The organism is Pseudomonas sp. UBA5706, from assembly GCF_002419965.1.
GTDB lineage: Bacteria > Pseudomonadota > Gammaproteobacteria > Pseudomonadales > Pseudomonadaceae > Aquipseudomonas.
Map to the genome: position 1 here is coordinate 230687 of NZ_DIHC01000043.1, position 111779 is coordinate 342465.

109 protein-coding genes and 1 pseudogene (2 of these 110 running past the window's edge) are annotated in these 111779 nt (G+C 59.4%); 53 read left to right on the plus strand and 57 right to left on the minus strand.

The window, feature by feature from the left end; genetic code table 11:
- The 3 genes from B3I26_RS21810 to phoB all read right to left on the minus strand — a co-directional run.
- Positions 1-1004, minus strand: the 5' portion of a protein-coding gene (locus B3I26_RS21810) for a hemolysin family protein (protein WP_296260724.1). 337 nt of this gene lie to the left of the window's left edge; only the first 1004 of its 1341 coding nucleotides appear in the window; the start codon lies at positions 1002-1004; its stop codon lies off the left edge, out of view.
- Positions 1005-1102: 98 nt separating this feature from the next.
- Entirely contained in the window at positions 1103-2404 is a 1302-nt protein-coding gene (gene phoR / locus B3I26_RS21815) for a phosphate regulon sensor histidine kinase PhoR (RefSeq protein ID WP_296260725.1), read from the minus strand.
- A gap of 45 nt (positions 2405-2449) precedes the next feature.
- Positions 2450-3139 carry a phosphate regulon transcriptional regulator PhoB gene (phoB, locus tag B3I26_RS21820; RefSeq protein WP_296260729.1) on the minus strand — a complete coding sequence of 230 codons (690 nt, stop codon included), beginning with the start codon at positions 3137-3139 and terminating at the stop codon, positions 2450-2452.
- Between the two features lie 171 nt (positions 3140-3310).
- Between phoB and B3I26_RS21825 the strand changes: the two genes are divergently transcribed.
- Positions 3311-3691 carry a hypothetical protein gene (locus B3I26_RS21825; RefSeq protein WP_296260730.1) on the plus strand — a complete coding sequence of 127 codons (381 nt, stop codon included), beginning with the start codon at positions 3311-3313 and terminating at the stop codon, positions 3689-3691.
- 31 nt (positions 3692-3722) lie between these two features.
- On the opposite strand, the gene ubiA is transcribed toward B3I26_RS21825, so the two are convergent.
- Entirely contained in the window at positions 3723-4613 is an 891-nt protein-coding gene (gene ubiA, locus B3I26_RS21830) for a 4-hydroxybenzoate octaprenyltransferase (RefSeq protein WP_296260732.1), read from the minus strand.
- Positions 4613-5188, minus strand: coding sequence for a chorismate--pyruvate lyase family protein (locus tag B3I26_RS21835; protein ID WP_296260733.1), 576 nt, complete (start codon positions 5186-5188; stop codon positions 4613-4615). The genes ubiA and B3I26_RS21835 overlap by 1 nt, the downstream gene beginning before the upstream one ends.
- Positions 5189-5390: 202 nt before the next feature.
- Between B3I26_RS21835 and B3I26_RS21840 the strand changes: the two genes are divergently transcribed.
- The 4 genes and pseudogenes from B3I26_RS21840 (at position 5391) to B3I26_RS21855 (ending at position 8014) form a co-directional block, all read left to right on the plus strand.
- A complete protein-coding gene (locus B3I26_RS21840) occupies positions 5391-5558 on the plus strand; it encodes a rubredoxin (protein WP_296260735.1) in 168 nt (55 codons plus the stop codon).
- A 32-nt stretch (positions 5559-5590) separates the two neighbouring features.
- Positions 5591-6739: an FAD-dependent oxidoreductase gene (locus tag B3I26_RS21845; RefSeq protein ID WP_296260737.1), complete on the plus strand. Its 1149-nt coding sequence runs from the start codon at positions 5591-5593 to the stop codon at positions 6737-6739.
- A 188-nt stretch (positions 6740-6927) separates the two neighbouring features.
- Positions 6928-7197: pseudogene (locus B3I26_RS21850) on the plus strand (HU family DNA-binding protein); the annotation flags it as partial.
- Between the two features lie 439 nt (positions 7198-7636).
- Positions 7637-8014, plus strand: a complete 378-nt coding sequence (locus B3I26_RS21855; protein WP_296260738.1) for an SCP2 sterol-binding domain-containing protein — start codon at positions 7637-7639, stop codon at positions 8012-8014.
- Between the two features lie 109 nt (positions 8015-8123).
- On the opposite strand, the gene B3I26_RS21860 is transcribed toward B3I26_RS21855, so the two are convergent.
- The 6 genes from B3I26_RS21860 to exbB form a co-directional block, all read right to left on the minus strand.
- Positions 8124-9518: an aminoacyl-tRNA deacylase and HDOD domain-containing protein gene (locus B3I26_RS21860; RefSeq protein ID WP_296260739.1), complete on the minus strand. Its 1395-nt coding sequence runs from the start codon at positions 9516-9518 to the stop codon at positions 8124-8126.
- A gap of 85 nt (positions 9519-9603) precedes the next feature.
- Positions 9604-11679, minus strand: coding sequence for an ATP-dependent DNA helicase RecG (gene recG, locus B3I26_RS21865; protein WP_296260740.1), 2076 nt, complete (start codon positions 11677-11679; stop codon positions 9604-9606).
- Between the two features lie 8 nt (positions 11680-11687).
- Complete coding sequence (locus B3I26_RS21870) at positions 11688-12617, minus strand: hydrogen peroxide-inducible genes activator (RefSeq protein WP_296260742.1); 930 nt, start codon at positions 12615-12617, stop codon at positions 11688-11690.
- 91 nt (positions 12618-12708) lie between these two features.
- The gene (locus B3I26_RS21875) at positions 12709-13452 is read right to left on the minus strand and encodes an energy transducer TonB (protein WP_296260744.1); all 744 of its coding nucleotides are present in this window, start codon (positions 13450-13452) and stop codon (positions 12709-12711) included.
- Positions 13449-13874, minus strand: a complete 426-nt coding sequence (exbD, locus tag B3I26_RS21880) for a TonB system transport protein ExbD (RefSeq protein WP_166594033.1) — start codon at positions 13872-13874, stop codon at positions 13449-13451. Before exbD ends, B3I26_RS21875 begins: the two co-directional genes overlap by 4 nt.
- Positions 13875-13877: 3 nt before the next feature.
- The gene (gene exbB, locus B3I26_RS21885; protein WP_296260746.1) at positions 13878-14849 is read right to left on the minus strand and encodes a tonB-system energizer ExbB; all 972 of its coding nucleotides are present in this window, start codon (positions 14847-14849) and stop codon (positions 13878-13880) included.
- Positions 14850-15061: 212 nt separating this feature from the next.
- Here exbB and B3I26_RS21890 point away from each other — a divergent pair, with 212 nt between their 5' ends.
- Entirely contained in the window at positions 15062-15916 is an 855-nt protein-coding gene (locus tag B3I26_RS21890) for an SDR family oxidoreductase (RefSeq protein ID WP_296260748.1), read from the plus strand.
- Between the two features lie 105 nt (positions 15917-16021).
- Here B3I26_RS21890 and B3I26_RS21895 read toward each other — a convergent pair whose 3' ends face one another.
- From B3I26_RS21895 to B3I26_RS21920, 6 genes are all read right to left on the minus strand, one after another.
- Entirely contained in the window at positions 16022-16759 is a 738-nt protein-coding gene (locus B3I26_RS21895; RefSeq protein WP_296260952.1) for a hypothetical protein, read from the minus strand.
- Positions 16760-16825: 66 nt separating this feature from the next.
- Positions 16826-17206: a RidA family protein gene (locus B3I26_RS21900; RefSeq protein ID WP_296260750.1), complete on the minus strand. Its 381-nt coding sequence runs from the start codon at positions 17204-17206 to the stop codon at positions 16826-16828.
- 23 nt (positions 17207-17229) lie between these two features.
- The gene (gene spoT, locus B3I26_RS21905) at positions 17230-19338 is read right to left on the minus strand and encodes a bifunctional GTP diphosphokinase/guanosine-3',5'-bis pyrophosphate 3'-pyrophosphohydrolase (protein ID WP_296260752.1); all 2109 of its coding nucleotides are present in this window, start codon (positions 19336-19338) and stop codon (positions 17230-17232) included.
- Positions 19339-19398: 60 nt separating this feature from the next.
- The gene (rpoZ, locus tag B3I26_RS21910) at positions 19399-19662 is read right to left on the minus strand and encodes a DNA-directed RNA polymerase subunit omega (RefSeq protein ID WP_025257879.1); all 264 of its coding nucleotides are present in this window, start codon (positions 19660-19662) and stop codon (positions 19399-19401) included.
- A 257-nt stretch (positions 19663-19919) separates the two neighbouring features.
- Entirely contained in the window at positions 19920-20540 is a 621-nt protein-coding gene (gene gmk / locus B3I26_RS21915; RefSeq protein ID WP_296260953.1) for a guanylate kinase, read from the minus strand.
- A gap of 13 nt (positions 20541-20553) precedes the next feature.
- Positions 20554-21417, minus strand: a complete 864-nt coding sequence (locus B3I26_RS21920; protein WP_296260756.1) for a YicC/YloC family endoribonuclease — start codon at positions 21415-21417, stop codon at positions 20554-20556.
- A gap of 274 nt (positions 21418-21691) precedes the next feature.
- Here B3I26_RS21920 and rph point away from each other — a divergent pair, with 274 nt between their 5' ends.
- Positions 21692-22414, plus strand: a complete 723-nt coding sequence (gene rph / locus B3I26_RS21925) for a ribonuclease PH (RefSeq protein ID WP_296260758.1) — start codon at positions 21692-21694, stop codon at positions 22412-22414.
- Positions 22415-22451: 37 nt separating this feature from the next.
- Entirely contained in the window at positions 22452-22820 is a 369-nt protein-coding gene (locus tag B3I26_RS21930) for a DUF4870 domain-containing protein (RefSeq protein WP_296260759.1), read from the plus strand.
- Positions 22821-22885: 65 nt separating this feature from the next.
- On the opposite strand, the gene B3I26_RS21935 is transcribed toward B3I26_RS21930, so the two are convergent.
- Complete coding sequence (locus tag B3I26_RS21935; RefSeq protein ID WP_110948345.1) at positions 22886-23665, minus strand: exodeoxyribonuclease III; 780 nt, start codon at positions 23663-23665, stop codon at positions 22886-22888.
- Positions 23666-23747: 82 nt separating this feature from the next.
- Between B3I26_RS21935 and pyrE the strand changes: the two genes are divergently transcribed.
- Complete coding sequence (gene pyrE / locus B3I26_RS21940; protein WP_296260761.1) at positions 23748-24389, plus strand: orotate phosphoribosyltransferase; 642 nt, start codon at positions 23748-23750, stop codon at positions 24387-24389.
- Positions 24390-24420: 31 nt separating this feature from the next.
- Entirely contained in the window at positions 24421-25026 is a 606-nt protein-coding gene (locus tag B3I26_RS21945; RefSeq protein ID WP_296260955.1) for a DUF4124 domain-containing protein, read from the plus strand.
- 58 nt (positions 25027-25084) lie between these two features.
- Here the strand turns inward: B3I26_RS21945 and argB are convergent, their stop codons facing one another.
- From argB to coaBC, 4 genes are all read right to left on the minus strand, one after another.
- Positions 25085-25990, minus strand: a complete 906-nt coding sequence (gene argB, locus B3I26_RS21950; RefSeq protein WP_296260762.1) for an acetylglutamate kinase — start codon at positions 25988-25990, stop codon at positions 25085-25087.
- Between the two features lie 25 nt (positions 25991-26015).
- Positions 26016-27413, minus strand: coding sequence for a phosphomannomutase/phosphoglucomutase (locus B3I26_RS21955; protein ID WP_296260956.1), 1398 nt, complete (start codon positions 27411-27413; stop codon positions 26016-26018).
- A 1304-nt stretch (positions 27414-28717) separates the two neighbouring features.
- Complete coding sequence (gene dut / locus B3I26_RS21960; RefSeq protein ID WP_296260763.1) at positions 28718-29173, minus strand: dUTP diphosphatase; 456 nt, start codon at positions 29171-29173, stop codon at positions 28718-28720.
- A 6-nt stretch (positions 29174-29179) separates the two neighbouring features.
- Positions 29180-30388 carry a bifunctional phosphopantothenoylcysteine decarboxylase/phosphopantothenate--cysteine ligase CoaBC gene (gene coaBC, locus B3I26_RS21965; protein ID WP_296260764.1) on the minus strand — a complete coding sequence of 403 codons (1209 nt, stop codon included), beginning with the start codon at positions 30386-30388 and terminating at the stop codon, positions 29180-29182.
- Between the two features lie 132 nt (positions 30389-30520).
- Here coaBC and radC point away from each other — a divergent pair, with 132 nt between their 5' ends.
- Entirely contained in the window at positions 30521-31195 is a 675-nt protein-coding gene (gene radC / locus B3I26_RS21970; protein WP_296260766.1) for a RadC family protein, read from the plus strand.
- A 101-nt stretch (positions 31196-31296) separates the two neighbouring features.
- Here radC and B3I26_RS21975 read toward each other — a convergent pair whose 3' ends face one another.
- Positions 31297-32886 carry an ABC transporter substrate-binding protein gene (locus B3I26_RS21975; RefSeq protein WP_296260767.1) on the minus strand — a complete coding sequence of 530 codons (1590 nt, stop codon included), beginning with the start codon at positions 32884-32886 and terminating at the stop codon, positions 31297-31299.
- A 360-nt stretch (positions 32887-33246) separates the two neighbouring features.
- Here B3I26_RS21975 and rpmB point away from each other — a divergent pair, with 360 nt between their 5' ends.
- Positions 33247-33483: a 50S ribosomal protein L28 gene (gene rpmB / locus B3I26_RS21980; RefSeq protein ID WP_108236194.1), complete on the plus strand. Its 237-nt coding sequence runs from the start codon at positions 33247-33249 to the stop codon at positions 33481-33483.
- Between the two features lie 11 nt (positions 33484-33494).
- A complete protein-coding gene (gene rpmG / locus B3I26_RS21985; protein WP_010225867.1) occupies positions 33495-33650 on the plus strand; it encodes a 50S ribosomal protein L33 in 156 nt (51 codons plus the stop codon).
- 142 nt (positions 33651-33792) lie between these two features.
- Here the strand turns inward: rpmG and B3I26_RS21990 are convergent, their stop codons facing one another.
- Entirely contained in the window at positions 33793-34155 is a 363-nt protein-coding gene (locus B3I26_RS21990) for a cupin domain-containing protein (RefSeq protein WP_296260770.1), read from the minus strand.
- 276 nt (positions 34156-34431) lie between these two features.
- Between B3I26_RS21990 and B3I26_RS21995 the strand changes: the two genes are divergently transcribed.
- The gene (locus B3I26_RS21995) at positions 34432-35925 is read left to right on the plus strand and encodes an aldehyde dehydrogenase (protein WP_296260771.1); all 1494 of its coding nucleotides are present in this window, start codon (positions 34432-34434) and stop codon (positions 35923-35925) included.
- 337 nt (positions 35926-36262) lie between these two features.
- The gene (locus B3I26_RS22000) at positions 36263-37408 is read left to right on the plus strand and encodes an MFS transporter (protein WP_296260773.1); all 1146 of its coding nucleotides are present in this window, start codon (positions 36263-36265) and stop codon (positions 37406-37408) included.
- Here B3I26_RS22000 and B3I26_RS22005 read toward each other — a convergent pair.
- Positions 37405-38988 (minus strand): phospholipase D family protein, encoded by a 1584-nt coding sequence (locus B3I26_RS22005; RefSeq protein ID WP_296260775.1) that lies wholly within the window; start codon positions 38986-38988, stop codon positions 37405-37407. The two genes, B3I26_RS22000 and B3I26_RS22005, sit on opposite strands and share 4 nt — an antisense overlap.
- 59 nt (positions 38989-39047) lie before the next feature.
- Complete coding sequence (locus tag B3I26_RS22010; RefSeq protein ID WP_296260777.1) at positions 39048-40475, minus strand: PLP-dependent aminotransferase family protein; 1428 nt, start codon at positions 40473-40475, stop codon at positions 39048-39050.
- A 173-nt stretch (positions 40476-40648) separates the two neighbouring features.
- Here B3I26_RS22010 and B3I26_RS22015 point away from each other — a divergent pair, with 173 nt between their 5' ends.
- Positions 40649-40882, plus strand: coding sequence for a DUF1127 domain-containing protein (locus B3I26_RS22015; protein ID WP_296260957.1), 234 nt, complete (start codon positions 40649-40651; stop codon positions 40880-40882).
- Between the two features lie 177 nt (positions 40883-41059).
- Here the strand turns inward: B3I26_RS22015 and B3I26_RS22020 are convergent, their stop codons facing one another.
- Positions 41060-42349, minus strand: coding sequence for an NAD(P)/FAD-dependent oxidoreductase (locus B3I26_RS22020; protein WP_296260779.1), 1290 nt, complete (start codon positions 42347-42349; stop codon positions 41060-41062).
- Between the two features lie 128 nt (positions 42350-42477).
- On the opposite strand from B3I26_RS22020, the gene B3I26_RS22025 reads away from it, so the two are divergent.
- A complete protein-coding gene (locus B3I26_RS22025; RefSeq protein ID WP_296260781.1) occupies positions 42478-42831 on the plus strand; it encodes a YkgJ family cysteine cluster protein in 354 nt (117 codons plus the stop codon).
- 53 nt (positions 42832-42884) lie between these two features.
- Here the strand turns inward: B3I26_RS22025 and dadR are convergent, their stop codons facing one another.
- Entirely contained in the window at positions 42885-43373 is a 489-nt protein-coding gene (dadR, locus tag B3I26_RS22030) for a transcriptional regulator DadR (RefSeq protein WP_296260783.1), read from the minus strand.
- Between the two features lie 157 nt (positions 43374-43530).
- Here dadR and dadA point away from each other — a divergent pair, with 157 nt between their 5' ends.
- The 6 genes from dadA to B3I26_RS22060 all read left to right on the plus strand — a co-directional run bounded on the left by dadA (position 43531) and on the right by B3I26_RS22060 (position 49675).
- Positions 43531-44832 carry a D-amino acid dehydrogenase gene (gene dadA, locus B3I26_RS22035; RefSeq protein WP_296260785.1) on the plus strand — a complete coding sequence of 434 codons (1302 nt, stop codon included), beginning with the start codon at positions 43531-43533 and terminating at the stop codon, positions 44830-44832.
- Positions 44804-45157, plus strand: a complete 354-nt coding sequence (locus tag B3I26_RS22040; RefSeq protein WP_296260787.1) for a RidA family protein — start codon at positions 44804-44806, stop codon at positions 45155-45157. Before dadA ends, B3I26_RS22040 begins: the two co-directional genes overlap by 29 nt.
- A 148-nt stretch (positions 45158-45305) precedes the next feature.
- Positions 45306-46379 carry an alanine racemase gene (gene alr, locus B3I26_RS22045; protein ID WP_296260789.1) on the plus strand — a complete coding sequence of 358 codons (1074 nt, stop codon included), beginning with the start codon at positions 45306-45308 and terminating at the stop codon, positions 46377-46379.
- Positions 46380-46528: 149 nt separating this feature from the next.
- Positions 46529-47077 carry a cupin domain-containing protein gene (locus B3I26_RS22050; RefSeq protein WP_296260792.1) on the plus strand — a complete coding sequence of 183 codons (549 nt, stop codon included), beginning with the start codon at positions 46529-46531 and terminating at the stop codon, positions 47075-47077.
- A gap of 92 nt (positions 47078-47169) precedes the next feature.
- Positions 47170-47478 (plus strand): DUF2845 domain-containing protein, encoded by a 309-nt coding sequence (locus B3I26_RS22055; RefSeq protein ID WP_296260794.1) that lies wholly within the window; start codon positions 47170-47172, stop codon positions 47476-47478.
- 271 nt (positions 47479-47749) lie between these two features.
- A complete protein-coding gene (locus tag B3I26_RS22060) occupies positions 47750-49675 on the plus strand; it encodes an acetyl-CoA hydrolase/transferase C-terminal domain-containing protein (RefSeq protein WP_296260796.1) in 1926 nt (641 codons plus the stop codon).
- 115 nt (positions 49676-49790) lie between these two features.
- Here the strand turns inward: B3I26_RS22060 and B3I26_RS22065 are convergent, their stop codons facing one another.
- The 4 genes from B3I26_RS22065 to rep all read right to left on the minus strand — a co-directional run bounded on the left by B3I26_RS22065 (position 49791) and on the right by rep (position 54327).
- Positions 49791-50606 carry a sulfite exporter TauE/SafE family protein gene (locus B3I26_RS22065; RefSeq protein WP_296260797.1) on the minus strand — a complete coding sequence of 272 codons (816 nt, stop codon included), beginning with the start codon at positions 50604-50606 and terminating at the stop codon, positions 49791-49793.
- Positions 50607-50645: 39 nt separating this feature from the next.
- Positions 50646-51530, minus strand: a complete 885-nt coding sequence (locus B3I26_RS22070) for an MBL fold metallo-hydrolase (protein ID WP_296260798.1) — start codon at positions 51528-51530, stop codon at positions 50646-50648.
- Positions 51531-51705: 175 nt separating this feature from the next.
- Entirely contained in the window at positions 51706-52275 is a 570-nt protein-coding gene (xpt, locus tag B3I26_RS22075) for a xanthine phosphoribosyltransferase (RefSeq protein ID WP_296260799.1), read from the minus strand.
- Between the two features lie 42 nt (positions 52276-52317).
- On the minus strand, positions 52318-54327 hold the full coding sequence (gene rep, locus B3I26_RS22080; protein ID WP_296260800.1) for a DNA helicase Rep: 2010 nt from the start codon (positions 54325-54327) through the stop codon (positions 52318-52320).
- 204 nt (positions 54328-54531) lie between these two features.
- Between rep and B3I26_RS22085 the strand changes: the two genes are divergently transcribed.
- On the plus strand, positions 54532-56202 hold the full coding sequence (locus tag B3I26_RS22085; protein WP_296260801.1) for a putative bifunctional diguanylate cyclase/phosphodiesterase: 1671 nt from the start codon (positions 54532-54534) through the stop codon (positions 56200-56202).
- A gap of 105 nt (positions 56203-56307) precedes the next feature.
- Here B3I26_RS22085 and B3I26_RS22090 read toward each other — a convergent pair whose 3' ends face one another.
- A complete protein-coding gene (locus B3I26_RS22090; protein ID WP_296260802.1) occupies positions 56308-57690 on the minus strand; it encodes a NorM family multidrug efflux MATE transporter in 1383 nt (460 codons plus the stop codon).
- 166 nt (positions 57691-57856) lie between these two features.
- Here B3I26_RS22090 and B3I26_RS22095 point away from each other — a divergent pair, with 166 nt between their 5' ends.
- Positions 57857-58777 (plus strand): LysR substrate-binding domain-containing protein, encoded by a 921-nt coding sequence (locus tag B3I26_RS22095; protein ID WP_296260804.1) that lies wholly within the window; start codon positions 57857-57859, stop codon positions 58775-58777.
- Positions 58778-59097: 320 nt separating this feature from the next.
- Positions 59098-61074, plus strand: coding sequence for a methyl-accepting chemotaxis protein (locus B3I26_RS22100; protein ID WP_296260806.1), 1977 nt, complete (start codon positions 59098-59100; stop codon positions 61072-61074).
- Between the two features lie 197 nt (positions 61075-61271).
- On the opposite strand, the gene B3I26_RS22105 is transcribed toward B3I26_RS22100, so the two are convergent.
- Both B3I26_RS22105 and B3I26_RS22110 read right to left on the minus strand, forming a co-directional pair.
- Positions 61272-62765: a YifB family Mg chelatase-like AAA ATPase gene (locus B3I26_RS22105; RefSeq protein WP_296260807.1), complete on the minus strand. Its 1494-nt coding sequence runs from the start codon at positions 62763-62765 to the stop codon at positions 61272-61274.
- Positions 62766-62935: 170 nt separating this feature from the next.
- Positions 62936-63199, minus strand: coding sequence for an accessory factor UbiK family protein (locus tag B3I26_RS22110; protein ID WP_296260809.1), 264 nt, complete (start codon positions 63197-63199; stop codon positions 62936-62938).
- Between the two features lie 419 nt (positions 63200-63618).
- On the opposite strand from B3I26_RS22110, the gene glnK reads away from it, so the two are divergent.
- The 4 genes from glnK to sutA all read left to right on the plus strand — a co-directional run bounded on the left by glnK (position 63619) and on the right by sutA (position 66432).
- The gene (glnK, locus tag B3I26_RS22115; RefSeq protein WP_002555808.1) at positions 63619-63957 is read left to right on the plus strand and encodes a P-II family nitrogen regulator; all 339 of its coding nucleotides are present in this window, start codon (positions 63619-63621) and stop codon (positions 63955-63957) included.
- Positions 63958-63989: 32 nt separating this feature from the next.
- Complete coding sequence (locus B3I26_RS22120; RefSeq protein ID WP_296260811.1) at positions 63990-65327, plus strand: ammonium transporter; 1338 nt, start codon at positions 63990-63992, stop codon at positions 65325-65327.
- 250 nt (positions 65328-65577) lie between these two features.
- Positions 65578-66009, plus strand: a complete 432-nt coding sequence (locus B3I26_RS22125; RefSeq protein ID WP_296260813.1) for a secondary thiamine-phosphate synthase enzyme YjbQ — start codon at positions 65578-65580, stop codon at positions 66007-66009.
- Between the two features lie 93 nt (positions 66010-66102).
- Positions 66103-66432 (plus strand): transcriptional regulator SutA, encoded by a 330-nt coding sequence (sutA, locus tag B3I26_RS22130; protein WP_296260814.1) that lies wholly within the window; start codon positions 66103-66105, stop codon positions 66430-66432.
- Between the two features lie 182 nt (positions 66433-66614).
- On the opposite strand, the gene B3I26_RS22135 is transcribed toward sutA, so the two are convergent.
- The 6 genes from B3I26_RS22135 to lptM are packed head-to-tail and all read right to left on the minus strand — an operon-like array spanning position 66615 to position 71213.
- Entirely contained in the window at positions 66615-67310 is a 696-nt protein-coding gene (locus tag B3I26_RS22135) for an HAD family hydrolase (RefSeq protein WP_296260817.1), read from the minus strand.
- Positions 67307-68203 (minus strand): tyrosine recombinase XerC, encoded by an 897-nt coding sequence (gene xerC / locus B3I26_RS22140; RefSeq protein WP_296260818.1) that lies wholly within the window; start codon positions 68201-68203, stop codon positions 67307-67309. The genes B3I26_RS22135 and xerC overlap by 4 nt, the downstream gene beginning before the upstream one ends.
- Before the next feature lie 2 nt (positions 68204-68205).
- The gene (locus B3I26_RS22145; RefSeq protein WP_296260819.1) at positions 68206-68943 is read right to left on the minus strand and encodes a DUF484 family protein; all 738 of its coding nucleotides are present in this window, start codon (positions 68941-68943) and stop codon (positions 68206-68208) included.
- Between the two features lie 13 nt (positions 68944-68956).
- Positions 68957-69787 carry a diaminopimelate epimerase gene (gene dapF, locus B3I26_RS22150; protein ID WP_296260820.1) on the minus strand — a complete coding sequence of 277 codons (831 nt, stop codon included), beginning with the start codon at positions 69785-69787 and terminating at the stop codon, positions 68957-68959.
- A 4-nt stretch (positions 69788-69791) separates the two neighbouring features.
- The gene (gene lysA, locus B3I26_RS22155; protein ID WP_296260821.1) at positions 69792-71039 is read right to left on the minus strand and encodes a diaminopimelate decarboxylase; all 1248 of its coding nucleotides are present in this window, start codon (positions 71037-71039) and stop codon (positions 69792-69794) included.
- Positions 71040-71048: 9 nt separating this feature from the next.
- Complete coding sequence (lptM, locus tag B3I26_RS22160; RefSeq protein WP_296260822.1) at positions 71049-71213, minus strand: LPS translocon maturation chaperone LptM; 165 nt, start codon at positions 71211-71213, stop codon at positions 71049-71051.
- Between the two features lie 238 nt (positions 71214-71451).
- Between lptM and cyaY the strand changes: the two genes are divergently transcribed.
- Together cyaY and B3I26_RS22170 are read left to right on the plus strand one after the other, a co-directional pair.
- The gene (cyaY, locus tag B3I26_RS22165; protein WP_296260958.1) at positions 71452-71811 is read left to right on the plus strand and encodes an iron donor protein CyaY; all 360 of its coding nucleotides are present in this window, start codon (positions 71452-71454) and stop codon (positions 71809-71811) included.
- Entirely contained in the window at positions 71808-72026 is a 219-nt protein-coding gene (locus tag B3I26_RS22170; protein WP_296260823.1) for a DUF1289 domain-containing protein, read from the plus strand. Before cyaY ends, B3I26_RS22170 begins: the two co-directional genes overlap by 4 nt.
- A gap of 269 nt (positions 72027-72295) precedes the next feature.
- Here the strand turns inward: B3I26_RS22170 and B3I26_RS22175 are convergent, their stop codons facing one another.
- From B3I26_RS22175 to argH, 4 genes are all read right to left on the minus strand, one after another.
- The gene (locus B3I26_RS22175) at positions 72296-75139 is read right to left on the minus strand and encodes a class I adenylate cyclase (RefSeq protein WP_296260824.1); all 2844 of its coding nucleotides are present in this window, start codon (positions 75137-75139) and stop codon (positions 72296-72298) included.
- 202 nt (positions 75140-75341) lie between these two features.
- Complete coding sequence (locus B3I26_RS22180) at positions 75342-75590, minus strand: TIGR02647 family protein (RefSeq protein ID WP_296260825.1); 249 nt, start codon at positions 75588-75590, stop codon at positions 75342-75344.
- Between the two features lie 326 nt (positions 75591-75916).
- The gene (locus B3I26_RS22185; RefSeq protein WP_296260827.1) at positions 75917-76210 is read right to left on the minus strand and encodes a hypothetical protein; all 294 of its coding nucleotides are present in this window, start codon (positions 76208-76210) and stop codon (positions 75917-75919) included.
- 65 nt (positions 76211-76275) lie between these two features.
- Positions 76276-77670 carry an argininosuccinate lyase gene (argH, locus tag B3I26_RS22190; protein WP_296260829.1) on the minus strand — a complete coding sequence of 465 codons (1395 nt, stop codon included), beginning with the start codon at positions 77668-77670 and terminating at the stop codon, positions 76276-76278.
- A 143-nt stretch (positions 77671-77813) separates the two neighbouring features.
- Between argH and B3I26_RS22195 the strand changes: the two genes are divergently transcribed.
- From B3I26_RS22195 to rsd, 8 genes are all read left to right on the plus strand, one after another.
- Positions 77814-78896, plus strand: coding sequence for a sensor histidine kinase (locus B3I26_RS22195; RefSeq protein ID WP_296260831.1), 1083 nt, complete (start codon positions 77814-77816; stop codon positions 78894-78896).
- The gene (locus B3I26_RS22200; RefSeq protein ID WP_296260832.1) at positions 78893-79639 is read left to right on the plus strand and encodes a LytR/AlgR family response regulator transcription factor; all 747 of its coding nucleotides are present in this window, start codon (positions 78893-78895) and stop codon (positions 79637-79639) included. The genes B3I26_RS22195 and B3I26_RS22200 overlap by 4 nt, the downstream gene beginning before the upstream one ends.
- A 244-nt stretch (positions 79640-79883) precedes the next feature.
- Positions 79884-80825: a hydroxymethylbilane synthase gene (gene hemC, locus B3I26_RS22205; protein WP_296260833.1), complete on the plus strand. Its 942-nt coding sequence runs from the start codon at positions 79884-79886 to the stop codon at positions 80823-80825.
- Positions 80822-81595, plus strand: coding sequence for a uroporphyrinogen-III synthase (locus tag B3I26_RS22210; RefSeq protein ID WP_296260834.1), 774 nt, complete (start codon positions 80822-80824; stop codon positions 81593-81595). The genes hemC and B3I26_RS22210 overlap by 4 nt, the downstream gene beginning before the upstream one ends.
- A 51-nt stretch (positions 81596-81646) precedes the next feature.
- Positions 81647-82795 carry a uroporphyrinogen-III C-methyltransferase gene (locus tag B3I26_RS22215; RefSeq protein ID WP_296260835.1) on the plus strand — a complete coding sequence of 383 codons (1149 nt, stop codon included), beginning with the start codon at positions 81647-81649 and terminating at the stop codon, positions 82793-82795.
- Positions 82792-84039: a heme biosynthesis HemY N-terminal domain-containing protein gene (locus tag B3I26_RS22220; RefSeq protein WP_296260836.1), complete on the plus strand. Its 1248-nt coding sequence runs from the start codon at positions 82792-82794 to the stop codon at positions 84037-84039. The genes B3I26_RS22215 and B3I26_RS22220 overlap by 4 nt, the downstream gene beginning before the upstream one ends.
- 249 nt (positions 84040-84288) lie before the next feature.
- Entirely contained in the window at positions 84289-84816 is a 528-nt protein-coding gene (locus B3I26_RS22225) for a disulfide bond formation protein B (RefSeq protein ID WP_296260838.1), read from the plus strand.
- Between the two features lie 179 nt (positions 84817-84995).
- Entirely contained in the window at positions 84996-85454 is a 459-nt protein-coding gene (rsd, locus tag B3I26_RS22230) for a sigma D regulator (RefSeq protein ID WP_296260960.1), read from the plus strand.
- 233 nt (positions 85455-85687) lie between these two features.
- Here rsd and B3I26_RS22235 read toward each other — a convergent pair whose 3' ends face one another.
- Complete coding sequence (locus B3I26_RS22235; protein ID WP_296260839.1) at positions 85688-86365, minus strand: FKBP-type peptidyl-prolyl cis-trans isomerase; 678 nt, start codon at positions 86363-86365, stop codon at positions 85688-85690.
- Between the two features lie 180 nt (positions 86366-86545).
- Between B3I26_RS22235 and B3I26_RS22240 the strand changes: the two genes are divergently transcribed.
- Positions 86546-87706, plus strand: a complete 1161-nt coding sequence (locus B3I26_RS22240) for an AlgP family protein (RefSeq protein ID WP_296260840.1) — start codon at positions 86546-86548, stop codon at positions 87704-87706.
- Here the strand turns inward: B3I26_RS22240 and B3I26_RS22245 are convergent.
- On the minus strand, positions 87703-88170 hold the full coding sequence (locus B3I26_RS22245; RefSeq protein WP_296260841.1) for a TIGR02444 family protein: 468 nt from the start codon (positions 88168-88170) through the stop codon (positions 87703-87705). The two genes, B3I26_RS22240 and B3I26_RS22245, sit on opposite strands and share 4 nt — an antisense overlap.
- Before the next feature lie 46 nt (positions 88171-88216).
- Here B3I26_RS22245 and B3I26_RS22250 point away from each other — a divergent pair, with 46 nt between their 5' ends.
- From B3I26_RS22250 to B3I26_RS22260, 3 genes are all read left to right on the plus strand, one after another.
- Positions 88217-90127, plus strand: coding sequence for an ATP-binding cassette domain-containing protein (locus tag B3I26_RS22250; RefSeq protein WP_296260843.1), 1911 nt, complete (start codon positions 88217-88219; stop codon positions 90125-90127).
- Positions 90127-90714, plus strand: coding sequence for a mechanosensitive ion channel family protein (locus B3I26_RS22255; RefSeq protein ID WP_296260844.1), 588 nt, complete (start codon positions 90127-90129; stop codon positions 90712-90714). The genes B3I26_RS22250 and B3I26_RS22255 overlap by 1 nt, the downstream gene beginning before the upstream one ends.
- A 121-nt stretch (positions 90715-90835) precedes the next feature.
- A complete protein-coding gene (locus tag B3I26_RS22260) occupies positions 90836-91462 on the plus strand; it encodes a LysE family transporter (protein WP_296260846.1) in 627 nt (208 codons plus the stop codon).
- An 87-nt stretch (positions 91463-91549) separates the two neighbouring features.
- Here the strand turns inward: B3I26_RS22260 and B3I26_RS22265 are convergent, their stop codons facing one another.
- From B3I26_RS22265 to B3I26_RS22280, 4 genes are read right to left on the minus strand one after another with little or no spacing between them, the layout of a single operon-like run.
- The gene (locus B3I26_RS22265) at positions 91550-92293 is read right to left on the minus strand and encodes a penicillin-binding protein activator LpoB (RefSeq protein ID WP_296260848.1); all 744 of its coding nucleotides are present in this window, start codon (positions 92291-92293) and stop codon (positions 91550-91552) included.
- Between the two features lie 3 nt (positions 92294-92296).
- Positions 92297-92887: a penicillin-binding protein activator LpoB gene (lpoB, locus tag B3I26_RS22270; RefSeq protein WP_296260850.1), complete on the minus strand. Its 591-nt coding sequence runs from the start codon at positions 92885-92887 to the stop codon at positions 92297-92299.
- Between the two features lie 24 nt (positions 92888-92911).
- Positions 92912-93283, minus strand: a complete 372-nt coding sequence (locus B3I26_RS22275) for a YcfL family protein (protein ID WP_296260852.1) — start codon at positions 93281-93283, stop codon at positions 92912-92914.
- A gap of 14 nt (positions 93284-93297) precedes the next feature.
- Positions 93298-94701 carry a COG3014 family protein gene (locus B3I26_RS22280; RefSeq protein WP_296260854.1) on the minus strand — a complete coding sequence of 468 codons (1404 nt, stop codon included), beginning with the start codon at positions 94699-94701 and terminating at the stop codon, positions 93298-93300.
- Between the two features lie 340 nt (positions 94702-95041).
- Here B3I26_RS22280 and B3I26_RS22285 point away from each other — a divergent pair, with 340 nt between their 5' ends.
- Complete coding sequence (locus B3I26_RS22285) at positions 95042-95515, plus strand: YaiI/YqxD family protein (RefSeq protein WP_296260856.1); 474 nt, start codon at positions 95042-95044, stop codon at positions 95513-95515.
- Positions 95516-95662: 147 nt separating this feature from the next.
- On the opposite strand, the gene B3I26_RS22290 is transcribed toward B3I26_RS22285, so the two are convergent.
- Positions 95663-96280 (minus strand): DedA family protein, encoded by a 618-nt coding sequence (locus B3I26_RS22290; RefSeq protein WP_296260857.1) that lies wholly within the window; start codon positions 96278-96280, stop codon positions 95663-95665.
- Positions 96281-96622: 342 nt separating this feature from the next.
- On the opposite strand from B3I26_RS22290, the gene ppk1 reads away from it, so the two are divergent.
- A complete protein-coding gene (gene ppk1, locus B3I26_RS22295) occupies positions 96623-98845 on the plus strand; it encodes a polyphosphate kinase 1 (protein ID WP_296260859.1) in 2223 nt (740 codons plus the stop codon).
- On the opposite strand, the gene ppx is transcribed toward ppk1, so the two are convergent.
- The 5 genes from ppx to B3I26_RS22320 all read right to left on the minus strand — a co-directional run bounded on the left by ppx (position 98832) and on the right by B3I26_RS22320 (position 103417).
- Positions 98832-100334: an exopolyphosphatase gene (gene ppx, locus B3I26_RS22300; protein WP_296260861.1), complete on the minus strand. Its 1503-nt coding sequence runs from the start codon at positions 100332-100334 to the stop codon at positions 98832-98834. The two genes, ppk1 and ppx, sit on opposite strands and share 14 nt — an antisense overlap.
- A 221-nt stretch (positions 100335-100555) precedes the next feature.
- Positions 100556-101290, minus strand: coding sequence for an amino acid ABC transporter ATP-binding protein (locus B3I26_RS22305; RefSeq protein ID WP_296260863.1), 735 nt, complete (start codon positions 101288-101290; stop codon positions 100556-100558).
- Entirely contained in the window at positions 101277-101927 is a 651-nt protein-coding gene (locus B3I26_RS22310) for an amino acid ABC transporter permease (RefSeq protein ID WP_296260962.1), read from the minus strand. The genes B3I26_RS22305 and B3I26_RS22310 overlap by 14 nt, the downstream gene beginning before the upstream one ends.
- Positions 101924-102589: an amino acid ABC transporter permease gene (locus B3I26_RS22315; protein ID WP_296260864.1), complete on the minus strand. Its 666-nt coding sequence runs from the start codon at positions 102587-102589 to the stop codon at positions 101924-101926. The genes B3I26_RS22310 and B3I26_RS22315 overlap by 4 nt, the downstream gene beginning before the upstream one ends.
- Positions 102590-102631: 42 nt before the next feature.
- Positions 102632-103417 carry a transporter substrate-binding domain-containing protein gene (locus B3I26_RS22320; protein WP_296260865.1) on the minus strand — a complete coding sequence of 262 codons (786 nt, stop codon included), beginning with the start codon at positions 103415-103417 and terminating at the stop codon, positions 102632-102634.
- A gap of 267 nt (positions 103418-103684) precedes the next feature.
- Between B3I26_RS22320 and B3I26_RS22325 the strand changes: the two genes are divergently transcribed.
- From B3I26_RS22325 to B3I26_RS22355, 7 genes are all read left to right on the plus strand, one after another.
- Positions 103685-104389 (plus strand): FadR/GntR family transcriptional regulator, encoded by a 705-nt coding sequence (locus B3I26_RS22325; RefSeq protein WP_296260867.1) that lies wholly within the window; start codon positions 103685-103687, stop codon positions 104387-104389.
- A 241-nt stretch (positions 104390-104630) separates the two neighbouring features.
- Complete coding sequence (trxA, locus tag B3I26_RS22330; RefSeq protein WP_296260869.1) at positions 104631-104960, plus strand: thioredoxin TrxA; 330 nt, start codon at positions 104631-104633, stop codon at positions 104958-104960.
- A 227-nt stretch (positions 104961-105187) separates the two neighbouring features.
- A complete protein-coding gene (rho, locus tag B3I26_RS22335) occupies positions 105188-106447 on the plus strand; it encodes a transcription termination factor Rho (RefSeq protein ID WP_110948772.1) in 1260 nt (419 codons plus the stop codon).
- Positions 106448-106540: 93 nt separating this feature from the next.
- Positions 106541-108505, plus strand: a complete 1965-nt coding sequence (locus B3I26_RS22340) for an acyltransferase family protein (protein WP_296260870.1) — start codon at positions 106541-106543, stop codon at positions 108503-108505.
- 73 nt (positions 108506-108578) lie between these two features.
- A complete protein-coding gene (ubiD, locus tag B3I26_RS22345; RefSeq protein WP_296260872.1) occupies positions 108579-110045 on the plus strand; it encodes a 4-hydroxy-3-polyprenylbenzoate decarboxylase in 1467 nt (488 codons plus the stop codon).
- On the plus strand, positions 110045-111013 hold the full coding sequence (locus B3I26_RS22350) for a CDP-6-deoxy-delta-3,4-glucoseen reductase (RefSeq protein WP_296260875.1): 969 nt from the start codon (positions 110045-110047) through the stop codon (positions 111011-111013). Before ubiD ends, B3I26_RS22350 begins: the two co-directional genes overlap by 1 nt.
- Positions 111014-111198: 185 nt before the next feature.
- Positions 111199-111779 carry the 5' portion of a gamma-glutamylcyclotransferase gene (locus B3I26_RS22355; RefSeq protein WP_296260876.1) on the plus strand. 94 nt of this gene lie beyond the right edge of the window, so only the first 581 of its 675 coding nucleotides appear in the window; it begins with the start codon at positions 111199-111201; its stop codon lies beyond the right edge, outside the window.

Below are 111779 nucleotides of genomic sequence, written 5' to 3' on the forward strand. Positions count from 1 at the left end.
GCTTCTTCGACCAGCGCGAAGTGCGCGCCGCCCTGCCGGAATTGCTCCAGCAGGCGCGACAGTGGCATGTGCTTGGACACACGCTCCAGCGGGCGCGTGAGCTCGGCCAGGTTGAACGATTCGGGAATGTGATCCAGCGCGGCCAGTTCAAGCAGCAAATCCTTGATGTGCAACAGACCAACGAACTCGCCACGCTCGGCGTCGTACACCGGGTAGCGGCTGAATTTATGGCGGCGGAACAGCGCAAGAATCTCCTTGAGCGGCGCGTTAAAGTCCAGCGTCACCAGGTCTTCCCGGGAGTTGGCCCAATCCACCACTTCCAGTTCGCCCATCTCCACCGCAGAAGCCAGCACGCGCATGCCTTGGTCGCTGGGGTCCTGACCGCGGCTGGAGTGCAGTATCAGCTTGAGCTCTTCTCGACTGTAGTGGTGCTCGTGATGCGGACCGGGTTCGCCCTGACCCGCAATGCGCAAGATGCCGTTGGCGCTGGCGTTTAGCAGGTAAATGGCCGGGTACATGGTCCAATAAAAGAGATAAAGCGGGACCGCCGTCCACAGCGACAGCAGCTCTGGCTTGCGAATGGCCCAGGATTTGGGTGCCAGTTCGCCGACCACGATGTGCAGATAGGAAATGACGAAAAAGGCTGTGAAGAAAGAAACGCCTTTGACGACTTCCGGGGAATTGACTCCCAGCATTTCCAGCAGCGGCGCCAAAAGATGAGCGAAAGCGGGCTCACCAACCCAGCCCAGGCCGAGCGAGGCGAGTGTGATACCCAGCTGGCAGGCCGAGAGATAGGCGTCCAGCTGACTGTGAACCGTGCGCAGGATCCGGCCGCGCCAGCCGTTTTTTTCAGCGATCGATTCCACGCGAGTGGAGCGCAGCTTGACCATGGCGAACTCTGCGGCAACGAAAAAACCGTTGAGCAGCACCAGAATCATTGCGAAGAGAATCATGCCGAAGTCGGCGAAAATTGAAGCCAGGCTAATAGCAGGGGAAGGGTCCATGATGGAGTTTTGCAGGTTCCGTTTCGAAGAAAGGTGAAATAAGCCCTAACGAATTGAGGCCATAAGCGCAGCAATTTAGCGGCTATCCGCGAGCTTTGCTAGGGCTTGGTCATCTGGACGGGGGCGAAGTTGCAGATAAACACGCTGCCCTTGCCCAACACGCTGTTGATCTCTAGCGATCCGCGATGGCGCAACAGTACATGCTTGACGATTGCCAGACCCAATCCTGTGCCCCCGGTATTTGAGGCGCGGCTGGAGTCAACGCGATAGAAGCGCTCAGTCAGACGCGGTAAGTGCTTGGTGTCGATGCCTATGCCCGAGTCCTGCACACTCAGGTGTGCGCCGCGCCCGTCAGCCCACCAGCGAATACGGATCTTCCCCTGCGCCGGGGTGTATTTCACCGCATTGAAAATCAGATTGGAGAATGCACTGCGCAGCTCTGCCTCGCTGCCTTTGAGGCTCCAGTCGCTTTCCAGCTCCAGCGTGATCTCCTGGTTTTTGGCCCCAGACAAGGCCTGGGCATCGTTCTTGATGCTCTGCAACAGCGCTGACACGCCCACGGGCTGGTTGTCGGACGGGTAATCCGTGGCTTCGAGTTTGGCTAACAGCAACAGATCGCTGAGCAGCGTTTGCATGCGTCCGCCTTGCTGGTGCATTTGCTGCAGAGCGCGGACCCAGCGCGGGTTAACTTGCTCGACGTTATCGAGCAGCGTCTCAAGATAACCGCAGATCACTGTCAGTGGCGTGCGCAGTTCGTGGGACACATTGGCCACGAAGTCCTTACGCATCTGTTCGAGTTGATGAAGCCGGGTAACATCGCGCACCAGCATCAGATGCTCGTTGTTGCCGTAGCGGGTGATCAGCATCTGGATGCGCAGACGGTCATTGACCGGTGAAGGGATTTCCAGCGGCTCGGCGTAATTAGCGTGCGCAAAGTACTCCTTGAAGCGCGGATGCCGTACCAGGTTGGTCACCGGCTGGCCGCTGTCTTGAGGTGTTTTCAACCCGAGCAGGGTTTCGGCGGCGCGGTTCCACCATTCCAGGTTGCCTTCGCTGTCAAGCATGATCACCGCGTCCTGCAACGCAGCAGTGGACTCCTGGACCCGGTCGATGACTGCCTGCAGCCGCCCGCGAACGCGCTGGTCACGGCGTTGCAAGTGATAAATGCTATCGAACACATCGCCCCAGAGACCGTAGCCATCCGGCGGCGGCTCGTCGGGTTTGTGATTGCGAAGCCAGTCGTGCAGACGCAGCAACTGTTTGAGGGTCCAGGCCAGATACAGTCCCAGGCCGATGGCCAGGCACCCACCATAATGCCCGCTGAACAGGCCGGCCAGCAGCGAGGCCGAGACCAACAGCAGCAAGTGGCGGATCAGAGTGCCATGCCAGTTGTGATTCAATTAACGCGTCCTTGTCTTCAGCACAGGCTGAGTCCAAAAGCCTGCTCAGCTTTTGGTGGAGAACCGGTAGCCAGTACCGCGGACGGTTTGTACCAGATTTTCATAGGCATCGCCGAGGGCTTTGCGCAGGCGACGGATGTGGACATCGACGGTGCGCTCCTCAACATAGACATTACCGCCCCAGACCTGATCGAGCAGCTGCCCGCGGGTGTAGGCACGTTCCTGATGGGTCATGAAAAATTGCAGCAGGCGGTATTCGGTCGGCCCCATCTCGGCCGGTTTGCCGTCGATGGTCACGCGGTGGCTGATCGGGTCGAGCAGCAGGCCGCCCACTTCGATGGGCGACTCGCCATCGTTGGGGCCAGCGCGGCGCAGCACGGCCTTGAGGCGTGCTACCAGCTCGCGAGGAGAGAAAGGTTTGGTGATGTAATCATCGGCACCCACTTCAAGGCCCTGGATCTTGTTGTCCTCTTCGCCCTTGGCGGTGAGCATGATGATCGGGATGTCTCCGGTCAGCTCATCACGCTTCAACCGGCGCGCCAATTCGATGCCAGAGGTACCGGGCAGCATCCAGTCGAGCAGAATCAAATCGGGCTTGCGATCGACGATCACAGCGTGGGCTTGCTGAGAGTTCTCTGCCTCCATGCAGTCATAGCCGGCCATTTCCAGGGCGACGGCGATCATCTCGCGAATCGGCGCTTCGTCATCGACGATCAGAATGCTTCTGCCAGCCATGCCTCGAACCTCATGTCATTTAACTGTCTTGGGGCGCATTAGATAACGGAATTATTGCAGTCGTGTGACAGGTTAGTTGGGGCGGTGCGCAATGCCTGGTCTAGAGCTAAGCTATCGGTCCTGTCCTACAAAAACTGTCGCAACTTAGACGAACAAAAAGAGGATGTACCTATGGCTAAGATTTGTTCTGCTCTTGTGGGCCTGCTGACTGCCGCCGCACTGGCATCGTCAGGCCTGGCCTTTGGCGCCGACCCTGCAATGACCACCGACGGTATGCTGACCACTCACGAGGGCCAGACCCTTTACACCTTCGACAAAGACACGTCGGCCGGTAAATCGGTGTGTAACGATCAATGCGCGACCAACTGGCCACCCTTGACCGCCAGCGACAGTGACAAGGCCGAAGGCGACTGGACCATCATCAAGCGCGAAGACGGTACTTCGCAGTGGGTTTACAAAGGCAAACCGTTGTACACGTTCAAGAGTGACAAAGCCGCTGGCGACAGGACGGGCGACGGCAAGGGCGATGCCTGGCACGTTGCCAAACCCTGATTGAACGCCCCCTGCGCTGTCCCGCATCGGTTCAGCGCAGCGCGTAATCCACTACGATTCCGACAAAGATCGCCAGACCCGCCCAGTGGTTATGCAGAAAGGCCTTGAAGCAGGCCTGTGGGTCTTTATCCCGCGTCGACCAGAACTCCCAGGCGAAACAGCCGGCTGCGACCAGAAGGCCGAGGAAGAAATACAGACCCAATTCAAAGCGTGAGCCGGCCAGCATCAGGCAGAAAAGCGCCAGGCACTGCAGCGTCAGAATGATCACCCTGTCGGCGTCACCGAACAGCACGGCGGTGGATTTCACGCCAATCTTCAAGTCATCTTCGCGGTCGGTCATGGCGTAGTAGGTGTCATAACCGACGGTCCACAGCAGGTTAGCGATGTATAGCAGCCACGCCGCGGGGGGCAGATCGCCGGTCTGCGCCGTAAACGCCATCGGCATTCCCCACGAGAAGGCCGCTCCCAGGACCACTTGCGGGTAATAGGTGTAGCGCTTCATGAACGGGTACGTGGCCGCCAGTGCCAGACCGCCGAACGACAGCCAGATGGTGGTGGAATTGGTCATCAGCACCAGGCCGAAGCTCAATGCAACCAGCACTGCGAACAGAACCAACGCTTCTTTTGACGTCACCCTGCCGCTCACCAACGGACGCTGCTCGGTACGTTTGACGTGGCCGTCAACCTTACGGTCGGCGAAGTCATTGATCACGCAACCCGCAGCGCGCATCAGGAACACGCCGATTATAAAGATCAGCACGTTGCCCAACGAAGGCGAACCCTTGCCTGCAATCCAAAGCGCCCACAGTGTCGGCCACAGCAGCAAATAGATGCCGATAGGTTTTTCAATGCGCATCAGTTGGATGAAATCCCAGGCGCGCGGGTGCAGGCGATTGAGAGACTTGAGCAGCGACAGGTACATCAACGGCGCTCCTTGTTTGAGTCGGCGGCATGATCGATGGCGCGCCACACGGTCGGCAAAAACACTTCGGCCACCAGAATGCTCAACGGCCCACGGCGGAAACAGGAGCGACGGCCCCACAGACCTGCTGCAGTCTCGGCCTGCGGCAGCCACGACGCGGGGTATTGGCAAACCTGTAAAGGCCCGCGCGCGAAGGCTCGGTCACTGAACAGCAGCTCACCCAAGGAGCGCGTGCCGAGTTCGTCCATGTGCAGACCTTCCTCTTCAAGCGCCGCACGGCCCGCGACGCTGCGGGCAAACACCCAAGGCTGCCCAGCTCCGAGCAAATACACCTCGCGCACCCAGCCCTCGCTGCCGTCTGGCAGTTGCAACGCGGCGCACTCATCGGGACGCAGGCGCTGCCAGCCTTCAAGCAGTGGCCTGACGCTGAAGTGGTCATTGGAAAGCCGCGTCAGTCGGCGAGTCAGGGAGTCTTCATGGAACAGCCACTCGACGACTTTAGGCGCGGGTGCTTCGATCAGTTGATCGCGCAACAGCCAGTCTGGCGTCGGACATGCAGGATTTTGCTGGATCACAGTGAGCAGTTATTGGCAGTAATCGAGGCGGCGAGCTTAGCATGATTGGTGATTCTGGCCGACGACCGGACTGCCTGGTCAACGTCGATGAAACTTGCGTCATCGTCCCGCGATCAGTAAAACGCCCAGACCCATTCGAAAAAAGCGCGACGACCGTTGAACGTCTGGGCCCGTATAGCCTGTGAACCAAGAGACCCAACCGATGAAAAAGTGGCAATGCATTGTCTGTGGCCTGATTTATAACGAGGCCGATGGCTGGCCGGATGACGGCATTGCGCCGGGCACCTTGTGGGAAGACGTCCCTGAGGACTGGCTCTGTCCTGATTGCGGTGTCGGCAAGATGGATTTCGAAATGATCGAAATCGCCTGATCCCCATTAACTGACTGACCCTGGAGATATGAATGAACGTACCTGTGGTGATCATCGGCACTGGCCTTGCGGGGTATAACCTGGCCCGCGAATTTCGCAAGCTCGATGGCGAAACGCCGCTTCTGTTGATCACCGCCGATGACGGTCGCTCCTATTCCAAGCCCATGCTCTCCACCGGCTTTGGCAAGAACAAGGAGGCGGACGGGTTGAGCATGGCCGAGCCGGGCGCGATGGCCGAGCAATTGAAGGCCGAGGTTCGTACCCACACCCGCGTCAGCGGTATCGACGCAGGCCACAAGCGGCTCTGGATCGGCGAAGAGTCGGTCCACTATCGCGATCTGGTTCTGGCCTGGGGGGCGGAAACCGTAAGGGTGCCGATGGAAGGCGATGCCAGCGATGCGATCTTCCCGATCAACGATCTGGAAGACTATGCACGTTTTCGCGCAGCCGCGGCGGGCAGACGTCGAGTGCTGATCCTGGGTGTTGGCCTGATCGGATGCGAATTCGCCAATGACCTTATTCTTGGCGGCTATGAAGTCGATCTCGTCGCCCCCTGCGAGCAGGTCATGCCCACTTTGCTGCCACCTGCCGCCGCGACAGCGGTCCAGGCCGGGCTTGAGAGCCTGGGTGCGCGGTTCCATCTTGGCCCGGTGCTGACGCGACTCTCCAGAGTCGATGATGGCCTGCAAGCGCATCTGTCCGACGGTGAGGTGTTGCACTGTGATCTGGTGATATCTGCCATTGGGCTGCGTCCCCGAGTCGATTTAGCCGCTGCGGCTGGTCTTGAGATTGGCCGAGGTGTGGTAGTCGATCGTCAGTTGAAGACCTCACACGCCAATATCTACGCGTTGGGTGATTGCGCTGAAGTCGACGGGCTCAATCTGCTGTATGTCATGCCGTTGATGAGTTGCGCCCGTGCGCTGGCGCAAACCCTGACGGGGACACCGACCGTCGTTAAATACGGGCCAATGCCCGTTACCGTGAAAACCCCCGTTTGCCCATTGGTGGTATCGCCAGTGCCCAAGGGCCTGGAAGGCGTTTGGAGCGTCGAAGGGCAGGGCGCTGATATCAAAGCGCTTTGCCACGATGCACACGGCAATCTGCTCGGGTATGCGCTGACAGGTGCAGCGGTTATGGACAAACTGGCGCTCAACAAGGTCCTGCCGTCCCTGTTGGCATGAATACCTGTCGTTCTGTCGGATAAGCCGCGCTTTTGTTGCTACAAACGTAGGTCATGTACTGGCGCCGAATTCGGCAGCGTGCCATCCTCATTCCGGTCTGCCGCTACGTAGAGCCGTCGCGGCACCTGCTGGCTGCCCGCCAAGGGCTGCACGGGACATAAAAACAAAAACCGTCAAAGAGGCTTCATATGCGTAAACCAGACCTCGCAACCGCCATCGCGGAAAAAGCAGATCTCACCAAAGACCAAGCCAATCGCGTCCTCAATGCCGTTCTTGAGGAAATCACCAACGCGTTGAACAAAAAGGACAGCGTGACGCTCGTGGGTTTCGGCACCTTCCTGCAGCGCCATCGGGGTGCGCGTACGGGCAAGAACCCTCAGACGGGCGAACCGGTGCAAATAAAAGCCAGTAACACTGTCGCGTTTAAACCGGGCAAGTTCCTGAAGGACAGCGTCAATCCGGAGTCCGCATCCAAGCCGGCGCCAAAAACGGCACCAAAGCCTGCGCAAAAGGCTGCTTCGCAGCCCGCTCCGAAACCGAAAGCGGCTGCACCGAAGAAGAAATAAGCGCTGCGCGCCTTGCGCAAGGCGTGCACGACGATAATGGGCATGCCAACGCGTTGGGTGCCCATTTTTATTGGCTGTCGGACGCTGTCTGGCGCCTGAAATGTTTTGTGATCGAATTCGTTCCCGCAGATTCTCATGGCTTGCTGAAGGTGCTGCGATTCTATCGGGCCTTGGATGGCAAGCGCGCTCCCGTGGGCACGCGTATGGGCCCAAGCGCACCTGTCTACGCCGCCACTTTGCGACCAATGAGTTTTGCTTCCTCACGCGTCCTTCAAGCTCGATACACTGCGCGGCTTGCGCTATTCGCCCCTGATCGCCTGAGGCCTCACCCATGAAATTTCGTCTTCTTCTCTGGATGCTCGGTCTGTTGATGGCTCGTGCCAGCCGCAACAATCCTGCCTTCAAACACCAATTGGCCGGCAAAGACCTGACCTTTCAGCTGCAGACCACCGATGGTAAGGTCGCTCGCCATTTTGTGGTTCGCGATCAGCGGGTCAGCAGCCGGGGAGGCGCCACCGCCGAGCCGGCGTTCGCGATTTCATTCAAGGATGCGGCCTATGGCTTCGCTACGATGCAGGCGAAGAACAAGCAACTGGCGTTCATGCAAGGAATTCAAGACAAGAACATTCAAGTCACTGGCAACGCCGGGCTGGTTATGTGGTTTCAAGGCCTGACGAAATATTTGAAGCAAAGGAAGAAAAAGGCGTGATGACCCGCGCGAGGGCTTGTAGCAGCCCGGCCTGACAGGGGGTGACATCCTTGCAACATCACCGCCAGTGGGCCTAGCACCGCAGTACGGTGCTAGGGCAGGCGAGCAATCAATGAAACTGCGAAGCCAGCTCACGTAGCAATACTTCGGCTTCCAGCACCTTGCGCACCACATCCTCGGCTTTGTCGCGAGGCAGTTCCAGCCGCTGGAACAGCTCGTCGGGAATACTCTCCATCGGGTCCGAACCGATGCCTTCCTTACGCAATAGACGAACCGCCACGCACACCAGATTGGCGTACTCGTGATGTTCGCCCGTGTAATGAGGGTCATGCTGGAAGCGCAGAGCCGTGGCCAGTTCCTCCGGCATGTCCCAGTTGCGCATCAGCCAGGCGCCGATCTGCTCGCGTGTGATGCCCAGCAGGTGCTGTTCCACGAAACTGTGATGCAGGTGGGGGTTGACCTCGATTTGTCGGCAGATCAGCGAGAAGTGCGGCGGAAACACATGGGCCAGCAGCAGATAGCCAAAATTATGCAGCAGACCAGCCAGATAAGTCAGGCCGCTCTCAGGCCGCTTGGCCCGCGGCATGGCACGTGTCAGCCCCTCGATCACCGCAGCGGTGTAAATCGACTGCTGCCAATACGGCGTTGCTTGCTGCGGATGGTCCTTCGGCAGCGCCAGGGTTTTGCCCAGCGCCAGGCCGAGCGCCAGATTGATCACCAGGTCGAAACCCAGCACGCGAACGATGGCATCTTCGACCGAGCGAATCTTGCCAGCGGAGCCGTAATAGGGCGAGGCCGCCCAACTCACCACTTGCGCCGCCAGCGCAGGGTCGGTTTCGACGACGCCGGTGATGTCATCGATAGTGGCGTCCGGGTCGACCCGCAGTTTGATGATCTTTTGCGCAGTGTCGGCCAGCGGCGGGATCTCTACCGTCGCTTCCAGGCGTTGCTGTATGCGACGCGCAGTAAAGTTCTGCACGGCCTTGGTGATCTCTTCGCGGTCGTCGTCAGGGCGGGTCAGGTTAGGCTGCACGGACGCAATCGGCTCGCCGAAGGTGGCAGCGCTGGCTTTGCTCAGAAGGGTCTTGAAGTCATCGCTGCCGATCTCCAGCAGCAGGCCTGGCTCGCCGGAATCGATCAGGACGGTTGGCGCTTGCAGGATGCGTTCTTCGTACAGGCACGGCGAACTGGTTAGCGCGGGAAGGGCTGGCAAGGCACGCAGGTTATTCTTGCCCAGCATGCTATCCAGATGCTCCTTGGTCACCGCAGTAAGCTTGCGCCCGGTCAGTTCGGTGATGCGATTGAGGTCCAGCAACTGGCTTTGCGGAAACAGGACCAGCAGCGCACCTACGCTGTCATGGAGCAGGATGGCCTGGACCTTTCGGTCGAGCGGCAACGTCTCGTTGTCCGGGGTTTCGTGGTATCTGACGGCTGCTTTGGCAAGCAACTGCCGAATGACAGACGGGGCGTGTGGGGCGTCGTCGATATGAGCAACTTCGGTCATGGCCTGTATCCAGATTCCTACAATCGCTGAAGTATACCCAGCTTGGTCGTTGTATAGGTGAGAGGCGTTTTTCTTGCTGACTGCTTCACACTTGCCCGTATTGTTGACCATGGCGCAACCAGCGCTCCAACAACGGGCTCACATGTGTAGGCCAGCGTTCGAGCAATGCCTGAGCAGCATCTCTGACCGCGGGCAACAGGTCCGCGTCGCGCATCAGGTCGGCCACCTTGAATTGCAGAAGGCCCGTTTGGCGTGTGCCGAGCATTTCACCCGGACCGCGAAGCTCCAAATCCTTTTCAGCGATCACGAAGCCGTCGTTGGTCTCGCGCATGATCCCCAAACGTTGCCTGCCGATCTGCGACAAGGGTGGATGGTACAACAGCACACAATGACTCGCAGCGCTGCCGCGCCCTACTCGTCCGCGCAACTGATGGAGCTGCGCCAGGCCAAGTCTTTCCGGGTTTTCGATGATCATCAGGCTGGCATTGGGCACATCGACGCCGACCTCGATGACGGTCGTGGCAACGAGCAACTGCAGGTTGCCCTGTTTGAATTCGGCCATCACTGCGGCTTTTTCAGCGGGCTTCATGCGCCCGTGGATCAGCCCGACCTTAAGTTCGCCTAACGCGCTGGTCAGCTCCTCGAACGTGGTTTCGGCGGCCTGGCACGTCAGCTCTTCGGATTCTTCGATCAGGGTGCACACCCAATAGGCCTGACGACCTTCGGCGCAAGCGTTGCGTACGCGCTCGACCACCTCGATACGGCGGCTGTCGGCGACCAGTACGGTATTGACCGGCGTGCGGCCCGGAGGCAGCTCATCGAGGATCGAGGTGTCGAGGTCCGCATAGGCGCTCATCGCCAGCGTCCGTGGAATCGGCGTGGCGGTCATGATCAATTGGTGAGGGCACATCCGGCCACCCACGCCTTTCCTGCGCAAAGCCAATCGTTGCTGAACGCCGAAACGGTGCTGTTCGTCGATGATCACCAGCGCAAGATTCTTGAATTGCACTTCATCCTGAAACAGCGCGTGGGTGCCGACGACCATGGGCGCGCCGTTGGCGATCTGTTCCAGGGACGTCGCGCGAGCCTTGCCTTTGAGCTTGCCTGCTAGCCACGCGGTTTCGATGCCTAGCGGTTCGAGCCAGCGGGTGAAATTGATGAAATGCTGCTCGGCAAGAATCTCCGTCGGCGCCATTAGCGCAACCTGATAACCCGCTTCCAATGCCTGTAGCGCGGCGAGTGCGGCGACGACGGTCTTGCCCGCGCCAACATCGCCCTGAATCAGCCGCAACATGGGCTCCTGCTGACTGAGGTCGTAGGCAATTTCCTTACCGACGCGCTGCTGGGCGCCTGTAGGCGGGAAGCCCAGGTTGGCAAGAAACTGCGTCGGCAGGCGTTTGGCCAGCGCTAGCGCTGGCGCGCGTTGCGAGCGCAGGCTTTCGCGCAAGCGTTGCTGGGACAGCTGATGAGTCAGCAACTCCTCGAACGCAAGTCGGTGCTGGGCCCAATGATGACCGAGGGCCAGTTCGTCGACGTCGGCGTCCGCAGGCGGATTGTGCAGGTAGTGAATGGCCTCAGCCAGCGGGGCCAGTTGATAGTCTCGCGCCAGTTCGTCCGGCAGCCAGTCGGGCAGGCTTTTAGGGCCCAGCATACCCAGGCTTTGCTGGCACAGCTGGCGCAGACGCTGCTGCGTCAGGCCTTCGGTCGTCGGGTAAATCGGCGTGAGCGTCTGCTCCACTGCCACGTGTTCTTCGCCGGTAATGGCGCGATATTCGGGATGATAAATCTCAAGCCCCGATGCCCCAGGCCTGGCTTCGCCATAACAACGTACATGAGTGCCGCGTTTGAGGCCGTCCTTCTGCGCGTTGCTGAAGTGATAGAAGCGCAGGCTCAATACGCCGGTGCCGTCACCCAAGCGCACCAACAGGCTGCGACGTTTGCCCATCACCACGTCAGCGCCGCTGACGACGCCTTCGATGACTGCATCCTGGCCAGGCCGCAGCGCGCCGATGGGCACAACGCGCGTACGGTCCTGATAACGCAGCGGCAAGTGAAAAAGCACGTCCTGAATGTTCTCCAGGCCAACTTTCGCCAGCTTTTCGGCCATGGCCTCGCCAACGCCCTTGAGTGCCGTGACCGAGACGTGGGACAGCTCTGTCATACAACCACTTAACTCGCTTGAGCCTGGGCTTTAGGACGAGCGACGGAGCACAGACGTATCGAGTCGGCGAGGATTTCTATGGCCTTAGGCCGTGGGAAGCTTGCCCGCCAGGCAATGGCCACCGTGCGGAACGGTACGGGCGGGGAGAGCGGGCGAACCTCGATCACGCCGGGAGCGTAATGGTGGCTGTCGACTGCCGACATCGGCAGGATCGATACCCCAAGGCCCGAGGCTACCATGTGCCGGATGGTTTCCAGCGAGCTGGATTCGACCGTAGTGTGCTTGGCGCTATCGCCCCCTTTGACCAGCGTCGGACAGGCTTCGAGCACTTGATCGCGGAAGCAGTGACCTTCGCCCAACAGCAGCAGGCTCTTGTCGTTCAGCGCCGAGGCGTCGATGGTGTCTTTTTGCGTCCAAGGGTGATCGGCGGGCATCAGCACGTAAAACGGCTCGTCGTACAGGGACAGGGTCAGTACGTCGGCTTCGTTGAACGGCAGGGCGATGATGATTGCATCGAGCTCACCATTGCGCAGTTTGTCGCGCAGCACATGAGTAAAGTTCTCTTCGATGTACAACGGCATTTGCGGGGCGACCCGGTGCAGTTGTGGAATCAGGTGCGGGAACAGGTAAGGACCGACGGTGTAGATCGCGCCAACTTTCAGCGGAGCGGTCAACTGGTTCTTGCCCGTCTGGGCGAGTTCACGAATACCTTGAGCTTGCTCGAGCACCTTCTGCGCCTGAGCTACGATGCCCTCGCCGACAGGCGTAAGACGTACCGCACTCTTGCTGCGCTCGAAAATCAGCACACCGAGTTCATCTTCCAGCTTCTTTACACCCACCGATAATGTCGGCTGGCTGACATGGCAACGCTCGGCCGCATGGCCGAAATGTTGCTCTTGAGCGAGGGTAACGATATAGCGCAATTCTGTGAGGGTCATAGCGTGCGTCCATGAAGTTGCGGCCCCAGCATAGCGGGTGCAATCGATAGACGCACGTTATCAGGCGCTCTGTCTTTACAAAATCGTCGTTTCAGCGTTTATCCAACGAATAAACGAAGGGTGCGACCACTTCCAGCGTGCCGTTGTTGAGTAGTTCGGCCGGTGGTTTGGGCAACGGCTGGGCGCGACGGATCATTTCCAGCGTGGCCCGATCCAATGCAGCGCTGCCTGAACCCCCCGCGATTTCGTAGGACAGAACCCGGCCTTCGGCATCTACCACAAACCGCAGACGGTTAATGCCTTGCATGCCACGACGACGAGCGTCTTCCGGGTAACGCTTGAACTTGCTCAAATGACGCTGCAGATCGCCCTGCCAACTTGGCAGGGCATTACTCGGTGGCGTAGGTGGAGCTTGCTCAGGAGCTGCCGATTTTTCTGGCTTGGCGTTTGACGGCGGAGTGTCTACCGGCTTTTCATCGGCGGGCTTCTCTTCCTTCGGCGGCTCGACCTTCTTCACCGGTTTGGGTGGCTGAGGCTTGGGCTTTGGCTTGACCGGTTTTGGAATCGCAATTTCCGGTTTTGGCGCTTCTGCAATAGGCGGAATCAGCAGTTGCTCTTCCGGCGCAGGAGGCTGCGGCGGTTGAACCACTTTTGGTGGTGGCGGTGGGGCAGGCTCGGGAACGGGCGCCAGCTCGATCATCATCGCTGCCGGTGGAAGCTCGATGGCCTGCGAGGCGGGCCAGCGCAGTGCGACAAGGATCGCCACGGCGTGTACCGCCAGCACCAACAACAGACTACCGCTATAGCGCGTCAGTTTTTGGCGCGAATTGATCATTTCTTACCAACCGTCTCAAGACCCACCAGACCCACTTTCAGGTAACCGGCGCCGCGCAGCAGGTTCATGACCTCCATCAGGTCGCCGTAATCCACGCCTTTGTCGGCCTGGAAGAAGATGGTCGTGTCTTTCTTGCCCTTGGTCTTGGCGTCCAGCACCTGACCGATCTGCTCACGAGCGACCTTTTCGTCGCCCAGGTACAGGCTCTGGTCGGCTTTGACGCTCAGAAACACAGGCTTCTCGGGTCGAGGGGCCGGTTTGGCCGTAGAGGCGGGCAGGTCAACCTTGATATCCACCGTGGCCAGAGGCGCCGCCACCATGAAGATGATCAACAGCACCAACATGACATCGATGAATGGCGTCACGTTGATTTCGTGATTCTCGGCGAGATCATCGCCACCTTCGTTAAGATGCAGGCCCATGGCTTACCCCATTTTTACCATGTGCGGCGATTGGGTACGATCAGCGGCGGGCTGGTGATCCAGATCGCGGCTGACCAGCAACAGAACCTGAGCCGATGCGTCCGACACCTGCGCCTTATATCCAGCGATGGAACGGGCGAAGACGTTATAGATGACTACCGCAGGGATCGCAGCGACCAGGCCCAGTGCGGTTGCCAGCAGGGCTTCGGCGATGCCGGGTGCGACAACTGCAAGGTTGGTGGTCTGGGTTTTTGCGATACCGATGAAGCTGTTCATGATGCCCCACACGGTACCGAACAGGCCGACGAAGGGCGCCGTGGAACCGATAGTAGCCAGGACGCCGGTGCCCATGCTCATGTTGCGGCCGCAGGCGGCCACCAGACGTTCGAGGCGGAAGCTCACACGTTCCTTGATGCCCTCACGCTCGCGGCTGTTGACCGACAGGTGCATCTCTTCCAGCGCATCGTGAACCAGCAGATTGGCCAGCGTCCCTTGCTTCTTGGCAGTAGCGCTTGCTTCGTCCAGAGTACGGGCGCGCTTGAGGGCGGCAATCTCGCCCTTCAGGCGCCGCTTGGCACCCAGCAGCTCGAAGCCTTTGGCGATCCATATGGTCCAGGTGATGATCGAGGCGATGGCCAGGCCGATCATCACCACTTTGACGACGATGTCGGCGTTCTTGTACATGCCCCAGGGCGACAGGTCGTGAGACATACCCAGGCTGTTGTTTTCAGCGGCAGCTTCCAGCGTTTCGCTCGGTGCGGTCGTGTCCTGAACGGCTGGAGCCGCCGCGGTGTCCACTGGCGTAGCGGCGGGTGTGGTCGATTGCACCGCCGCCGCGGGCTGAGCAGGAGCATTGGAGTCGGCGAGGGCGGCGGGTGCCAGCATCAGGCTAAAGAGTATCGCTGCGATGGCGCGCCCTGCGCGTGGCAGGCCTGAAAACGTGAGTGACGAAGCAGGAGAGTGAGTAGATGTCATGCTGGCCCGACCTGATATGAAAAAAGGTGTTTCGTTCTAAATGCGTCACGCTGGCGCGAGGCGAGCGGAGGAGAACAAAGGGCCGACATTATTGCAAGTAATTCTTGTTAACAAAAGTAATAGAGTATCTTTTTTTAACGGGAATGCGTCCCGATGGTCGCATCCCAGCCCCGTTTTGCTGGTTCAAACCTACTTTTGATGTGGAGATTGTCATGGCAACGCCATCCGTTTTGATTGCTGGATGTGGTGACATCGGAGGGCGCCTGGCGAGCCAGTTGTTGCCCCAAGGGTGGACCGTGTACGGCTTGCGCAGAAGCGTGGCGATGTTGCCGGCAGGTGTTTGCGGCGTGAGTGGCGACCTGTTCGATGCGCGCATCCCTGCGCAGTGGCCGGAGGGCCGTGTTGATTATCTGGTGTATTGCGCCACGCCCTCCGAGCGTGACGAGGCCGGCTATCGGGCGGCCTACGTTCAAGGGCTGCGACACGTATTGGGCTGGGTCCAGAGGAGCGGGCAAAAGCCCCGACGTATTCTGTTCGTTTCGAGCAGCAGCGTGTACGGGCAGCAGCATGGCGAGTGGGTTGATGAAGCGTCGCTTGCCCAGGCCTCTGGCTTTTCGGGGCAGGTCATGCGCGAGGCCGAACAGGTTGCGCTCGATAGCGGGTTGCAGGCCACGATCGTCCGGCTTACCGGGATCTACGGGCCGGGCCGTAGCGATCTGATGAACCGGGTTCGTCAAGGTTACAGCGTTGCCGAGGATCCGCCTTTATATGGCAACCGGATACACGCCGACGATGCCGCGGGCCTGCTGGCATTTTTGCTGCAGGCCGATGCTCGCGGTGTGGCGCTCGATGACATCTATATCGGTGTCGACGATGCGCCCGCGCCCTTGGCCGAAGTGGTTAAGTGGATGCGAGAGCGGTTGGGTGTTACGCAATGGTCGGATGAAAATAGCGTCCGCCGGGCGGGCAGCAAGCGCTGCAGCAACGCCCGGGCCAAAGCGCTGGGCTGGATGCCGCGTTATGCAAGTTACAAGGAGGGGTATGAAGCCATGTTGGCGGGCAGCTGACTGAGGATTTCTACCTCTGGCAGTCCGGCGTGCGGCGGCAGCTTTTTCAACGACGCTGCCGCCAGCGGGCGGGGCTGTTATAGGCGTATCAGTTGCGGTAAACCGTTAATTTTTCTCCAGCACCCAGTGCCGCTCGCCTGGACGCAAGTCTGGCATTTCTGTGGCCTGGGCATTGTTTACGGCCTGGAAAATTTCCAGCTGCTTGCCTTGGCGTACAAAGACCCAAGGGCTACCACGCTCATTCTTTTCAAGCCACATGCTGTCATATTCGCCGCTCATGGCGGCGCAGTCACCTGCCAGGCACAGGGCGTAGCGGTCATTGCCCGGCAGGCCGGTGACACTGCCATCGGGAGCGAACTCGACGACACTGCCCTGGCCGTCACCGTTGACGATGGTCCATTTGCCCCCTAGATAAGCCGTGTACAGCGCACGCTCGAAACTTGTGCCCGGTTGAGCGCCAGCCTGTGCAGGCTCTTTGGGGGTGCGAAAATGCTGCTCAGGACCCGAATCGCTGGCGCTCTGCACTAACTCATCACCCTTGAGCTTAAGATCGTCCGAGGCACTGCCGTAGACGTTCACTTTCCACGTACCGTCGGAATCCTTGGCGATCTTGCCCTCGGTCAACTCGAAACCATTGTAGGACGTGGCCTGGCCGGCGGCTGTATTGATATTCCACTCCAGCGTCGGCCCATTCGCCAGCAGCGACTGACGCAGATTGCCACCCGAGGCTGCAGCGTCGATGGCGGCCTGGTTGATCCAAACGCCGTCAGGGGTCTTGTTGGAATGGCTGGCGCAACCGCTCAGCAGCGCGGTCAGCAGTGAGAGGGCGAACGCAACGCGCATACGCATGGCGGAGTCCTTCCTTTGCTCTGAGAGAAGGGCGGAACGTGGGTACGCTCCGCGAGGGGTTTACTCGATGACCAGCACAGCGTCCATTTCAACCTGGGCGCCACGTGGCAATGCCGCCACACCAATGGCCGCGCGGGCCGGGTAGGGCTGTTCGAAGTATTTACCCATGATCTCGTTGACCTTGGTGAAGTGGCTCAGGTCGGTCAGGAAGATATTCAGCTTGACGATGTCCTTGAACGAGCCGCCAGCAGCTTCAGCCACGGCCTTGAGGTTTTCGAAGACCTGGGTGGTCTGGGCTTCGAAGCCTTCGACCAGCTCCATGGTTTTAGGATCCAGAGGAATCTGGCCAGACATGTAGACGGTATTGCCAGCCTTGATCGCCTGAGAATACGTGCCGATAGCGGCAGGGGCCTTGTCGCTGGAGATAACGGTCTTGCTCATGAAAAACTCCTGTTAGCAGTTGGCTACGCGCGCATGCGGGTGATGCGTATTACGCCGGTCAAGGCGCGCAGTTTCTTGATCACGCGGGCCAGGTGCACGCGGTCGTGCACGCTGACCACCAGTTGGACCACGCTGATACGGCCATCGCGTTCGTCCATGCTGATTTTCTCAATGTTGCCGTCGGCTGCGTTGACGCTGCTGGCCAGCAAGGCAATGAGTCCCCGCTGGTGTTCCAGCTCGACCCGCAGCTCGACATTGAATTCGCCAGTGACGTCCTTGGCCCACGACAGCTGGATGCATTTTTCCGGATTGTGGCGGATCTCACTGATGTTGCGGCAGTTATCCAGATGCACAACCATGCCTTTGCCCGCGGACAAATGGCCGACGATTGGATCACCCGGAATCGGCGTGCAGCACTTAGCGTAACTGAGTACCAGGCCTTCGGTGCCGCGAATGGCCAGCGGCCCTTCAGCGTTCGGCAGCTCTTCACCTTCGCTGGCCAGCAGGCGTCTGGCGACGACATAGGCCATGCGGTTGCCCAAACCGATATCTTCTAGGAGGTCTTCGATGACCTCGACCCGGTATTCGGCGAGGATCAACTGCAAGCGTTCGTTCGGGATCTTTTCCAGCGTGCTGTCGAAACCGTTAAGCACTTTGTTCAGCAGCCGCTCGCCCAGATTGATCGATTCGGAACGGCGCTGCAGTTTGAGCGCATGGCGAATATGCGTGCGTGCCTTGCCTGTCACGACGAAATTGAGCCAGGCCGGGTTCGGTCGTGCCCCCGGCGCACTGACGATCTCCACCGTCGAGCCGCTCTGCAAGGGCTCGGACAGTGGTGCCAGACGACGATTGATCCGACAGGCGATGCAGCTGTTGCCGACGTCCGTATGCACCGCATAGGCAAAGTCGACTGCCGTGGAGCCCTTCGGCAACTCCATGATGCGGCCTTTAGGCGTGAAGACGTAAACCTCGTCCGGGAACAGGTCGATTTTCACGCTTTCGATGAATTCCAGCGAGTTACCGGCGCGTTGCTGCATCTCCAGAACGCCCTTGACCCACTGGCGGGCGCGGGCGTGGGTGCCTTTGGGCTGCTCGTCACCAGAAGATTTGTACAGCCAGTGCGCGGCAATGCCGTTGTTGGCCATCTCTTCCATTTCGCGGGTACGTATCTGGATTTCGATAGGTACGCCGTGCATGCCGAACAGCGTGGTATGCAGGGACTGATAGCCGTTGGCCTTGGGGATGGCGATGTAATCCTTGAAGCGGCCAGGCAACGGCTTGTACAAATTATGTACAGCGCCGAGCACGCGGTAGCAGGTATCGACCTTGTCGACGATTATCCGGAAGGCGTAGACGTCCATGATTTCGTTGAAGGCCCGGCGTTTGCCGCGCATCTTTTTATAGATGCCATACAGGTGTTTCTGCCGCCCGCTGACTTCGCCTTCGATGCCGTCCACCGCCAGGCAGTGGCTCAGTGACTCTTCGATCTTGTTGACCAGTTCCTTGCGATTGCCACGGGCACGTTTGACAGCCTGACCGATGCGCGACGAGCGCATGGGGTACATGGCTTTGAAACCCAGGTCTTCGAATTCGATGCGCACGCTGTGCATGCCAAGACGATTGGCGATGGGCGCATAGATTTCGAGGGTTTCTTTGGCAATGCGCCGACGTTTTTCGCCGGAAAGCACTTCCAGCGTGCGCATGTTGTGCAGGCGATCGGCGAGTTTGACCAGGATCACGCGGATGTCGCGCGCCATGGCCATGGCCATTTTCTGGAAGTTTTCAGCCTGGGCTTCGGCCTTGGTCTCGAAGTTCATCTGGGTCAGCTTGCTGACCCCGTCGACCAGTTCGGCTACGGTGTCGCCGAACTGCGCACAGAGCGCTTCCTTGGCGATGCCGGTGTCTTCGATCACGTCATGCAGCATCGCGGCCATCAGGCTCTGATGGTCCATGTGCATGTCGGCAAGGATATTAGCCACCGCCAGCGGATGCGTGACGTAGGCTTCACCGCTGCGACGGCGTTGGCCGTCGTGGGCTTGTTCGGCGTAGAAATACGCCCGGCGAACCAGATTGACCTGGTCTGCGCCGAGGTAGGTCGACAGGCGATCGGCGAGGGCGTCTATGCTCGGCAAGATAGAACTCCTTGCCAAAGACTTTGACCCTGCGCCTTGCTACGTCGACCAGGCATAGGCTTAGACGGCCTCGCTGGACTCGTCCTCGAACGCTGCGAACAGGGGTTCGTCTTCAACGATTTCAGCTTCTGCAATGACAGCGTAATCCATCAGGCCAGCTGCAATTTCGCGCAGGGCAACGACGGTAGGCTTGTCGTTTTCCCAGGCCAGTTTCGGCTCTTTGCCGCCGGTCGCCAGTTGACGCGAACGCTTGGTGGCGAGCATGACCAGTTCAAAACGGTTATCTACATGTTCCAGGCAGTCTTCAACGGTCACGCGGGCCATGGGTATTCCTCGTAGCAAATGCGATATGCGCGGTGCCCGGATGGGCGAGCGGACTCGGTAGTTTACAAGCGGACAGCCACAAGCTTCAAGCGGCAAGCCACAAGCGGTCGGTTTGCGCAGCCTGTAGGAGCGCGCTTGTCTGCGATCTGCCGCGGAGCGGCAGCCGAATCCGACAACCCGGTATTGCAGGAGAAACCGGGAAAATCGGTTCGCGGCTGCTGCACAGGCGACCGGGCGCAAGCGTGCTCCTACAAATATCACGCCAACAGCTGAGCCAGCAGCTCGCTGTGGCGCTGTTGCTGATGTTCCTGGCTGAGCAGGTTTGTGCGAAAGATCGCCTTGAGGTCTTCGAGCGCGCTGGCGAAATCGTCGTTGATGACGACGTAGTCGTACTCAACGTAATGACTCATCTCGCTGACGGCTTCACGCATGCGGCCTTCGATGATTTCGTCGCTGTCCTGCCCACGGTTGGTGAGGCGCTGGCGCAAGGCCTGCTGGGTCGGCGGCAGAATGAAGATCGAGCGTGCGTGGGGCAGCAGCTTGCGAACTTGCGCGGCGCCCTGCCAGTCGATTTCCAGGATCAGGTCATGACCTTCGTCCAGGGTCTGCTGCAGGCGGCTTTGCGAAGTGCCATACAGGTTGCCGAACACTTCGGCCTGTTCAAGAAAGTCGCCGTGCTCGATCATGCGCTCGAACTCCGCCCGGTCGACGAAGTGGTAGTTCACGCCATCCATTTCGCCCGGACGCATGGCCCGGGTGGTGTGGGAAACGGAAACGCGAATCTGCGGCTGGGCATCGATCAGGGCCTTGACCAGGCTGGTCTTGCCCGCGCCCGACGGGGCGGAGATGATGTAGAGAGTGCCGGTGCTGTGGGTCATGTCGTGGTTGGCCTTACTCAATGTTCTGCACTTGTTCGCGCATCTGCTCGATCAACACCTTCAGGTTGACCGCGGCTTGCGTGCTACGAGGGTCGAAGGCTTTGGAGCCCAGTGTGTTCGCTTCGCGGTTGAGTTCCTGCATCAGGAAGTCCAGCCGGCGTCCGGCCTGCCCGCCCGTCTTAAGCACCCGGCGTACTTCGGTGACGTGGGTGCTCAGGCGGTCGAGCTCTTCGGCGACGTCGCTCTTTTGTGCCAGAAGGACCATTTCCTGTTCCAGGCGCTGAGGATCGAGTTCAGCCCTCATGTCGGCGAAGCGATCCAGCACTTTCTGGCGCTGGGCTGCGAGCATCTGTGGCACGAGGGTGCGCAGGGTAGCGATTTCAGTCTTGATCGACGTGAGCCGTTCGTCGAGAAGTCTGGCCAGGTCGGCGCCTTCGCGCGCCCGCCCGGCTTTCAATTCGTTCAGCGCTTCATTGAACAGCGCCAGGGCGTCATTATTCAGCGCCTGCGGGTCGGTCGCGTCTGCCACCAGAACGCCAGGCCAGGCCAGCACTTCCAGCGGGTTCAATGCGGACGGTTGCTTGATCAGGCTGGCGACGGTCTCCGCCGCGGCCACCAGTTGGCTGGCCCGTTCGCGATTGACCTGCAGTGGTTTACCGGTCGTCTCTTCGGTGAAGCGCAGGGTGCATTCGACTTTGCCTCGGGACAGCCCCTGTCTTAATGCTTCACGCACGGAGCCTTCGAGGTCGCGGAAAGATTCCGGCAGGCGCAGGTGGGGCTCGAGGTAGCGGTGATTGACCGAGCGCAATTCCCAACTTAGGGTGCCCTGTGGGCCTGCTCGTTCGGCACGGGCGAAAGCCGTCATGCTATGCACCATGGGAGTTACCTCTATGAAATCAGGCGTGCGGGGCGGTGTGCTGCCCGATCAACGTCGTGAAGAATCGACAGGCTATAAAGGCGCAGGATTGTAGCTCAGAGCAGGGTGTGCGCCCAAATGTGGCGTTGTCGGAATCTCACATTTTCGCAATCCATGGCGCGTATTTGTAAGTTGGAACGTGCGTCATCGGTCATAGAGGGGTCACAAGATGTCCAACCGCGAGCGTGCGCCTCTATAATGCACGTCAGTTTCCGTCTCAGTACAGGTATCCCAGATGAAACGTCCAAGTGGTCGCGTTGCCGATCAGCTCCGCTCGATCCGCATCACCCGCAACTACACCAAGCACGCCGAGGGTTCTGTGCTGGTCGAGTTCGGCGACACCAAGGTGATCTGCACCGTCAGCGTCGAGAACGGCGTACCGCGTTTTCTCAAAGGTCAGGGCCAAGGTTGGTTGACCGCCGAATACGGCATGCTGCCGCGTGCCACCGGTGAGCGTAACCAGCGTGAAGCCAGCCGCGGCAAGCAGGGCGGGCGTACGCTAGAGATTCAGCGCCTGATCGGGCGCTCCTTGCGCGCTGCGCTGGATATGTCGAAGCTGGGCGATGTCACACTGTATGTCGATTGCGATGTAATCCAGGCCGATGGCGGAACGCGCACTGCGTCCATTACCGGCTCGATGGTGGCGCTGGTCGATGCACTCAAAAGCATCAAGAAGCGCGGTGGCCTGAAATCCGGTGACCCGCTCAAGCAGATGATCGCGGCGGTTTCCGTCGGCATGTATCAGGGCGAGCCGGTGCTGGACCTGGACTACCTGGAAGACTCCGCTGCCGAGACCGACTTGAACGTGGTCATGACCAGCACCGGCGGTTTCATCGAAGTTCAAGGCACTGCCGAAGGTGCGCCATTCCAGCCTGCAGAGCTGAATGCGATGCTGGCGCTGGCGCAGAAGGGCATGAACGAAATTTTCGAGTTGCAACAGGCGGCGCTGGCCGACTGATTAAGCCTTAAACATCCGTCAGAACAGGGAAAGCATGATGATCGATAGCCAAACGCCGTTGCCGGTGCCGAGCAAAGAAGCCCGTCAGTGGGCGATGTTGTGTCATTTCGCGGCGTTTTTCGGGCTGATCTTCCCGTTCGGAAATCTGCTGGGGCCATTGATTGTCTGGCAGTTGAAGAAAGAGACCGATCCATACATCGATGCCCAAGGCAAGGAAGCTCTAAACTTCCAGATTACCGTCACTATCGCGGCGATGATCTGTTTTCTCTTGATGGTGATTGTCATCGGCTTTGCGTTGCTGATGCTGGTAGGCGTCGGCGCACTGGTGCTGACGATCATTGCCGGGGTGAAGGTCAATGAGGGCGTTGCTTATCGGTATCCGTTTACCTGGCGGTTGATCAAGTAAATCGATGGCGTTCGCCAGAAAAACAAAAGCCGACTTCATGTCGGCTTTTTTTGAGCAGCTGAACGTCAGATGGTCAGCGTCCAGTCGTAGTCCACGATCAGCGGCGCGTGTTGAGAAAAGCGCGGCTGGCGTGGCAGGCGTGCGCTGCGCACGAAGCGGCGTAGACCCGGGGTCAGCAGCTGATAATCGAACCGCCAGCCGAGATTCAGCATTTCGGCCTGTTCGTTGTCTGGCCACCAGCTGTACTGATCGCCCTCGCGGCTGACTTCGCGCAAGGCGTCGACATAGCCCATGTTGCCGACGATCTCGTCCATCCATGCACGTTCCGGTGCCAGAAAGCCTGGAGATTGTTGGCTGTCGCGCCAGTTCTTGATGTCCAGCTTCTGTTGCGCAACGTAGAGCGAGCCACAATAGATATACTCACGACGTTTGCGTCGCTGCTTATCCAGGTACTTGCCGAAGTCGTCCATGAGCTTGAACTTCTGGTTCAAGTCTTCATCGCCGTTCATCCCGGACGGGAGCAGCAACGTTGCAATACTGACTTTATCGAAATCCGCTTGCAGGTAACGCCCGTAACGGTCGGCTGTTTCAAAGCCCAGACCGTAGATCACCGCCTTTGGTTGCAGTCGCGAGTAAAGTGCCACGCCACCCTGGGCAGGTACTTCGGCATCGCGGGCATACAGGAAGTAGCCATCCAGTTGGAAGGCTGGATCATCCATTTCAAAGGCGGAGGCGCGGGTGTCCTGAAGGCAGATGACGTCGGCATTCTGGGCTTGCAGCCAACTGAGCAAACCACGCTCGACTGCAGCCTGAATACCATTAACGTTCACACTGATGATCCGCATAAATGGCCCCAAAAATCACGTGCGTGTATGATACCCGAGCTCTACCTAATTAGCTAAATCCGTGGTATCCGGGGCTTTTTTCATGCAGGCGTATCAGCGCGAATTCATTCGTTTTGCCATCGATCGCGGAGTTTTGCGCTTCGGTGAGTTCACTTTGAAGTCGGGACGCACCAGTCCTTATTTCTTCAATGCCGGTCTTTTTAACAGCGGTTCGGCGCTTGCCCAATTGGGTAAGTTTTATGCCGCTGCCGTGGTGGAAAGCGGTATTTCCTTCGATGTCCTGTTTGGCCCGGCCTATAAAGGCATTCCCTTGGCAGCCGCGACAGCTGTGGCGTTAGCCGACCATCACAACCTTGATCTGCCTTGGTGTTTCAACCGCAAGGAAGCCAAGGCGCATGGCGAGGGCGGTACCCTGGTGGGCGCGCCGTTAACGGGTAATGTGCTGATCATCGACGACGTCATCACCGCCGGCACCGCGATTCGTGAAGTGATGCACATCATCCAGGCTCAAGGCGCAAAGGCGGCGGGCGTGCTGATTGCATTGAACCGTCAGGAGCGCGGAAACGGTGAGCTTTCGGCGATTCAGGAAGTCGAGCGTGATTTCGGTATTCCGGTGGTGAGTATCGTTTCGTTGAATCAGGTCCTTGAGTTCCTGGCCGACGATCCTCAGCTTAAGCAACACCTGCCAGCCGTAGAGGCGTATCGGGCTCAGTACGGCATCTGAGACGTTAGAGGGTCTCGTTATCATGCTCAAGATGGGCACAGTAGCGTTTTGTGTGTTGCTGGGTATCGGTGGGGTGGCCAGCGTCCAGGCTGACGACGGCGCCGATGTCGTGTTCTATCGCTATGTCGATAGTCGCGGTGTCACCGTGATCGATCGACAAGGCGTGCCTGCCGAGTACTCCGGCAAAGGGTACGAGGTGCTGAACCAGCGCGGACGCGTGATTCAGGTTGTCCCGCTGGCACCGACTGCCGATCAGACGCGTGAGGCTCAGGCCGCTGCGCAGGCGGCCAGGATCCAGTCGGAGGCCGATGCGCAGTTGACCCACCTGTACAGCAGTGTCATTGATGTCGATCGGGCACGAACTCGCAAATTGGCAGAGCTGGATGCGCTCATCTCCGTGGCTGAAGGTAACATTCAGAATCTCAAGGCCCAGCAGGCTTCGTTGCAGAGTCAGGCTGCCGATCAGGAGCGCGCCGGGCACCCGGTTCAGCAGAACCTGATTGATCAGATGGGCGATGTGCAGGATCAGCAACAGGATCTTAAGGTCGATATCTTGCGATATCAAACCGCTCGGCAGCAGGCCGATGCCGAGTTCACTCAGGACCGGGCACGATTGCAGCAGTTGCTTTCGCAATAACGAGATCAAATGAAAAGACCCCGCCGGTTATGCCTGCGGGGTCTTTTTTAACGCGCGATCAGTGACGCTTGCGGTTGCTGATCAGCGTGCCTACGCCGGTATCGGTAAAGATTTCCAGCAGCACCGCATTGGGCACCCGCCCGTCGATGATGTGTGACGTTGTCACGCCACCCTGAACAGCCTCAAGCGCGCAACGGATCTTCGGCAGCATGCCGCCGTAGATGGTGCCGTCGGCGATCAGGCTGTTGACCTGCTCCGTGGTCAGTCCGGTCAGGACCTTGCCTTCCTTATCCATCAAGCCGGCGATGTTGGTCAGCAGCATCAGTTTTTCGGCTTTCAGGGCTTCAGCCACCTTGCCCGCAACCAGGTCGGCATTGATGTTGTAGGACTCGCCGTCAGCGCCCACACCGATGGGCGCGATCACCGGAATGAAGTCGCCCTTGGCCAGCATGTTCAGCAGGTCGGTGTTGATCCCGACGACTTCACCCACCTGACCGATGTCGATAATTTCCGGCTTGGTCATTTCAGGTGTCTGGCGGGTAACGTTCATCTTTTTCGCACGGATCAACTGCGCATCCTTGCCGGTCAGGCCGATAGCGCTACCGCCGTGGCGGTTGATCAGGTTGACGATGTCCTTGTTGACCTGTCCACCCAAGACCATTTCCACGACGTCCATGGTTTGCGCATCGGTCACGCGCATGCCATCGATGAAGCGACTTTCGATGGAGAGGCGCTTAAGCAGATCGCCGATTTGCGGGCCGCCGCCGTGGACCACGACCGGGTTGATGCCCACTGCCTTCATCAGCACGATGTCGCGTGCAAAGCCGGTTTTCAGCTCGTCGCTTTCCATGGCGTTGCCGCCGTACTTGATCACCAGCGTCTTGCCGACAAAGCGTCGGATGTACGGCAACGCTTCGGAAAGAACTTTGGCGGCATTGGCTGCGGCATCGCGTTCGAGGGTCATTTGGGCTCCGCTCAAAAAAGGTTGATCAAAAAGGAAGTTCTAGATCCGGTGCTACGTTTTTCAACTGGGTGTGAAACACGTCCTTGATCCGTTGCAGCTCGGCCTCGGTCTCGGCTTCGAAGCGTAATACCAGTACAGGGGTGGTATTGGAAGCACGGACCAATCCCCAGCCTTTCGGATAATCGACACGCACTCCGTCGATGCTCGTCAAATTGGCATTGCCCCACTGCGCATCACGCTCCAGCGCCTGGACAATGCTGAACTTGCTGGTTTCGGTGACCTTGATGTTGATCTCCGGGGTCGACAAATCATTAGGGAACGTCTGGAACAGCTCTTCGGCGCTGAGCTTTTCCTGGCTAAGGATTTCCAGCAGCCGTGCAGCACTGTAAATGCCGTCGTCGAAACCGAACCAGCGTTCCTTGAAGAAGATGTGGCCACTCATTTCGCCAGCCAGCAGCGCGCCGCTTTCCTTCATCTTCTTTTTGATCAATGAATGACCTGTCTTCCACATGACCGGGCGCCCGCCATATTCCTGGATCAGTGGTATCAGCCGGCGTGTGCATTTGACGTCGAAGATGATATCCGCCCCGGGGTTACGCTTGACCACGTCGCGGGCGAACAGCATCAGCAGGCGATCAGGGTATACGACGCTGCCCGCGTTGGTGACGACACCGACACGATCACCGTCGCCATCGAACGCCAGGCCCAGGTCAGCGCCGCTTTCCCTAACCTTGGCAATCAGGTCCTGAAGGTTTTCCGGTTTTCCCGGATCAGGGTGATGGTTCGGGAAGTTGCCATCTACTTCGCAGAACAATGGAATGACGTCGCAATTCAGCGCTTCGATCAGTTGGGGGGCGATGACGCCCGCCGCGCCGTTGCCGCAATCGACCACGACTTTAAGCCGACGGGCCAGGACCACATCGTTGGTGATTCGCGAGGCGTAACGGTTGAGGATATCGACCCGGGTTACGCTGCCTTTGCCCGGTGGCAGGTTGTTCTGCTTGATGCGTTCGTGCAGCGCCAGGATCTGCTCGTTCGCCAGGGTATCGCCGGCAATGACGATCTTGAAGCCGTTGTAGTCCCTGGGGTTGTGGCTGCCGGTGAGCATCACGCCCGTTCGGCCTTCCAGCACGTGGGCGGCGTAATACAGCGCCGGAGTCGGTACCAGCCCGACATCGCTGACGTGGCAGCCACTGTCATACAGCCCCTTGATCAGGTGAGCGATCAGCTCCGGCCCCGAGAGGCGCCCGTCCCGACCTACGCAGACGTTTGGTTCCCCCTGCGACAGGCTTTGCGCACCGACGGCCCGGCCAATCCAGTAGGCGGTCTCCGTGCTCAGGGTTTGGCCAACGATGCCACGGATGTCATAGGCGCGGAAGATCGAGTCCGGGAACTCGGGAGCGATGGAAACGGTACTGCTCATTGCGTGGGAGCGCTCCGAAATCTGGAAGTCCTGATGATCATCGAGCAGGTCGACGTCGAGAATGTCCGTGTCCTGAAACAGCGGATCGGTCAAGTCAGCGTCATCCCGATCGACTGACGCAATGACCGGATGGCTACTGGTCCAGCCGGTGGCGTCAGCAGACGAAACGCTGTCGGTGACGACGGGTATCGGTGGTTGATTGCGCAACGAAAACCTCGCCAGGGCCTGCGCCACTGCATTCAAGGCCGGCATGCTCAGGCTAAAAGCTTTGACGACTTTGCCCCCCGAGAGTTCTTGCAGCAGTTGCTCAAGCTGTCGCGCGTCGGCGGCTACCCGGCGCTTGAGTGCGCTTTCATTCAGATACAGGCCCAGCAATAGGCTGCCGATCGCCACCAAAGCAGCCAGGAACAGCATCACAGAGGGTGCAGACGACTGCAGGGCGGGCCCAGGCGTGAACGACAGTTTCCAGTTCGGGTATCCCATCGGAAAGTCCACGGCGCGATCGTCATCGCCTTGCCCGCGAGTCAAAAAGCGTTGCGCCGGGGCATCGCCGAACTGCTGGCTAAGCACGGTCTGGCCGACCTCGGGGGGCGCATCCGGGAGAGCGTTGGTCAGCCGTTGGACTTTGAAGGCCAGCAGCAGCGTGCCCGTGATCGGTGCGTCGGGCGCGGTGCGCAACGGGGCAACGCTGTAAATCATCCAGTTGTCGCCGACTTTACGGGCTTCCGGTGCGGGCGATTCGCCTTTGCCAGCTTTGGCGAGCATGTCCAGGGTGGCGAAGCTGATCGGCAGCAAGCCTTGATTGTCGACGCTGTTGAAGCCCGGCGGATTCAAGCGCGCACCCGTCACGCTGTCTCGATAGAGCAAGCGATTCTGGGCGTTTTGAATCTGTGCCGGGTCATTGCTCTGCAGCGCCTGGGCCAGCGAGCTGTCACTGGCTGCCGCTTGCGTGTCCGCCGTGATCTGACGCAGCGCCTTGCCGACAGCGCCCGCCTGGGCAGTACCCCAGGCCTGGGTCAATTGGTCTTTCTGCTGCGGCTGACTGAGCATGCCGAGCCAGGCCAGAACTGCAGCTGCAATCAGGCCGATGAGCGACGGGAGAAGACCCGGACTTGCAAGGCTCAGATTTGAATCCTTGACCGTTGCATCAGTCGTTTCTGGGCGAGAAGCCGCTTTGGCTGTGCGTTTGGTGCCTTTCAAACTTGAGTCTCCCTGCTCTGACTGCCTGAGGCCTATCTTTTTTCTGCTTCGGACATGACCGACTCAAGTTTAGCGACATCCGTGCCAAGCGGTTTCATGCAGTCTCAGTGACTGCCCGAATGCCCGAAGCCACCTGCGCCGCGCTGGCTTACGTCGAACTCCTGAACCACTTCGAAGTGTGCCTGCACCACCGGAACCAGCACCAACTGAGCGATGCGCTCGCCGACGGAAATCTTGAAAGCGCTTTGGCCACGGTTCCAGCAGGACACCATCAGCTCGCCTTGATAATCGGAGTCGATCAAACCGACCAGATTACCCAGCACGATGCCGTGTTTATGCCCCAGGCCCGAGCGCGGCAGAATCAGTGCGGCAAGGTTTGTGTCTGCGATATAGATCGACAGGCCGGTGGGGATCAGCAAGGTCTGGCCGGGTTCGAGCACCGTTTCCTCTTTGAGCATGGCGCGCAGGTCCAGGCCGGCCGAACCGGTGGTGGCGTAAGCCGGTAGCGGGAATTGGTCACCAATACGAGGGTCGAGGATCTTGGCTTGTAAAGCGTGCATACGTGATTAAACCTGGTTCAAACGATCAGCGATAAAAGTCACCAGCTGGCGAGAAATCTTGGCCTTGCTGGTCTGGGCGAAGAGCGTTGTTTGCAACGCTCGGTCGATGACGCTGCACGCGTTCTCTTCGCTATTGAAGCCAATGCTTGGATTGGCGACGTCGTTGGCGATGATCAGGTCAAGGTTCTTGTCCTTGAGCTTGCGTGCGGCATAGTCGAGCAGGTGTTCGGTCTCGGCAGCGAAACCGACACTGAACGGACGATCCTGACGTTGGGCGATGGTGGCAAGAATGTCCGGGTTGCGGACCATCTGCAGCAGCAGGCCATCCCCATTCGTAGGGTCTTTCTTCAGCTTTTGCGGGGCGATGACTTCCGGGCGGTAATCCGCTACAGCGGCCGAGGCAATGAAAAGATCGCACGGCATCGTGGCTTCGCAGGCGGCGAGCATGTCGCGGGCGCTGACCACGTCAATGCGTGATACGCGATCCGGCGTCGGCAAATTGACCGGGCCGGTGATCAGGGTGACCCGTGCACCTGCTTCGACCGCCGCTTCGGCGAGGGCAAAGCCCATTTTTCCGGAGCTGTGATTGGTGATGTAACGCACCGGGTCGATGTTTTCCTGGGTCGGACCGGCGGTGATCAGCACGTGCTTGCCGGTCAGGTTCAGGCGTTGGAAGCAATCGGCAGCCAATTGTGCCAGCTCGTTGGGTTCGAGCATGCGGCCATACCCCACGTCGCCGCACGCCTGGCTGCCGCTGGCGGGGCCGAACAGGCGCAGGTCACGGGCTTCGAGGGTCTGCAGGTTCGCCTGTACCGAAGGATCGCGCCACATGGCCTGATTCATGGCCGGAGCCACAGCAACGATAGCGTCGGTAGCCAACACCACGGTGGTCAACAGGTCGTTGGCGATGCCTTGGGCCAGGCGTGCGATCAGGTCCGCGGTCGCTGGCGCGATCAATACCATATCCGCCCATTTGGCCAGTTCGATATGCCCCATGGCGGCTTCCGCAGCGGGGTCCAGCAGGTCCATGTGGACGGGGTGGCCGGACAGCGCTTGCATGGTCAGGGGCGTGATGAACTCGGCCCCGCCCTTGGTCATGACGACGCGCACTTCGGCCCCGTGATCGCGTAACCGGCGAACCAGTTCGGCGCTTTTATAGGCTGCAATGCCGCCGCCTACGCCAAGAACGATGCGTTTCCGATACAGCCGTTGCATAGGCCTGCCTTTTGGTCGAGTTACACGCGGCAATCAAGTGGCCTCCCAGGGCCGGATCGACGCGTAAAAAAGATGGCTAAGATAGCACAGCGACCGCACCGCAACAGCGGCGTCCACAGACAGGGAGGTGCTATGAGTATTCGCGATTGGCCTGCAGCGGAGCGGCCCCGGGAGAAGCTGCTCGAACGGGGCGCGGCGAGTCTTTCCGATGCCGAGTTGCTGGCGATTTTTCTGCGTATCGGCGTGTCGGGCAAGAGCGCGGTGGACCTTGCGCGTCATCTGTTGATGCGCTTTGGCAGCTTGCGCGCACTGCTCGAAGCCAATCTCTCGACCTTCAGCAGCGAGCTTGGGCTGGGGCCTGCCAAGTACGCGCAGTTGCAGGCAGTTATGGAAATCGCCCGGCGACATATGGATGAAGGACTGAAGCGCGGCAGCGTGCTGAAAAGCCCGGCGCAGGTGCGCAATTACCTCAAGGCGCTACTGCGGCATGAGCCCCACGAAGTGTTTGGCTGCCTGTTTCTGGACAGCAAGAATCGGGTTCAGGCGTTCGAGGCGCTGTTCCAGGGTTCGATCAACGTGGCGCATGTCCATGCCAGGCAAGTGGTGAAGCGGGCTCTTGCGCACAACGCGGCAGGGGTCATCCTTTGTCACAATCATCCTTCTGGCGTGTGCGATGCCAGTCAGGCCGATATCGAACTGACCCAGCACCTCAAAACTGCACTGGCCATTGTGGATGTGATGGTGCTCGATCACATCATCGTCGGCGATGGTGACCCGATGTCGATGGTCGAGCATGGGTTGATGTAGAAAGTGCCGAGTTTCGTGAGCGGTCCGGCGGATCACGATGCCCCCTGTAGCCGTTCGGTTCGCCGACTGCCACAGGGGTTAAATGCAGTGATTGGGTGAGCTTACTTCACCGACACCGTGGAAAAGTCCTGCCGGCCAAAGGGGCTTACCTCGTAGCCCTCTACGTTCTTGCGTGCAAGGGCGAACGCAGTAGGGTGAGCCAGCGGTAGCCAGAGGGCCTGCTTCTGTATCTGTTCCTGGGCCTGATGGTAAAGCTTGCTGCGTGCACCCTGATCTGTCACCGCCTTGCCTTGGCTGATGAGCTTGTCCAGACCTTCATCGCAGTAACGCGCGAAGTTAGTACCGGATTTTACCGCGGCGCAGGAAAACTGCGGCGTCAGAAAGTTATCCGGGTCGCCGTTATCGCCGGACCATCCCATGAATAGCAGATCGTGTTCGCCGGTCTTGGCGCGGCGGATCAACTCGCCCCATTCGATCACCTTGATTTCTGCCTTTATCCCGACTGCGGCAAGGTCATTTTGCAGCAGTTGCGCCCCCGCGTTCGGATTCGGATTGAGCAGGCTGCCGGACGGGCGAGTCCAGATGGTGGTTTTGAAGCCATCCTTGAGTCCAGCCTTGGCGAGCAGTTCCTTGGCTTTTGCGACGTCATGGGTGTAGCCCGGCAAATCGCTGGCATAGCCCCAGGTGTTAGGCGGGTATGGGCCATTGGCTGCGCGGGCCGAACCTTCGAATACGGCCTTCAGGTAGGTGTCCTTGTCGAATGCCAGATTGATTGCCTGACGTACTTCCGGTTTATCCAGAGGAGGGTGCTGGCTATTGATCGCCAGGAATGCGGTCATGAACGCGTCGGTTTTTTCGACTTTCAGGTTCGGATCCTTGCCCGTCTCGGCGACGTCCAGCGGTTTGGGGGACAGAGCGACCTGGCACTCGTTCGCGCGAATCCGCTGCAGGCGAACGTTGGCGTCCGGAGTAATGGCATACACCAGCGTGTCGACGGCTGGCTTGCCTTTGAAGTAATCCGGGTTGGCCGCGTAACGCACCACCGAGTCCTTCTGAAAGCGCTTGAAAACAAACGGCCCGGTGCCGATCGGCTGGCTGTTGAGCTTCTCCGGTGTACCGGCCTTGAGCAGTTGCGCAGTGTATTCGGCCGAATAAATAGAAGCGAAGCCCATGCTCAGCGTGGCAAGGAAGGTTGCGTCCGGGTGATTGAGCGTGATGCGCACAGTGTTCGCGTCAGGGGCTTCGATCTTCTTGATCAGTGACGGCCACTGCATCGACTGGGCATGCGGAAAGCCCTGCACGGCAACCTTGTTCCACGGGTTGGTCGGGTCGAGCATGCGCTGGAAACTGAAGACCACGTCGTCGGCATCGAAGTCGCGAGTCGGGGTGAAGTAGTCGGTGTGATGAAATTTCACTCCCGAGCGCAATTTGAACTCGTAGGTGGAACCGTCGGGCTTGACGCTCCAGCTTTCTGCCAGGCTGGGCACCAATTTACCGGTGTGGGCGTCGTAATCCACCAGCCGATTCATCAGCACGTCGGCCGAAGCATTGGTGGTGGTCAGCGAGTTGTACTGCACCACATCGAAACCTTCAGGGCTGGCTTCAGTGCAAACGCTCAAGCTGGTCGCGGCCTGGGCCAGGATTGGCGCGGACAGCGACACCAGCAAAAAGGGTAAAACAGCTAGGCGCATGGCAATTTTCCTTTCAGAGATAGCCCATCTGCCGGCGCAGTCTGGAGAGGGAGTTACCCTAGACCATAGCTGGACGCAGGACAATCTATCTGGCGCGACGAGTGGTATATTTCCCGTCCCGCCTGCTGCCGCTGGCCTTGTCCGCCGCAAGCCCTGAGTTTCTTGCCGGTAATTCGTCGTTTATGTTGTTGCGCTTTGGGCTTTCTGGTATAAAGCAGCGCTCTTTTCTAGGGGCCCGCTTCCTTCTTCGTAGGTGTGGCCGGTAAGACCCCTGAAGAAACGCGGCGCCTAGCGCCATGACTGAGAGATTAAGCGGCCAACCCATGCCGGGTTGGGCATGTGGTTTTAGAGGGCTGAGGCATGTCGAGAGTATGTCAAGTTACCGGTAAGGGTCCGGTAACCGGGAATAACATTTCCCACGCAAACAACAAAACCCGTCGTCGTTTCCTGCCGAACCTGCAGCATCACCGCTTCTGGGTTGAGAGCGAGAAACGCTTCGTACGTCTGCGCGTATCTGCCAAAGGCATGCGTATCATCGACAAGCGCGGCATTGATGTCGTTCTGGCCGAAATTCGCCGTGATGGCGCTAAGGTTTAAGGGAGAAAATCATGCGTGAATTGATCCGTTTGGTGTCGACCGCTAACACCGGCCACTTCTACACCACCGACAAGAACAAGCGCACCACGCCGGACAAAATCGAAATTAAAAAATTCGATCCGGTTGTTCGCAAGCACGTGATCTACAAAGAAGCCAAAATCAAGTAATTGATTTTTTGCCTCTTACGAAAAAGCCCGCAGTGATGCGGGCTTTTTCGTGGGCGAAAGGTTGGTATGGATTGACTCGAAGCAGCGACACTTCGGCTGCTGATCCACCACCGCTGCGCCGGCACCATCTGACGTCCTGGCGTTAAGCCTTGTGTTCGAACACCACATAAATCTTGCGGCAAGGTTCCAGCACTTCCCACGTTCCATTGAACCCTGCCGGGATAACGAATCGATCCCCGGCGCGCAGCGTTTTTGCGTTGTCCTGTTCATCACGCAGTACCGACACGCCCTGCACGATTTCGCAGTACTCATGCTCGGTGTAATTGACCTTCCACTGCCCGACTTCACCTTCCCAGACACCTGCGCTCATCTGGCCGCACGGACTGTTGTAATGGTTGTAGACGGTTTGCTCGGGGTCGCCCTTCAGAATCTTCTGCGCAACGGGCTTGTAGCGTTCTGCGGTGGTGGTGGCTTCGCTGAAGTCGACGATGGTTTTGATACTCATGTGTGCGTGGCTCCTGAATGGGCGGTGGCAGATGATGATTGGAGGAAGGTTTTTGGTCAGAGTGCCAAACCTTGATGGCCTCTGGAACAAAGGGCTGTTGAATAAAATGCACGATAAGTCGTCGTTTTGCCTATTTTTGTCCAATATATTGGAAATTCACACAGCGCTGGTTTAGGGTGACGAATGCCTTTAGCCGAGCCCGCCCCGTCAGGCGATGTCCTGCAACGCGGCTCATGAGCGTGAGGGCGCGCACATTTCATTAGAGGAGGACGTTCGATGACCACCCTGACTCATGCTGACTGGGAAAAACGCGCCAAGGATCTGAAGATCGAAGGCCGTGCCTTCATCAATGGCGAGTACACCGACGCTGCATCAGGCGCCACCTTCGACTGTCTTAGCCCGGTGGATGGTCGATTCCTCGCTAAAGTGGCCAGCAGTGATGTTGCTGACGCCCAACGTGCCGTCGAAAGCGCCCGTGCAACCTTCGATTCCGGCGTCTGGTCGCGTCTGGCCCCGGTCAAGCGCAAGGCTGCGATGCTGCGCTTCGCCGCCCTGATCAAGGAAAATACCGAAGAACTCGCCCTGCTCGAGACGCTCGACATGGGCAAACCGATCAGTGACTCCTACGGCATTGATATCCCGGGCGCTGCGCAAGCGCTGAGCTGGAGCGGCGAGGCCATCGACAAGCTGTACGATGAAGTTGCGGCCACCCCCCACGATCAACTGGGGCTGGTCACACGCGAGCCGATTGGCGTGGTCGCGGCCATCGTGCCGTGGAACTTCCCGCTGTTGATGGCGAGCTGGAAACTCGGCCCTGCACTGTCCAGCGGCAACTCTGTGATACTCAAACCGTCGGAAAAATCGCCGCTGACCGCTATCCGCGTCGCACAATTGGCGATCGAGGCGGGTATTCCGAAAGGTGTGCTTAACGTATTGCCGGGGCATGGCCACACAGTCGGCAAAGCGCTGGCGCTGCACATGGATGTCGACACGGTGGTCTTCACCGGCTCGACAAAAATTGCCAAGCAGTTACTGATCTATGCAGGCGAATCGAACATGAAACGCGTCTGGTTGGAGGCCGGTGGCAAGAGCCCGAACATCGTGTTCGCCGACGCCCCGGACCTGCAAGCAGCTGCCGAATCTGCTGCCAGTGCGATTGCTTTCAATCAGGGTGAGGTCTGTACTGCCGGCTCGCGTCTGTTGGTTGAGCGATCGATCAAAGATACGTTCCTGCCGAAGGTCATCGAGGCCCTGAAAGCCTGGAAACCGGGCAATCCACTTGACCCTGCCACCAACGTCGGTGCGCTGGTGGACACGCAGCAGATGAACACGGTGCTGTCCTACATCGAAGCCGGTCACACGGATGGCGCCAAGCTGGTTGCCGGTGGCAAGCGCATCCTGCAGGAGACTGGCGGCACATATGTCGAGCCGACAATCTTCGACGGTGTGACCAACGCAATGAAAATCGCGCAGGAAGAGATCTTTGGTCCGGTGCTGTCGGTGCTGACCTTTGATACCGCCGAAGAGGCGGTGCAGATCGCCAACGACACGCCTTATGGCCTGGCAGCGGCGGTGTGGACGGCTGACCTGTCCAAGGCTCATCTGACGGCCCGTGCGTTGCGCGCCGGCAGTGTCTGGGTGAACCAGTACGACGGCGGCGACATGACCGCGCCATTTGGCGGCTTCAAGCAGTCCGGCAACGGTCGCGACAAGTCGCTGCATGCGTTCGACAAGTACACCGAACTGAAAGCGACCTGGATCAAGCTGTAAGCCGGAAGAGGGCGAGATGCGCGGTCAAGGCCATCTCGCTCTACGGTTTTTTTTGGGGGCGCTGAACTGCTGACAGCCGAAGCGTAGGAGCAATGCTTGCGCGTAGCGGCAGTAAACCCTGCGCATGGGGTCTTTCTGACACCCCGAGGTGTCTGATTTTGCTGCCGGCTCCCGGCAGATCGTGACCAAGCTTTGCGCCTGCGCTTGCGGGCGAATCAAAGTCAGATTGCGATCAGCCCATATCGAGTCTCAGGCGACACTATTTTTGCGAGCAGCCGGGCTTCCCTAAAGGCCCGGCTGTTTCGTCTTATGCTTTTACAGCCACAGGAGCGTGGTGATGCGTTGGGGTACTTATTTCGCGGTGCTGTCGTCCGTGTTGAGCGTCGGTCTGGCATTGGGCGTGAGCATGCCGCTTGTGTCGTTGCGCCTCGAAGCCTGGGGCTACGGTGCCTTTGCCATTGGCGTCATGGCGGCAATGCCGGCCGTCGGGGTTCTCTTGGGTGCCAGTCTCGCCAGCCGTCTTGCCGCGATTCTGGGCACCGCTAAACTGATGCGCCTGTGTCTGTGGGGCGGGTCGCTTTCCGTCGGCTTGCTAGCGCTGTTACCAGACTACTGGGTGTGGCTGGTGCTGCGCCTGATGCTCGGGGTGATCCTGACCATGGTGTTCATCCTCGGCGAGAGCTGGATCAACCAGCTGGTCACCGAAAACCTGCGCGGCAAACTGGTGGCGCTGTACGGCAGTTGCTATGCCTTAAGCCAACTGGGCGGTCCGCTGCTTCTGGGCGTCATCGGTACCGCGCACGACTATGGATTCTGGATCGGCACCGCATTGCTCGCAGCTTCGCCCTTGCTGTTGCTGGGCCGCACGGGTGCGCCAAGCGCCGGGTCCAGTCACGTTTCGCTGCGTGATCTTGGCGGTTTTTGTCAAAAACTACCTGCCATCGCGTGGGCCATCGCGCTGTTCGCTGGGTTCGAAGCGATGATTCTGACTCTACTGCCGGTGTATTGCCTGCAACAGGGTTTCACCCCCGAAGTGGCATTGGCGATGGTCAGTACGGTGGTGGTGGGCGACGCCTTGCTGCAGCTGCCAATTGGTGCATTGGCGGACCGGATTTCCCGGCGGCGGCTGTTTTCGGGTTGTGCAGTTGCGCTGATGCTATCGAGCCTGGCAATTCCGTTATGGGTGGACACCCTGGCCATCTGGCCGCTATGGGTGCTGTTCGGTGCCAGCGCAGGTGGGCTGTTCACCCTGTCACTGATCCTTATTGGTGAGCGTTACCGGGATGATGCCTTGGTGCGCGCCAACGCCCATGTGGCGCAACTGTGGGGCATCGGCTGTTTGCTGGGGCCGTTGGCCGCAGGCGCTGGCAGTCAGTGGATCAGCGGTCAGGCGCTGCCATTATTGATGGCTGCGGGGGCGCTGGGGTTGGTAATCCTTTCGCAGCGGCCACGCGCTTTTGGCAGGCAACCGGTCGCGGCCTAGAGCATCCGTTCCAGGCCCACTGCGCTGCTGAACCAGGCGTTCAGCCGCCGCCACCAGTCGCCAGGTTCCTTGTACAGTGTGTGAAGCTTGCCGTTGTCTTCGGTTACCCAGACCACGCGATCGTTTTCCAGCTTCGCCTGGTAGCTGATCGCAGGCGCCATCCCTTGCAGGGCCAGGTCACGCAGGTACCCGGTGAGTTCGGGGCTATCGACCAATACGCCGACTTCGGTATTCCATAGCACCGAGCGAGGATCGAAATTGAAGGAACCGACGAAGATCTTCTGCTGATCGAAAATCATCGCCTTGCTATGCAGGCTGGACTCCGACCCGCCCTTGAGGGTCCTGGTGTGTAGAAACTTCGGCCCGCTGCCGTGCGCATTACTCGGGTCGCCAGGCTGGCGCCGCAGTTCGAACAGTTTCACGCCGTGAGCCAGCAGCGCCTTGCGATACGGCGCATAACCGCCGTGGACTGCCGGCACGTCTGTCGCCTCAAGCGAGTTGGTCAGCAGATCCACCGATACGCCTTTATCCGCCAGCCCTGTGAGGTATGTGAGGCCTTCCTGGCCCGGCACGAAGTACGCGGAAATCATCATCAGTTCCTGATGCACGTTCAGCAGGTCCGGGCTCAGCTGGGTGGTCAGCAGCAGATGTGGATCGGGTTCGCCACGGGACAGCACCTTGGTCGGGGCATCCCACAGTGCCTGGTTGTGCGCCCAGATCAGCTCGTTCAGCCAGGTCTTCATGCGGGGATGGGTCCTGTAGGCCATCAACCGCTCATAGAGTGCTTTCTTCTCGATATGCGCCTGTGCCAGGGAGGCGTCGAGCTGGTGGCGGGCCACGGCCAGATCCCTGGTGTCCGGCGGCCAGTAGACGAAATCATCGACTGATTTGCTCAGGGTACTGTTCCAGTATTGATCGAAACTGTGGCTCAGTTGCTCAGCCACAGGCCCGACGCTGAGCATGTCGATGTCCGTAAAGTTGAGGTTCGGCTCGGCGTCGAAGTACTCATCCCCCAGATTGCGTCCACCGACGATCGCCACCGCGCTATCTGCCAGCCACAGTTTGTTGTGCATGCGTCGGTGTTGCTGGGAGAGGTTGAACAGTCGGCCAAGCGAGCGCGTCGCGCCGGTGCTGCGTCCCAGATTAAGCGGATTGAACAGGCGAATCTGGATATTGGGATGCGCGGCGAGGGTAGCGATGACCTCATCCAGACCGTCGCTGGTGGTGTCATCCAGCAGAATGCGCACGCGCACGCCGCGGTCGGCTGCCTTGAGCAGTTCGTCAATCAGAGCGCGTGTGCTGAGGCCGTCGTGGACGATGTAATACTGCAAATCCAGACTGGTCTTGGCGTTGCGGATCAGCTCGGCGCGCGCCATGAAGGCTTCGGTGCTATTGGGCAGCAGACGAAAGCCCGAGCGGCCCTCATGGGGCGCCGCTTCGGCGAGAATCGACCGCCCGAAGGCGGACTGCGTAGCGGGCAGCGCCTGGCTCGGTGCATCTTGCTGTGCAGTGGTGTGCACACATCCGCTAACGCCGAGGGCAATGGCCAGGAGAAGGGGCAGTGCCCATGTTTTCGTCAACGCATTCATCCAGAAGTCACATCATGGCGATATGACCGCATTTTCCGCAAAAGGTTAAGTCATGTCGGAGCGGCCTGGCTCATCAGGCGCGCAACCATTGCGCCCACCTTGCGCACAGCCTCCTCGATCTGCGGCGTGGGCTTGGCAGCGAAATTCATGCGCAGGCAATTTCTGTACTTGCCTGAAGCTGAAAAGATATTACCCACTGCAATCTGTACACCTTGTCCTTGCAGTGCGCGATTGAGCCTCAGGCAGTCGAAATCCTTCGGCAGCTCGATCCACAGCATGAAGCCCCCCTGGGGGCGACTGGCCCGGGTGCCTTCCGGAAAGTAACGCGTCACCCAATCGGTCATCAGGTCGCGACTGCGCTGGTATTGGCCACGCATCCTGCGCAAGTGGGGTTCGTAATGGCCAGCCTGGAGAAACTCGGCAATCGCCAGTTGCGGCTGGGTCGCCGTCGAACCGGTGCTGATGTATTTCATGTGCAGCACCCGGTCAAGGTATCGGCCCGGCGCGATCCAGCCGACTCGCAGGCCGGGGGCCAGGGTTTTCGAGAATGAACTGCACAGCAGAACGCGTCCGTCCTCGTCGAAGGATTTGATCGTGCGCGGGCGCGGGTAGGTGTACGCCAGATCGCCATACACATCGTCTTCGATGATCGCCACGTCGAAACGCTGAGCGAGGGTCAGCAGTGCACGTTTGCGCTCCTCGGGCATGATGTAGCCCAGCGGGTTATTGCAACTGGGTGTCAGCTGTATGGCTTTGATGGGCCACTGTTCGAGCGCCAGCTCCAGTGCATCAAGGCTGATGCCGGTAATCGGGTCGGTAGGTATCTCCAGCGCTTTCATCCCTAGTCCTTTCAACGCCTGCATGGCGCCGTGAAAACTTGGCGAGTCGACGGCGACGATATCGCCGGGCTGACAAATCGAGCGGATGCTCACGGCCAATGCCTCTTGGGCGCCGGTGGTGATGACCAGGTCATTAGGATCGATACGCGTGCCCGAATCCAGCAACAAGCGCGCCACCTGATCGCGCAGGCATTGGGTGCCGTAGATGTTGTCGTAATACAGGCCGGGCATGTCCTGGCGGCGGCTGATCCTGCCCAGCGCCTGGGTCAACGGACGCAGGGTCGGGCTGGTGATGTCCGGCATCCCTCGCGCCAGTTGCACGATGTCGGGGCTGGGAATGGCGCGGGCCAGTTCCAGCACCTGATCCCATTGCGAAATATCCACAGGTCGCTGCGCCGGACGTCCTATGGCAGGCAGGGCAGGGGTCTTGCGTCCGGCGGGAACGAAATAGCCTGATTTGGGACGCGGCAGGGCCAAGCCATTGTCTTCCAGCAGGCGGTAAGCCTGCTGCACGGTGCTCAGGCTGACGCCGTGCTCCAGGCTCAGGGCTCGAACCGAGGGCAGGCGATCACCCGGGCGATAGAAACCGTTTTCGATGCGCGTGCCGAGCAATCCGGCAAGATTGACATAAAGGGTCATCGTGTTCTCCCCACAGCTGCGCAAGTTGGCCAATACAGATGCAACGAAAATACAGCATTCAGCTCGCTCTACCACGTTTCTGTATGCAAAAAATTAGAATTCTTTGCATCTGTAATGGTTTTTCATACAGACGCATCATGGAATTACTTGAACCCATGATGAGGTATCTGCAAATGAGCGCCATAGACGATGTCCGGTTAACGCTGCATGCGCCGGATTTGGTTGAGGAGCAGAGTGCGACCGTCCGTTTGGACGGCTTTGAGGGGTTGAGCCTGTGGGCGTTGTTTCAGCATCGTCGGCGTACCCGGTTGGCGCTGTTAGGGCTAACAGATGATCAACTGCGCGACGTCGGCTTAAGTTACGAGCAGGCGCGCCGCGAAGGTCTCAAGCCGTTTTGGCGGGAGTGATGAAGGTTGAGAGGGCGTGCATGACGTGTAGGCGCCAGGCATGTCCCGCGATCTGCCGGGACCGATGGTGAACCCGCCTCGTGCGCTGTGTCATGCACAACCTGCTTGTCTGCCATGGCTGCCGCTAGCGACAGAACGCGGGACAAGCCACGCTCCTGCACGTGAAGGCAGGAAGGTTTACATCAGCTCTTTGAGCCGATGCCAAAGCATCCCCAACGCCAGCAGCGGTGAACGCAAATGCTTGCCGCCGGGGAATGTCATGTGCGGCACCTTGGCAAACAGCTCGAAACCGCCGCTGTGCTGACCACTAATGGCCTCACCCAGCAACTTGCCCGCCAGATGCGTGGCGTTGAGCCCGTGCCCTGAGTACGCTTGCGCATAAAACACATTGGGGTGAGCTTTCAGACGCCCGATCTGCGGCAAGCGATTGGCACCGATACCGATCATGCCGCCCCATTGAAAATCGATCTTCACGTCCTTCAACTGCGGAAACACCTTGAGCATTTTCGGCTGCATGTAGGCGCCAATGTCCTGCGGGTCGCGCCCTGAATAGTGGCAGGCGCCGCCAAACAACAGGCGTCTGTCCGCCGAAAGCCGAAAGTAATCCACAGCCACGCGCTGGTCACACATGGCGGTATTGCGCGGCAGTAACTGGCGGGCAAGCTCTTCACCGAGCGGCTCGGTGGCGACGACGTAGCTGCCCGCCGGCAGGATCTTGCCGCTCAGTGTCGGGTCGAGACCATTGAGGTAGGCGTTGCAGCCCAGCACCAGGGTATTGGCGCGAATCAGCCCCTGTGCGGTATGCACCTTGACCTGGGGGCCATATTCCAGGCGATTTACGGCGCAGCGTTCGAACAGCTGTACGCCCAGGTCTTGAGCCACACGTGCTTCACCTAAGGCCAGATTAAGCGGGTGCAGATGACCTGAGCCCATATCCAGCAGGCCGCCTGCATAGTTACCGGAGTCGATGACGTTGCGCATGTCCTCAGGCTGTATGAGCTGCAGCTCGTGGCGGTAGCCCAGGCCGCGCAGTTGCTCGGCATCTTCGGCAAACCCGTCGAACTCCTTGGGTTTGTTGGCCAGGTCGCAGTAACCCCAGGTAAGGTCGCAATCGATCCGGTATTTCTCCACGCGCTGGCGGACAATTTCAACGGCCTCCAGGCCCATCAGCTTGAATTGACGCACGCCCTCATCACCCACGACATCGCGAAAGCGCTCAACGTGGTGGCCGACACCCCGGATCAACTGGCCGCCATTGCGCCCGCTGGCGCCCCAACCGATCTTGTGCGCTTCAAGCAGCGCCACGCTCAGGCCGCGTTCGGCCAACTCGATGGCCGTGTTGAGCCCCGAATACCCACCGCCGATCACACACACATCAACCGTGCGCTCGCCAGTGAGCGCAGGGTAGTCCGGTTGAGCATGGCTACTGGCCGCGTAGTAGGAAGCGGCGTGGCGGGAGGCAATCATGGGGTTGATCTCACGGAAGCGGTTTGAAAATTTTACGGAGGGTAGCGGCGAGCAGAAGCAGGGGCAAGAAATGACGAGTGAGCATGGGTGATGCACAATTACCGCCCCTCACAGGAAAAACCTATGCGATGAGCGCCAATAGCCAGAAAATCCGCGACCTGCGACGCCAGATCCCTTCCTTCGCTTGCGTACCGGGCTGCCACGATTGCTGTGGACCAGTGACGACGTCCTCCGAAGAAATGGCGCGCCTGCCACGTAAGACGGCAGCGCAACAGGACGCAGCGCTCAATGAGCTCAATTGCGTGCACCTGGGACCTGACGGATGCACGGTGTACGAGGAGCGCCCGCTGATCTGCCGTCTGTTCGGCACCACCGCGACCCTGCCGTGCCCCAACGGCCGCCGTCCTGAAACGCTGATCCATCCGCGCGTCGAGAAGCAGGTGCATGAGTTCATCGCGTCGACGCGGCAGGTGTTGGTGTAGAGGGGTTTATATGCGCCGGGCTTGCCCCGGGGCACAGCCCATGATGAGCGCGGTCACTCCGGAATCGGCAGATTCAGACTCTCCTTCACCTCTTCCATCACGATGTAGCTTTTGGATTCGCGCACGTGGGGCAGCTTGAGCAGGATGTCGCCCAGCAGCTTGCGGTACGACGCCATCTCGGAAATACGCGCCTTCACCAGATAATCGAAGTCTCCCGACACCAGATGACACTCCAGCACATGGGGCAATTTGAGGACTGCGCGGCGGAATTCCTCGAAGGTGTCACCTGACTTGTAATCCAGGCTGATTTCAACGAACACCAGCAGGCTAGCCTTGAGGTTCTGAGGGTTGAGACGCGCGTGGTAGCCCATGATGATGCCTTCGCGTTCAAGGCGGCGGACCCGCTCCGTGCAGGGCGTAGTAGACAGGCCCACGCGCTCTCCCAACTCCGTGAACGAGATTCTGCCGTCGCTTTGCAGGATGCGCAGGATATTGCGATCGATCTTGTCCAGCTCACGTTTCGACTGGTGTTGGGTACGCATTAAAACCCCTCTCTCTGCGAAAGTATTGGTTGCCGAGAATTAGCGCCGAATATAGGCGTTTATATAGTGAAAAGCACTGCTCCTCGCTTTTTATACTGCGCACATCCTTGCTTAAAACTTTGAAACGTCAGCGGATATCCGCGATGAGGGAATCAACATGCGCGTCCTGGTCCTTGGAAGTGGCGTAATCGGTGTCACCAGTGCTTACTACCTGGCCCGTGCAGGCTTCGAGGTAACGGTCGTAGACCGTCAGCCTGCCGCTGCCCTGGAAACCAGTTTTGCCAACGCCGGCCAAGTTTCGCCGGGCTATGCATCGCCATGGGCCGCGCCGGGCGTACCGCTCAAAGCCATCAAATGGCTGCTGCAGCGCCACGCGCCATTGGCAATAAAGGCAACTGCCGACATCGGTCAGTACTTGTGGATGGCGCAAATGCTGCGCAACTGCACGCAAAGCCGTTACGCGGTCAACAAGGAGCGCATGGTGCGTCTGTCCGAGTACAGCCGCGATTGCCTCGACGAGCTGCGCACCGAAACGGGGATCGCCTATGAAGGTCGCAGCCTGGGCACCACTCAGCTGTTCCGCACTCAGGAGCAGCTGGATAATGCCGCCAAGGACATCGCCGTGCTTGAACAGGCGGGCGTGCCCTATGAAGTGCTCGACCGCGCAGGCATCGCTCGGGTTGAGCCTGCGTTGGCCAGCGTCAGCAATATCCTCAGCGGTGCCCTGCGTCTGCCAAACGACCAGACCGGCGATTGCCAGCTGTTCACCACGCGTCTGGCGCAGATGTGCGTGAAGCTAGGCGTTGAATTCCGGTTCGGCCAGGCCGTCGAGTCGATTGATTTCGCCGGGGACCGAATCAATGGCGTGCGTGTCAACGGCAAGCTGCAAACCGCTGATCGTTATGTTCTCGCGCTGGGCAGCTACTCGCCGCAGTTGCTCAAGCCGTTGGGCATCAAGGCGCCGGTTTATCCGCTCAAGGGTTACTCGCTGACCGTGCCAATCACCAACCCCGACATGGCTCCGACCTCGACCATTCTCGACGAGACCTACAAGGTGGCGATCACTCGTTTCGACAACCGTATTCGCGTGGGTGGCATGGCCGAGATTGCCGGTTTCGACCTGTCGCTCAACCCGCGTCGACGGGAAACGCTGGAGATGATCGTCAACGATCTCTATCCTCAGGGCGGCGATCTGAGCGAGGCGAGTTTTTGGACCGGTCTGCGTCCGACCACGCCCGACGGCACACCCATCGTCGGTGCCACGCCTTATCGCAATCTGTTCCTTAATACCGGCCACGGCACGCTCGGCTGGACCATGGCCTGTGGTTCCGGTCGCCTGCTGGCCGATCTGATTGCCCGCAAGACGCCTCAGATCAGCGCCGAAGGCCTCGATATTTCCCGCTATGCAAGCTCCAAGGAGATCGCCAAACATGTCAGTACAGCGCCAGCTCACCAATGAGCGCATGAGTCAGATTGTTGCCCACAACGGCACCGTTTATCTCGCCGGACAAGTGGGCGACGACATGACAGCGGGTATCGAACAGCAAACCCGCGAGGTCCTGAGCAATATCGAGCGGCTGCTGGACCTGGCGGGCACCGACAAGAGCCGCATTCTGTCGGTGACGATCTATTTGAAGGACATCGACGCACATTTTGCCGCAATGAACAGCGTGTGGGACAAGTGGCTGCCCAAAGGCGTCGCACCGGCGCGCGCCACGGTCGAAGCCAAGCTTTGCGAGCCGGAAATTCTGATTGAGCTGTCGGTGATCGCGGCGCTTTCGTAATTCGTTGTCTTTTTTGCCATCCCTGGGGGAGCGAGCGTATTCGCGAAAGCGTGCTGACAGATGACAAAAAGTTGTCCGACTCAGCACGCTGCACGAGCCCAGCCGCTCCCACTGCTCTTTTATCCCTTTGCGTCAGAATCCACTCACCATGCGTCCAGCCCGCGCCCTTATTGATCTTTCAGCCCTGCGCCACAACTACCAACTGGCCCGTGAAACCAGCGGCGCGAGGGCACTTGCCGTGATCAAGGCCGATGCCTATGGGCATGGTGCCGTGCGCGTCGCCCAAGCGCTGGACACCGAGGCCGACGGGTTTGCCGTTGCCTGCATCGAAGAAGCGCTGGAGTTACGGCAGGCCGGTATTAGCGCACCGGTTTTGCTGCTGGAAGGTTTTTTCGAAGCTGACGAGCTGGCGCTGATCGTCGAGCATGACCTCTGGTGTGTGGTGCATTCGCACTGGCAACTTGAGGCCATCGAGAAATCCCATGTGGGCAAGCCGCTGAATATCTGGCTGAAAATGGATTCGGGCATGCACCGCGTCGGCATTCATCCCAGCGAATATCAGGCGACCTACCAGCGCCTGCTGGCCACCGGCAAAACGGCCAAGGTTGTGCTGATGACTCACTTTGCCCGTGCCGATGAGCTGGGCAGTGTTCGCACCGACGAGCAGGTGGCGATTTTCCAGTCGGCCCGCGAAGATCTCCCGGTAGAAGTCAGTCTGCGTAACTCTCCGGGGGTAATGGGGTGGCCGAACGTACCGAGCGATTGGGTTCGGCCGGGCATCATGCTCTACGGCACCACGCCTTTCGATCAGCCGCAATCGGTGGCTGACCGACTGCAACCGGTCATGACCCTGGAGTCAAAGGTCATCTGCGTGCGTGAATTGCCAGCGGGGGAGCCGGTGGGGTATGGCGGCGCCTTCGTCACTGACCGCCGCATGCGGATCGGCGTCGTCGCCATGGGCTATGCCGATGGCTATCCGCGCCAGGCACCGACCGGCACGCCCGTGATGATCGATGGCCAGCGCAGCCAGTTGCTCGGCCGCGTCTCGATGGACATGCTGTGCGTTGACCTGAGCACCGTGCCGGGCGCAGGTCTGGGCAGCCGCGTCGAATTGTGGGGCAAAAACGTATTGGCCAGCGACGTTGCTGCCAGCGCCGGAACCATTCCTTACCAGATATTCTGCAACCTCAAACGTGTGCCAAGGCTCTATTGCGCAGGCTGACGATTGCTCGTCCTGAATTACCTCGCGGCCGTTGGTGGCCGCGAGTTCCTTGGCTAATCGGCCAACGGTTCCAAGTGTTGTAAATACTGAACACTGTTGCCATCATGGCGACCACTTGACCGTGCTTGATTACCCGGAGGACCCCCGCATTGGACGTCGGTGAACGACTGCAATCCATTCGCAAACTCAAAGGTCTGTCGCAACGTGAACTCGCCAAAAGAGCGGGCGTGACCAACAGCACCATTTCCATGATCGAAAAGAACAGCGTCAGCCCCTCGATCAGCTCCCTGCGCAAGGTGCTGAGCGGAATTCCGATGTCCATGGTGGAATTCTTTTCTGAAGAGATCGAGCCAGAAAACCCGACCCAGGTGGTCTACAAGGCCAGCGAACTGATCGATATTTCGGACGGCGCTGTCACCATGAAGCTGGTTGGCAAATCCCATTCGGGGCGGGCTATAGCCTTTCTCACCGAGGTCTACCCGCCAGGCGCTGACACCGGTGAAGAAATGCTCGTTCACGAAGGCGAAGAAACCGGCATTCTGGTCGAAGGGCGCCTTGAATTGGTGGTCGGCCTCGATACCTACGTGCTCGAAGCAGGCGACAGCTACTATTTCGAAAGCACGCGACCCCATCGCTTTCGCAACCCCTTCGACGTCCCGGCACGGCTGATCAGCGCGGCCACGCCCGCGAATTTTTGATCGCTGCGGCGGCCCTGATCGCCGGGACGACGAATTGAAGGTCGCGATCAATGAAATGTCGGACTGACAGGAGCAGCGGGGCGAAAAGGTACATGTTCAAGAAAACACTGCTGATAGGGATATGGGCGCTTGCTGCCGTGATGTTCGCTGGTACGGCAGACGCCACGATGCGTTGCGGGACGTCATTGATCAGCCTGGGTGACACCATCAGCGTGGTCCGTGAGAAATGCGGCGCGCCCGATAGCAGTGTTGAACAGAATCCGGTGTCTAGAAACAACGGCGTCCCCCGTTTCAACGCAGTGAAAGTCACGTTGTGGGTATATGGCCCGCGCAATGGCGCTTATCAGCATCTGAAGTTCATCGAGGACAAGTTGGTAGCGATCGATACCCGCAGAAATTGAGCTTCGACTGAACACGGTCTTGATTCAGGCGCTAGGCGCTTGGCTTACCAGCGATCTGGCGTGCAGCGGCATTGAAAGACCGGATGCTTAGTGGTGTCAGACACCCTGCATAGCCTGCATTTGCTGCCGGTTCCCGGCAGACCGCGAGCAAGCTGTGCGCCTGCTCCTTCCAGGCAGCATCAGACGCAAACCGAGTTGCCTTGGCGTATTGCAGCAATTTCCTCTCATCCCCGGTCCAAGCTCAATCGAATAACAAACCAGGAGAGGCCGGATGCCGCATTCCTGCTCGATCGAGCAAGCTGTCGATCACGTGCTGGCCGAGCTGCCGGCGCACATCCGCATGGGGATGCCTTTGGGGCTGGGCAAGCCCAACCGGTTCGCCAATGCACTTTATGCCCGCATCAAATCCCTGCCTGACCGGCAGCTAACCATCTATACCGCGCTGTGCCTTGGGCGTCCAAAGGCGGGCGACGGTTTGCAGGGGCGTTTTCTCGAGCCCTTTCTTGAGCGCGTGTTTGGTGACTATCTGGAACTGGATTTCCTCGCCGATCTTCATAAAAGCAACCTGCCGCCCAACGTGCAGGTCGAGCAGTTCTTTATGCAGCCTGGCAGTCTTCTGGGCAGTGCCCAGGCGCAGCAGGATTACGTCAGCAGCAACTACAGCCATGTCGCGCGGGACATCAACGGCAGTGGCGTAAACCTGGTAGCGCAGTTGGTGGCTCACAATCCGCAACGTCCACAGTGCCTGAGCCTGAGCTGTAACCCGGACATCACCCTCGATCTGCTGCCAATGCTGCAAAAGCGTCGCGCGGCGGGCGAGCACATATTGATGCTCGGACACGTTCATGCCGATTTGCCTTACATGTCTGGCAATGCCGAGGTGAGCGCGGACACCTTCGACCTGTTGATCGAGTACGAAGAGCGCAGCACCCTGTTCTCTACGCCAAATATGCCGGTGGGCTGTCAGGATCACTTCATCGGCCTATACGCCAGCACGTTGGTGCGCGACGGCGGCACGTTACAGATCGGTATCGGCTCCATGGGCGATGCGTTGACGGCAGCGTTGCTGGCGCGGCAAGCGGACAACGAGACCTATCGCGCGTGCCTGGCCGAACTGGATGGGATTTCTACCTGGAAGCCGTTGATCGAAGCCGAGGGTGGAGTGATGCCTTTTGGGGCCGGTCTCTACGGTTGTAGCGAAATGCTGGTCAATGGCCTGTTGGTGTTACTCGACGCAGGCATTATTCGGCGTGGGGTATATGCGGATGCGGCGTTACAGCGGCTCGCTAACGCAGGTGCGCTGGACGAGACGATTCATGGAAATGGCGTGCTGATCCACGGCGGTTTTTTCCTGGGGCCACGCAGTTTCTATGAGCGTTTGCGCGAGTTTTCCTGCGCTCAAATCGAGCAGATCGACATGACGGCCATCAGCTACATCAACGAGCTGTATGGCGATGAAACCTTGAAGCGCCTGCAGCGGCGCGATGCGCGCTTCATCAACAGCGCCTTTACTGTAACGCTGCTGGGCGCGGCAGTGTCCGATCAACTGGAGGACGGGCGCGTGGTCAGCGGGGTGGGAGGGCAATACAACTTTGTCGCCCAGGCGCATGCCTTGGAAGGCGCGCGTTCGATCCTGATCCTGCGAAGTTGGCGCGAGTCGGGTGGCGAGGTCAGTTCCAATATCGTCTGGGAATATGGCCACACAACCATCCCCCGGCACCTGCGCGATATCGTTATCACCGAATACGGCATTGCTGATTTGCGTGGCAAAACGGATGCCGCAGTGATCGAAGCCTTGCTCAACATCACTGACTCACGGTTTCAACCGAGCCTGATCGAACAAGCGCAAAAAGCGGGCAAGCTGGGCAAGGGCTTCCGCCTTGATCCGTTGTTCACCCGAAACACTCCGCAGCGGCTGAATGAGATTCGCGATCAGTTCCCGTCGCTGTTCGTCGAATACCCGCTGGGCAGCGATTTCAGCGCCGAGGAGCGCGATTTACTGCGGGCGCTGAACTGGCTCAAGAGCAAGTTCAAGCTCACGGAGATCATCGAGTTGGGCAAGGCGACCCTGGAGGCACCAGAGCCGGGTGCGTATACAGAGCATTTACGACGCATGGGGCTGCAAGAGCCGCAGGGGCTGCGGGAGGAACTGTATCAGCGGCTGGTATTGGCGGGATTGCAGGCCACTCAAACCTGAAGGACCTTCATCGAGTCGGGTGATCTTCTGCATTCGTCCGGCTTGCGACGGCGGGCAGGACGCAACCACCGCCGGTAAACCGCGTTGCTACAGGGTTAACTGCTTTCTGGTTGTGTCAGCCAAGTGACTTAATGATCAACAACGCCGCTGCGAAGAATCCGGTCATGGCAAACAGCTGCTGCAATCTGGGCCCTGCCAGGAATCGTGACACCTGCCGCCCTGCCATCAGCCCCGCCACTGCACCCGCTGTGAAAGGAAGGCCCACCGCCCAGTGCATCACCCCACTGAGGCTGGCCGTGGCCACGCTGCCAGTGGACACCAGCGCGATCACCGCCAGAGAAGTCGCGACGATGCTTTTCAGGTTCAGGTCGGTATAACGTGTCAGCGCCGGAACGATCACGAATCCGCCACCGACCCCGAGCAGGCCGGACAGCAAGCCCGACATCATGCCGGTGACGGCCAGGAAACGGGCGCAGGGCAGGGTCCAGCGCAGGCGGCCTTCCAGTGGATTGAGCACGCACGGCAGGAACCCGGCGCGCTCGAGCGGCTTGCCATGCCGTAACTCAATTGCTGCCTTGCGATAGATTCGGCCGCAGACATACACCATTACCAGCGCAAACCCCAGTGCCAACGGCGTGTCGGGCACCTGATGAGCGAGCCACAGACCCAGCGGCGCGAAGCAGATGCCGATTGCAGCAATGAACAGCGCTGCACGATAGCGCACGATGCCCTGACGCAACCCCAGCAGTGCGCCCACTGCCGATGCCAGCCCAACCGCCAGCAGCCCTACAGGCGCTGCTTCGATCATCGTCAGTCCCAGGCCGAATACCAGCAACGGCACGGCGAGAATCCCACCGCCTGCGCCGGTCAGCGCCAATACCGCTCCAATGATCGTACCGAGGCCGGCTCCGATCAGTTCGTGTTCATTCATCGTTTGTTGCGTCCACCCTCGGTGCCGGTCATCAATGAGTCAAAGTGCGTTGATCGGGATTTTGAGATAGCGCACGCCATTGTCTTCCGGCTCCGGCATATGGCCGCCGCGCATGTTGATCTGCACCGAGGGCAGGATCAGCACCGGCATGTCCAGGGTTGCATCTCGCTTTTCGCGCATCTGGACGAAGGCTTCTTCATCGATGCCCTCGCGGATGTGGATGTTGCTCGCGCGCTGCTCGGCGACCGTGGTCATGTACATCAATTCACGGCCGTTGGGCAGGTAGTCATGGCACATGAACAGACGGGTCTGCGGCGCCAGGCTGAGGATCTTGCTGATCGAGCGATATAACATGCGCGCGTCAGCGCCGGGGAAGTCGCAGCGGGCGGTACCGTAGTCAGGCATGAACAGGGTGTCACCGACAAAGGCCACAGTCTGGCCATCGGCTTCGATCAGGTAGGTCATGCAGGCCGGGGTGTGGCCAGGAGTGTGCATCGCCCTGGCCTGCAGCGAACCGATCCTGAAATGCGCGTCGTCTTCCAGCAACTGATCGAACTGGCTGCCATCCCGGGCGAAGTCTCCGTGGGCATTGAACAATGCGCCAAAGACTTTCTGCACCCGGGTGATGTGACTGCCAATGGCCACTTTGCCCCCCAGCTGTTCCCTGAGATACGCGGCAGCCGACAGGTGATCGGCGTGAACGTGAGTTTCCAGAATCCACTCCACCGAGACACCCGATTCACGAACCCTGGCGATCAACTTGTCCGCAGAACCGGTGCCGGTGCGCCCGGATTTCGGGTCGTAGTCCAGCACACTGTCAATCAGCGCCGCCTTGAGGGTCGAGCGGTCCACCACCAGGTAGCTGATGGTCGAGGTCTGCGGATCAAAGAACGCTTCTACGCTCAGTGATTTGCCAATGTCCATGAGATATCTCCTGAGTTGCTCAACCGTTCGCAGCGACCTGCCAGCCTGCCTGGAAAGGCCCGGTGCGGCTGACTTGGGCCCGACCACCGTGCCTGCGGCAGCGGCACGGCTTGCTGCGCTGACTCACTTGAGATCGCTGCCCTCCGGCGGGGCGCTGCAGCAGGTGGGTCGATGTTTAGACGAACGTCACCACGCCACCGTTCAACGATTTCACTCGCGCCAGGGACTCTACACGATAGCCTTGCCCATCGAGCTCCGCACGGCCGCCCTGAAACGACTTCTCGATCACGATGCCCAGTCCAGCCACACTGGCGCCGGCCTGCTTGATGATCGAGATCAGCGCTTGGGACGCCTTACCGTTGGCCAGGAAGTCATCGATGATCAACACGCGGTCGCTGTCGCTCAGATGGCGCGTGGAAATCGCGATGGTGCTCTGGGTCTGCTTGGTGAACGAGTAAACGCTCGCCGAGAACAGGTTTTCCGTAAGGGTCAGCGACTGATGCTTGCGCGCGAAAATCACTGGCACGCCGAGTTTAAGGCCGGTCATCACCGCCGGCGCGATGCCGGAGGCTTCAATGGTGACGATCTTGGTGATGCCTGAGTCGGCAAACAACGTGGCGAATTCGTCACCAATCTGCTGCATCAGGACCGGATCGATCTGATGGTTGAGAAACGCGTCGACCTTCAATACCTGGTCGGAAAGTACGATGCCTTCCTCGCGAATTTTCTTGTGCAGTGCTTCCACGTTGCTGTTCCTCAGGGCGCATAAGGCGCGAAATGTAGGGTTTTATCTTTTCAGCATGGCGCGAATATCCGCCAATGCCGTATTGCCGCGAACGGCTTTCACTTCGGTAGGTGTGTCGTCGTTGCCTTCCCAGGCCAGATCGTCCGGGGGCAATTCATCGAGGAAACGACTTGGCAGGCAGTCGATGATTTCGCCGTACTGCTTGCGCTTGGCGGCGAAGGTGAAGGCCAGGGTCTGGCGCGCGCGGGTGATGCCCACGTAGGCCAGTCGGCGTTCTTCCTCGATGGTATCGGCCTCGATACTGGAGCGATGAGGGAGGATCTCTTCTTCCATGCCCATGATGAACACGTAGGGAAACTCCAGACCCTTGGAGGCGTGCAGGGTCATCATCTGCACGCCCTCAGCGCCGTCTTCTTCTTCCTGTTGGCGCTCAAGCATGTCGCGCAGGACCAATTTGCCAATGGCCTCTTCGATGGTCATGCCGCCTTCTTCGTCCTTCTCCAGCGTGTTCTTCAACGCCTCGATCAAAAACCACACGTTGCCCATGCGGTAATCGGCGGCCTTGTCGCTGGAGCTGTTCTGGCGAATCCAGTTTTCGTAGTCGATGTCCATGACCATGCTGCGCAGGGCGGCGATCGGCTCTTGGGTCGCGCACTGCTGGCGCACCCCGTCCATCCAGTGCTTGAAGCGCTTGAGGCGGTCGGTAAAACGGCTGTCCAGATGCTCGCCCAGTCCGATTTCATCGGTGGCTGCATACATAGAAACCTTGCGCTCGGTGGCGTAATTGCCGAGTTTCTCCAGCGTGGTCGAGCCGATCTCCCGACGCGGGACGTTGATCACGCGCAGGAAGGCGTTGTCGTCGTCCGGGTTCACCAGCAAGCGGAAGTAGGCCATCAGGTCTTTGACTTCCTGACGACCGAAAAAGCTGTTGCCGCCGGACAGACGATAGGGGATCTGGTGGTGCTGCAGTTTGAGCTCGATCAGCTTTGCCTGATAGTTGCCGCGGTAGAGGATCGCGAAATCGCTGTAGGGCCGGTCGGTGCGCAAGTGCAGACTGAGAATCTCGACCGCCACGCGTTCGGCTTCGGCGTCTTCGTTCTTGCAGCGGATCACGCGGATTTCATCGCCATGACCCATCTCGCTCCACAGCTGCTTCTCGAATGCGTGGGGGTTGTTGGCGATCAGCACGTTGGCACAGCGCAGGATGCGGCTGGTGGAGCGGTAGTTTTGTTCCAGCATCACGACCTTGAGTGACGGGTAATCATCCTTCAACAGCATCAGGTTTTCCGGCCGTGCGCCGCGCCAGGCGTAGATCGACTGGTCGTCGTCGCCCACTACCGTGAACTGGCAACGGGTGCCGATGAGCATCTTTACCAGCAGATATTGGCTGGCATTGGTGTCCTGGTATTCGTCCACCAACAGGTAGCGCACCTTGTGCTGCCACTTTTCCAGGATGTCGGCGTGTTCTTCGAACAGCTTTACCGGCAGCAGGATCAGGTCGTCGAAGTCCACGGCGTTGTAGGCCTTCAGCGTGCGCTGATAGTGGGTGTAGACAATGGCAGCCGTCTGCTCCTTGGGATTGCGCGAGTCGGCCAGCGCTTGGGCAGGGAGAATCAGGTCGTTTTTCCAGGCGCCGATCATGTTTTTGATCTCGTCTACGCCATCGTCGCCCGAGTATTCCTTCTGCATGATGTCGGTCATCAGGGCCTTGACGTCGGTCTCGTCGAAGATCGAGAAACCAGGCTTGTAGCCCAGGCGGGCGTGCTCCTTGCGGATGATGTTCAGGCCCAGGTTGTGGAACGTCGAAACCGTCAGGCCGCGTCCTTCGCCGCTGCGCAGCAGGGTGCCGACCCGCTCTTTCATCTCCCGCGCCGCCTTGTTGGTAAAGGTCATCGCAACGATGTACTGCGCACGAATGCCGCAATTCTGAATGAGGTGGGCAATCTTGCGCGTAATCACGCTGGTCTTGCCGGAGCCTGCACCGGCGAGCACCAAAAGAGGGCCGCCGACGTAGTTCACGGCTTCTTGTTGCCGGGGATTGAGTCGGGACATGAGAAAAAGGGGGGTCGCTTGCAAAATGGGCGGGCATTTTAACAGGGTCCGAGGATTGTGCAGCGACCGTCCGACACTGTGATGCGTCACGCTATCTATATTTCGCCGTTTTGTTACATTTGCGCAGCGCGCGGCGGATTACCGTGTTTGGCGACCCGCCGTTTGAGTGGGTTCCAATGTCTTTAGTTTGTGTGGGGAGCTAGCTTGTCTACGCCTGTCGAACCCTTGCGGTTGCTGCTTCTGGCCGACACGCCTGAATGGCCAGCAATGATACGCGAGTGCCTGGCGCCCCTGGGGGAAGCCGTCATTCTCGACTGCGCGTCGAGCTGGGACGCTATTGGCGATCCCGCCGACCCTTCGCATTCTTTTATTCTTTTCACCACGCTCGCCTTGCAGCCTGCGGCCGGGCAGTGCAATTGGCCGACGGTGCTGCTGCTTGATGTCGAACCCGATACCGACCCGCTGGGCGTCAGCGACTGGCTCGCGCGTGACGCGCTGTCGACCCAGGGCCTTCGTCGCTGTCTGCGGCATGTTCGCGAACGCGGCCTGTTGGAAACCACTCTGCAGCGCCTGGCCGAACAGGACCCGTTGACCGGCATCGCCAATCGACAAGGCTTCCAGACGCTACTTGCAGCACGCCTGGCAGAGTTCGATGGACGCGGGCTGGCATTGGGGCATCTGGATCTGGACAGCTTCCGCCGCGCCAATGATGCCCTTGGGCACCAGGCCGGGGACAGGCTGATTCTGCAGGTGGTGGCCCGATTGAAAAGCCGGCTCGAAGCCTGCGATCAAGTGGCGCGTCTGGGGAGCGACGAATTTGCCCTGCTGATCGATACCCGACGGGCACCGGAACGCGCCGAGTGGATGGCCGAGCGCATCACCGAGGCGTTGTCCGAGCCGTACTGGGTCGATGGCGAAAGCCTGCTGATCGGCTGCAGCCTGGGTATTGCCCACGCGCGCATCGACGCGGGCGCCGACCCGCTGATGTGGCACGCGCACATTGCCATGCAGCAGGCAAAGGGTACTCAAGGCTGTACCTTTCACGTCTTCAACGAGCGAATTAACCGCAACGCCCGTAGCTTGGCCGATCTGGAAAGCGAGCTGCGCCGGGCCTTGCGGCGCGACGAGCTGGAGCTGCATTACCAGCCGCGCCTATGCCTGAACACCGGCCACATCCTGGGGCTTGAGGCACTGGTGCGCTGGCGCCATGCCGAGCGAGGTTTGCTGCCGCCGAGCGAGTTCGTGCCGCTGGCCGAGCAAAGTGGGTTGATCGTGCCGCTGGGTTACTGGGTCATCTCCCGCGCCCTGCGAGACATGCAGACCCTGCGCGAGAAGGGCCAGCCGCCGCTGCACATGGCGATTAACCTGTCATTCCGTCAATTCCAGGACAACCAGCTGTTGCCCACCCTTAGTCGCTTGATCACCGACCGCGGTGTGGACGCGCAGTGGCTGGAGTTCGAACTTACCGAAACTGCCGTCATGCGCCGTAGCGATCTGGTCAAGCAGACCATGGACGCGCTGGGGCGACTGGGTGTGCGGTTTTCGCTGGATGATTTCGGCACCGGTTTTTCGTCGTTCGTGCACCTGAACAGCCTGCCGATCACGTTGCTCAAGATCGACAAGAGTTTCGTCGGCGAGATGGAGCAGCGCGAAGAAAATCGCAAGCTGGTGCACGCCATGATCAACCTGGCGCACAACCTCAGCCTGGAAGTGGTGGCCGAGGGCGTCGAAACGCCGGAGCAGTTGGGGTTGCTGCGCAGTTTCGGTTGCGATCAGGTGCAGGGTTACCTGATCAGCCACCCGCTGGCGTTGCCGGAGCTATTGGATTACCTGACGTTCGATCAGGATAAAGGGCGGATTCTGCAAGGGTTGTGATTCCAGAGACTTCAGGCGACATTGGCCCTGCAGCCGACGATTTGCGATCGCGAAGACGTCACCGCCAGCAAGCCGACGGCTACAGAGGGCCGCGCCGCGCATCCATCAGCCCATCATCACCACACCCGTGGCCTCTTTGCGCAACAGCTGGCCGCTCTTGCGTTCAAACGCGTAGGTCAGGGCGACCGCCGAGCACAGCAGGCCGATTGCCAGACCCCACCAGACACCGACCGCGCCTTGGTCCGCAATAAAGCCCAGGCCCCAGGCCAGCGGCGCGCCGACCACCCAGTAGCTCACCAGCCCGATGAGGAACGTCGTCTTGGCATCCCTGAATCCCCGGATTGCGCCCATCGCGATGGTCTGCGTGCCGTCGAGGAACTCGAACCACGCCGCAATCGCCAACAGTTTCACCGCCAGCGCGACCACGCCCTGATATTGCGGGTCATCGACATTCACGAACAGGCCGATCACCAGCTCGGGCGCGACCCAGAACAGAATGCCGAACGTCAGCATCAGCAACCCGCCAAACGCGATCCCCATGCGTCCGGCTGTGCGCGCCAGCAGCAGGTTACCGCCGCCGTAATGCAGACCGATGCGCATGGTGACCGCATAGGAAATCCCCACGGGAATCATGAATGCCATCGACACCGATTGCAGTGCGATCTGGTGGGCGGCCATCTGCGTGCTGCCCATCGCCCCCATGCAGAATGCGGCGAAGGTGAACAAACCGACCTCGACCGCATAGGTTCCGCCAATCGGCAGGCCCAGTCGCCACAGCTCTTTGAGGCAGCTGCCGGACAGATTCATCAGGCCTTTGTGGATCGGATACGCTGCGTAGGCCTTGTGGTAGCGGATGTACAGCGCCAACGCCAGCGCCATGCCATTGGTGACGATTGCGGTGACCAAACCGATTCCCATCAGCCCCCAGTGTGGTAGACCGAACAGCCCATGAATGAAGGCGTAATTGAGCCCGAAGTTCAGCGCCACTCCCACCAGACTGATGACCATTACCGGTGTGGCACGCCCCAGTGCACTGGTGAAGCCCCGTAGCGCCATGAAGCTCAGCAGCCCGGGCAGGGCCAGTGGCAGGGTGAGCAGGAACTGGCTGGCCATGTGCACGTTGGCTTCGTCCTGGCCGAAATTGAGCAGGATCGGCTCCAGATTCCATAGAATCAGCGCCGCAATCAGCGCCATGCCCCATGCCAGCCAGAGCCCGGCCTGAGTCAGGCGGGTTGCGCCTGCATGGTCATTGGCGCCTTTGCGAATGGCCACAAGTGTGCCGACCGCAGCCATCACCCCTACGCAGAAAAAAGAAACGAAGTTATAACTGGCGGCGCCCAGCCCCCCGCCAGCGAGGGACTGCGGGCCAAGCTTGCCCATCATCACCGTGTCGGTAAAGACCATCAACATGTGTGCCATCTGCGATGCGATCAGTGGCCCCGCCAGGCGCAGGATGATCCACAGTTCTTTGAAGGCGTGCTGTTGCATGGTCTTGGTGCTCGGAAAGGTGAGGCATTGGTAAGCGGCTCATTGTCGTGAATTGGCGCCTAATGCACAAAGGGATAAATACGATCGTTAACATGACTAAAACTCATCCTGCGTATATTCCGGTACAGTGCCCGCTCTCGCTGTCAGGCAAAGAGGAAAGCGCCAGATGCCTCGTAGTCTCCCTCCTTTGTATGCGCTGCGTGCATTTGAAGCCGCTGCCAGGCATACCTCGTTCACCCGGGCCGCCGAAGAACTTTCGATCACCCAGAGCGCCGTCAGCCGCCACATCCACACGCTTGAAGCGCACTTCGCCTGCCGACTGTTTCGTCGCAACGGGCGCAATGTGCAGCTCACAGAGGCAGCGCGGGAGTTGTTGCCCGGCGTGCGCGAGGGATTTTCAGCGCTGGAGCGAGCCTGCAGTGCCTTGATGGCTGAAGAAGGCATCTTGCGCATGAAGGCTCCGTCGACCCTGACCATGCGCTGGTTGTTGGCGCGACTTAGCCGGTTTCGTCATCTGCAGGTCGGCAACGAGGTACAACTGACCAGTGCCTGGATGGACATCGACAACGTCGACTTCACGCAAGAGCCTTTCGATTGCGCCGTTTTGCTCAGCCGTGGGCATTTCCCGCCGGACTGGGAGGCGACATACCTGTTTCCCGAACTGTTGATTCCGGTGGGTTCTCCCGGCCTGCTCGACGACGCGCCGTGGGATGTCGAAAGGCTGGGCAATGCTGAACTGCTGCACCCCACACCCGATCGCAGAGACTGGCGCAGCTGGCTGGAGCGCATGGGCTTATCGGACCAGATTTCGCTCAAAGGCGGGCAGGTGTTCGACACGCTGGAACTGGGGATGATCGCAGCAGCGCGAGGTTACGGGGTATCCATGGGGGACCTGCTGATGGTGGCCGAGGATGTGAGCCAGGGTCGCCTCAGCTTGCCGTGGCGCACCGCAGTGGTCAGCGGGGAGAACTATTACCTGGTGTGGCCCAAGACCCGGCCTGGCGGCGAGCGTTTGCGCAGGCTCAGTGATTTTTTGCAGAGCGAAGTGCGGGCGATGGAGTTGCCGGATGTGACGATTTTGAAGTGACCTGCGGACCTCTCCTGATACCTGAAGCGGGAGCAAGAGTACCCAACCCGGCTCCCGCGACAGCATGGCTTGCCGGTGCTGGCGTCAATGAGATCGCTACCGCCGACCGGCCTGATGCTACAGGACAACTGCAAGGCGCCGAATGATGCAAAGCTCACCCTCCTAAGACCGCGCATAGGACTCAAGTATTTATTAGGCCAGCCGATCTGTAACTGCGGAACCGATTTTCCTGTATCGGATCATCAACGCCCTCTATTAAATATCAGCCCGAATGCTTCGTCTGAGATTAGGATGATCCGGTCGTTCGGCAAGGAGATTTCATGCCTCAGCCCCGTGCCCGTATTGCCTCGCAGCTTGGCGTCGCGCTGGCCGTCATCCTCGCCGTCGTCATCAGCGGCAGTACCCTGTTTGCCCTGCGTTCGCTGGACTCGGCAAACCTGGCCATCCGTGAGGAACACATGGGCAGTGAGGCGCGATTGCTGGCTGACCAGTTAAATACCTTCCATACCACCCTGCGCGACAACACCCAGAGGCTGAGCGGGCTGTTCGAGAATCGCTTCAGCCATGGCCTGACATTGCAGCCCGATCAGCCAATTGCCGTGGCAGGCATGCAGACCCCTGCGTTGCTGCTCAACGGTAAGCTCCTGAATAACGACTTCGTCGAGGTCGACGATTTCAAAAACATGACCGCGGGCGTGGCGACGGTCTTTGTCCGCAGTGGCGAGGACTTCATCCGCGTCAGTACCTCCCTGAGCAAGCAGGACGGCTCCCGCGCCATTGGCACCGTGCTTGACCACAAGCACCCGGCCTACGAAAAACTGCTGGCAGGGCAGGGCTATGTCGGTCGTGCGCTGCTGTTCGATCGCCTGTACATGACGCAGTATTCCCCGGTGCACGACAGCAGCGGCAAGGTCATCGCCGTGCTGTTCGTGGGCTTCGACTACACCGACGCGCAAAAGGCGCAGTTCGACAACCTCAAGAGCTTTCGCATCGGCTCGACAGGCTCACTGGCCTTGCTCGACGAGCAGAATAAATGGCTGGTGCCGCCAGCGGGTGTGAAGGATCTGGAACACGCGAGCAAGACCCTGGCCGAATTCGTGAAGACCCCAGGCAAGGGCGGCTTCTGGCAGGATGCAGGGGATGAGTTCTACACCGTTGCCGAACCTTTTGCCGGCGGCCCGTGGTCGATCCTGGCGACCATGCCCAAGGATGAAATCAGCGCGGTGACCTGGAGCGTCGGCACGCAACTGGCGATTGGCAGCCTGTTGGCGATGCTGATTGCCGTGGGCTCGGCAATCTGGCTATTGCGCAGCAAGTTGCAGCCCCTGTCGGATTTGGTGAACCAGGCCCAAGCCCTTGGCGCGGGTGATCTTAGCGTGCGTTTGAATATTGCGAGCCACGACGAAATCGGTCAGTTAGCCTCCAGCTTCAACAAGATGGGCGAAGCGCTGGAAACGATGGTGTCGCACATCCGCAGCGCCGCTCAGGAGGTCAGTACGCGGGCCCAGGCATTGTCAGGCTTGTCGGGAGGCGCGTACGAAGGCATGGAGCAACAATCCGGTGAAATCACCAGCATGGCTGGCGCGGTCGAAGAGTTCAGCGCCACAGCCCTGACCATTGCCGACAACATGGGCAATACCGAGCGCCTGGCTCAAGGGAATGCGCAGCAAACGCGCATCGGACGCGCCTCGATGGAAGAAGCCTCGGCATCCCTGGAGCAGATTGCCGGTTCTCTGGGCAGCACCGCAGCGGTGATCGACACCTTGGGTCAGCGATCGCAGGAAATCGGCGGCATCGTCAGCGTCATTACCTCCATCGCTGAACAAACCAACCTGCTGGCGCTCAACGCTGCGATCGAAGCGGCACGGGCAGGCGAACAAGGCCGTGGATTTGCCGTGGTCGCCGACGAGGTCCGCAATCTGGCGTCGCGCACGCGTCAGGCGACGGACGAGATTTCCGGCATGATCGCCAGTATTCAGCAGGAAACCGGTAACGCCATCAGTACCATGGAACAAGGCAACACGCTGATGCAGGAAGGTCTGACGCGCAACGCCAAGGTCGCAGCGGCCCTGGCGCAGATCGACGAGCAAAGCCGCTCGGCCGGCGAGCAATTCGCGTCCATCACCACCGCCACCCAAGAGCAAAGCAACACCGCCACCTTGCTCAGCGCCAACCTGCAAAGCATTGCACTTGCGAACAGCGAACAGCGTGAAGTGGTGTCGAACCTGGCGGTCACGGCGCAGGAGTTGAATGCAGTCGCTGCGGATCTGCGCAAGGAAGTGGATCGGTTTCGGTGAGATTGGCGCGACCGTAGGCGTGAACGCGGATTTCTTTTGATTCTGGCGAAGGCGTAGGAGCGTCGCTTGCCCGTGATCTGGCGCGCAGCGGCAGCAAAACCAGATACCTCGGTGTATCAGGTGCACTGCATGCACAGCGTCAGATCGCGAGCAAGCTGCTCCTGCGGCCTGCGGCCAGAATCAAAAGCTTGAAACGCTCACCCCGACGATGGCCGGTACTGCAACGCCTCGGCAATATGGCTTCTGGATATCGCCTCCACCCGCTCCAGATCCGCCAGTGTGCGCGCCACTTTCAGCAATCGATGAGCGGCCCGCAGGGACAGGCTCAAGCGTTCGCACGCGGTTTCCAGCCAGGCCTCATCTTCGGGCGTTAATACGCAGTGCTGTCGCAGGGCGGGGAGGTCAAGAAAGGCGTTGGCGCAGCCTTGGCGTTTTTGCTGACGCTCGCGTGCCTCCGATACCAGAAGTGCTGCGCTGGCGCTGTTCTCGCCGGTTTGCGGCGTCGCGGCCAAGGACGTGGCCTCCCGAGCGACGGTCAGGTGCAGGTCGATGCGGTCCAGCAGCGGGCCGGACAGTTTGTTGCGATAGCGCTGGATCTGATCGGTGGAGCAACGGCAACGCCCGGTCGGTTCGCCGTGATAGCCGCAAGGGCAGGGGTTCATCGCTGCGACCAGTTGAAAGCGCGCCGGGAAACGCACGCGATCCCGTGCCCGCGAGATCACGATATGGCCTGATTCCAGTGGCTCTCTCAAGACCTCTAGCACCCGCCGATCGAACTCTGGCAGCTCATCCAGAAACAGCACGCCGTGATGAGCCAGCGTAATTTCCCCAGGTTGCGGACGACTGCCACCGCCGACCAACGCCGGCCCGGATGCCGAGTGATGGGGCTGGCGAAACGGGCGCTGCGGCCAGTTGGTCAGCGGCGCGTGGCTTGCGACCGATTGAATCGCCGCGACCTCCAGCGCTTCACGCTCATCCAGCGGTGGCAACAGGCCTGGCAGTCGACTGGCGAGCAAGGTTTTGCCGGTACCTGGAGGGCCGCTGAATAAGAGGTTATGTGCGCCCGCCGCGGCGACCAGCAAAGCACGTTTGGCCGCCGCTTGGCCCTGAACTTCGCTGAGGTCAGGGTAGGGCTGGGTTTGCAGAATCAGGCCATTGGATTTGTACGGTGCAATCGTGGTGTGGCCGTTGAGGTGAGACACCAGCTCTAGCAAATGACTGACCGCGATCACCTTGAGCCCCGACGCCAGGCAGGCTTCTTCAGCGTTTACTGCCGGGACAATCAAGGTATGCCCCGCTTCGCGCGCCGCCAATGCAGCAGGCAATACACCCTGCACCGGCCGAATCGCCCCGGACAGCGCCAGTTCGCCCAAACATTCCACCCCGTCGAGCGCCTGCGTCGGGACCTGTGCGCTTGCCGCCAGCAGCCCAAGCGCAATCGCCAGGTCGAATCGCCCGCCGTCCTTGGGTAAATCGGCAGGTGCTAGATTCAACGTGATGCGTCGCGCCGGAAACTCCAGCCGACAATTCAAAATCGCACTGCGCACCCGATCCTTGCTTTCCTTGACCGCCCCTTCAGGCAGACCCACCAGCGTCAGAGCGGGCAAGCCGTTGGCGAGGTGGGTTTCGACGGTGACGGCAGGCGCTTCGACGCCGACTTGGGCGCGGCTCAGGACAATGGCGAGGGACATGATCTTTCCTTGATGAGGCACCGCGTCCTGCGGCGTGATCAAGGATAGTCAGCGAAGACGTGGAGAGGGGCCCCGCAAGTTCTACGGCGTGTTTCCAGCAAGCCCGTCTAGGCACAGTGGGCCACTTCGCGAGCGGGCGTGTCCCGTGCGGTGCGATGCAGGTGAGCCCCTTATTCTTTAACTTGCCCCGCCAATTGCGCTTCCATCTGCGCCATCTTCGCTTCCAGTGCCTCAAGGCGGGCACGGGTGCGGGCGAGGACGATCATCTGGCTGTCGAATTCTTCCCGGCTGACCAGATCCAGTTTGCTAAAGCCACTTTGCAATAGTGTCTTGAACTGGGTTTCGAATTCATTGCGGGGCAGCGGGGTCTCGCCGTTGAGCAATCGTGAGGCGTGGCCGCTCAGGGCATCTAGAAAAGCTTTGGGCGCGAGCATGATCATCTTCCGGAATCAGATGCGCCGCAGTGTAGCACGCAGCCTGTACGGTCTTTTCGCCGGGCGAGCACTGCACGATTTTCGCGCATGACGGCGTGCGCGCACGCACTGTTGTTGTGCGGGTGGATTCCAGGATGATGAGCTAAGCCCGTAATAGCCCACGCCGTGCGCCGTAATTGCCGGGATTTCATGAAATGGCAAGCTTTCTGCTTAGTGGCATATGACCCATGCACTGATGCAGTCGCTGTGACGAATGCAGTGCGGCAGGCGGAGCGGGGAAGGTTTTCGTCAGAAGCGGTTTTCTGGGGCGGGTCTGGTCTGTTTCGGGCCATCGACGCGTTACAAAGCCAGACGCTGCGCTTAGACTTGAGACGGGTTTGTTTTCCTGGGGCAAGTCCACCAATTCGGGAGAAAGTTTCATGAAGCTAGTCACTGCCATCATCAAGCCGTTCAAGCTGGACGACGTACGCGAGTCGTTGTCGGAAATCGGCGTGCAGGGCATTACGGTTACTGAAGTCAAAGGCTTCGGACGTCAGAAAGGCCACACCGAGCTGTATCGCGGTGCGGAATATGTAGTCGACTTCCTTCCCAAGGTGAAGATCGACGTTGCGATCGACGACAAGGATCTGGACCGCGTTATCGAAGCGATAACCAAAGCGGCCAACACCGGCAAGATCGGTGACGGAAAGATCTTCGTGGTCAATCTGGAACAGGCTATTCGCATTCGTACCGGCGAAACCGATACCGACGCCATCTAAGCCGCCAACCCAACGCCCCAGGAGAAAACAATATGACTCTGCGTCAATTCGCAGGGCTAGGAGCCCTGTTGTCCCTCGTAACCCCTGGCTTGGCCATGGCGGCAGACGAAGTGGCAGCCCCCGTCCTCAACTCAGGTGACACCGCCTGGATGCTGACCTCGACCGCTCTGGTGCTATTCATGACCATCCCGGGGCTGGCATTGTTTTACGGCGGCATGGTCCGTTCGAAAAACATTCTGTCGGTCATGATGCAGTGCTTCGCCATTACCGGGCTGATCAGCATTTTGTGGTTCGTTTATGGCTACAGCATGGCGTTCGATACCACCGGGATGGAAGTTAACGTGGTCAACTTCAACTCCTTCGTCGGCGGTCTTTCGAAGGCGTTCCTGGCAGGCATCACCCCGGCGAGTATCACCGGTCCTGCAGCGCTTTTTCCTGAGGCTGTGTTCGTCACCTTCCAGATGACGTTTGCCATCATCACCCCGGCGCTGATCGTCGGTGCCTTCGCGGAACGTATGAAGTTCTCCGCCATGCTGATCTTCATGGCGGTCTGGTTCACCCTGATCTATGCGCCGATCGCGCACATGGTCTGGAGCGGTCCGGGTTCGCTGCTCGGCGATTGGGGCGTCCTCGACTTCGCTGGCGGCACCGTCGTGCACATCAACGCCGGTGTGGCTGGCCTGGTAGCGTGCCTGGTATTGGGCAAACGCAAAGGCTACCCGACCACCCCGATGGCCCCGCATAATCTGGGCTACACCCTGGTTGGCGCGGCGATGCTGTGGGTCGGCTGGTTCGGTTTCAACGCAGGTTCCGCAGCCGCCGCCAACGGTACTGCCGGGATGGCAATGCTGGTCACTCAGATCGCAACTGCTGCTGCGGCACTGGGCTGGATGTTCGCCGAATGGCTGACTCACGGTAAGCCAAGCGCACTGGGTATCGCCTCGGGCGTGGTTGCCGGTCTGGTGGCCATCACCCCGACGGCCGGTACTGTGGGCCCGATGGGCAGCCTGATCATCGGTCTGGCCGCTGGGGTGGTTTGCTTCTTCTGTGCTACCAGCCTCAAGCGCAAGCTAGGCTATGATGACTCGCTGGATGCCTTCGGCGTTCACGGTATCGGCGGTATCCTTGGCGCGATCCTGACCGGCGTTTTCGCAGCCCCTTCGCTGGGCGGTTTCGGCACGGTCACCGACATCGCTGCCCAAGTCTGGATTCAGTGCAAAGGCGTAGGCTTCACGATCATCTACACCGCGGTCGTGACCTTCATCATCCTCAAGGTGCTGGATGCTGTCATGGGTCTGCGTGTCACTGAGGAAGAGGAGGCCGTGGGCTTGGATCTTGCGCAACACAACGAGCGTGGCTACAACCTGTAATCACGATCGCGAAAAAAATGCCCGGTCTTCCGGGCATTTTTTTGTCTGGAGTTTGTCGATAGCCAAGGCAGCAACCAGATCACGGACACGCTGAGCGTCAACCTTGCGTTGTATGGGTTTCGCAGCAGTCCTGACCCGGATTGCGACGGCTTGGCGCTAGTGGTTTCAGGCTTACAGAAAACGTCACTCATTACGCGCTTTGCTTTTTTTTTTTGCGCGTTAGAATGCGCGCCGAAGGGCGGAGAACTGTATGTGGCAGCAGGCCAGAATCACCTTGCGGTCAAGGCCTCGCGGATTTCATCTGGTAACCGATGAGATTGTCGCAGGCGTCCCCGGACTGCGTGATTGTCGAGTCGGGCTGTTGCATTTGTGGCTGCAGCATACCTCGGCCTCGTTGACCATCAACGAGAATGCCGACCCGGCAGTGCGTCGTGACTTCGAGCGTTTCTTCAACCGCCTTATCCCGCAGGGAAGTGACGGTTATGAACATAACGACGAGGGGCCGGACGACCTGCCAGCGCACTTCAAAGCAAGCTTGCTGGGTTGTCAGTTGCTTTTACCGGTCACCGACGGACGGCTGGCGATGGGAACCTGGCAAGGTGTTTATTTAGGAGAGCATCGTGATGCAGGCGGTGCGCGTAAAGTCCTCGCTACCCTTCAGGGAGAGGGGCACGACCGCTGATTGTCAGCGGTAGTTGAATTTCTTCCGGTTGTCTTAGAAATTAAGCGCAGCTGGGCTATAACTAATCTGCTTTCGCAAGTCATGAGGTAGAACATGAGCGACGATGATAACGACGATCTGGTTGAAGACGGTCTCGAAGACGAGGATGACGGTGGGGAGCTTGCGGCTACTGCCGAAGATGATGGCGCCGACATAGAAGACAGCGCCGAGGCTGCGACGACTCCTGCGAAGGGCAAAGCCAAGGCCGCGGTCTCGGTTGATGAGCTTCCCAGTGTAGAAGCCAAGAATAAAGAACGCGATGCTTTAGCCCGCGCGATGGAAGAGTTCCTCGCCCGTGGCGGCAAAGTGCAGGAAGTGGAGGCCAATGTGGTCGCCGATCCGCCGAAGAAACCTGACAACAAGTACGGTAGCCGCCCTATCTAAGGGTGTCTGATGCCTGCTGAAGAAAAGCCCGCTGTCGCTGCGGGCTTTTTTTGGGCTTGAGATACTTGGCTTTGAGTTTTCGCCTTGCGTTGTTGGCTTTGGAATTTTGGCGTGGATTTTTTGTTTTGATGCCCGTCGGCGCGATCTGCCCGAAGGGCATCCACGTAGCAGCCCCAACCTGTTTACCCCCAACGTGCCAACACCTCAGGCAACTGGGTCAAGCTATTAATCTCCGCGTCCGGCAACTTATCGGCCTCCCACGGCTTGCCTGCGGGGTTGTACCAGATCGCGCGCAGGCCGGCCTGCTGGGCGCCTGCAATGTCATCGCCGGGGTGGTCGCCGACATGAACTGCATGGCGTGCGTCAGTATTGCCACGTTTCAGCGCTTCAAGGAACGGCGCAGGATCAGGCTTGCCGATCCCCAGGTCTTCGGCGCATAACGCAAAGGCGAAGTAATCGGCAAGACCCAGGCGACGCACGTCGGCGTTGCCATTGGTTATCACCCCCAAGGTATAAGACTTGGTCAGAATCTCCAGCGTCGGCACTGCTTCCGGAAAGATGTCCAACTGGTGGCGGCCTTGCAGAAATACCTCGAAACTCTGCTCAGCCAGATCCTGCGCCTCGGCTTCGGCATAGCCTGCATCTTCCAGCGCATGAAACAGCACCCGACGGCGCAATGCGCTGATGCGGTGCTTGAAACCTGGATCAGCCGCAACCAGTCGCGAACGAATTTCCCACAGGTGCTCCACGGGTACAGGGCCTAGCTTCGGTGCATTTCGCGCCAGCCAGTCCCGCAGCATGGCCTCCGCACTGACAATGGCCGGGGCGGTTTCCCACAGGGTGTCGTCCAGGTCAAAGGTGACCAGCTTAATGCTCATTCGGAAGAATCCTTGCGTTTGGCCCTAGGGTGGGCGCTGTCGTACACCGTTGCCAGATGCTGGAAGTCCAGGTGGGTATAGATCTGAGTCGTGGTGATGTCGGCGTGGCCAAGCAATTCCTGTACGCCCCGCAGGTCCTGGGACGACTCCAGCAGGTGACTGGCGAAGGAGTGACGCAGCATGTGCGGATGCAAATTCTGCCCCAGCTCACGCTCGCCGGCGGCCTTGACCCGAAGCTGGATCGAACGCGGCCCGAGACGTCGGCCCTGCTGGCTGATGAACACCGCATCATCCTGCGGATTGGCAAGCGCTCGTTGGTTGAGCCACTGCTCCAGCGCTTCTCGGGCCTTTCGCCCCACCGGTAGAACGCGGGTCTTGCTGCCCTTGCCGAGCACTTCAACCAGGCCGTCGGCCAAGTCCAGTTGCGCGCAGTTCAGCCCAGTGAGTTCGGAGAGCCGCAACCCGGAAGAGTAGAACAGTTCGAGAATTGCCTGATCGCGGCGCGCAAGAAACTCGTCTTCCACACCGCCTTCCAGCAGTTGCAGCGTGCGGTCGGCATCCAGCGTTTTGGGCAGGCGACGCTCGCCTTTGGGCGGCGAGAGGCCGTTGGCCGGGTCGTGATCACAGAGGCCTTCGCGGTTCAGATAATGATAGAAACCGCGCACTGCTGATAACAATCTGGCAATGCTGCGTGATGATTGGCCTTGCTGGTGCAAGCGGGCGACCAGGCTGCGCATGGACTGGATATCCAGCGTCTTCCAGCTTTCGATGTGCTGCTTTTCGCAGAACCCCAGCACCTTGCTCAGGTCGCGGCGGTAAGCCTCAAGCGTGTGGCTCGACACTTGATGCTCACTGCGCAGGTGCGTGCAGTAAGCATCCAGTTGCCGTTCCATGACTAGCGAACCGAGCGCAGAGCGTTGATGAAGCGTGGCAGCAAGCGGCTCAATACATCGGCGATGTAGGTCAGGAACAGCGTGCCCACCGAGCTTTTATAATGCTGCGGATCTCGGCTGCCAATGGCCAGAACGCCATGCAGGCCCTGATGGTTCAACGCGACGATGGCGGTGGAGCCCACTTCCTTGCTCTGTTCGGCACCGAACAGGAATTCCAGCTCGTGCTCGCGCAGAGCGCCGCAAACGGTCTTGTTACCGGAAATCAAACCGCCAATGGCCTTCTGCGCATCGGCACCGCTGACCCACCGCCCCACCGTCATCGGGTTATCGCTGAACAGGATCAGGCTGACGAATGGCACCTGAAACTCCTGGCGCAGGCTGTCCTCCACGGCGATGACGATCTCTTCCAGGCTGGTGGCGTCCATCAGCGCAAGGATCAAGCGGCGGGTTTTCTCGAACAGCCGGTCGTTGTCACGGGCCACGTCCATCAGCTGTGACAGGCGATGGCGCATCTCGATATTGCGTTCGCGCAACAGTTTGAGCTGACGCTCTACCAGCGAAACGGTGTCACCTCGCTGATGGGGGATGCGCATCGCTGTGAGCAGTTCGTCATGCTCAGCGAAGAAGTCCGGGTGTTGCTGCAGCCAGGCCGCGACTGCCTCGGCTTCAAGGGCAGGCACTGTTTGGTCGACGGATGATTCGCCGGGCGTGTCGGTTGAAGTCTGAGGCAGGTCGGTCATCGGATACTCTCACTCATAGACGTACTTGGCCTTCGTAAACCCTGACAGCCGGGCCGGTCATCAGCACCGGATGACCCGGACCCGCCCACTCGATGGAAAGACGTCCTCCGGGCAGATCGATCAGCAGCGGCGATTCCATCCAGCCCTGGCTAATGGCTGCAACGGCTGCTGCACAGGCGCCCGTACCACAGGCCTGGGTCTCTCCAGCGCCGCGCTCCCAGACACGCAGTTGCGCGCGCTGGCGATCAACGACGTGAAGGAAGCCTACGTTGACCCGGGCCGGGAAGCGTGGGTGGTTCTCGATTTTCGGGCCAAGGGTGTGCACGGGTGCATTATTGATGTCATACACGCGCAGCACGGCATGCGGGTTACCCATGGATACGGCAGCCAGCTCGACGGTTTCGCCGCCGACGTCCAGCGTGTAACTGGGCGCCTGCTGCTGTGCATCGAACGGAATGTCTGCAGGTATCAGGCGCGGCGCGCCCATATCGACGCTGATCTGTCCGTCGTTGCGAATATCCAGTTCGATAATGCCGCCCTTGGTCTCGACGCGGATCTGCTTCTTGGCCGTCAGGCGCTTGTCCAGCACGAATCGAGCAAAGCAGCGCGCGCCATTGCCGCACTGCTCGACCTCAGAGCCGTCGGAATTGAAGATCCGGTAGCGGAAGTCCACATCCGGGTTGCTCGGTGCTTCGACCAGCAGCAATTGATCGAAACCGATACCGGTGTGCCGGTCGCCCCATTGCTTGGCGTGCTTGGGCAGGATATGCGCGTGCTGGCTCACGAGGTCCAGCACCATGAAGTCGTTGCCCAGGCCATGCATCTTGGTAAAACGCAGCAGCATGGGATTACTCCGGCAGCAGGCTTTCGCCGGCGTACAGCTCAGTCACGGTTTCACGGCGACGCACTTCGAACGCCTGATCGCCATCGACCAACACCTCAGCGGCACGCCCGCGGGTGTTGTAGTTGGAACTCATGACGAAACCGTAGGCGCCAGCAGAATGCACGGTCAGCAGATCACCCTCGGCCAGCGCCAGTTCGCGCTCCTTGGCCAAAAAGTCGCCGGTCTCGCAAATCGGACCCACGATGTCATAGGCGCGTGTCGCGCCTTCGCGTGGTTGAACGGCTTTGACGTCCATCCAGGCTTGATACAGTGCTGGGCGGATCAGGTCGTTCATCGCAGCATCGACGATGGCGAAATCTTTATGCTCGGTGTGCTTGAGGTATTCGATGCGAGTCAGCAGCACGCCGGCGTTGGCGACGATGAAACGGCCCGGCTCGAACATCAGTGCCAGGTCGCGGCCTTCGAGGCGCTCGCGCACAGCCTTGATGTAGTCACCTGCCAGCGGGGGCTCTTCATCGCGGTAACGCACGCCCAGTCCGCCGCCCAGGTCCAGATGGCGCAGTTGAATGCCGCAGTCGCTCAGGCGATCGACCAGATCCAGCAGGCGATCCAGCGCATCGACGAAGGGCGAGAGGGTGGTCAGTTGCGAGCCGATGTGGCAATCGACGCCGACAACTTCCAGGTTAGGCAACTGCGCAGCGCGGATGTAGACGTCTTCGGCATCTGCAATGGCGATGCCGAACTTGTTCTCTTTAAGGCCCGTGGAAATGTAGGGGTGAGTACCCGCATCGACGTCCGGGTTCACCCGCAAGGACACCGGGGCGCGTTTGCCCATCTCGGCGGCCACGACCTGCAAGCGCTCCAGCTCGTCGGTGGACTCGACGTTGAAGCAATGCACACCGACTTCCAGCGCTCGACGCATGTCATCGCGGGTCTTGCCAACGCCGGAGAATACAATCCTCTCGGCCTGACCGCCTGCCGCCAGCACACGCTCCAGTTCGCCACGCGAAACGATGTCGAAACCGGCGCCCAGACGCGCCAGGACATTGAGGACGCCCAGGTTGGAGTTAGCTTTGACGGCGAAACAGACCAGATGCGGCATGCCGTTCAGCGCATCGGTGTAGGCGCGGTATTGGGCCTCGATGTGGGCTCGGGAGTAGACATAGGTCGGCGTGCCGAAACGCTCGGCGATGGCAGACAATGCAACTCCTTCCGCGAACAGCTCGCCGTCGCGGTAGTTGAAGGCGTCCATGGTCAATCCCTAGTTGGTCGAGGTCTGATGCTTGTGCGAGTGCGATTGAGTCTGGCCGTTGCTGGCGTCGGACGAATCGTCATCGGGCAGATACAGTGGGCCTTTCTGACCGCAGGCAGAGACCAGACACGCAACAGCGAGGAGCGCGGCCAGGGAGGAAATCAGGCGCTTCATGGCGAAATCCTTTGTATAAGCATTAATTGCGCCCGAGTATACCGACCACCCGACAGATTGCCTATGCGCCAAGGTTCCCGTCCGGCGGGCCTTTGACGCAGGTGGCGGATATATGAACGACAATCGCGTGTTTTTTGGCGCGGCAGACTGCTACTGGGCGGGTATGCTTTGCAATTGGCTAGAAGCGACCGTATCTTGCGTCGCTGCGCCATCAGTAGACACTTTCGAGGTTCCTGCAATGAGTTTGACCGAAGCCCGCTTTCACGACCTGGTAGATGCGACCCAAAATTTGATCGAGGATATCTTCGACGAGAGCGGTCTGGATCTGGACCTTGAGAGTTCGGCCGGTGTGCTGACCGTGAAATTCGAAAACGGCACTCAATTCATCCTCAGTCGCCAAGAGCCGCTGCGTCAGCTTTGGCTGGCGGCGCCTGCTGGTGGATTCCACTTCGATTACGACGAAGAGGAAAATCGCTGGGTCTGCGACAAAAGCGAAGAGTTGCTGGGCGAGATGCTTCATCGTCTGGCTTTGGCGCAGGCCAGTGTTGAAATTGAATTCGACGCTGTCGACGGTCATGAAGACGGAAACCGGCAGTGACCAACGCCGCCTCCGTCAAAGCGCCTAAGCCGTTGTTCAGCAATGTCAGCGCGGCGGTGCCATCGCCGTGCATCAGCATCTGTCGGCTTGATGAGCACAAAGTGTGTACGGGATGTCATCGACACGTCGAAGACATCCGCGAGTGGCGTGCGGCGACCGATCAGCGGCGGCGGGAGATTGTGCAGCAGGCAGATCAACGCCGCGCCAGCGCCTGATTCGCAGCGTAGATGTCCTGCAGGGTTGACTTGCCTCGGACCGCGAGCTGACGAATGTGCTGGAGTCAGGGATTACCGGTGACTGAGCCACCACATTCGCCACTGTCGCACAGCTCCAGAGGTTCCCACAGGTTGCAGCAGGGCACCTCATGGGGCACCAACTCATTCCCTGTAGGAGACGCCGGAGGGGCAGTTGCAGATGGGTCGCCGGATATAGCGTATTACGTCAGCCACCCGTCTCCTGCAGGGCTAGCCCGCGATAGCCGTCATCAAGCCTCATCTAACGCCTCGTTCAACGCCTTTTCAAGCTCAGCCTTGTAGCGCAGGAACAGGATGGTCTGGCCACGCCTGTCAGCCAGGATTCCCGACAGATCCAGGTCTGTGATGTAGCAGCGATAGCAGCGTGGCTCGCTGCGCTGGTCAAGGAGCTGCCGGGCAACGACGCTATACAGCTGTTCGCCCAATTCCAGCTCCGAAAACTCCCTGCCGTCGCAATACAACGTCACGCTAACCTGGCCTGGGGACGCTTCTTCGACGATCGCCTGCACGTCGTAAAACGGCTTGTCAGTGGGCATCACCGGGCCAAGTCGTTGCTCGATCCGCCGCGCGCGTGCAGCGCCATCGGGCGTGACGCGGTAATACAGGGTATCCAGCGCTTGCGGATCGAGAGGATTATCCAGTGGCAGCAAGGCGCCGCGCCGGTACATCAGCGATTGCAGAAAACGCTGCATCGGCATCAGCAGGCTTGATTCATCGTGGTACGGCAGGTGGTGATGCCACAGCGCGTTATGTTCGTCGAGTACGTACAGATCGGCATGCGGCTCGCTGATCCGGTAGAACACCTGAATGCATTCCGGCTGCCCATAGGGAATGATCAGCGACAGGTCACTGTCATCCAGTGCCTGCGGGTCCAGATGAATCGGGCTGTAGCCCGGCAGCTCTTCGCCAAGGTATCGGTACAGCTCGGGCAGGTTTTCGAGCGCTACGTGGGTGACGTGCCCCGGCGTCATTTCCAGCACGTGATAGTGCTGCTGTACCTGGATCAAATACCGATGGTTCATTCGGCGAGACAACAGCAGTTGCGCCGTATGAATAACCTCTTCCACCCGTTGGGCGATGGCCGGAGCCCGGTTGTGACAGAAGCAACGCACGTTGATCAGCGCTTTTGGCAGCGTCGCGGTGTTGAGCAACTCGGTCAAGCACTCTAGCAAGGCGTGAGTGCCGTCGAAGCGATCGACCAGCACCTCGTTCCAGGTGGTTAGGGTGATCTGGTCGAGGGTCAGTACCAGATTTTCGCGAACCCCGGCGTAACTCAGCGAGTCGGTGCGCTCGGTGGTCATCAGGATGTTCAGGTCTTTGTGATGCTTGAGCGGGTCGACCCCGACGTTCACCAGCAGCAGGATCTCGTTTGGCACGCTCGGACGCAGCAAAGCTTCTTCGGCCACCATCCCCAGTGGCATCGGGATGCTGGCTTGCAGCGCAACTTGCAGGTTGAATAGCTCGAACTCGGTCAGGTCGCTGCTGCCAGGGTGCAGCGCCAGGCGCGTACTGCTGTCGATGACATGGTTGCGATGGCACCAGGCAAGCAACTCCAGCAGTTCGCGGCTGCGCCTGATCGGCGCGAAGGACTCCCACTCATGCACACCGAGAGTGCCGTTGTACAGGCCCCACAGATACTGGCCGGGCTCGCGTTTATTAGGCGACTGCACCAGTGTCAGCGTGTCCTCTGCCAGATCCGGCGAGATCCCCGGATTGACGAACTCGACCTTGCCCGCTTTGCGCTCGAATGCGGCGTAAAGACGACGTCCGAGGATATTAAGGTCGCGTGCGTTGATCGAGCTGATCGCGTTCTGGGTGCGGGCAAACTGAGTCAGGAATCGATAGCTGCAATTGAGCTCACTCACCAGCGCCCGGCGTTCGCCGGAAACCTGTCGCACCTTCCACTGGCTGCGACTGTCGAGCAAAGCTAACTGTCGCTCATCCCAGTTCCATTCTTTGGCCAGTCGTTCCAGCAGTAGGCGTTGCCAACCGGTGGTTCGCTGGCGGGGCAGGCCGGTGAGTTTTTTATTCACCTTCAGGTACAGGCTGCGGCGCACCAGTTCCAGCCGCTCAGGTTCGCCGCGGGCTAGCAGGTATTCCTCGATCCGCCGATAAACCATCATGTACGGATCAAGTTCGTCGAGGTCCACGCGATTGGCGAACACCTCTTTTTTCAGGCTCATGCTCAAGCAGTGTACTTGCGGATGTTCGCTGGCATAGGCTTCGGTCAGAAGCAGTTTGAGCACGGATTTGTAAGGCGACTCGATACCCTTGAATAGTTGCCAGAGCGCGGCGCCGATGAATTCTCCGGGCGGGATGTGGGACATGTTGCCCAGATCCAGAACCTCGTCTTCGCGAATGAAGCGCTTGGACAGCAATGCGTGCGTGTATTCGGCGTAGCGTGCTTCCTCATACACCGGTACCAGCCACCAGATGGGGGTACGACCGGCCAGCCAGATCGCGGTGCGGTAGAACTCGTCCAGCAACAGGTAATGCTGAGTCGTTCCGCAGTCCTCGCTGCTCAGTTGTGCATCACGCTCGCCGGCGACGAAACGTATCGGGTCAATGAGAAAGAAATGCGCCTCGGTGCCCATCGTCGCGGCCCAGGTTTCCAGCGCCTGACATTTCTTGCGCAGCTCGAGCACTTCCTCAGGCAACAGGTTCGGGTCATGGCAGATCCAGACGTCCATGTCGCTTTGATCGGCCTGGGCCAGCGTGCCGAGGCTACCCATCAGAAAAATGCCGTGTATCGGCTGCGGCGTATCTCCCCTGCGCTGTTTGTAGCAAAAGGACCGGGTCAGGCGCTGCGCCTCGAGCAGCGCTTGGGTAGTGGGCTCGTAATTGGAAACCCCTGCAGGCGTTGCGCCTGAAATATAGCCGGGCATAAGCGGGTGATTAACATGGAACAACAGCGGCAGCAGTGCCAGGACTGACTGCTGGCGGGTGGACAGACCCTCGGTGGCACGGCCCAACCGTCCTTCATTCAGGCACAGGAAGCGGTTGCGCAGCTGGCTGAGGACCTTGCGGTCGATGCCCTCATCCAGATCGGGGCGGATCTCGAAACTACGGGTCATCGCGACTCAAAGCCGACAAACGGCATTACTTGGGGCTGAGCAAGGCGACAGGGAAGAAGATGCATCAGGCGTTGTAAGGCGGCTGTGTGTATTTTCTGGCGCCAGAATTTTATCGGCGCAGCATCTTATAAATGAAGGCAGCGCGAAACCTTTATTTGATGCTTCCTTGAAAAGGTTTCGCGGCTCGGTGGCTGTGGGCGGTTCAGGCCGCTTCCTGAGCGGTGGAGAGGATGATCAGCAGCGATTGCGCGTGTTCGGCGGCATCCAGTCCAAGACTGGTGAGATAGCCCCCGTCGACCTGAGTCGTCAATCCTTTTTCGAAGAGTCGCTTGGCAGCAGCAACAGCGGTGGGAGCAGCTACGTGGTGGACTTTAAGGCCCTCCTGGGTATTGCCCAGGTTGAACAGTGACAGGATTTCCAGTTCGGCGACCAATTCAGGGGTAAACGACATAGAGGCTCCAGACTTTTGTAATGGATGACGCGGCGACGAATCGCAGACATGACAGCCCCGTAGGTCAAGCGCCTGCGAGGCATCTGGAGTGTAGTAGCGTCTGGAGATTTTGCTGAAAGTCCGTGGCCGATCATCAGACGGAGCGTCCAGGCCTCTGGCCGTAAGCGTCTGTCTTGCCGACGAGCCCCCCAAACGCAATTCACTGCAAATGGGCAGGTACAACAGTGGTGTCCCGCTTGTTGCTGCGTCGTGGTAGATCGGGCAGCTGAGCGTCCTCGGCCAGATTCAGAAGCCAATCCAAGCCAGCCGGGCCGTGGTCGGTGCTTTTACTCGCCGTCTTCCAGCTTTACACCTGGTGGCAGCTCTGGCAGGGCGCGCAGGGCTTTTTCGTACCACTCGGTGTTGAACGGGCGGTCCTCTTCCAGAATGCCGTCAATCTCCACGGCCAGCACGTGCGCCATCATTTCCAGGATGTCATAACGCTCGTAACCGACCAGCGTCAGCTTGTTGAAAGTGGCTTTGGCAGCAGGGGGGTTATCGCTTTCGATCTGGTTTTCGATGGCCTGGATCAGGGTCGATTCAGCGAACTCTTCTTCGTCGTTGTCGATCTTGTCGCTCATGGTGTTCTCGGTTTGCAGAAGGGTGTTGGGGCCGCGACTGGGTGTAGCGGCCCGTTCGAATGGACTTAGCGGCTGGCCAGCAATTGCTTGCCTCGCCCCACCGCAGCCTTGACCTGCGCCGGTGCAGTGCCGCCAACGTGATTGCGGGCATTGACCGAGCCTTCCAGCGTCAGCACCGCGAATACATCCTGCTCGATCTGATCGCTGAACTGGCGCAACTCATCGAGTGTCATTTCAGCCAGGTCCTTGCCGGTCTGCAGGCCGTATTTCACTGCATGACCGACGATCTCGTGGCAATCGCGGAACGGCAGGCCACGGCGTACCAGATAGTCAGCCAGGTCAGTTGCCGTGGAGAAACCGCGCAAGGCTGCTTCGCGCATGATCGCATGCTTGGGTTTGATCGCCGGGATCATGTCGGCGAAGGCACGCAGCGAGTCGCGCAGGGTGTCGGCGGCGTCGAACAGCGGCTCCTTGTCTTCCTGATTGTCCTTGTTGTAGGCCAGCGGCTGGCCCTTCATCAAGGTAAGCAGGCCCATCAATGCGCCGAACACGCGGCCGCTCTTGCCGCGGACCAGCTCTGGCACGTCGGGATTTTTCTTTTGCGGCATGATCGAGCTGCCGGTGCAGAAACGATCCGGAAGATCGATGAACTGGAATTGCGCGCTGGTCCATAGCACCAACTCTTCGGAGAAGCGCGAGAGGTGCATCATCGCCACGCTGGCGGCGGAGCAGAATTCGATGGCGAAATCGCGATCGGACACGCTGTCCAGCGAGTTGCCACCTACGGCTGCGAAGCCCAGCAGTTGGCAGGTCAGCTCGCGGTCGATCGGGTAGGTGGTGCCTGCCAGTGCAGCGCTGCCCAACGGCATGCGATTCGTACGTTTGCGGCAGTCGACCAGCCGCTCGTGATCGCGGCTGAGCATTTCGAACCAGGCCAGCATGTGGTGCCCGAAGGTCACCGGCTGTGCGGTCTGCAGATGGGTAAAGCCCGGCATGATGGTCTCGGCTTCGCGCTCGGCCAGCTCCAGCAAGCCTTCTTGCAGTCGAGTGATCTCAGCCAGAATCAGATCGATTTCATCACGCAGCCACAGACGGATATCGGTCGCAACCTGGTCGTTACGGCTTCTACCGGTGTGCAGTTTCTTGCCGGTGATACCGATGCGGTCGGTCAGACGCGCTTCGATGTTCATGTGCACGTCTTCCAGGTCCACACGCCATTGGAACGTACCCGCTTCGATTTCGCCCTGAATAGTCTTCAGGCCGTCGATGATGGTGTCGCGTTCGGCGTCGGTCAGCACGCCGACCTTGGCCAGCATCGTGGCGTGGGCAACCGAGCCCATGATGTCGTGACGATAAAGGCGCTGATCGAAAGTGACGGAGGCGGTGAAGCGTGCGACGAAGGCGTCGACGGGCTCACTGAAGCGGCCGCCCCAGGACTGATTGGTCTTGTCGGTGCTCATGGATTCGCTCGCTGCTCTGCTGATTACGGTACTGATGAAATATTGGCGTGCCGATTTCAAACGGCGCGGGCGATGATAACAGCATTGCTGTTTTTTATACCCGCTTGCTTGCCCGCAAGGGTGCGAGCGCAGAGACTGGAACAATGCAGACTGAGCGCGATAAACCGGGCCTGAGCGCGCTGCCCGGTAAAGAGTTTTTCCTTCCGGAACTGTGCCTGCCTCAGGCGCTGCTGGTCCTGATCGTGCTCGCCGAGTTGCTGGTGCTTGTGCTGGTATTGGTCGAACCGATGCACTCGGGTTTCGACTGGGTGCGGCTGGCGCTGATCTCGCTGTTCGTGCAGTGGATCGTACTGCTCTCGGCCGCACTGCTGTGTGGCTTGCGGCCCTGGCTTGCGCGCCTGAAAACGGGGCTTGCGGGCGTCATGGGCTGTTTGCTGGTGGTGGCAGTCACGCTGTTGTGTACGGCGGTGACCGATTATTGTCAGCTGAACGGCTCAATGCCTGTCTACAGCGACATCGAACGCTACCTTCGCTATGCATTGATTGCGTTGATCATGTCGGCGCTGATGTTGCGCTACTTTTACCTGCAGAGTCAGTGGCGCAAACAGCAACAGGCCGAGATGCGAGCCAGGATCGAATCGCTGCAGGCACGTATCCGGCCGCACTTTCTATTCAATACCCTCAACAGTATTGCCAGCCTGGTTACCAGCGACCCGATCAAGGCCGAGCAGGCAGTGCTGGACCTTTCGGACCTGTTTCGCGCCAGTCTGGGCAGTCCCGGCAGCCTGAGCACATGGGGTGAAGAGCTGGAATTGGCCCGACGTTATTTATCGATTGAGCAATATCGACTTGGCGAGCGTCTACAGTTGGACTGGGACGTCAGTGCAATTCCCGACGACTTGCCGATTCCCCAGCTAACCTTGCAGCCATTACTTGAGAACGCGTTGATCTACGGTATCGCGCCCCGTGTCGAAGGCGGTGTGATCAGGGTCGAGGCGCACTACCAACGGGGAGTATTCATATTGCGCGTCAGTAATCCCTATGACGAAGATGCCCATCGGCAAGCTTCAAGCGGCACCCAGCAGGCCCTGGCAAATATCGGCGCCCGAATCACGGCACTTTTTGGCCCTCTCGCAAGTCTCAGCGTGGAGCGCCGTGACGGTCGTCACTTCACCTGTCTACGCTATCCTTGTGCGAGACTCACGCAGGAAGCCAGAGCAATATGAATGTCCTGATCGTTGATGATGAACCCCTAGCCCGCGAACGTCTGGGCCGAATGGTCGGTGATCTTGAGGGTTATCGGGTACTTGAACCCGGAGCCTCCAATGGCGAAGAAGCCCTGACGATGATCGATAGTCTGAAGCCCGATGTGGTTTTACTCGACATCCGCATGCCGGGCCTGGATGGGCTGCAGGTTGCAGCCAAGTTATGCGAACGCGACACACCGCCAGCCGTGGTTTTTTGTACAGCCCACGATGAGTTCGCCCTGGAGGCCTTTCAGGTCAGTGCCGTGGGCTACCTGGTTAAACCGGTCCGTCCTGAACACCTGCTCGAAGCGTTGAAAAAGGCCGAGCGGCCCAATCGCGTGCAGCTGGCGGCGATGACCCGCCCTGCGGCGGAAAGCGGCAATGGTCCACGCAGCCATATCAGTGCCCGCACCCGCAAGGGCATCGAGTTGATCCCGCTGGATCACGTGATTTACTTTATCGCCGATCACAAATACGTGACCCTGCGCCACGAAGACGGCGAAGTACTGCTCGATGAGCCGTTGAAAGCGCTCGAAGATGAGTTTGGTGACCGGTTCGTGCGTATTCACCGTAATGCACTGGTGGCTCGTAGTCGGATCGAACGGCTGCAACGCACGCCGTTGGGGCATTTTCAGTTGTTCCTCAAAGGCCTTAACGGCGATGCGCTGATCGTCAGTCGCAGGCATGTGGCCGGTGTGCGCAAGATGATGCAGCAGTTGTAAACGAGTGGCCCGCGCTGGGCAGCTCGGCCTTTCGGCAACTGACCCGGGCTTGAAAGCGCTGGCGTGCAGTGTGGTTAATGAGGGTGGAAATGCTGCATTAGACGCGTGCCGTTGGCCGGCGACATGCCGTCGCATGGATCCGCACATCGATTCAGAACATGATGCGAGCAGTTGATGACAGTCATTCGGCCCGTTTGGGCTGAGCTGTTATTATCCGCCGCATTCTTTCAGTATGGATTGATTCATGTCCACTCGCGAAATCCGCATCGCCACGCGCAAAAGCGCGCTCGCTCTCTGGCAGGCCGAATACGTCAAGGCGCGCCTGCAGACAGCTCACCCGGGTCTGGTCGTGACCCTTGTCCCGATGGTCAGCCGTGGCGATAAGCTGCTGGACTCACCCCTGTCAAAAATCGGCGGTAAGGGCCTTTTCGTCAAGGAGCTGGAAACAGCGCTGCTTGAGAATGAGGCCGACATCGCCGTGCACTCCATGAAAGACGTGCCAATGGACTTTCCCCAAGGGCTGGGCCTGTTCTGCATTTGCGAACGCGAAGACCCGCGCGACGCCTTTGTGTCCAATACCTTCTCCAGCCTGGATGATCTGCCTGCCGGGAGTATCGTTGGTACGTCCAGCCTGCGCCGCCAGGCGCAACTTCTGGCGCGCCGTCCCGATCTGAAAATCCATTTTCTTCGTGGCAACGTCAACACGCGCCTGGCCAAGCTCGACGCCGGTGAATACGACGCCATCATCCTCGCCGCAGCCGGTCTGATCCGTCTTGGGTTCGAAGAGCGGATCACTTCGCCAATCAGTATCGATCACAGTTTGCCTGCGGGCGGGCAGGGCGCGGTCGGTATCGAATGCCGCAGTGTCGACACCGAGCTTCACGCCCTGCTGACTCCACTGCATCACACCGACACCGCAGTACGCGTGACCGCCGAGCGGGCGTTGAACAAGCACCTTAATGGCGGCTGCCAAGTGCCTATCGCTTGCTACGCGGTGCTGGAAAACGACCAGCTATGGCTGCGCGGCCTGGTGGGGGATCCTGCCGGGAGCGTCTTGTTGCGCGCCGAAGCCCGGGCTCCGCACGCCGACGCGCAGGCCCTGGGCGTGCATGTCGCCGAAGCGCTGCTGACACAAGGTGCGGCGAAAATCCTCAAGGCTGTTTACGGCGAGGCGGACCAAGAGTGAAGGGATGGCGTCTGCTGCTGACGCGTCCTGCCCAGGACTCGCAGGCACTTGCGGCCCTGCTGGCCGCGCAGGGTGTGTTCAGCGCGAGCCTGCCATTGCTTGAAATCGCGCCGCTACCGGTCTGCGAAGAGAATCGCACGATCATTTATAACCTCGCCGCTTACTGCGCGGTTATCGTCATCAGCAAACCTGCCGCCCGGCTTGGTCTGGACATGGTCGACGAAGTGTGGCCGCAACCGCCGATGCAAACCTGGTTTGCTGTAGGGGCCGCCACGGCGCAGATACTTGATGATTATGGCCTGCGGGTATTTTTCCCTAAATATGGCGATGACAGCGAGACGTTGCTCGAGCTGCCGCAACTTCAAGAGGCCGTTAGCGGCTACGATCCCAAAGTGCTGATCATGCGTGGCGAAGGCGGTCGGGAGCTGTTGGCACAACGGTTGCGCGAGCGCGGTGTGAGCGTCGATTATTTAGATTTGTACCGTCGCAACCTCCCCCAATACGCGGCGTTCACGCTGCCACAGCGGGTTGCCGCGGAACGCTTGAACGGGCTGGTGGTCAGCAGTGGACAGGGTTTTCAACATCTGCGCGAGCTGGCAGGCGATGCCTGGCCGGAACTTGCGCGAATGCCTTTATTCGTACCGAGCCCCCGGGTTGCTGAACTGGCGCGTGAAGCCGGGGCTCTGACCGTAGTGGACTGCCGTGGCGCCAGCGCTTCGGCCTTGCTGGCAGCGTTGCGGGAACAGCCCGAACCTGCCTCTCAGGCGTAATGATCGACGATTCGGATTACGCGATTACGCCAAAATGCAAAGGATGGATACGTGAGCGAAACAGTCTTGCCAAAAGATGACGTTGAACCGGTACTGGCCACACCTGAGCCATTTCCGGATCCAGCGCGAAAAGAGCCGTCGAATCGTCGTACCGGTAACGGTTTGGCAATCCTCGCCTTGTTGCTGGGCGCTGCGGGCGTGGCCGTCGGCGGCTGGAGCGTATGGCAGCTTCGCGCCGTTCAAGCCGGTCACCAACAGCAGTCCAGCCAACTGCAGGACATTGGCTCACAGACCCAGGCGCTCAAGCAGAGCGAACAGCAGCTGTCGACCCGTTTAGCCCAACTGCCGCCTGCGCAGGAGCTTGAAGACCGCCGTCGACTGGTGACCCAGTTGCAGGGCGATCAGCAACGCTTGAGTCAACGTTTGGAAACCGTACTCGGGGCGAGCCGCAAGGACTGGCGTCTGGCCGAGGCCGAACATCTCTTGCGTCTGGCAACCCTCAGGTTATCTGCGCTGCAGGACGTCAACAGCGCCCAGGCACTGGTGCAGGGCGCCGATGAAATCCTGCGCGAACAGGACGATCCGGGTGCGTTCGCCGCCCGGGAGCAGCTGGCCAAAAGTCTGGCCGCATTACGCAGCGTCGACCAGCCGGATCGAACCGGCCTGTTTCTGCAGCTGGCCGCCTTGCGTGATCAAACCACGCAACTGAACGCGCTGGCGCCTGAATACAAGGACAGGGGCGAATCCCTGCTGGGGCTTACCGACGGCAAAGAAGACAGTTACTGGGCCAAGTGGTGGGACAAGATTTCTCAGTACATCCGCATCGACTTCCATGCCGATAAAAACATCCGTCCGCTGCTGGCGGGGCAAAGCCTGACCGAAGTGCGCCTGGCGTTGAACCTGGCGCTGGAGCAGGCGCAATGGGCAGCCCTCAATGGCCAGGCGCAGGTATACAGCAAGGCCGTAGCGCAAGCGCACAGCGTGCTGGATGCCAACTTCAATCAGGACAATCCACAGAGCAAAGTGCTGGGCGAGCGTTTGGACGAATTGGCCAAACAGCCGGTTTCAGTGGTTACCCCTGATTTGACGCAAAGCCTGAATGCGCTGCAGGCGTATCTGGAGCAGCGGCACAGCCCGGTAGGCGGCGCGCTGGAACAACCTGCTAATGGGGACAGGGCGCAGCCAGGGAGCAAGCCATGAAGCGCGGCTATGCAATCGTCTTCGTCCTGATCATCGTTGCAGCACTGGCGGGGTTGGTGATCTCCCGGCATGCAGGTTACGTGTTAATTGCCTACGATACGTTTCGCTACGAGTCCAGCCTTTGGGCGACCTTGGCATTGATGGTGGTCGTGGTATTGCTGGTTTGGCTGGTGCGCGGTTTGATTAGGCTGCTGACTGCCTCTGGCGGTGTGGTTAATCCCTGGTCGCGACGTAACCGCAGTCGTCGCGTTCAGGTGGCAATCGAAGAGGGGCAATTGGATCTTGCCGAGGGTCGCTGGGCCAATGCTCAGCGCCATTTGCAGCGAGCTGCCGAGGCTGAGCGGCATCCGCTGCTTTACTACCTCGGCGCGGCGCGTGCAGCGAACGAACAAGGCCGCTATGAAGAAAGCGACAATTTGCTGGAGCGTGCGCTTGAACGTCAGCCACACGCGGAACTGGCAATTGCCCTGAATCACGCGCAACTGCAGTTGGACCGTGGCGACTCCGATGGTGCGCGAGTGACGCTGCAGACCATGCACGAGCGCCACCCGCACAATCCGCAGGTGCTGCGTCAGCTGCAGCGCTTGTACCGTCAGCGCGGCGAATGGCCGGAACTGATTCGGTTGATGCCGGAACTGCGCAAGGACAAAGTTCTGCCAGCGCTTGAGCTGGCGGAGTTGGAGAAGCGCGCCTGGGGAGAGAATCTGTCGCTGGCCGCCTATCAAGGCGCGGAAGGTGATGCAGGCCCTGCCGGTTTGCCAGCATTGGAAACAGCCTGGCAACAACTCACCTCGGCCCAACGTCAGGAACCGACGCTGATTCTTGCTTACGCCGAGCAACTGCGTCGGCACGGTGCCGAGGTGCAGGCCGAAGAGGTGCTGCGCAATGCCATCAAGCGCGATTACCGCAGCCCCCTTGCGCGGCTCTATGGGCTGGTGCGCGGCAGTGACCCGGGCAAGCAACTGCAGACTGCAGAGGGCTGGCTCAAGCAGCACCCGGATGATCCCGGCCTGCTGCTGACTTTGGGTCGCCTGTGCCTGCAGAGCAGTCTATGGGGCAAAGCGCGTGATTACCTCGAAGGGAGTCTCAGGCTGCAGCGCAATCCCGAAGCGTGTGCGGAGCTTGCGCGCCTATTGGCGCGGTTGGGTGAAACAGATCGCAGCAATCAGCTGTTCCAGGAAGGCTTGGGACTGTTGGACGAGCGTCTTTTGGCGCGTCCGCTGCCTACCTTGGCGCGAGCGTAAACCTGTCCATTTGATCAACATAGGCCTCCGGTCAAGGGGGCTTTTGATCGATGAATCTTTAGTTCGTGTAGGGGATTTCCCAAAATCTTGGGCGTTTTAGGTCCAATCCACGCTAGGTTGGTGCAATTTCCTATTCTCGCGGTTGGGAAATCCCTAATTACACTAAGAAATATCCTCCTCTGGTTGCCTTGAAAGCGACTCTCGCTTTCCTCTACCGTAACCGCCTTCGTCTTTTGTTACGGATTTTCCATGCATCTGGCTCGCACACGTTCCCTGTTTTGTCTGGTGTTTTTCGCCTGTGCGTTGATTGTGGGAGCGGTAATCTATCTGGAGCGGGTGGTGGGTTCTGCGCCGTGCCCACTCTGCTTTGCACAGCGGATGTTAATGCTGGCCTGTTCCGCTGTGTGCCTGATTGCGGCGCTGCATGTGCCCGCCGCCGTTGGCTGGCGTGTGTATTCTTCGATTCTGTTATTCGTTTCGCTGATCGGAACGGCGCTCGCGGGCCGGCAAGTGTGGCTACAGGCGACTCCGCCGGAAAATCCGGCTGCCTGCCTGGTTAACCTGCAGTACTTGCTCGATACACAGCCTTGGCTGAAAGTCCTGGCGTTGATCTTCGCGGGGCGCGCGGGGTGTTCCGAAATCACCTGGTCGTTCTTCGGCATCAGTCTTCCGGAATGGAGCCTGCTGGCTTTTGCGGGCGTCAGCCTGTTCGCCCTGTATTACCTATTCATTGAATTTCGCCTATTCAGATCAACGGAAGCGGGCTCAGCGGATTAAACGCTTGTATGAACTTTATCTCCTGCGTACCTTGAAGCCCAAGTCGTGCGGGCATAATCTGGCCCGCACGCGTTATCGAATCAATGCTGCTGTCGACGTTTTTCAGAGCCAGCCCACAAGGATCGGGCCGGATCGCTAAGCGACCATGCAGCATGCGCCCGAAGGGAAGAGAGAACATCATGCTGGAAAGTTGTCAGAATGCTCAGGAACGCTGGGGTGGGGTTCATAACCTGATTGATCGTTGGTTGCAGGAGCGCCACGAACTGGTCGAGGCTTACGATGTGCTTGGCGCCGAGCCTCAAGCGTTGTCTGGAACCACTCAGCAGCTGCAGGAGTTCTGCAGCAGTCTCGTTGATTATGTATCAGCAGGTCATTTCGGCGTCTATGAGCAGCTGAATGGCGAAGCCGAAGCTTTCAACGATGAACGCGGGCTTGAACTCGCCCAAACGCTTTATCCTCGTATCAACGTGATCACAGAGAAGCTGCTGGCTTTTAATGATCTGTGTGATAAAGGGAAGTGTGTGGCGGAAAAATTCAAGGAGCTGGGAGGCTTGTTGCACGAGCGCTTCGAGCTGGAAGACTGCCTGATTGAAGTGCTGCATAACGCGCATAAGCAACAGGATGCAGTCCAGACCTGACCGAGCTTGCGATTAAAAAGGGCGCTACTACAGCGCCCTTTTTAATACTTGCGCGTTGCCGTTGCGCCACAATTGGCGTCGGCAGTTCAATCTGCGTAGGCTCAGAATCCGAAGACCGGCACGGTCGCTGCAGAGGATGTCGGGGGTTACGACGGCAGCCAACGCGATGTGTCAGTTGACCTGCCCATAACTGACCCACCCAATTCGCCGGTAAAACGGATAATGGCTGGTAGTTATTGCGACACCGCCAGCAGCTCGATCTCAAACACCAGCGGTGTATACGGGTCGATCAAGTCGCCAGCGCCTTCTGCGCCGTACGCTTGAGCCGAGGGAATCACCAACCGCCATTTCGCTCCTACAGGCATGTCGGCCAGCGCCGTCGTCCAGCCCGCAATCACGCTGTCCAGACGAAACCACTGCGGCTGTTGGCTCTGATCGAAGATCGTGCCATCCGGCAGACGTCCCACATATTTCACCTGAACGCGGCCGTTGATGTCGGGCTTGGGGCCGGTGCCTGGCGTTAGCTCGGTCATCAGAATGCCGTCGGCCAACTGGCGAACACCCGGCTTGGCTTTTTCGGTATCCATGAAGTGGCGTTCTTCCTTAAGTGCAGCTTCGGTCTGGGGCTCGGACTGACCGGAGTTCTCTGCCTGGGCCAGCGCCGCGTCGTGGTCGCTCAGAATCTGCTCCATGCGGTCTTGCTTGATTGCCAGTGGTTTGCCTTGGTACGCCTGCTGCAAACCTTCGATCAATGCTGGCAGCTGCAGGTCCGGCGCTTCCTGGCGCAGACGTTCACCCAAGCTCGCACCCAGGCTATATGCCAGATCATGGGCGTTATCGGAGGGGGGAGCATCGGTCGCGTGGGCAATGGATACCAAGAGGAACAACGACATTAACAAGTAGCGCGACATGAATGCTCTCCGGCCTGGGAAGTGGCGATTATGCCAGCGCATGGGCGGTAATGTGATGGCGATGTGCAGGGTTTTCGGCCAATGTGCAACAGCGCTCGATTTGCAGTGTCAAGATGCCCTAGCGGCGGTGCGGGCAGAGGTCTAGTATGAGCCGCATTAAAATCAGCCAGGAGGTAAGTCATGTCGGCCACCAAGAAGCCAGTAAACACTCCGTTGCATTTGCTCCAACAGCTGTCGAGCAGCTTGCTCGAACACCTTGAAGATGCCTGCTCTCAAGCGCTGGCTGATGCCGAGAAATTGCTCGCCAAGCTTGAAAAACAACGCGGCAAAGCGCAGGAAAAACTGCACAAGTCCCGCACTAAGTTGCAGGATGCCGCGAGTGCCGGTAAAGCCAAGGCACAAGCCAAATCCAAAGACGCAGTCGCTGAGCTCGAGTCGCTGCTCGACGCGTTGAAAGATCGTCAGACCGAGACCCGCACCTACATCCTTAACCTTAAGCGCGATGCTCAGGAAAGCCTGAAGCTGGCGCAGGGTATTGGCCGTGTGAAGGAAGCCGTGGGCAAGGCACTGAGCGACCGTGAAGCCAGAACGCCTGCCAAGGTGGCAACCAAGTCTGCTGCAAAGGATGCGGCGAAGACTTCGGCAAAGGCTTCTGCCAAAGCCGCCGCCAAGTCCGCTGCTAAGGCTGCTACCGTCAAGCCTGCTGAAAAAGCTCCCGTTAAGGCCGCCACCAAGCCGGCTGGCAAAACTGCGGCCGCCAAACCTGCTGCTGCCAAGGCGCCTGTCGCTGCGAAATCCCCTGCCAAAGCAAGCAATACATCTGCTGCCAAGCCTGCTGTGAAAGCAACGACCGCTGCCAAGACTCCCGCTAAAACCACAGCAGCAAATTCGGCGACCAAACCTGCCGTTGCTGCGAAACCGGCCGCCAAGCCTGCTGCAAAAACGCCAGCGACCAAGGCAGCTACCAGCGCTGCGAAACCGACAGCCGCGAAAGCTGCGGTCAAGCCAGTCGCTGCCAAGCCCGCTACCGCTGCTGCCAAAGCCGCCGCAAAACCCGCTGTGAATAAGCCTGCAGCGGCCAAACCTGCTGCCAAGCCAGGCTCTGAGCCGGCAGCCAAACCTGCCGCCGCCAAATCCACCGCTAAGCCGACAGCCAAACCTGCCGCTGCAAGATCCGCCGCTAAGCCGGCAACCAAGCCAGCCGCTCCAGCGCCTGCTGCCAAGGCTGCGACCCCTGCTCCAGCTGCATCCACTTCGACTTCCGCTCCAGACGCTTCGGTGACGCCGACCACTTCGGCAGCCACTCCCGCGACTGGTTCGAGTTCGAACAGCGCATCTTAAGCGAGCTCTTCCCCGACGCGCCGCAGGATCTGCAGCGCGTCGGGTGCTTGCTTCGCGGCGTCACCCGCAAGCGCTTGCAGCCAAGTCCCGCTGTCTGTCGCGCCGTGCTCCGGCCAGTCCCTGACCAACCGTTGCAACCTCACCAGCAGCTCGCGCTCGGCATCCAGTTCCAGCCCTTTCAAACGTTCACGTAGCGCGCTGAGTTCTTCGTCTGTCGCAGCTGCGGCCTTCCACCGTGCGCGTACCGCTCGCAGCGGCCCGACCACCTCGTGGTGCCAAGGAGTGGCCAATTGTCTGATTTGCTCCGCCCGCTTCGGGTCGAACATAACAGCGCGCTGGTCCAGCCAGACACCACACAGCAGTGCGCAGACGTTACCGCCGCACGTCTGTAACGTGAGGCAGGCCTGCTCGACGCCGGGTCGGGCGTAAAAATCCAGGGTGAAACTCCAAAGGTCGGAAGGCATAGTCATCTACCTGTTTTGGACGAAGCTGGTAGACTCCGCCGCCATTATGATCAGACTTCAAAGCCTCACCTTACAGCGTGGTCCGCAACGTCTGCTAGAAGACGCCGAGCTGACCCTGCACGCCGGCCAAAAAGCCGGCCTTATCGGCGCGAATGGCGCCGGCAAATCTAGCCTGTTCGCTTTGCTGCGTGGTGAACTGTCCCCGGACAACGGCGATTGCTCGCTGCCTGCCGATTGGCGTATTGCCCACATGCGTCAGGAGGTCGATACCCTCGAGCGCCTGGCAGTGGACTACGTCCTGGACGGCGATCTGCGCCTGCGGCATGTGCAGCAGGATCTGGCCGCCGCCGAAGCCGCTCAAGACGGCACCGCTCAAGCGCGTCTGCACTCGGAGCTGGACAGCGCCGATGGATATACCGCGGATGCACGCGCGCGCAAGCTGTTGGCGGGGCTAGGCTTCACCAACGAGCAGATGGAACGCCAGGTCGCAAGTTTCTCTGGTGGCTGGCGGATGCGTCTGAACCTTGCGCAGGCATTGATGTGTCCGTCAGACCTGTTGCTCCTCGATGAGCCGACCAACCACTTGGACCTCGACGCCATCCTCTGGCTCGAAGACTGGCTCAAGGGTTACCCGGGCACGTTGTTGCTGATCTCTCACGACCGGGATTTTCTCGACTCGGTGGTCGATCACATTGCCCACGTCGAACAGAAAAAGATCACCCTGTATCGCGGTGGCTACAGCGCTTTTGAACGTGCCCGCGCCGAACGGCTGGCCCAGCAGCAACAGGCCTACGAGAAGCAGCAGGCGCAACGCGCGCACATGGAAAAATACATCGCTCGCTTCAAGGCCCAGGCCACCAAGGCTCGTCAAGCGCAGAGCCGGATCAAGGCGCTGGAGCGGATGGAGGAACTGTCGGCCGCGCACGTCGATTCGCCGTTCGATTTCACCTTCCGCGAGTCCGACAAGATTTCCAGCCCATTGCTGGACCTGTCGGATGCGCGTCTGGGCTACGGCGACAAGGCCGTGCTGCAGAAAGTCAAACTGCAACTGACGCCGGGCGCGCGTATTGGTTTGCTGGGGCCAAATGGCGCCGGTAAATCTACCCTGATCAAAAACCTCGCCGGCGAGCTCGAACCGCTGAGCGGGCGACTGGTGCGTGGCGAGAACACGGTTGTCGGATACTTCGCCCAGCACCAATTGGATTCCCTCGACGCCAAGGCCAGCCCGCTGCTGCATTTGCAGCGCATTGCGCCATCCGAACGTGAGCAAACGCTGCGCGACTTTCTCGGCGGCTTCGACTTCCGCGGAGCGCGGCTGGAAGAGCCGGTGCTGAATTTCTCCGGCGGCGAGAAAGCGCGTCTGGCCCTGGCGCTGATCGCTTGGGACAAACCTAACCTGCTGCTGCTCGACGAACCGACCAACCACCTGGATCTTGAAATGCGCCTGGCCCTGACCATGGCATTGCAGGAATTCAGCGGTGCAGTGCTGGTGGTTTCCCACGATCGTCATCTGCTCAAGAGCACCACCGACAACTTCCTGTTGGTGGCGGATGGGGTGGTCGAGGAATTTGACGGCGATCTGGACGACTACACTCGCTGGCTGGCCGATTATCGTCAGCGCAATGCGCCTGTCAGCAACACGCCGGTCAATGCCGACAAGACCGACAAGAAAGCCCAGCGTCAGCAAGCTGCGGCCTTGCGCCAGCAACTGGCGCCGCACAAACGCGAAGCCGAGAAGCTGGAAAAGGAGCTTGGCGCCCTGCACGAGAAACTGACGAAAATCGAAGCGGCTCTGGGCGACAGCGCTGTTTACGAGGCTGCCAACAAGGACAAGCTGCGCGACCTGCTGGCTGATCAAGCCAAACTGAAGGTGCGTGAGTCGGAGTTGGAAGAGCAGTGGATGGAAGCGCTGGAGCTACTTGAGTCGATGCAGGCGGAACTGGAAGCGCTGTCCTGATGGAATCGTTGGCCCTTCCCGTACCCGCTTACTGGATCGAACCGATTGTGGTCGGTCTGCAGATTCTTTTGATTCTTCTGATCGGATACACCTTGCAACGGTTGGTCGGCCGCTTTTTGACCCGCCTGGGCGAGCGCTACCCACTGCTGCCGCCTGAGTTGCTGGTGATGCTGCGCGGCGGATTGCGCTGGCTGATCATGGGCACTGCAGTGGTTGCGGTGCTCGGGCGGCTGGGTGTTTCCGCCGCCGTGTTGTGGGCGGCCCTGTCCGGGTTCGTAGCGGTTGCGGCGGTGGCGTTCTTCGCCATGTGGAGCGTGCTTTCCAACCTGCTGTGTGCAGTCTTGATCTTCACCATCGGGCCCTTTCGGATCGGCGATGTGGTGGAGCTGGTGGACACCACGGACAAACCCGGGATCAAGGGCCGCGTCACGGCCATCAACCTGATGTTCACCACACTGATCGAGCCTGCCGAAATGGGCGGGACGATGGTGCAAGTGCCTAACAGCCAGTTCTTTCAGAAGTCGGTGCGTCGCTGGAGGGGGCACGATGGCTTGGCGATCATCTCGGGCGAAAAGCGCGTGGGCTAAGTTTCGGCGCCGAAATAACCTCACAGCTGTGTTCGAAGTCGGCGTAACAGTTGCAAAAAAATAGCCTTTCGCCCCCGTAGACATTAGCTTAGAGGCGATCTGATTCTGCCTGAGGTGTGCAATGTCGCTTGAAACGTGGCTGGCTTTTTTTGCCGCCTGCTGGGTTATCAGCCTTTCTCCGGGTGCTGGCGCCATCGCGTCGATGTCCAGCGGTCTGCAATACGGATTCTGGCGTGGGTATTGGAATGCGCTGGGCCTGCAGTTAGGGCTTGTCGTCCAGATCGCAATCATCGCTGCAGGTTTGGGCGCTGTGCTGGCCACCTCGGCACTGGCGTTCACGCTGGTCAAATGGTTTGGTGTCGCCTACCTAGTGTATCTGGGCGTGAAACAGTGGCGAGCCTTGCCCGGCGATTTGTCCGAAAGCCCCACCATACGCCCCATCGGCAAACCGACAACGTTGGTCACACGGGGCTTTCTGGTCAACATTAGTAACCCTAAGGCGCTGGTGTTCATGCTGGCGATCCTGCCGCAATTCATCGACATCCAGCTTGCGCTGTTGCCTCAGTATCTGACTATCGGCGCGACGATGGTCTGCGTCGACCTGATTGTCATGGCGGGGTATACGGGATTGGCTTCGAAGGTGCTGCGGTTGCTCCGAACGCCCAGGCAGCAACGCCGGATGAATCGCACCTTTGCCGGTTTGTTCGTCAGCGCTGCGGCGTTTTTGGCGACGTTGCATCGCGCTTGATTGCGTGTCGATCCCTGTAGCAGTCCGGCTTGCCAGTGGTAGCGGGCCCAGGAATGCTCCGCTCTGCTACCGGACGATGTTTAAAGCTCAGCGCAAAATCCTTGGTGCCTCATCACGCGGCATTTGATTGCGTGGCGGGGGCGGTTCCTGTGAGTATTCCACTTCACCCCGTAATTGCTCACGCAACTGGCGCGCCACGTCCATTCCAATCGACTTCGACACTTGCTTCACCACACGACCGCGATTTGGCGTGACTCGCACGTCATTGCCGTTGACCAGCTTGGCGTCCTGACCCTCACCCATGGCGGTGAAGGCCGAGGTGATTTCAAAGGTACGGGTGTTGATCAGGCTGAAGTCGCCCACCAGCGTAAGACCCAACACCGCGGAGTGGGTATTGGTGTCAGCGATCTCATTGACATCCTGACGAAAGTCGATGTCCGAGACCGTGCCGAACAGCACATAATCCGCGCCCTTGAAGTTGCCGTTCTTGATGCGCTTGATGACGTCATACACGTCTTCCTTGGCGTTTGCGGTGTAGGGCGTACCCTGCACCAGCTGGAACATCCCCGACTTAAGAATCTCGCCCTTGATGTCGCCGCTGAATTTGCGCAGCTCGCCCTGCTCGATGTAAGTGTTGCGCGCCTCGTACTCGTTGTAGCTAGCCGCACCGCTGGCACTGTAGGCGTTGGCCTGGAAGCTGGTCTGCGCCGACACAGTGTGGATGTACTGTTCCACTTGCTGTTCGAACGCCATGTCGGTGACGGCGACCCTGGTTGCAGCCTGAGCGCCGAACGCGCACATCAGGCCGATAATGCCGATCCATCCACGCATCGGTTAGCGCTCCGTGGTCTTGCGGATTTCTTTCTCATCCATCCATTCAGCCAAGCCGCTTTCAACATCGATCAACTGCAGGCTGAATTTGTAGAAGACGTCCTTGTAATCGCTGCTGCGCTTGACGATGGAACTGATCGAGCCTTCCAGACGGTATTTGGCGGCGACCATGTTGCCGGTCTTGCTGACAGTCGACTGCTTGTACAGGCCACTCTGGTTCTGCAACTTGAGTTGGTCGACCTGACGCTGCATGTCGGTGTTGTCACTGGCAAAACGCGCCGTGCCGGACTTCATCAATTGAGTCTTGATCGACGTGGTGATCTCACGAGTGTCGATGTATTCGCTGGTCTTGTTCTTCACGTCATAGACCTGCACCACCGGGCGGCCCTGCAAGGTGCCGGATTGTGCCAGGGAGCGTGTCATGCTTTCGGCAATCATCTGCAGGTCGGTAGAGCCAAACTCGTTGGTAACGGTTTCAACAGCCTTGGTGTCGCCGTAGTTGATGTTTTTGCTGCCCAGTACGGGCGAGTTGTTGGCGCAACCAGTGGCCAATAGAGCGAGGGTGGCGATGAGTGAAAATCGAATGAACGGCATGTGCAGGTCTCTTTGGCTAAGCGATCAGGGAGTTTTGACTTCGAGGCGCAAGTCAGTGGCCTTTGGTACCGGGGCATTGGCGGGCAGGAAGCTGCTCTGGGAACCGTACAGCGTCAGGCTTTTCCAGCTCTCCGGCTCTGCGACGGGGAAGCCGTCGTTGTCCAGCCAGGCGAAGCGGTAATACATCGTCTTGTTGTATCGGCTGGTGTTGTTCAGCGAGATGTTGACGGTCATGAAGCCGTTTTCACGGGCGACGCGCATCGGTCCGATCTCGATGTCCTTCAGGCTACCCATGATGACCACTTTGCTGGCCGCGCTGTCGGGGGCTGGCGTCGGCGGTGTGGCGCAACCTGCGAGCAGCGCCAACGCCATCGTGCCGAAAAGCTTGCGAAGCATGGAAATACCTCCGTTCAGGGAATGTTGACGGCTACGGCTTGTGGCGGGTTGGACGGGGTCACCTGCGCCGCAGGGCCGCTGGCGTAAACCTGACTGCCGATGGCGCGCAGGGTGACCACCTGATAAGGCCGGTCGATCTTGAGCTGCACGTGAGTGCCGCCCAAGGAGGAGGGCAAGACAACCTGATGCTCGCCGGGCTTGAGGCGAAGACGCGCCACCAGCGTGTTGTCAGGAAGCGTGCGCCAGGTGCGGGTATCTGCGCCTTCGGTCACGGCCGAAGCGATGCCCAGTGCGAGGCCGGCCAGCGGGTTGACCTCGTTGAGTTTTTTCTGGGCAACCCCACGGCTGATGGCGCGGACGGTGGTGCGCACCAGAATGCCGGGCATGTCGTCACGCAGGGCGCGACGCGACATGGCGGTGGTGCTGTTGAGCACAGTCAGGTTGACCGGCTGACCGTCGAGGCTTACCTGATCAAAGAACGGCGTCGATGCGTCGGCCTTGATCACGGGAAACGACAGCGCGGTGATCACCAGATTGTTGTCGATTGGCAAGGGCAGCGGGATACGAATCGAGTCACGCGCTGGCGCAAAGCCGCTCTGCACCACGAGCAGCACCTCGCTGCCTTCGGTTTCGGTGTTCTTGCTGCCCGCAGCGTCCAGGTCAATCAGCGCCTGCTCCAGCAGCGGAGTATTAGGCCGAAGTTCGGCGGCCTGACGATAGCCCGGCGCGGCCAGGTCCTTTTCGCCCAGCGCTTCGTAGACGAAGCCTGCAAGGTAATGGCTGAATGCACTCTGGTAGCTGTTCTTCAGGCCGACCACTTGCGGATCGTCAAGGGTCTCTACCGGATAGCCCTTTAAATCCCTGTACTGCAGCATCATGCCCTGGTTCTTAGCCTGTTCCTCACTCTTGAGGTACTGCTTGTCACGCAATTCGGCGATCACGGCTTCACGCTCGTGGGTTTTCTTGATCTCGGTGCGGGCCCCGTCGAAGTCGTTCTGCTCCAACAGGTTCAACGCCATCTGTGTCGTCAGCAGGACTTTTTCGTAGTCATAACCTTCGTAGCGGCGGACCTTATCATTGACCAGATAACTGCCGAACTGGGCCAGGTACCTGTCGCTGTCCAACTTGACCGCATCTTCCCAGGCAATGACGCTTTGGTCGGCATGGCGCCAAGCCGCCTGGCTGCCGGCCAGATCGCCCTTGGAGCGCAGCAGTTCGCCCTTCTCGAAGTAATAGAGCAGGTCCTTGTCATCGTCGATGTTGTGCTTTTCGAGCAGCGTCAGCGCGCCGTCGACGTTGCCGCTGGTGAGCTGCAGGTTGGTCTGTTGCAACTCGGTGTCGTAACTGCGGAACGCGGCACAGCCGGTCAGTTGCGCAGCAACGATCAGCATGAGCATGCCGAGGGTGCGGGAGGTCATTAAGATCGGTCCTTGAAGTAGCGGCCAGAGCGTCATGACACCTGGCTATGGCATTCCATTAAGGGAAGTGGCGCTTCCTGTGTGTGCAGCCATGGGATGATGGCTGACTGCCACAATGTGGCGGCGGGGATTATAAGGAGCAGGGCGGTGAATACAATGGCTTTTTGATGTCGCACAACGTTTTCAGAGGTGTCTGACGAAAGGGTTGGAGGCTTGAAACGCAGCGCGCAGATATCGGCTGACAATTTTGATTGAGTGGTGATCGTGGTGCTGTATGGTCGCCATCAAGAGTCGGGAGGTGCGGGCCCCCGATGACAAAACCTTGATACGGAGTTGAATCATGCGCGTCTGGATCGATGCCGACGCCTGCCCCAAGGCAGCCAAGGACCTGGTCATCAAATTCGCCCTCAAGCGTCAGTTCGAGGTGGTGATGGTGGCGGGTCAGAGTCTGAGCAAGCCGAGCTTTGTGCGGGTGAAGCTCATCGTCGTGCCCAGCGGGCCGGATGCCGCCGATGACTATCTGGTCGAGCATGCTGGTCCGGGAGAGCTGGTGATTTGCAGCGATGTGCCGCTGGCCGATCGCCTGGTAAAAAAAGGCGTCGCCGCGTTGGACCCTCGCGGCAAGGAGTTCGACCCGCAGAACATGGGTGAGCGACTGGCGGTGCGCAATCTGTTCACTGAGTTGCGCGAACAGGGCCAGGCCGGCGGCGGGCAGGGTCCTTATGGTGATCGTGAGAAGCAGGCGTTCGCCAACTCGCTGGACCGGATTTTGACGCGTTTGGCGCGGACATATCCGGCTTGGCAGGGTAGCTAACTGTAGGAAGCGATTTACTGGCGAAAGCGGTGGGCCGCACAGCGATGTGTTGACGAAGACACCGGTTTTTACTCCGCCGTATTCCCATTCAGGGCAATTCAGGTGGGACTGTTAGGCGAAAGCGTATGGTATGGCGCTTGGGGACTGTTACTCGTCCGGGCGGTTCTTGACCTCGACCGTGGCGGGCACGGCGAGCTTGGCTTGCCTGGCGATGCGGGCGCTCTTGATCCGACGCCAGATCCAAAGCAGCGCACCAATCACTACCAGCGCACCGAGCACCCACAGCTCGTATTTCTTAACGTTACCGAGCAACCCCTCGAGTACCGAGCCGAATTTGTAGGCCGCCGCGCCCAACGCCGCTGACCAGACCGCCGCGCCGATACCGTTGAGCAATAGATAGCGTCCCGGCGGGTAGCCGGAAAGACCGATGGCAACCGGCATGACCGTGCGTAAACCATAGACGAAGCGAAAACTCAGTACCCAGATGTCGGGGTGCCGACGAATGTGTTCCAGTGCGCGATCGCCGAGCAGTTGCCAGCGCGGTTTGCGTGCCAAAAGCTTGCGGCCGTGCTTACGCCCCATGAAATACCAGAGCTGATCGCCTGCGTAACTGCCGAAGAAGGCAACCACTACAACCAGATTGATGTCCATGTATCCACGAAACGCCAGAAATCCAGCGAGCACCAGAATGGTCTCACCTTCAAAAAAGGTTCCGAGGAAAAGGGCGAAATAGCCAAATTCTTGTAAAAAATGCTGGAGCATCATGTGGGTGCTGGCGAAATGAACGCGCAGCCTAACGCGCCCAAGACATTCAGGAAAGTGTGGAAATGTGTCACCGCGTTAAACTTTCTTACGGCTGCCGCGGATTTGTCCTCTAGGAAGCACGTTTGCGTCCTGCAAGGTATGGTGGACACACAGGTGTCACGCAGCAGTCACAATGCTGGCTTATAACTGCCACGTTTGCCCGTACGTCCGGGCACGCAGGTGCCCGGTGTGACCGGTCTGCGCTGCTGATCGTCACTTTTTTCGTGAAGGGATCGACAGATCGATTTCTTCGGCCGCCCTGCGGCCCAACTGTTACAGGGCAATAGCCTTACAGGATTATTCATGAGCACCGAAGGAACCACCGCAGCCGCAGTCGAACTTGAACCCCAGACCCTGTCCCAGGAGGTCACCTCCGTGGTCGAACCGACCATCGAGGTGGTACCGGCTGTCGAGCCGCATCAGCCGCCTACACCGGCGATCGTCATCCCCAATCTGGACGACAGCAGCCTCTATATCCATCGCGAGCTGTCGCAGCTGCAGTTCAACATTCGCGTACTGGAACAGGCGCTGGACGAATCCTACCCCTTGCTCGAGCGGCTCAAGTTCCTGCTGATCTTCTCCAGCAATCTGGACGAATTCTTCGAAATCCGCGTGGCGGGGCTCAAAAAGCAGATTACGTTTGCCCGTGAGCAGGCCGGCGCCGACGGACTGCAGCCGCATCAGGCGCTGGCGCGCATCAGTGAACTGGTCCATGGCCATGTCGATCGCCAATACGCAATCCTCAACGACATCCTGCTGCCTGAGCTAGAAAAGCATCAGGTACGTTTCATTCGTCGTCGCAACTGGAACACCAAACTGAAAACCTGGGTACGGCGATATTTCCGCGACGAGATCGCGCCGATTATCACCCCGATTGGCCTGGACCCGACCCACCCGTTCCCGCTGCTGGTCAACAAGTCGCTGAACTTCATCGTCGAGCTAGAAGGCGTCGATGCCTTCGGTCGTGATTCGGGCCTGGCGATCATTCCAGCGCCGCGACTTTTGCCACGCATCATCAAGGTGCCGGAGGACGTCGGCGGCCATGGCGACAACTATGTCTTTCTGTCGTCAATGATTCACGCCCACGCGGATGACTTGTTCCAGGGCATGAAGGTTAAAGGCTGCTATCAGTTCCGCCTGACCCGTAACGCCGACCTGGCGCTGGATTCCGAAGATGTCGAAGACTTGGCGCGCGCCCTGCGGGGCGAGCTGTTTTCCCGTCGTTACGGCGATGCAGTGCGGCTGGAGGTAGCCGACACTTGCCCTAAACATCTGTCTGATTACCTGCTCAAGCAGTTCAACCTGAGCGAGACCGAGGTGTATCAGGTCAACGGCCCGGTGAACCTGACGCGTCTGTTCAGCATTACCGGTCTGGACAGCCATCCTGAGCTGCAATATCTGCCGTTTACCCCCGCGATTCCGAAGCTGCTGCAAAACAGCGAAAACATTTTCAACGTCATCAGCAAGCAAGACATTTTGCTGCTGCATCCTTTCGAATCCTTCACTCCTGTGGTGGATTTGCTGCGTCAGGCGGCAAAAGACCCTCACGTGTTGGCCGTGCGCCAGACGCTATACCGCAGCGGCGCCAATTCGGAGATCGTCGATGCACTGGTGGATGCCGCGCGCAACGGCAAGGAAGTGACCGCAGTCATTGAGCTGCGTGCTCGATTTGACGAAGAGTCCAACCTGCAGCTGGCGAGCCGTCTGCAAGCGGCGGGTGCAGTGGTGATCTACGGCGTGGTTGGCTTCAAGACGCACGCCAAGATGATGCTGATTCTGCGTAGCGAAGCGGGCGAGATTGTGCGATACGCGCATCTGGGTACTGGCAACTACCACGCCGGTAACGCCCGCCTGTACACCGACTACAGTCTGCTGACCTCCGATGACGCCCTGTGCGAAGACGTCGGCAAACTGTTCAGCCAGTTGATCGGCATGGGCAAGACGCTGCGCATGAAGAAGCTGTTGCATGCGCCGTTCACTCTGAAGAAAGGCATGCTTGACATGATCGCCCGCGAGACTCAGTTCGCGACGGACGGCAAACCGGCGCACATCATCGCCAAGTTCAACTCGCTGACCGATCCGAAAATCATCCGCGCGCTGTACAAGGCCAGTCAGATGGGCGTGAAGATTGATTTGGTGGTGCGTGGCATGTGCTGCCTGCGACCAGGCGTGCCGGGCGTGTCGCACAATATTCAGGTGCGCTCGATCGTCGGCCGCTTCCTGGAGCACACTCGCGTGTTTTATTTCCTCAATGGCGGCGACGAGCAGATGTACCTGTCCAGTGCAGACTGGATGGAGCGCAACCTGGATAAGCGTGTTGAAACCTGCTTCCCGGTGGAGGGCAAGAAGCTGATTTTGCGAGTCAAGAAGGAGCTTGAGGGGTATCTGACCGACAACACCCACGCCTGGCTGCTGCAGCCGGACGGACGCTACATCCGCAGCACGCCGACCGGCAACCAGAACGCCCGCAATGTGCAGGCGATGCTCCTGGAAAAGTTGAGCAATCCAGTCCTCAGCGTACGTTGAGGACAATTCCGACGCGGGTCAGCCAGTCGGCTTCAAGGCCAAAGTCGGCCTGAGTCAGCTGGTTGTTTTGCAGCCAGCCATCCGGAAACAGGATGTCCAATTGGTTGCCATTGGCGGTCAACACAGGTTGCGGCATCTCTTGGGTGCCGCGAATGTGGTGGAACAGGATCGCGAAGCGAAGCAGCACGCACAGCCTGATCAGCTTCACGCCTTCATCGCCAAAGTCGGCGAACTTGTCCTTGGGAATATTGCGTCGATGACCGCGCACCAGTAGCGCAAGCATTTGTTGGTCTACCCGCGAGAACCCGGCCAGGTCCGAGTGCTCGATCAGGTAAGCACCATGCTTGTGGTAGTGATAGTGGGCGATGTCCAGGCCCACTTCATGCACCTTGGCTGCCCAGCTCAGCAACTCACGATACAGATCGTCTTCCAGTTCCCACGCCTTGGCCACCTGATCCAGCGCCGAAACCGCTTTACGCTCCACGCGCGCGGCCTGTTCCAGGTCAACGTGATAACGCTCCATCAGGGAGCTCAGCGTGCGCTCACGAACGTCTTCGTGGTGATGACGGCCCAGCAGGTCATACAGCACGCCTTCACGCAGTGCGCCTTCGCAGTGATCCATGCGCTGCAAGTCGAGCGCGTCGAAAATCGCTTCCAGAATGGCCAGGCCGGCGGGGAAGATCGCGCGACGGTCGGGTTTGAGACCCTCGAAGTCAATCTTTTCGATGTCACCGAGCTTCATCAGCTTGCGTTTAAGCCATGCCAGACCCTCGGCGTTGACCTCGCCACTGCCATGCCCGCCAGCCTTGAGCGCCAGGCCGATGGCGCGGATGGTGCCGGACGAGCCAATGGCCTCATCCCAGCTCAGGCGATGCAGAGCATGTTCGATGCTCATGATCTCCAGTCGCGCCGCCGTGTAGGCCTGGGCGTAACGCGCCGGGGTGATCTTGCCGTCTTTGAAATAGCGCTGGGTGAAGCTCACGCAGCCCATTTGCAGGCTTTCGCGCAGCAAGGGTTCGAAGCGCTGACCAATGATGAATTCGGTACTGCCGCCGCCGATGTCCGCCACCAGACGTTTGCCCGGCGTGTCGGCCAGGGTGTGGGAGACGCCAAGATAAATAAGCCGCGCTTCTTCTCGGCCGGAAATGACTTCGACCGGGTGCCCGAGGATTTCCTCGGCGCGGTGAATGAACTCGTTGCGGTTGCGCGCTTCGCGCAGGGCGTTGGTGCCGACGATGCGCACGGAGCCCGGGGGCATACCGTTGATCAGTTGGGCAAAACGCTTGAGGCAATCGAGCCCGCGCTGCATGGATTCTTCGTTGAGCTTGCGCTCCTCGTCGATTCCGGCGGCCAACTGTACTTTCTCACCGAGCCGCTCAAGGATGCGGATTTCACCCTGATTCGCTTTGGCAACAACCATGTGAAAGCTGTTGGAGCCCAGGTCGATCGCGGCGATCAGCGAGAGGTTTTTGGCTGTGGATAGCGGCATGGTCAAAAGGTCTCGGTCGATAACTGCGACATCGTGCCACGAACCATCACTGCCGCCAAACCGGTTGTTGTGCGCCTCCACTTCTGCCGGGAGCCAGTGGCAGCACCTTACACCCTGGTCTGTCTGTCACGCCGGGTTTGCCGTTTTGGCGACGACTGCGCAGCCGATCGTCTTCAAACGGGGCGTTTTACCCATCGGGGCAGGATCGAAAGCGCCGAGCGTCAACCCTGCTCAACCGAACCGATGAAGTTGGCCAGTTCCGGCGTTTTCGGGTTGGCCATCAACTCTCGCGGGTCGCCCACTTCATGCACCTTGCCCTGATGCATGAACACCAATTTGTCCCCTACTTCACGGGCGAAGCGCATTTCGTGGGTCACCATGATCAGGGTCATGCCGTCTTTAGCCAGACCACGCACCACGCTGAGGACTTCATTAACCAGTTCCGGGTCCAGCGCGGAGGTGATTTCATCGCACAACAGCACCTTCGGCGACATGGCCAGCGCCCGGGCGATCGCCACGCGTTGCTGCTGTCCACCCGACAGGCGATCAGGAAACGCGTCGAATTTCTCCCCAAGCCCCACGCGGTCGAGCATTTCCTTGGCCAGCGTGCCCGCCTCGGTCTTGGAGACCTTCTTCACCACCTGCGGCGCGAGCATGACGTTTTCGCCGACCGTCAGGTGTGGGAACAGATTGAACTGCTGGAACACCATGCCGACTTTCTGCCGCAGGCTGCGCAGGTCGGCGCGTGCTGCATCCAGATATTCGCCATCGACCTCGATCACCCCGTCATTGATTGACTCAAGGCCGTTGAGCGTACGCAACAGCGTGCTTTTGCCCGAACCGCTGCGGCCGATGATGGCCACGACCTGACCTTCCTCGACACTGAGATCGATGCCTTTAAGCACATGGTGGTCGCCGTAATACTTGTGCAGGGCGGAAATTCTAAGCAGAGGCATGAAGTCTCCTTTCCAGGTAGCGCGCGCTGAGCGACAACGGATAGCAAAGCAGGAAGTAGCCCAGGGCAACGAAGCCGTAGACCATGAAAGGCTGGAACGTGACGTTGGCAAGCATGCCACCGGTCTTGGTCAGTTCGGTAAAGCCGATGATCGAGGTCACGGCCGTGCCTTTGACCACTTGCACCGAAAAGCCCACGGTCGGCGCCACCGCGATACGCAGGGCCTGCGGCAGGATCACGTAACGCAATTGCTCGAATGGGGTAAGCGCCAGACTTGCCGAAGCTTCCCACTGGCCGTTGGAAATCGACTCCACACAGCCGCGCCAGATTTCGGCCAGGTACGCGCTGGTGAACAGCGTCAAGGCCAACGCCGCCGCGACCCAAGGCGAGATGTCCACACCCATCAGCGCCACGCCGAAGAACACTAGGAACAGTTGCATCAGCAGCGGCGTGCCCTGAAACAGCTCGATGTAGCAGCGAGCGAGCCTGCGCACCGCAGCGGTTTGCGAGATGCGCATCGTCATCACCAGCAGGCCTATGACACCGCCGCCAATGAACGCCACCAGCAACAAGGCCAGCGTCCATTGCAGTCCGGTCAGCAGGTTACGCACAATGTCCCACAGGGTGAAATCCATCAGCTGCTCCTCGCGATATAGCGACGACCGATCCAGGCCAGTAATTGGCGAATCATCAGGGCCATGAACAGGTAAATCAGCGTGGTAATGATGTACGTCTCAAAGGCGCGGAAATTGCGCGACTGAATGAAATTTGCCGCGAAGCTCAACTCCTCGGTGGCAATCTGCGAACAGACCGCCGAGCCAAGCATGACGATGATGATCTGGCTGCTCAGTGCCGGCCAGACCTTGCCCAGCGCCGGTACCAGCACCACGTAGCGGAAGGTTTCGAAGCGCGTCATTGCCAGCGCCGCCGAAGCCTCCAGTTGCCCACGGGGAATCGCTTGCACACCTGCGCGGATAATTTCGGTCGAGTACGCCCCCAAGTTGATCACCATCGCCAGTACCGCTGCCTGCCATTCTGAAATCTGCAGCCCCAGCGACGGCAGGCCGAAGAAAATGAAGAACAGCTGCACCAGAAACGGCGTGTTGCGTATCAGCTCTACATAGATGCCGAACAGGGCGCAAAACGGCTGGATCTTCCAGGCTCTGACGATCGCGCCGACGATGCCGACGCTGACGCCCAGCAAGGTGCCGATGGCCGTCAGCTCCAGGGTGAACAAGGCGCCACGCAGCAGCAGGTCAGCGTTTTGCAGGACCGCAATGAAGTCGAACTGATAAGCCATCTAAAAGCCCCGGATCAGATGCATTGACTAGCGCGCAGCTGATCAGAGATCGGCAGGTAAAGGCTGTTTCAGCCAGGTCTGCGAGTTCTTTTCCAACGCGCCGTCCTGCTTCGCTGCTTCGAGGATTTCGTTGACCTTGGCCAGCAGCTCCGGCTGGCCTTTGTTCACGCCGACATACACCGGTGAGTCCTTAAGCTTCACTTTCAGCGCCGGAATGCGCTTGGGGTTTTTCTCGCTGATGGCGACCATTACCACGTTGCCGCTGGCGATCAGGTCGGTTTGATTGGCCAGGTAGGCGGCGATGGTGGAGTTATTGTCTTCGAATCGCTTGATGGTGGCCTCCTTCGGTGCGACGGCGGTCAGCTCGATGTCTTCGATGGCGCCACGGGTGACGCTGATGGTTTTGCCTTTCAAGTCGTCGATGCCGTTGATCGTAGCGTTAGGCGGACCGAACACAGCGAGGTAGAAGGGGGCATAGGCGCGCGAGAAGTCGATGACTTTTTCGCGATCCGGGTTTTTGCCCAGGCTGGAAATCACCAGATCCACCTTGCCTGTGGTCAGGAACGGGATGCGGTTGGTGCTATTGACCGGGGTAAGTTCCAGCTTGACCTTAAGCCTGTCGGCGATCAGTTGCGCTGTATCGATGTCCAGACCACGCGGCTTCATGTCCGGGCCGACCGAACCGAACGGCGGGAAGTCCTGCGGCACGGCAACTTTCAGCGTGCCGCGCGCGGTCACATCATCCAGGCCATTGGCTTGGGCTGGGGCCTGACCGAGCATCAGGCTGGCAAACAGGGCGGCAAGCAGAGCGCTGTAACGCTTGGTCATGTGACGTCTCCGGATCGAACAAAATGTTTAGGCGAAACGTGGGTACTGGCTTACTCCCATTGCACAGCCCATGCCAGCGGAGAACGCGCGACCCAGTAACGCGGGTTTCAGCGAGCATGCGGTCTAACTGGTCTGAACAGTTGCCAATCACACCGCCCTGCTTTGGCGCGCCTGAAAGGCCCGACGCCCCTTGCTTGGGCGTGACTTGCCGAATCGGTGTGATGGCTATAAAAGAAGCATTTCCACGGTAAGCGCGCCCGACATCCCATGCACCCGAGCCCGATTGCGGTACCCGAAGCTGCCTTCCAAGCGATCCGGAAATTGATTGCCGAGCAGGGCTATAGCCCCGGCGACAGCCTTCCTTCACAGCGGGATCTGGCGATACGGCTGGGGGTCAGCCGGGCATCATTGCGTGAAGCGCTGTCGTCGCTGAGTGCGCTGGGTGTGGTCAGCGTGCAACCCGGTAAGGGCGTTTTCGTTCAGGGGATTTCTGAACCAGAACGGCGCACGAGTGGTTTTTCCTGGCCTTACGCAGCGCAAGCGTCGCCTTCGGAAACCTTTCAGCTGCGTTATGCGCTGGAAGGCTTTGCCGCAGGTCTGGCGGCGGTGACCCTGACTGCGGATGAGCGGGATGTGCTGGAGGACAATGTCGAATCCATGCGCCTTGAATTAAAGGCCGGGGACTTTGACTGCGCCGCCAAGCTCGATTTCGACTTCCATCGGCGGATTCTCGTGGCCAGCGGCAATCAGGCAATCCTCAGGATCATCACGGCCAGCGCCGATATTTTTCTGGAAAGTCAGAAGCTGCCTTTCATCAGGGCGGGCAGGGCGATGGAAACCTGGCAGGAGCACCGCAAGATTCTCCGAGCCCTTGCGCGCAACGCCCCTGGGCCGGCGCAGAAGGCGATGCAGGAGCATATAAGAGGCGCCGCCCTGAGGACCGGCATCGTTTTCTTCGCGCCCTCGATCTGAAGCGCTTCGCAAGATCAATACACCTTCAGTTGCACGACTTCTCGGCAGTGAAGACCGCGAACTGCTTGCGTCGACTGGCTGCTCTGCTGCAGACGAGGCGCTGCGCAATACGACCGGCGTCATGTCGATAAACATAGCCATCACTGTCCATAGCAATAGACAATCGCTCCCGCCTTCCTGTCGCGCCATGACACAGTTATGATGGTGCACGTTTTTTTGCCTATGACCTCGGAGAAATCTCATGAGTAGCGACCTTATCAAACACGTCAGCGACGCGAGCTTCGAAGCCGATGTCCTCAAGGCCTCCGGTCCTGTGCTGGTTGATTACTGGGCTGAGTGGTGTGGCCCATGCAAAATGATTGCCCCGGTTCTGGACGATATCGCTGGTACCTACGAAGGCAAGCTGGCCATTGCCAAGCTGAACATCGACGAAAACCAGGAAACCCCGGCCAAGTTCGGCGTTCGCGGCATTCCTACCTTGATGCTGTTCAAAGACGGTGAAGTGGCGGCGACCAAGGTCGGCGCTCTGTCGAAGTCTCAGCTGCAGGCTTTTCTCGACGCCAACATCTGATGGCGCAAAAGCCCCGCAAATCGCGGGGTTTTTTCGGGCATCGCACTAGACGCTTGGAAACTCAAGTGGTACATTCGGCTCCGCAACGGCTTCTCCGTTGCCCCCTGCTAGCCGTCGCCGACGCTCTCCTTTCGATTTGTACGCGATCCTGTCGCCTTCTTTGCGGCGCGGCCTCATTAAGCCAAAAGCTTAATTTCCCCCTCCATACATGATTACGTCATTCCTATATGAACCTGACTGAACTCAAGCAAAAGCCTATTACCGATCTGCTCGAAATGGCCGAACAGATGGGCATAGAAAATATGGCCCGTTCGCGCAAGCAGGATGTGATCTTCTCCCTGCTCAAGAAGCACGCTAAAAGCGGCGAGGAAATCTCGGGTGACGGCGTGCTGGAGATCCTCCAGGATGGCTTCGGCTTCCTCCGCTCTGCAGACGCCTCTTACCTCGCGGGTCCCGACGACATCTACGTTTCGCCAAGCCAGATCCGCCGCTTCAACCTTCGCACTGGCGACACCATTGTTGGCAAGATTCGCCCACCGAAGGAAGGCGAGCGGTACTTCGCACTGCTCAAGGTCGATACCATCAACTTCGACCGTCCTGAAAACGCGAAGAACAAGATTCTGTTCGAAAACCTGACGCCGCTGTTCCCCACCATTCGCATGAAGATGGAAGCCGGTAACGGTTCCACCGAAGACCTCACCGGCCGCGTGATCGACCTGTGTGCCCCGATCGGCAAAGGTCAACGTGGTCTGATCGTTGCGCCGCCAAAGGCGGGCAAGACCATCATGCTGCAGAACATCGCGTCGAACATCACCCGTAACAACCCTGAAGTTCACTTGATCGTATTGCTGATCGATGAGCGTCCGGAAGAAGTGACCGAAATGCAGCGCACCGTGCGCGGCGAAGTGGTTGCCTCCACCTTCGATGAACCACCTACCCGCCACGTGCAAGTCGCCGAGATGGTGATCGAGAAGGCCAAGCGCCTGGTCGAGCACAAGAAAGACGTGGTCATCCTGCTTGACTCCATCACCCGTCTGGCTCGCGCCTACAACACCGTGATTCCGAGCTCCGGCAAGGTCTTGACCGGTGGTGTCGATGCCCACGCGCTGGAAAAACCAAAACGCTTTTTCGGTGCGGCTCGTAACATTGAAGAAGGCGGCTCGCTGACCATCATCGCCACCGCGCTGGTTGAAACCGGTTCGAAGATGGATGAAGTGATCTACGAAGAATTCAAAGGCACCGGCAACATGGAATTGCCTCTGGATCGCAAGATCGCCGAGAAGCGCGTCTTCCCGGCCATCAACATCAACCGATCCGGTACTCGCCGCGAAGAGTTGCTGACTGCCGACGACGAACTGCAGCGCATGTGGATTCTGCGCAAGCTGCTGCATCCCATGGATGAAGTCGCGGCTATCGAGTTCTTGGTCGACAAGCTTAAACAGACCAAGACCAACGATGAGTTCTTCCTGTCGATGAAGCGCAAGTAACGCAAGCGCGCTGAACGGCTGTAGAAAGGTGGTGTCCCTTTGGGGCACCATTTTTTTTGATTTTTTCTGCATGGAAAGCGGACGAGGAGCGGCATGCACACCTTTGGTAATCGTCGTGATATCGACGGGCTGCGGGCTCTGGCCGTCATTGCGGTGGTGCTTTACCACTTCGGGTTCAGCGCTTTCAGCGGCGGTTTCGTGGGCGTGGACGTTTTTTTCGTCATCTCCGGCTTTTTGATCACCTCAATCATATGTCGAGAAATCAACGCAGGACGCTTCAGTTTTATTGATTTCTGGGCCCGTCGTGCCCGCCGTATCATCCCCGCCTTGAGCGTGGTGATGTTCGCTGTGTTGCTGGTGGGCTGGTTGATGATGCCGGCCAACGACTACTCGCAACTGGGGCGCGCGGTGCGTTATCAGGCGACGTTCGTCTCCAACATCCTGTTCATGCGTCAGGACGGCTATTTCAATCCCGCCTCGGATTTCAAACCGCTGCTGCATACCTGGTCGCTCTCGGTCGAAGAACAGTACTACATCCTTTTTCCGCTGCTGATGGTGCTGCTGACGCGGTACCTGCGGCATTGGCGCTGGATGTTATTCGGCCTGCTGGCGTTGTCGTTCGTGCTCAATGTGTGGGTGATCAAGCGCAACCCCGATGAGGCGTTTTTCCTGCTGCCGATGCGAGCGTGGGAGTTGTTGTGCGGAGCAATGCTGGCGGTATTGCCGGCGTCTGATCGCAAGCTGCCTGCTTGGGTTTATCAAGCCGTCAGCCTGTTAGGGTTACTGGCGGTGCTCTACGCAATTTTCGGTTTCGACAAATACACGCCGTTCCCTGGCTGGGCTGCGCTGCTGCCAGTGCTGGGCGCGACGGCGATGATCTGGGCCAACGGTCAAGCACCGACCCTGGTAGGGCGGCTGTTGAGCTTGCGGGCCATGGTCGCGGTCGGCCTGATTTCCTATTCCTGGTATTTATGGCACTGGCCCGTTTTCGTCTACGCCAATGCCGTGTCTGTGGACGGCATGCAGGCGTGGGAGGCTGGCGGCTGGGTCGTTCTCACCCTCGCGCTGGCGTGGTTGAGCTGGCGCCTGGTGGAATTGCCATTTCGCGATAAACGTTTGCTGTCCGGTCGCAAGCCCGTGTTGTTCGCGGGGCTGGCAACGCTGCTGGTTATAGGTCTGGCCGGCCAGTGGGTGCGATCAAGCGATGGCGTGCCCCATCGGTTATCGGGACAGGCGCTGCAGTATGCGCAGGCTCGCGATTGGAGGCTTGGGCAGATGGATTGCCTGCTGCAACCGGGCAGTAATGACATGAGCAAAGTCTGTCGCTTCGGTGGCGATGAGCAAATCGCGCCGGTGCAACTGGTATGGGGCGACAGTCATGCTGCGGCGTTGATGCCCGCTATCGACGCAGACGCCAAGCGGTACGGGACCGCGGTCTGGCTGGCAAGCCTGTCCGGTTGCCTGCCGATTACGGGGCACGAACCCCGTCAGCAATGTCAGGACTTCAACCAGGCTACCTTGCAATCCATTCGCGAACACAAGGTGCGCGATGTGGTGCTGGCTGCGCGCTGGAGCCTGTATCTGTACGGTGAAGAAGACGGTGACATGCAGCATGTGCTGTATAGAGGCGACAGTCGTTCGGTCGCCGAGCAGAAAGTGGCCAGGGACCTGACGGCGATGGTGCGCAGTTTGCGTGATGCAGGCGCGCAGGTTTGGATTTTCAAAGAGGTGCCACTGCAACGGCAGGGTACGGTGGCGCGTCTGGCGAGCCTGGCAATGGTCGGGCGCTCCGCTGAGCGACTAGGCCGGCCACTTGCCGAACACCTGGCGCGCCAGCAGTTTCTGAATTCGCTGTTCACACAGTTGAGCGAGCAAGACCCTCACGTGCATATCCTCGATCCGACGCCGTTGATGTGCCTTGGGGGCATCTGTCGAGCCGAATTCGACGGCTACTCACAGTACATGGATGAAAATCATCTTTCAGATAAAGGCGGGGAGCGCATGAAGTCGCTGCTAACGCCGATTTTCCTCAGCGAAAATGCCGTTCAAAGCCGCTGATTGCGTGTTCGACAGCTGCTGTCGGCCGTCATAGCAGGTAGGATGTGCATCTATTTGTTAAGTGGCCGGGTTAATGAAATTCAAGGATCTACGGGATTTCGTGCAGCAGCTTGAGCAGCGCGGAGAGTTGAAACGCATTCAGGTGCCCATCTCCCCGGTGCTGGAGATGACCGAAGTGTGCGACCGGACCCTGCGCAACAAGGGTCCCGCCTTGCTGTTCGAAAACCCGACGGGCTTTGATATCCCGGTCTTGGGCAACCTGTTCGGCACGCCGGAACGCGTGGCTATGGGCATGGGCGCCGAGTCAACCGAAGAGCTGCGCGAGATTGGCAAGTTGCTGGCCTTTCTCAAAGAGCCCGAGCCACCAAAAGGCCTGAAAGACGCTTGGTCCAAGCTGCCGATCTTCAAGAAAGTCATCGCCATGGCCCCGAAAGTGGTGAGGGACGCACCGTGCCAGGAAGTTGTAATAGAAGGCGATGACGTCGATCTGGGCATGCTGCCTGTGCAGACCTGCTGGCCGGGCGATGTCGGCCCGCTGATCACATGGGGCCTGACCGTCACCAAAGGCCCGAACAAGGAACGCCAGAACCTGGGCATCTATCGCCAACAGGTCATCGGTCGCAATAAAGTCATCATGCGTTGGCTAAGCCACCGCGGCGGCGCACTGGATTACAAGGAATGGTGCGACAAACATCCTGGCCAGCCATTCCCGGTTTCCGTGGCGCTGGGTGCTGACCCTGCGACGATTCTTGGCGCGGTCACGCCGGTCCCCGACAGCCTTTCCGAGTACGCCTTCGCTGGTCTGCTGCGGGGCAACCGCACCGAGCTGATCAAGTGCCGTGGTAACGACCTGCAAGTGCCGTCGAGTGCGGAAATTGTTCTGGAAGGTGTCATTCATCCGGGCGAAATGGCCGATGAAGGGCCATATGGCGATCACACCGGCTATTACAACGAAGTCGATAGCTTCCCGGTCTTCACCGTCCAGCGCATTACGCACCGCATCAAGCCGATCTATCACAGCACCTATACCGGGCGTCCGCCGGATGAGCCTGCGATCCTGGGCGTGGCGCTGAACGAGGTGTTTGTACCCATCCTGCAGAAGCAGTTTCCGGAGATCACCGACTTCTACCTGCCGCCGGAGGGCTGCTCGTACCGCATGGCGGTGGTGACCATGAAGAAGCAGTACCCGGGCCACGCGAAGCGCGTGATGCTGGGTGTCTGGTCGTTCTTGCGACAATTCATGTACACCAAGTTCGTTATCGTCACCGACGACGACATCAATGCCCGGGACTGGAACGACGTCATCTGGGCGATCACCACGCGCATGGACCCCAAGCGCGATACGGTAATGATCGACAATACGCCAATCGATTACCTCGACTTCGCCTCGCCGGTCTCAGGGCTGGGCTCGAAGATGGGGCTTGATGCCACACATAAATGGCCGGGCGAGACCACCCGTGAATGGGGTCGCGCCATCGTCAAGGACGAAGCCGTCACTCGCCGGATCGACGATATCTGGCATCAGTTGGGAATAGATTGATGCGCGTAACCTTGCAGCCATCAGGCGCAGTACTTCAAACCTTGCCAGGCGAGCGGATTCTCGATGCCGCCCAGCGCCTGGGCTACGAATGCCCGCAAAGCTGTCGCAACGGCAATTGCCATATCTGCTCAGCGCTGCTGGTTGAAGGCAGTGTCGAGCAGGCGGGCGAGGTCAAGGGCCATGGGGAAATCTACACCTGCCTGGCCGTGCCGCAGGAGGACTGCGTGGTGCTGTGGGACAGCGTCTTGCCTCTGGGAGATCTGCCGGTGCGCACGTTCGCTTGTCAGGTTCTCGAGTGTGCCGAAGTCGGCGGCGACGTCTGGCGCGTGACATTGCGTGCCCCGGCCGGCAAGCCGCCGCGCTACCACGCCGGTCAGTACCTGATGATCAATCGCGATGACGGCGAGAAATCCGCCTTCTCGATGGCCTCCGCCCCGGAAAGCGGCCGCGATCTGGAATTCCACGTGCTGGCCCGCGAAGCCAGTGCGCAAAACCTGATCAAACAGCTGCAGCGCGAGGGCATGGCACGTGTCGAATTGCCGTTTGGCGACACGCACCTGGGTGAGCTGCCTGACGGTCCGCTGGTATTGATCGCGGCGGGCACTGGCATGGGCCAGATGCACAGCCTGATCGAGCATTGCCGCTCCAAAGGCTTCCCGTACCCGGTGCACGTGTACTGGGGCGTTCGCCGCCCCGAGGATTTCTACGAACTCAAGCACTGGGACGAGTGGAAGACCCTGCCCAACCTGTACCTGCACAAAATCGTCAGCGATCTGTGCGGCTGGGAAGGTCGCTGCGGAATGTTGCATGAAGCGGTGTGTGAAGACTTTGCGGATCTGAAATCGATTCATGTTTACGCCAGCGGATCCCCCGCGATGGTCTATTCCACATTGGACGCCTTGGTCGTCGCTGGTATGGATGCCCACCAGATGCGCGCCGACGTTTTCGCCTACGCACCGCGTGGCTGACCGTTCGCCCGATGACGAGAGTGGTGGAGAGCTAATTGCATCAGAATACGTGCAGGGTCTGTTTTAAGGCGCTTCGATCCGCACGTTGCTCGTATTGGTGACAAAGTGTTGATCCACTGTTGCCCGAGCCGCTTTGAAAGTATTCAGCACTGCGCTGGCATCCTATCTGCCAGTGAGGGAGCCAGATGGAGAGTCAAATCAATAGCTTGGTGGAAGCCGTACACGACGGTCTAGGCCTGTCTTACCCACCCGTTATCGACCTTGGGCCGAAGCTGACCCGTGAACAACTCCTCGCTTCGATGCACGCCACCATGAGCCGGCACAATGGCGGCCCTGTCTGGCTGTTCGCCTATGGTTCGCTTATATGGCGCCCCGAATGCTCCGCCGTAGAGCGTCAGCGCGGTCGAGTGCACGGCTATCACAGGGGCCTTTATCTGTGGTCCCACGAACACCGCGGCACGCCCGAGCAGCCAGGCTTGGTCTTTGGCCTGGATCGCGGCGGCTCCTGCAGCGGTTTCGCCTATCGTCTTCCAGAAGAAAACATCCAAGCGTCCTTGCTGGCGTTGTGGGAACGAGAAATGCCGTTCCCTTCCTATCGCCCACACTGGCTCAGCTGCCGACTCGAAGATGGCAGCAAAGTCCAGGCCTTAGGCTTCGTGCTAGAGCGGCACCTACCCAGCTACGCCGGAAATCTGCCTGACAGTGTCCTGACCCAAGTGCTGGCCAGTGCCAGCGGTCGCTACGGCACCACTCGCGAATACGTCGA

Excerpts from the sequence above, each read along its gene's own strand:
- phoB (WP_296260729.1), bottom strand. The coding sequence starts at position 3,139 with ATGGCTGGCAGAAGCATTCTGATCGTCGATGACGAAGCGCCGATTCGC.
- B3I26_RS21825 (WP_296260730.1), top strand. The coding sequence starts at position 3,311 with ATGGCTAAGATTTGTTCTGCTCTTGTGGGCCTGCTGACTGCCGCCGCA.
- ubiA (WP_296260732.1), bottom strand. The coding sequence starts at position 4,613 with ATGTACCTGTCGCTGCTCAAGTCTCTCAATCGCCTGCACCCGCGCGCC.
- B3I26_RS21840 (WP_296260735.1), top strand. The coding sequence starts at position 5,391 with ATGAAAAAGTGGCAATGCATTGTCTGTGGCCTGATTTATAACGAGGCC.
- B3I26_RS21845 (WP_296260737.1), top strand. The coding sequence starts at position 5,591 with ATGAACGTACCTGTGGTGATCATCGGCACTGGCCTTGCGGGGTATAAC.
- B3I26_RS21855 (WP_296260738.1), top strand. The coding sequence starts at position 7,637 with ATGAAATTTCGTCTTCTTCTCTGGATGCTCGGTCTGTTGATGGCTCGT.
- B3I26_RS21860 (WP_296260739.1), bottom strand. The coding sequence starts at position 9,518 with ATGACCGAAGTTGCTCATATCGACGACGCCCCACACGCCCCGTCTGTC.
- recG (WP_296260740.1), bottom strand. The coding sequence starts at position 11,679 with ATGACAGAGCTGTCCCACGTCTCGGTCACGGCACTCAAGGGCGTTGGC.
- B3I26_RS21870 (WP_296260742.1), bottom strand. The coding sequence starts at position 12,617 with ATGACCCTCACAGAATTGCGCTATATCGTTACCCTCGCTCAAGAGCAA.
- B3I26_RS21875 (WP_296260744.1), bottom strand. The coding sequence starts at position 13,452 with ATGATCAATTCGCGCCAAAAACTGACGCGCTATAGCGGTAGTCTGTTG.
- exbD (WP_166594033.1), bottom strand. The coding sequence starts at position 13,874 with ATGGGCCTGCATCTTAACGAAGGTGGCGATGATCTCGCCGAGAATCAC.
- exbB (WP_296260746.1), bottom strand. The coding sequence starts at position 14,849 with ATGACATCTACTCACTCTCCTGCTTCGTCACTCACGTTTTCAGGCCTG.
- B3I26_RS21890 (WP_296260748.1), top strand. The coding sequence starts at position 15,062 with ATGGCAACGCCATCCGTTTTGATTGCTGGATGTGGTGACATCGGAGGG.
- B3I26_RS21895 (WP_296260952.1), bottom strand. The coding sequence starts at position 16,759 with ATGCGCGTTGCGTTCGCCCTCTCACTGCTGACCGCGCTGCTGAGCGGT.
- B3I26_RS21900 (WP_296260750.1), bottom strand. The coding sequence starts at position 17,206 with ATGAGCAAGACCGTTATCTCCAGCGACAAGGCCCCTGCCGCTATCGGC.
- rpoZ (WP_025257879.1), bottom strand. The coding sequence starts at position 19,662 with ATGGCCCGCGTGACCGTTGAAGACTGCCTGGAACATGTAGATAACCGT.
- gmk (WP_296260953.1), bottom strand. The coding sequence starts at position 20,540 with ATGACCCACAGCACCGGCACTCTCTACATCATCTCCGCCCCGTCGGGC.
- B3I26_RS21920 (WP_296260756.1), bottom strand. The coding sequence starts at position 21,417 with ATGGTGCATAGCATGACGGCTTTCGCCCGTGCCGAACGAGCAGGCCCA.
- rph (WP_296260758.1), top strand. The coding sequence starts at position 21,692 with ATGAAACGTCCAAGTGGTCGCGTTGCCGATCAGCTCCGCTCGATCCGC.
- B3I26_RS21930 (WP_296260759.1), top strand. The coding sequence starts at position 22,452 with ATGATCGATAGCCAAACGCCGTTGCCGGTGCCGAGCAAAGAAGCCCGT.
- B3I26_RS21935 (WP_110948345.1), bottom strand. The coding sequence starts at position 23,665 with ATGCGGATCATCAGTGTGAACGTTAATGGTATTCAGGCTGCAGTCGAG.
- pyrE (WP_296260761.1), top strand. The coding sequence starts at position 23,748 with ATGCAGGCGTATCAGCGCGAATTCATTCGTTTTGCCATCGATCGCGGA.
- B3I26_RS21945 (WP_296260955.1), top strand. The coding sequence starts at position 24,421 with ATGGGCACAGTAGCGTTTTGTGTGTTGCTGGGTATCGGTGGGGTGGCC.
- argB (WP_296260762.1), bottom strand. The coding sequence starts at position 25,990 with ATGACCCTCGAACGCGATGCCGCAGCCAATGCCGCCAAAGTTCTTTCC.
- B3I26_RS21955 (WP_296260956.1), bottom strand. The coding sequence starts at position 27,413 with ATGAGCAGTACCGTTTCCATCGCTCCCGAGTTCCCGGACTCGATCTTC.
- dut (WP_296260763.1), bottom strand. The coding sequence starts at position 29,173 with ATGCACGCTTTACAAGCCAAGATCCTCGACCCTCGTATTGGTGACCAA.
- coaBC (WP_296260764.1), bottom strand. The coding sequence starts at position 30,388 with ATGCAACGGCTGTATCGGAAACGCATCGTTCTTGGCGTAGGCGGCGGC.
- radC (WP_296260766.1), top strand. The coding sequence starts at position 30,521 with ATGAGTATTCGCGATTGGCCTGCAGCGGAGCGGCCCCGGGAGAAGCTG.
- B3I26_RS21975 (WP_296260767.1), bottom strand. The coding sequence starts at position 32,886 with ATGCGCCTAGCTGTTTTACCCTTTTTGCTGGTGTCGCTGTCCGCGCCA.
- rpmB (WP_108236194.1), top strand. The coding sequence starts at position 33,247 with ATGTCGAGAGTATGTCAAGTTACCGGTAAGGGTCCGGTAACCGGGAAT.
- rpmG (WP_010225867.1), top strand. The coding sequence starts at position 33,495 with ATGCGTGAATTGATCCGTTTGGTGTCGACCGCTAACACCGGCCACTTC.
- B3I26_RS21990 (WP_296260770.1), bottom strand. The coding sequence starts at position 34,155 with ATGAGTATCAAAACCATCGTCGACTTCAGCGAAGCCACCACCACCGCA.
- B3I26_RS21995 (WP_296260771.1), top strand. The coding sequence starts at position 34,432 with ATGACCACCCTGACTCATGCTGACTGGGAAAAACGCGCCAAGGATCTG.
- B3I26_RS22000 (WP_296260773.1), top strand. The coding sequence starts at position 36,263 with ATGCGTTGGGGTACTTATTTCGCGGTGCTGTCGTCCGTGTTGAGCGTC.
- B3I26_RS22010 (WP_296260777.1), bottom strand. The coding sequence starts at position 40,475 with ATGACCCTTTATGTCAATCTTGCCGGATTGCTCGGCACGCGCATCGAA.
- B3I26_RS22015 (WP_296260957.1), top strand. The coding sequence starts at position 40,649 with ATGAGCGCCATAGACGATGTCCGGTTAACGCTGCATGCGCCGGATTTG.
- B3I26_RS22020 (WP_296260779.1), bottom strand. The coding sequence starts at position 42,349 with ATGATTGCCTCCCGCCACGCCGCTTCCTACTACGCGGCCAGTAGCCAT.
- B3I26_RS22025 (WP_296260781.1), top strand. The coding sequence starts at position 42,478 with ATGAGCGCCAATAGCCAGAAAATCCGCGACCTGCGACGCCAGATCCCT.
- dadR (WP_296260783.1), bottom strand. The coding sequence starts at position 43,373 with ATGCGTACCCAACACCAGTCGAAACGTGAGCTGGACAAGATCGATCGC.
- dadA (WP_296260785.1), top strand. The coding sequence starts at position 43,531 with ATGCGCGTCCTGGTCCTTGGAAGTGGCGTAATCGGTGTCACCAGTGCT.
- B3I26_RS22040 (WP_296260787.1), top strand. The coding sequence starts at position 44,804 with ATGTCAGTACAGCGCCAGCTCACCAATGAGCGCATGAGTCAGATTGTT.
- alr (WP_296260789.1), top strand. The coding sequence starts at position 45,306 with ATGCGTCCAGCCCGCGCCCTTATTGATCTTTCAGCCCTGCGCCACAAC.
- B3I26_RS22055 (WP_296260794.1), top strand. The coding sequence starts at position 47,170 with ATGTTCAAGAAAACACTGCTGATAGGGATATGGGCGCTTGCTGCCGTG.
- B3I26_RS22060 (WP_296260796.1), top strand. The coding sequence starts at position 47,750 with ATGCCGCATTCCTGCTCGATCGAGCAAGCTGTCGATCACGTGCTGGCC.
- B3I26_RS22065 (WP_296260797.1), bottom strand. The coding sequence starts at position 50,606 with ATGAATGAACACGAACTGATCGGAGCCGGCCTCGGTACGATCATTGGA.
- B3I26_RS22070 (WP_296260798.1), bottom strand. The coding sequence starts at position 51,530 with ATGGACATTGGCAAATCACTGAGCGTAGAAGCGTTCTTTGATCCGCAG.
- rep (WP_296260800.1), bottom strand. The coding sequence starts at position 54,327 with ATGTCCCGACTCAATCCCCGGCAACAAGAAGCCGTGAACTACGTCGGC.
- B3I26_RS22090 (WP_296260802.1), bottom strand. The coding sequence starts at position 57,690 with ATGCAACAGCACGCCTTCAAAGAACTGTGGATCATCCTGCGCCTGGCG.
- B3I26_RS22095 (WP_296260804.1), top strand. The coding sequence starts at position 57,857 with ATGCCTCGTAGTCTCCCTCCTTTGTATGCGCTGCGTGCATTTGAAGCC.
- B3I26_RS22100 (WP_296260806.1), top strand. The coding sequence starts at position 59,098 with ATGCCTCAGCCCCGTGCCCGTATTGCCTCGCAGCTTGGCGTCGCGCTG.
- B3I26_RS22105 (WP_296260807.1), bottom strand. The coding sequence starts at position 62,765 with ATGTCCCTCGCCATTGTCCTGAGCCGCGCCCAAGTCGGCGTCGAAGCG.
- B3I26_RS22110 (WP_296260809.1), bottom strand. The coding sequence starts at position 63,199 with ATGCTCGCGCCCAAAGCTTTTCTAGATGCCCTGAGCGGCCACGCCTCA.
- glnK (WP_002555808.1), top strand. The coding sequence starts at position 63,619 with ATGAAGCTAGTCACTGCCATCATCAAGCCGTTCAAGCTGGACGACGTA.
- B3I26_RS22120 (WP_296260811.1), top strand. The coding sequence starts at position 63,990 with ATGACTCTGCGTCAATTCGCAGGGCTAGGAGCCCTGTTGTCCCTCGTA.
- B3I26_RS22125 (WP_296260813.1), top strand. The coding sequence starts at position 65,578 with ATGTGGCAGCAGGCCAGAATCACCTTGCGGTCAAGGCCTCGCGGATTT.
- sutA (WP_296260814.1), top strand. The coding sequence starts at position 66,103 with ATGAGCGACGATGATAACGACGATCTGGTTGAAGACGGTCTCGAAGAC.
- B3I26_RS22135 (WP_296260817.1), bottom strand. The coding sequence starts at position 67,310 with ATGAGCATTAAGCTGGTCACCTTTGACCTGGACGACACCCTGTGGGAA.
- xerC (WP_296260818.1), bottom strand. The coding sequence starts at position 68,203 with ATGGAACGGCAACTGGATGCTTACTGCACGCACCTGCGCAGTGAGCAT.
- B3I26_RS22145 (WP_296260819.1), bottom strand. The coding sequence starts at position 68,943 with ATGACCGACCTGCCTCAGACTTCAACCGACACGCCCGGCGAATCATCC.
- dapF (WP_296260820.1), bottom strand. The coding sequence starts at position 69,787 with ATGCTGCTGCGTTTTACCAAGATGCATGGCCTGGGCAACGACTTCATG.
- lysA (WP_296260821.1), bottom strand. The coding sequence starts at position 71,039 with ATGGACGCCTTCAACTACCGCGACGGCGAGCTGTTCGCGGAAGGAGTT.
- lptM (WP_296260822.1), bottom strand. The coding sequence starts at position 71,213 with ATGAAGCGCCTGATTTCCTCCCTGGCCGCGCTCCTCGCTGTTGCGTGT.
- cyaY (WP_296260958.1), top strand. The coding sequence starts at position 71,452 with ATGAGTTTGACCGAAGCCCGCTTTCACGACCTGGTAGATGCGACCCAA.
- B3I26_RS22175 (WP_296260824.1), bottom strand. The coding sequence starts at position 75,139 with ATGACCCGTAGTTTCGAGATCCGCCCCGATCTGGATGAGGGCATCGAC.
- B3I26_RS22180 (WP_296260825.1), bottom strand. The coding sequence starts at position 75,590 with ATGTCGTTTACCCCTGAATTGGTCGCCGAACTGGAAATCCTGTCACTG.
- B3I26_RS22185 (WP_296260827.1), bottom strand. The coding sequence starts at position 76,210 with ATGAGCGACAAGATCGACAACGACGAAGAAGAGTTCGCTGAATCGACC.
- argH (WP_296260829.1), bottom strand. The coding sequence starts at position 77,670 with ATGAGCACCGACAAGACCAATCAGTCCTGGGGCGGCCGCTTCAGTGAG.
- B3I26_RS22195 (WP_296260831.1), top strand. The coding sequence starts at position 77,814 with ATGCAGACTGAGCGCGATAAACCGGGCCTGAGCGCGCTGCCCGGTAAA.
- B3I26_RS22200 (WP_296260832.1), top strand. The coding sequence starts at position 78,893 with ATGAATGTCCTGATCGTTGATGATGAACCCCTAGCCCGCGAACGTCTG.
- hemC (WP_296260833.1), top strand. The coding sequence starts at position 79,884 with ATGTCCACTCGCGAAATCCGCATCGCCACGCGCAAAAGCGCGCTCGCT.
- B3I26_RS22220 (WP_296260836.1), top strand. The coding sequence starts at position 82,792 with ATGAAGCGCGGCTATGCAATCGTCTTCGTCCTGATCATCGTTGCAGCA.
- B3I26_RS22225 (WP_296260838.1), top strand. The coding sequence starts at position 84,289 with ATGCATCTGGCTCGCACACGTTCCCTGTTTTGTCTGGTGTTTTTCGCC.
- rsd (WP_296260960.1), top strand. The coding sequence starts at position 84,996 with ATGCTGGAAAGTTGTCAGAATGCTCAGGAACGCTGGGGTGGGGTTCAT.
- B3I26_RS22235 (WP_296260839.1), bottom strand. The coding sequence starts at position 86,365 with ATGTCGCGCTACTTGTTAATGTCGTTGTTCCTCTTGGTATCCATTGCC.
- B3I26_RS22240 (WP_296260840.1), top strand. The coding sequence starts at position 86,546 with ATGTCGGCCACCAAGAAGCCAGTAAACACTCCGTTGCATTTGCTCCAA.
- B3I26_RS22245 (WP_296260841.1), bottom strand. The coding sequence starts at position 88,170 with ATGCCTTCCGACCTTTGGAGTTTCACCCTGGATTTTTACGCCCGACCC.
- B3I26_RS22250 (WP_296260843.1), top strand. The coding sequence starts at position 88,217 with ATGATCAGACTTCAAAGCCTCACCTTACAGCGTGGTCCGCAACGTCTG.
- B3I26_RS22255 (WP_296260844.1), top strand. The coding sequence starts at position 90,127 with ATGGAATCGTTGGCCCTTCCCGTACCCGCTTACTGGATCGAACCGATT.
- B3I26_RS22260 (WP_296260846.1), top strand. The coding sequence starts at position 90,836 with ATGTCGCTTGAAACGTGGCTGGCTTTTTTTGCCGCCTGCTGGGTTATC.
- B3I26_RS22265 (WP_296260848.1), bottom strand. The coding sequence starts at position 92,293 with ATGCGTGGATGGATCGGCATTATCGGCCTGATGTGCGCGTTCGGCGCT.
- lpoB (WP_296260850.1), bottom strand. The coding sequence starts at position 92,887 with ATGCCGTTCATTCGATTTTCACTCATCGCCACCCTCGCTCTATTGGCC.
- B3I26_RS22275 (WP_296260852.1), bottom strand. The coding sequence starts at position 93,283 with ATGCTTCGCAAGCTTTTCGGCACGATGGCGTTGGCGCTGCTCGCAGGT.
- B3I26_RS22280 (WP_296260854.1), bottom strand. The coding sequence starts at position 94,701 with ATGACCTCCCGCACCCTCGGCATGCTCATGCTGATCGTTGCTGCGCAA.
- B3I26_RS22285 (WP_296260856.1), top strand. The coding sequence starts at position 95,042 with ATGCGCGTCTGGATCGATGCCGACGCCTGCCCCAAGGCAGCCAAGGAC.
- B3I26_RS22290 (WP_296260857.1), bottom strand. The coding sequence starts at position 96,280 with ATGATGCTCCAGCATTTTTTACAAGAATTTGGCTATTTCGCCCTTTTC.
- ppk1 (WP_296260859.1), top strand. The coding sequence starts at position 96,623 with ATGAGCACCGAAGGAACCACCGCAGCCGCAGTCGAACTTGAACCCCAG.
- ppx (WP_296260861.1), bottom strand. The coding sequence starts at position 100,334 with ATGCCGCTATCCACAGCCAAAAACCTCTCGCTGATCGCCGCGATCGAC.
- B3I26_RS22305 (WP_296260863.1), bottom strand. The coding sequence starts at position 101,290 with ATGCCTCTGCTTAGAATTTCCGCCCTGCACAAGTATTACGGCGACCAC.
- B3I26_RS22315 (WP_296260864.1), bottom strand. The coding sequence starts at position 102,589 with ATGGCTTATCAGTTCGACTTCATTGCGGTCCTGCAAAACGCTGACCTG.
- B3I26_RS22320 (WP_296260865.1), bottom strand. The coding sequence starts at position 103,417 with ATGACCAAGCGTTACAGCGCTCTGCTTGCCGCCCTGTTTGCCAGCCTG.
- B3I26_RS22325 (WP_296260867.1), top strand. The coding sequence starts at position 103,685 with ATGCACCCGAGCCCGATTGCGGTACCCGAAGCTGCCTTCCAAGCGATC.
- trxA (WP_296260869.1), top strand. The coding sequence starts at position 104,631 with ATGAGTAGCGACCTTATCAAACACGTCAGCGACGCGAGCTTCGAAGCC.
- rho (WP_110948772.1), top strand. The coding sequence starts at position 105,188 with ATGAACCTGACTGAACTCAAGCAAAAGCCTATTACCGATCTGCTCGAA.
- B3I26_RS22340 (WP_296260870.1), top strand. The coding sequence starts at position 106,541 with ATGCACACCTTTGGTAATCGTCGTGATATCGACGGGCTGCGGGCTCTG.
- ubiD (WP_296260872.1), top strand. The coding sequence starts at position 108,579 with ATGAAATTCAAGGATCTACGGGATTTCGTGCAGCAGCTTGAGCAGCGC.
- B3I26_RS22350 (WP_296260875.1), top strand. The coding sequence starts at position 110,045 with ATGCGCGTAACCTTGCAGCCATCAGGCGCAGTACTTCAAACCTTGCCA.